We start from the raw sequence: 111,050 nt of genomic DNA, 5'->3' as shown, positions 1-111,050 counted from the left end.
ACTGCCGCGCACGGTCTGGATCAGTGTGTCGTGGCCGCTCGCTTCGAGCACGCTGCGCAGGCGACGGATATGCACATCCACGGTCCGCTCCTCGACGAATACGTGATCGCCCCACACGCTGTCGAGCAGCTGGGCGCGCGAATGCACCCGCTCGGCGTGCGTCATGAAAAAATGCAGCAGGCGGAATTCGGTCGGGCCCAGCATGACGGCTGCGCCGCGGGCGGTGACGCGATGAGTCGCCGGGTCGAGGCGCAGGCCTTCGATCTCTACCGGATCTTCGGTGGCCTGCGGCTTCTGTCGGCGCAGCACCGCCTTGATTCGCGCCGCCAGCTCGCGTGGCGAAAAAGGCTTGGTGACATAGTCGTCGGCGCCGGTTTCCAGCCCGGTCACCTTGGACTGTTCGTCGCCGCGCGCGGTCAGCATGATGATGGGCACGCCGCGCGTACGTTCATCGCTGCGCAACCTGCGCGCAAGATCAATGCCGCTTTGCCCGGGCAACATCCAGTCGAGCAGCACCAGATCGGGCAATTCGGCCTGCATCAGGCGCAGCGCGGTTTCGGCGTCGAGCGCGCGCAGCGGATCGTGGCCGGTGCGCGTGAGGGTCACGCTGATCAGTTCCTGAATGGACGGTTCGTCCTCGACAACGAGTATGCGGGCCATGACGATGAGGGTCGTTCCGGTGATGGATCGTTGCGGAGTCTATTTCAGTACGATGACGATTTAGTGACAGCATCCGACTGCTGTATGCGCGTCCACGACGGCAGTGCGCGCGGCGCGCGGTATCATCGACATTCTTCGTATCCAATGCAGAAAATCATGGCCGGTCTCGACAAGGACACCCCGATTCCCACCGAAATCAAGGTGCAGCAGAAATCGAAGTTGATGGACGTCAGTTTCGACAACGGGCAGCACTTCAGCTTCAGTTTCGAATTCCTCCGCGTGTGCTCGCCTTCGGCCGAGGTACGCGGCCACGGACCGGGCCAGGAAACGCTGCAGGTCGGCAAACGCGACATCGACATCGCGCGCGTCGAGCCGGTCGGCTCGTATGCGGTGAAGCCGGTTTTTTCCGACGGACACGACAGCGGTATCTACTCCTGGGACTATCTGTACTTGCTGGGCGAGAACCAGCAAGCGCTGTGGTCCGATTATCTGGCCCGCCTTGATGCCGCCGGCGCCAGCCGCGATCCTGCACTGACGCCGCCGCCTGCAGCCAAGGGTGGCTGCGGCCACTCCCATTGAGCAAAGCATGAGCGAACCCTCCACCGATTTCGGATTCGAGCGCGTCGCCGAGGCGGCGAAGGCGAAGCGTGTGTCGAGCGTGTTTTCGTCGGTCGCCCGGCGTTACGACATCATGAACGACCTGATGTCCGGCGGCCTGCACCGCGGCTGGAAAGCTTTCGCGATCCAGATGGCCGGCGTGCGTCAGGGGCAGCGCGTGCTTGACGTGGCAGCCGGCACCGGCGACCTGACCATTGCGCATGCCAAGCGTGCCGGCGAAACCGGCGAGGTGTGGCACACCGACATCAATCCGGACATGCTGCGCGAAGGCCGTGACCGGCTGACCAATGCCGGACTATTGCTGCCCAGCCTGCTGTGCGACGCCGAAAAGCTGCCCTTCCCGGACAATTACTTCGATTGCGTCACGGTCGCTTTCGGTCTGCGCAACATGACGCACAAGGACCGCGCGCTGGCCGAGTTCCGGCGCGTACTCAAGCCGGGCGGCCGCTCGCTGGTGCTGGAATTTTCGCGCATCGCCAAACCGCTGGAGAAGGCCTACGACCTGTACTCATTCAAGGTGCTGCCCTGGCTGGGCCGTCAAGTGGCGAAGGACGAAGCCAGCTATCGCTATCTGGCCGAGTCGATCCGCATGCACCCCGACCAGGACACGCTGGCCGGAATGATGCGCGACGCCGGCCTCGGTCGGGTTGAGTACTTCAACCTGAGTGCCGGTGTGGTCGCACTGCACCGCGGCTTCAAGCTCTGAACGCCTGCAGCCCTGGCAATCCGACGAGAAAGAAGCGAACCTTCCGCGTAGCTCGCGGTCCATTAGTGTGCTAATTTTTCAGGCGGTGAATCAGGCAGTGAATCCGAAGCCGGACTGGCTTCGTCACTGACCTCGTTTTTCCGCCTTACCCGAGGAGACAACAGAATGAAGAAGTTCCTGCTGATGCTTTTTGCCACCGTCGTCAGTTTCGGCGGCATGACCTACGAAGCCGAAGCCAAGCGGCTCGGTGGCAGCAAGTCGTTCGGATCGCAGCGCGATTCGTCTGTGATGAAGCGCGACGCCACGCCGGCGCCGGCACAGAACACGTCGTCGGCTACGCAACAGTCGGGCGCAGCAGCAGCCGGCGCAGCCGCGCAACCGGCGAAGCGTTCGTGGATGGGTCCGCTGGCCGGTCTGGCCGCCGGCATCGGCCTGGCCGCGTTGGCTTCGCACCTCGGATTCGGTGAAGAACTCGCATCCTTCATGATGATCGCGCTGTTGGTCGTCGGCGCGCTGGTGCTGTGGCGCGTGTTTGCACGCCGCAAGTCGCCGGCTCCGCAGGCGGGCATGCAGTACGCGGCTGCCGCCGCCGGTCGTCCGGCTTACGCGCCGCCCCAGGTTCAGCCCTTTGACGCGCCCGCTGCCGGTGGCTCCGCCGCAGCGACAACCGCGCCAGCGCACATCCCGGCTGATTTCGACGTGGCTGGCTTTCTGCGTCAGGCCAAGCTGAACTTCGTGCGCCTTCAGGCGGCGAACGATGCCGGTGACGTGGAGGACATCCGCAGCTTCACGACGCCGGAAGTATTCGCTGAAATCCGCATGCAGATCCAGGAGCGCGGCAACGAGCCACAATCCACCGATGTGGTCCAGGTTGAAGCCGTGCTGCTCGATGTCACCACCGAAGACACACAGTACGTCGCCAGCGTGCGCTTCTACGGTCTGATCCGCGAACAGGCTGATGCGTCGCCGGAGTCGTTCGATGAGGTGTGGCACCTGTCGAAGCCCGTGTCGGGCGACCGTGGCTGGCTCATTGCCGGCATCCAGCAGATGGAATAAGCGGGGATGAGCGCCTTGCTCGCTGCGACCGCACTGAAGGTGCTCAATCACCTGCTTGCCCAGACGCCGGGCGCGCAGGAAAGGCTTTCCGCGCATGCCGGTCGCCATGCACGGCTTGCGATCGGTGAAGTCAGTGTGGCGTTTGCGATCGAAGCGGACGGCAGGCTGGCCGAATCTGCTCAGATCCACCCTTCCGTCACGCTGCGTCTGCCGGCCGATGCGCTGCTGCGCCTGCCGCACCAGGGTGAAGGCGTGCTGCGCGAAGCGCGCATCGACGGAGACGCTGCGTTGGCCGAAACCCTCGGACAGGTGCTGCGTTCGCTCCGCTGGGACACCGCCGAAGATCTCAGCCGCGTGGTCGGCGATGTGGCGGCCGAGCGCATGGTGGGCAGTGCGCGCGCGCTGTTGTCCTCCGGCAGTGATCTGGCGAAGCGATTTGCGAGTGCCGGTTCGGAATACGTCGCTGACGAGGCGCAGATGCTGATCCGGCCCGCGGCGTCCGCTGCGTTCGCGTCGGGTGTGGATACCTTGCGGGACGATTACTCCCGTCTGCAGAAGCGGATCGAGCTGCTCGAACGCCGGGCTCAGCCAAAAGGCTGAGCGCTCCACCACCCGGTGAATGCAGCCCGCTGTGCGGGCGTCATCCGCACGCCGCATCGCGTGCGACGCCACATCACGTCATCAGCCTCCGTCGCCCATTCATTTTCGGCGCACCAGCGCGCCTCCGCCTCGAACAGGCCACCACCGAAATCACGGCCGGCGCCGTCTGCCCCACTGGCGTGATCGTCGATCAACTGCCCAGTCAGGGTGCCGTGGCGATGCCACAGCGCGTCAATCCATCCCTTCGGGACGACGCCAGCCTTCCCGTGCAGGCTGGCGAGCGCTGCGGAACCCGCGGGGCCTGAACCGGGCAGGAATTGGTCCGCGGTCGATGAACGGGTAGTACCGCTGAGCGGGCCGATCAGCAGATCGACTGCACTCTCGGCAAGTCGCCTGTAGGTCGTGAGCTTTCCGCCCTGTACGGTGAGCCAGGCCCGCCGACGGTCCGTTGCCTCAAGCGACAGTCGATATTCGCGGCTTGCCGTGCGCGCATCCTTCCCATCACCACCGATCAACGGTCTCATGCCGCTGAACGCCCACTCGATGTCTTCGGTGTGCAGACGACGGCCAAAAGCGCGCTGCACTGCCGACAGCAAGTACTCGAATTCAACGTCGGTAGCACCCGATCCGGACGGCGAAGCCAGTTCCGTTTCGGTCGTGCCGACCAGATGCGAATGCGCGTCCCACGGGATGACGAACACGACGCGCCGATCGGGCTGCTGTAGCAACCACGCGTCGTCTCCGGCATGCAGCCGGGGCAGCAGAATGTGGGTGCCCTGCACCAGTCTCAATGGCGGTGATGGCACACCCCGCAACTGCTCTACTTCGCCTACCCATGGTCCGGCGACATTGGCCACGCAACGCGCGTGAATTGCGCGCCTCCCGGCGCGCCCGGACAGCTCACAGCGCCAGCCCGATGTCGGGTCGGCGCTGACGGCGACCAACTCATGCCGGGGCAGCACCTCCGCGCCATGCGCGTGCGCATCCATCAGATTGGTCAGCGTCAGGCGGGCGTCGTCCACCCATAGGTCGAAGTAAGCGTGGGCGCCGGTGACCGGCGGATCAAGCTCACGCAGCAACGGAAAGTCCGGCGGCAAACGTTGCGATGCCGGCAGACTGTGACGGCCGGCAAGCAGGTCATACAAGCTCAGACCGAGCGCCAGCATCCAGGCCGGCCGCTCACCGGTGTGCGGCACGACGAAACGCTGCGGCCGCACGAGGTGGGCAGCGATGCGCCCGAGAACCTCGCGCTCGCGCAGGGATTCGCGCACCAGCCCGAACGCAGCGTGTTCCAGATAGCGGATGCCTCCGTGGATCAGCTTCGTCGACGCCGAAGAGGTCGCACCGGCGATGTCGCCGCGGTCGCAGACAACGACAGACAAGCCCCGCAACGCGGCGTCGCGCGCAATCCCGGCTCCATTGATGCCGGCACCGACGATCAGCAGATCATGCGAAGGCGAAGCCATGGTCAGCATTCTGCGCTGGAACGCATGTTTGCTTGACACGAATGGCTGCCTGAAACGAAAAAGGCAGACCGAAGTCTGCCCTTTCCCTTGTCTTGCGCTGCAAAACGCTCAGTGGCGTTTGCGCAGCTTCTGGATCGCCGCCAACTGGGCCACGGCGGATGCGAGTTCCGCCTGGGCGGCTGCGTAATCCATCGAGGCGTTGCGGTTCGACAGCGCCTCTTCGGCTTGGCGCTTCGCGTCAAGCGCCTTCGCTTCATCGAGATCAGCGCCGCGGATCGCGGTGTCCGCCAGCACGGTCACCAGACCCGGCTGTACTTCGAGCATGCCACCGGCCACGAACACGAATTCTTCGGCGTCCTGGTTCGGCAACTTGATGCGCACTTCGCCCGGGCGGATGCGCGTGATCAGCGGCGTGTGGCCGGGCAGGATACCCAGTTCGCCGCTTTCGCCCGGCAACACGACGAATTCCGCCAGCCCGGAGAAAATCTTCTCTTCCGCGCTGACCACGTCGACATGTACGGTCTTGGACATAAGTACTCCGTGAATGCTGCCCGTGTGCGGCAGCGGGCTAACCCGTCACCGCACACGCCGGTGCATTACTGCAGGGTTTTCGCCTTTTCGAACGCTTCCTCGATGCCGCCGACCATGTAGAAGGCCTGTTCCGGCAGGTGGTCGCATTCGCCATTGACGATCATGTTGAAGCCCTTGATCGTGTCGGCCAGCGGAACGATCTTGCCCGGCGAACCGGTGAAGACTTCGGCCACGTTGAACGGCTGCGACAGGAAACGCTGGATCTTGCGCGCACGGGACACGGCCAGCTTGTCTTCCGGCGACAGTTCATCCATGCCCAGAATGGCGATGATGTCGCGCAGTTCCTTGTAGCGCTGCAGCGTCATCTGCACCTTGCGGGCGCAGTTGTAATGCTCTTCGCCGACGACCAGCGGGTCGAGCTGGCGCGAGGTCGAGTCGAGCGGATCGACCGCCGGGTAGATACCCAGCGAAGCGATGTCACGCGACAGCACGACGGTTGCGTCCAGATGCTGGAAGGTGGTCGCAGGCGACGGATCGGTCAAGTCATCCGCAGGCACATACACGGCCTGGATCGACGTGATCGAGCCCACCTTGGTCGAAGTGATGCGTTCCTGCAGGCGGCCCATTTCGTCGGCCAGCGTCGGCTGGTAGCCCACGGCGGACGGCATGCGACCCAGCAGCGCGGACACTTCGGTACCGGCCAGTGTGTAGCGGTAGATGTTGTCCACGAAGAACAGGATGTCGCGGCCTTCGTCGCGGAACTTCTCGGCCATGGTCAGGCCGGTCAGCGCCACACGAAGACGGTTGCCCGGCGGCTCGTTCATCTGGCCGAACACCATCGCGACCTTGTCCAGAACCTTCGACTCTTCCATCTCGTGGTAGAAGTCGTTGCCTTCGCGGGTCCGCTCGCCCACACCGGCAAACACCGAGAAGCCGCCGTACGACTTCGCGATGTTGTTGATCAGTTCCATCATGTTCACGGTCTTGCCGACGCCAGCGCCACCGAACAGCCCCACCTTGCCGCCCTTGGCAAACGGGCAGATCAGGTCGATCACCTTGATGCCCGTGGGCAGCAGGTCAACCGACGGGCTCAACTCGTCGAACTTCGGCGCTTTCTGGTGGATCGAGCGGCGCTCGTCCGTCGGAATCGGGCCGGCTTCGTCGATCGGGCGACCCAGCACGTCCATGATGCGGCCCAGCGTAGCGCTGCCAACCGGCACGCTGATCGGCGCGCCCGTATTTGCCACCTTCATGCCGCGGCGCAGACCGTCGCTGGAACCCAGCGCAATCGTGCGAACCACGCCGTCGCCCAACTGCTGCTGGACTTCGAACGTCAAACCCGCTTCAGCGGTGTGCGTGCCATCTGCTTCGTCGAGTGTCAGAGCTTCAAACACTTTCGGTATCGAATCGCGCGGGAACTGGATGTCCACGACTGCGCCAATACACTGAACGATGTTTCCGGTATTCATCGTCTATCCCCAATACAAAAAATCATTGTGCGCGATCAGACTGCAGCGGCGCCGCCGACGATTTCGGACAGCTCCTTCGTGATCGCCGCCTGGCGGGTCTTGTTATAGACCAGCTGCAATTCGCCGATGACATTGCCCGCATTGTCGGAGGCCGCCTTCATGGCCACCATGCGCGCGCTTTGTTCGGACGCCATGTTCTCGGCGACTGACTGATACACCAGCGCTTCGACGTAACGGACGAGCAACTCATCGATCACCACCTGCGGGTCCGGCTCGTACAGGTAATCCCACGTGCCCTGCGGCGTACCGAGGCGATCACCGGTCAGCGGCAGCAGCTGCTCCATCACGGGCTCCTGCTTCATCGTGTTGATGAAGCGGGTGAAGGACATATACACCGCGTCGAGCTCGCCGGCCTGGAAGGCATCGATCATCACCTTGACGGTGCCGATCAGCTTTTCCAGGTGCGGCGTGTCGCCCAGCTGCGTTGCCTGCGACACCACCTTGGCGCCCATGCGCTGCATGAAACCCAGACCCTTGTTGCCGATGGCGGCAACGCGGATTTCGGTCGCGCCCTTCGCTTCCCATTCCTTCATCGAATTCAGGGCGAGGCGCAGCACATTGGTGTTCATGCCGCCGCACAGACCCTTGTCGGTCGTGACGACGATGACGCCGACGCGCTTGATCTGACCGACGGTCGCAAGGAACGGGTGCTTGTACTCGCTGGCGGTGGCGGCGGACAGATTGGCGGCAAGACGACGGATCGTGTCGGCGTAGGGGCGGGCAGCCCGCATCCTGTCCTGCGCCTTGCGCATCTTGGATGCAGCCACCATCTCCATCGCCTTGGTGATCTTCTTCGTGTTTTGCACGCTCTTGATCTTGGTACGGATTTCTTTTCCGCTGGCCATGGTTATCTCCGGTCCGCGCGCTTACGCCCAGCTCTTCTTGAACTCGGCCACCGCGGCAGCGAGCGCCTTTTCCGATTCACCGTCGAGGTCCTTGGTGGACTCGATCTTGTTCATCAGATCCGGGGTCTTCTGCTGCAGGTATTGATGCAGGGCCGATTCAAAAGCGAGCACACGCGGCACATCGACGTCGTCGAAGTAGCCGTTGTTGGCGGCGTACAGCGATACACCCATCTGCGCGACGGACAGCGGCGAGTATTGCGGCTGCTTCATCAGTTCCATCACACGGCGACCACGCTCGAGCTGCTTGCGGGTCGCTTCGTCGAGGTCGGATGCAAACTGCGCGAAGGCAGCCAGTTCGCGGTACTGGGCGAGTGCCAGACGCACACCGCCACCCAGCTTCTTGATGATCTTGGTCTGCGCTGCACCACCGACTCGCGACACCGACACGCCCGCGTTGATGGCGGGGCGGATACCGGCGTTGAACAGGTCGGTTTCCAGGAAGATCTGGCCGTCGGTAATCGAAATCACGTTGGTCGGAACGAAGGCGGACACGTCGCCGGCCTGCGTTTCGATGATCGGCAGCGCGGTCAGCGAACCGGTCTTGCCCTTCACTTCGCCGTTGGTGAACTTTTCGACGAATTCCGGATTCACGCGTGCGGCGCGCTCCAGCAGACGGCTGTGCAGGTAGAACACGTCGCCCGGGTAAGCTTCGCGGCCCGGCGGACGGCGCAGCAGCAGCGAGATCTGACGGTAGGCGACAGCTTGCTTCGACAAGTCGTCATAGACGATCAGCGCATCTTCGCCGCGATCGCGGAAGTATTCGCCCATCGTGCAACCGGCATACGGTGCGAGGAACTGCATCGCAGCGGAGTCGGATGCTGTTGCCGCGACGACGATGGTGTAGGCCATCGCGCCGTACTCTTCCAGCTTGCGCACCACGTTGGCGATGGTCGAGGCCTTCTGGCCGACCGCCACGTAGATGCAGGTCATGTTCTGACCCTTCTGGTTGATGATGGCGTCGATCGCAACCGCGGTCTTGCCGGTCTGGCGGTCGCCGATGATCAGCTCGCGCTGGCCGCGGCCGACCGGCACCATCGAGTCGATCGACTTCAGGCCGGTCTGCACCGGCTGCGACACCGATTGACGAGCGATGACGCCCGGGGCGACCTTTTCGACCTTGTCGGTCATCTTGGCGTCGATTGCGCCCTTGCCGTCGATCGGCTGACCGAGCGAATTGACCACGCGGCCGATCAGCTCCGGACCGACCGGCACTTCCAGAATGCGACCCGTGCACTTGACGGTCTGGCCTTCGGAAATATGTTCGTAGTCACCGAGCACCACGGCGCCGACGGAGTCGCGCTCGAGGTTCAGTGCGAGACCGAACGTGTTGCCTTCGAATTCCAGCATTTCACCCTGCTGCACATCATCCAGGCCATGCACGCGCACGATGCCATCGGTCACCGAAACCACGGTGCCTTCGGTACGCGCCTGCGCGGTCAGGTGCAGGTTCTGGATCCGGCTCTTGATCAGGTCGCTGATTTCAGACGGATTGAGGTTCATCAAAAAACTCCTAGTTCTGTAGCGCAGTGGCCATGGCGGCAAGCTTGCCGCGGACCGAGGCGTCGATCACTTCGTCACCGACCGCAACCTTCACACCGCCGATCAATTCCGGATCGATGCTCACCCGCGCCTCGAGGCGACGGCCGAAACGCGGTTCCAGGTCGGCCAGCAGACGCGCCACGGTGGCGTCGTCCATCGGAAAGGCCGAACTGACGTAGGCCACGGCATTGAGCTCGTGATCGTTCTTCAGGCTGACAAACTGCTCGCACACCTCGGGCAGCAGCGACAGCCTGTTGTTCTGGGCCAGTACGCGCACGAAGCTGCGGTGCTCGTCGGTCAGCTCGCCCGGAACTGCGGCGAGAAACAGGAAGCCGCGATCCACGGACGTGCGTGTGGGATCGGACAACAGCTGGCGAACGGCCGGGTCGGACGCTGCGGCCGCCATGCAGCCCAGCGCATCGGCCCAGGCAGACAGCGCACCGGCTTCCCTGGCGAGCTGGAAAGCGGCTTCAGCGTACGGTCGCGCGATGGTGACGTTCTCTGCCATGGTGTCAGCTCAATTCCTGTTTCAGGTTGGAGAGCAGATCGGCGTGGGTTTGAGCGTTGATTTCGCGACGCAGGATGCGTTCGGCACCCGCGACGGCAAGCGCTGCCACCTGATCGCGCAATGCGTCCTTGGCCTTCTGGGCAGCGGCACCGGCTTCGGTGGTCGCGGCTTCGCGGGCGGCGGCGATGATGCGATTGGCTTCCGCGCGGGCATCCTCGACCAGCTTGCCGGCCTGCTTTTCAGCGCCTGCGCGGAGCTCGGCGGCGGATTCGCGCGCGGAGCGCAGCTCTTCCATCGAGCGCTTCTCGGCATTGGCCAGATCGGCCTTCGCCTTGTCCGCAGCAGCCAGTCCGTCAGCGACCTTCTTCGCACGCTCGTCGAGTGCCTTGACGATGGGCGGCCATACGAAATTCTTCGTAAACCACACGAACGACAGGAACACCACGAGCTGGATGATGAGCGTTGCGTTCAGATTCACGGCAACTTTCCCTTCAATGAGTCGGTGTTGGGGCGGTTGCCTGTCTTACTTCAGGAAGGTCGACGTGGCGAACCAGAGCGCAATACCGAGACCGATAATGAACGCAGCGTCGATCAGGCCGGCCAGCAGGAACATCTTGACCTGCAGCGCGTTCATCAGCTCGGGCTGGCGTGCCGATGCTTCGAGGTACTTGCCACCCATCAGTGCGATACCGATACAAGCACCCAGAGCGCCGAGGCCGATGATCAGACCGCAGGCGATAGCAACGAATCCCAGTTCCATAACAACTCCTTAATGATAAAAATTAAAAAACTACGACAACCTGATGAACTGCAAATCAGTGACCGTCATGCGCCTGGCCGATGTACACCAGCGTCAGCATCATGAAAATGAATGCCTGCAGCGTGATCACCAGGATGTGAAAGATCGCCCAGGACAGGCCGGCAACGAAATGGCCGGCTGCGAGCAGGATGCTCGGTGCGTTCATGCCGGTCCATGCGCCACCCATCAGCGCGATCAGCATGAAAATGAGTTCGCCTGCAAACATGTTGCCGAACAGCCGCATGCCGTGCGAGACGGTCTTTGCGAGGAATTCGATGACGTTCATCGCGAAGTTGAACGGCGCCAGCAGGATGTGGTTGCCGAACGGTGCCGAAATCAGTTCGTGGAACCAACCACCGGCACCCTTGATCTTTACGTTGTAGTACAGGCACAGAAGCAACACGGCAATCGACATGCCCATCGTTGCATTGATGTCGGCGGTCGGCACGACGCGCATGTAGGCATGGTGCGGATCGTGGCCCGCAGCGGCATAGACGCCTTCCCAGATGCGCGGCAGCAGATCGACCGGCAGCAGGTCCATCGCGTTCATGAAGAATATCCAGATGAACACGGTCAGCGCGAGCGGCGCCACGAAGCGGCGCGACTCTTCACTGTGGATCATGCCCTTGGCCTGATCGGCAACCATTTCAACAAGGATTTCGACAGCGGCCTGGAAGCGGCCCGGAACACCTGACGTGGCCTTGGCTGCGGCGCGGTGCAACAGGAACACCGTCAGCAGACCGAGCACGATCGAATAGAACAGCGTATCGACGTTATACAACCCGAAATCAATCAGGTTGGCCTGCATTTCGCCGGAGTTGTTCAGAAACGTAAGGTGGTGGGCGATGTATTCGCCCGCGGTGGGAGCGGCGTGCGTCAGTTCGGTTCCGGATGCCATGTCAGTGTTTGAGCAAGAAAGCAAAAAAACCAGCCTGCAGTGCGACAGCCAGACCTCCGACAAACCAGCCCCACATGAGGTCCGGCACGAGGTAAAGGCTCAACGCCAGCAGTCCAATCGTCGAGAGGATCTTGATCGCCTCGCCGAAGAAGAATTCGAGCGGATATGCGTTGCCGGACGCTGAAGCAACTTTTGTCAGCCGGTTCAACCTGAGGGCGAACAGCAGTGACGGGATCGCGTAGCTCAATCCGCCCAGCAGCACCGACAACCCCGCAAGCGCCCCGCCGAACAACAGCGCACAACCAGTAGTGACCAGGATCAGCGAAAGCTGCAGCATGACGGCCTTCAGCATGCCTGCTCTTTCCATTCCACAGCGACTTTCCGGCCCACTGCGCGAACCTGTCCGATTTACTACGTCAGCGTCGCTTGCGCGACATCCCCAACTGCATTGCAGCGGCACACATGGAACTTATGCGCCACACACAAAGTCCGCGATGATACATGAGCTTACAAGACGGGTCAATTCAAGCGAAGCGCAGATTGAAGGTGGCCGTACGGCATCCCGGTTGCGCTGCAACACGTACAGGGGTTGACGAGGGGCGTCAATTAGTCGATATTTTTCGACATGAAAAGCACGTACCGATCGGACATCCCGCCGGAGTGGCTGCACCTGTCGCAGGTCTTTGCGGCGCTGGGCGATGAAGAACGCCAGCGCATCCTGCTGCTGTTCGAGCCGGGCGCTCAGCTGAACGCCAGCGACATCGCCCGGGCGTCGACGTTGAGCCGGACGACCGTGTCGCATCATCTTAAGCTGCTGTGCGACGCCGGCATACTTGAGCGGTCGCGACACGGTCGCGAAATTCATTTCCGGCTCTGTGCGACAACATTGATCGGCCACCTGCAGAGCGTGATCGACTATCTGGAAGATCACCGATGAACACCGCCAGTACGTTCTGCCATCCAAAATCGACCGCCCCGGCGTTCGCCGTGCTCGATGTTTCCGCGCTCGCCGGTCGCATCGGCTGCACACCGTTCTTCGCCTATGACGCGGCGGCGATCGAATGGCGCATCGACGCGCTGCGCGCGCAACTGCCCGCCGACACATTGCTCTGTTATGCGGTGAAAGCCAATCCGCTGCCGGCGTTGCTGCACCGACTCGAGCCACGGCTGGATGGCGCCGACGTCAGCTCCGGCGAAGAAATCCGGCGCGCGCTGGCGGCCGGGTTCGACGGTGCGCGGCTGGGATTCACCGGACCGGGCAAAAGCGCTGCGGACCTCACGCTTGCGGTGCGCCATGGTGTGCGCCTGTGCGCAGAATCGATCGGCGAGATCGGTCGCATAGCGCGCATCGCGGCACACGAAGGCCTGCCGGCGCGGGTTGCACTGCGCGTCAATCCGGATGTTGCGGTGACAGGCACGCATGTACGCATGAATGAAGCGGGTGTGTTCGGTATCGACAGCGACCAGCTTCCGGCGGCACTGCGCGCGTTGCGCGACCACCGACTCACATTCGCCGGCTTCCACTATTACTGCGCGTCGCGCATGCTCGACGCCGACGCAGTGATGGCGCTGCATGCGTTCTGCACGGCCGACGCACTGCGCGCATCCGATGACGCCGGGCTGGAGCTGGAGTGGCTCAATCTGGGTGGCGGCTTCGGCATCCCGGCCAGTGCGGAAGAGGCGCCGCTCGACATGGCTTCGGTCACCGCACACCTGCATCTCATCGACGCACAGCTGAAGGCGGCGAATCCGGGTGCGCGCATCGCGCTCGAACCGGGTCGCTACCTGGTCGGCGAAGCCGGCATCTATGTTTGTCGCATCCTTGACCGCAAGACGGTGCGCGGGCGCACCTGGCTGGTGGCTGACGGTGGCGCCCACCATCACCTGCACGCGACCCTGCAGCCGGATCGTGCGCAATCCGCCAATCTTCCGATGACGCTGCTGCAGGCCGTACCGTGCGCCGGGACCGAATGCGTCAGCATCGCCGGGCCGCTGTGCGCGCCCTTCGACGTGCTGGCACGCGACATCACGCTGCCAGTCGCCCAGCCGGGCGATCTGCTCGTGGTGTTCCAGTCCGGCGCCTACGGCGCCAGCGCCAGCCCGGTGAATTTCCTCGGTCATCCGCCGGCGGCGGAGATCGTGCTGTGATGCCCGCCGCGCGCCACCTGCTTACACTGGGTCTGATGATGACTTTCGCGCACCCTGCTCTGGCCGCGTCCGACGCCTTGTCCGACGCCTTGTCCGGCGGACGACTCGGTCTGCATGACGCGACCGGTTTTCGCGCCGTCAAGGGAGTTTGCGACGGATGCGCGGCAGCGCCGCAGGCACTGTGGTATTTCCAGGACGAATGGATCGCCGTTCCGTTGGCACCGGCGAGCGGTGTCGATCCTGCACTGACTGCGCAGGACGATGTGCGCGCATGGGCACAGGGTGCAGGCGCCGAAGCGACGCACCCGCCGCTGATCTGGATCGGCGCGCCGCATATCCTGACCGGCGCGCGCCTGACTGCCGACGGTACCCGGCTCGAGGTCGGCGACGGCGAGAGCCTTGCGTTTTCGCTGGTGCCACAACTGGCATCGAACGTGTCCTGGTTCAACGCCGACAGCGTGGCCTGGCTGCAGGGTCAGCCGCTGACGATGCGTGGCGAGACGACCACCGGCGGCTTCACGGCGCGCACCATCTGGCCGCACGGCTTCGACATGGATCTCGTGGCGCTGAGCGTCGAACCGCTGCGCGACGGCGAAACGCTGGCCGTGCTGGTGCGCGCCAACGAAGGCGGGGCACGCCAGCCGCCATCGACACGCCTGCTGTGGGAACGCACGCCGGGCGCGGGGCGCGCGGCCGGCGGCAAGCCGGTGCTTGCACTGGTGCTCAATGGCGCCCAGGGTGACGACGACGAAGCACATGGGGGCCATTTCGCCCTTGCCACCGGCATGCTCGGCGAGGGCGGCCAGTGGAGCGACTGGCTGGTGAACAATTTCTACAACCTCGACGCGTGGAGCGAGAAGGGCATTGTGGCGGCCACGCTGCCGATGGACGCCTACCTGACCGACCTCAACGCCGGTCAGGCCTGGTACCGGCCCTCCGCGGTGCTGGTCGCCGTGCTGCGCGACCCGCGCGCCGCCGCGCGAGTGCAGGAAGGCCTGGACCGCGTGTTCAGCCACTTCTACCGGCACGATTTCAGCTACCGCCACGCCACCGCCAACTGCGCTGCCATCAGTCTCGACACGCTGCGTTCGCTCGGCTGGGCGGTGCCGCAGCTGGGCCCAACGTCGAAGCTGGAAGCCTGGTTCGGCCTGCCCTACATGACGGTCAAGGAGCTGAGCCTGGCCAGTGGCCTGCAGACCTTCGAGTACATGAGCGCGGAACGCAGCGGCCTGTTTCCGTTCGTCGCCTTCAACGTCGCCGGGAGCGACCTGCTCGGCAGGCTGACTGCCGGCAAGGCGGCGGATCACGGTCTTGAGCGCCTGCTGGCCGACGACGTCGAAGCGCTGCTGTACATCCACGTACCGCAGATTCCGTCGTCGCGGGCCTTCGGCCGCGCGCCGGTCACGTCCTACGCTGAATATGCTGCGCGCGTGCCGGCCGATCGATCCCAGTGGATCGTCCGGCCGGCGCCGCCGCGGCCCTTCCCCGACGAACTGCGCGACGCCTCGGCACCGAAGGAGCCGCTGCCCGCGTCGCGCCGTGCCCTCATCGTCTGGCTGGTGGCACTGGGCGCGATCGCACTGTGGCTGCTGAGCCGGCTGTTCCGCCGCTGACCGGGGCCCGCATGAGTTCTCAATTCCACCTGCTGAAGGAAGGCCGCTTCCGGCCCTTCTTCCTGACCCAGCTGCTCGGCGCGCTGAACGACAATGTGTTCAAGACCGCGTTGATCACGCTGCTCACCTTCCGTGCCGGCAGCATCACCGACCTGTCGCCCGCGCTGCTCGCCACTGTGCTGCCGGGCGTGTTCATCCTCCCCTTCTTCCTGTTCTCGGCTACCTGCGGCCAGCTCGCAGACAAGTACGACCGCGCCATGCTGGCCCGCCTGAGCAAGCTGCTGGAAATCGTCGTCATGGCACTCGGTGCCTGGGGCTTCATCGCCGGCAATCTGCCGGCGCTTGTGCTGGCTCTGTTCCTGATGGGCACGCAGTCGACGCTGTTCGGGCCGGTCAAATACGCCTACCTGCCGCAGCATCTGCACGACGGCGAACTGGTCGGCGGCAACGGGCTGGTCGAATCGGGCACTTTCGTCGCCATTCTCGGCGGACAGATCCTCGGCGCCTGGCTGGTCGGCAACACCTCGGCCGGCGCTATTGCACTCGTCGTGCTTGCGCTCGCCGTGCTCGGCTGGTGGACCAGTCGCGGCATCCCGCTGTCACCGCCGCCGGAACCCGCGATGCGGCTTGACTGGAACCCGCTCAGTGCCACGCGCGAGACGCTGCGCTTTGCCACCGGCAACCGCACGGTGTGGCTGTCGCTGCTCGGCGTGTCGTGGTTCTGGTTCTACGGCGCGACGCTGCTGGCGCAGTTTCCGGTCTATGCCGCCGAGGTGCTGGGCGGCGGCGAGGGCGTATTCATCCTGCTGCTGGCGGTGTTTTCAGTCGGTGTCGGTGCAGGGTCGCTGGCCTGCGAGAAACTGTCCGGCGGCAAGGTGGAAATCGGTCTGGTGCCATTCGGCGCGATCGGCCTGACTTTGTTCGGCATCGATCTGTTCTTCGCCACGCCGTCGGCACCGGCCGCGTACGACGGCAGCGCGGCCGGCTTCCTGCGACAGGGCGCGCACTGGCGACTGCTGATCGACATCGCGCTGCTCGGCACCGCCGGCGGCATCTACATCGTGCCGCTGTATGCGTTGATCCAGAGCCGGTGCGAAAAGCATCACGTCGCTCGCATCATCGCTGCCAACAACATTCTCAATGCGGGTTTCATGGTGGTGTCGGCGCTGGTCAGCCTGCTGCTGTTCCGCGCAGGACTGGATATTCCGCAGCTGTTCCTGGTAACCGCACTGTTCAACGCCGTGGTCGCGATCTACATCTACACGCTGGTGCCGGAGTTCCTGATGCGCTTCATCGTGTGGATACTGATCCACACGGTGTACCGGCTCGACACGCGTGATCTGGAACGCATTCCGGACGACGGCCCGGCGGTCGTCGTGTGCAACCATGTGAGCTTCGTCGACGCACTGGTCATCACGGCGGCATGCCGGCGGCCGATCCGTTTCGTCATGGACCACCGTATCTTCCGCACGCCCATCCTGAGTTTCGTGTTCCGCACCAACCGCTGCATCCCGATCGCGCCGGCGAAGGAAGATCCGGTGCTGCTCGAACGCGCGTACGAAGAGATCGCCGCGGCGCTCGAAGCGGGCGATCTGGTGGGCCTGTTCCCGGAAGGACGCATCACCGATACCGGCGAGCTGTACCCGTTCAAGCCGGGCATCACGCGCATCGTCGGGCGCACGCCGGTGCCGGTGATTCCACTCGCGCTGCGTGGCCTGTGGGGCAGCTTCTTCTCGCGCAAGGACGGACCGGCGATGTGCCGGGTTCCGCGGCGCGGTCCGTTCAGCCGCATCGAACTGGTGGCCGGCGACGCCGTCGCGCCCGACGCCGCGACACCAGCCGCACTGCAGGCTCTCGTCGCCCGGCTGCGCGGTGACCGGCGATGAGGCGCCTGCCATGCTGACTGCCATCCTTTGTCTGCTCGGCCTCATCGCGGGGGCTGCGCACGGCGGAATCGAAGGCACCCTCGGCGCCGCCATCGGCCTTGCCGCCGGACTGTGGATCAGCGCCCGCAGCGCGCAGCGGGAACGCGACCTGACGCAGAAACTTCGCGAGCTCGATGACAAGTCACGCTGGCTGTACGACGCGCTGACCGCGCTGCAGCGCGAGCGCAGCGCTGCGCCGCCGGTCGAGGCAGCATCACCGGACGTCGTGGTCACAGTCGCGCCCGCCCTAGATCCTGCGGCTGCGCCGATCGTTTCGCCGACGCCGCCGGCCGTCAGCGCGCAGGCCGCCCCGCTCGATGCGCTGCATGCACCCGGGGTGCGGGTCGCTGCAGTCGCCGGGAGCACAGACCCGGCCGCGCCCGAATCCCGCAGCTCCTCCGCCAGCCCATCGTGGTCGGCCCTGTGGGCTCGCCTGATGGGCGGCAATCCGCTGGCGCGCATCGGCGTCGTCATGCTGTTCTTCGGCGTCGCGTCGGCGCTGCGGCTGGCCGTGCAGGCCGGCATGCTGCCGCCACAGCTGCGACTGGCCGGCGCACTGGCAGTCGGGCTGGTCATGATCGTCGCCGGCTGGCGCATGACCGGCGACGGGCCGCGCCGCATGTTTGCGCTGGCGGTGCAGGGCGGCGGCTTTGCGCTGCTCTATCTGTCGGTCTATTTTGCGCTGGCGACCTACGGCTTCATCGGTCCGGCGCCCGCCTTCGGCCTGTTCGCCGCGCTGGGCGCCGCCTGCGCGCTGATGGCCGCGCGCCAGTCAGCGCAAAGCCTCGCGCTGCTCGGCCTGTCCGGCGCCTTCGTGGCACCGGTGCTCGCCGCCACCGGGCGGGGTGATCACATCGTGCTGCTGTCCTACACGCTGCTGCTCGACATCTTCATCATCGCGTTGTCCTGGCGCCACGCCTGGCGCGCGCTGATACTCGCCGGCTTCCTGTTCACCTTCGCGATCGGTACCGGCTGGGGGCTGCGCAGCTACACGCCGGACGACTACCTCGCGGTGCAAGGCTTCCTGATCGCCTTTTTCCTGCTTTTCAGCGCCACCCCTGTCGCGCTGACCGTTGCACGTGCGCCAGGGGAAGCGGACAGGAAATCGGGCTGGAACTCAGGCAGCCTGCTGTTCGGCCCGCCGCTGGCGGCCGGCGTGCTGCAGGCCGCGCTGATGCAGCCTTTCGAGTACGGCGACGCGCTCAGTGCGGTGGCCGCTGGCCTGTACTACCTCGCGCTGGCCTGGCTTCTGCGTACGCGCGTGCCAGACGCTTCACTGGCCTTTCGCGCGCATGCCGGCATCGGCGGGGCACTGCTGACGCTGGCCGTGCCGCTGGCGCTCGACCTGCAGATGACGGCTGCGGTCTATGCCGTCGAGGGGGCAGCCGCGCTGTGGTACGGCTGCGTGCGCGGATCGAAGCTCACGCTGTGGGCCGGCGCTGCACTGCAGGGGCTGGCCGGCCTGTGGCTCGTGGCCGCGCTGCCCGAGCTGACGCTGGATTGGCCGCTGGTCAATGGCCGCACGCTGGGCTGCCTGCTGATGGCCGGCGCAGCGCTCGCATCGGTGCGCGTGCTGCGCGTCACGGCGGCGACCGGTGACGGGCTGCCGCAGGCACTGACCCTGTGGCTGGCCGGCTGGTGGCTGTTCGGCGGCCTGGCCGACATCGACGATTTCGCGCCGTCCGCGCTGCAGCCGGCGCTGGCACTGCTGTTCGCGATGGCCAGCGCCGCATTCGCCGAACAGCAGGGGCGCCGCCGCAACTTCATCACCGCACGCGCACTTGCAAGCTTGTCGCTGCCGGTGCTGTGGGCAGGCAGCCTGGTCGGCTGGGACATGCAGCACCACCTGCTGTTTGGCGCGATGGCACTGGCGCTGCCGCTCGCCTGGGCCACCCATCTGTGGATCCTGCGCCGGCAGGACGAAGACGGTGCCGGCCTGTTCAGCCGCTTCCGCCATGTTGCGACGGCGTGGACGCTGCTGCTGTCGGTTGGCGTCGAAGCCAGCGGCTGGCTGGATGTGTGGCTGCCGGGGCAGGACCTGTGGCGCTGGCTCGCCTGGATCTTGGTCTGGCTGGTGGCCGGCGTCACGCTGCAGCGCGCACTGGCGGTCGACCGCGACGAATGGCCCTGGGCCGCGCAGCGCGACCGCTACGAATGCTACGTGCTGCGACCGGTCGCCGCGCTGCTCCTGCTGTCGGTCGCGGCGCTGCAGCTGGCGCACGATGGCGGCTCGGCGCTGCGCTACCTGCCGCTCGCCTCGGCCCTCGATGTGGTCAGCCTCGCCGCGCTGCTGTGGCTGGCACGCGGTCAGTCACAGCGCCCGCTTCTGCTGCCGCTCCAGCTGCCGCTGACCGGCGCCGTCGGTCTGCTGTGGGTGTCGGCGCTGGCCGCGCGCAGCGTGCATCATCTGGCCGGGGTGGCCTGGTCGACACAAGCCATGTTCCAGTCCACGCTATTGCAGGCCACGCTGTCGCTGACCTGGACGCTGAGCGCACTCGGACTGATGATCCACGCCACCCGCAATGGCGCGCGTACCCTGTGGTTTGCCGGTTTCGCGCTGCTTGCCGCGGTCGGTGCCAAGTTGCTGCTGGTCGATCTGGCGAGCGCGGGCACTGTCGAATGGACCGCCTCCCTGCTCGGGATCGGCGCGCTCATCCTGATTGCCAGCTATGTCGCGCCGGTGCCGCCTGCCACCGATCCCGAAGGAGTCACATCTTGAAAACACGACTGACCGCCGCCCTCATCCTTTCCCTGTGCGCCTTCGGCAGCGCACACGCTGCCGACATCAAGCCGGGCCTGTGGGAATTCAAATCGAAGCTGGCGATGCCGGGCATGCCCGACATGTCGGCACAGATGGAAATGATGCAGCAGCAGATGAAGAACCTGCCGCCCGAGGCGCGCGCCATGATGGAGAAGCAGATGGCCGCCCAGGGCGTCGCGATGGGCAGTGGCGGCGCACTGCAGGTATGCATCACGCCGGAGGATGCCAAGGGCGCGAACGTCTACACCGGCAAGACCGACGGCGACTGCCGCTACACCAACGTCACCAACAGCGCGACCCGGGTCAAGGGCACCATCACCTGCACGAAGCCCAAGGCAAGCGGCGATTTCGAGGCCATCATCGACAGCCCGACCCATTTCACGTCAAAGGTGAACATGCAGTCTGCCGAAGGCACGATGAATGCCGACACGGACGCTCGCTGGCTGGCCGACGACTGCGGCAAGATCAAGCCGACGGCGCGCTGAGCGCCGGTGGGCGACCTGCCCATGTCTGCGCGACGCCGTCCGGGGAACCGGGGCGCCCCTGATGGCCTCGAAGCTGACGCAGACCCTTGATTTCACGTATCGTCCGCGCTTCGACTTCCGGTGCCGGCGCTGACCGCACCGACTTGTGCACCTTCCCCCTCCGCATGCTGCCGGCGCGCGGCCCGACCTGAAGATGGCTTTACACCGCCGACGACATCCTTCCACGCTCGGCTTCGACGCGTTCGACATGGCCTGGGAAACGAGCCCGCCCGGGGTCGTGTATCTGTCGTTGCGCGTGCGCCGCAGCGTGCTGTTCGCGCTGGCGGTGGCGATATGCCTTCACCTGGCGCTGCTGGGCTGGATACTGCACAAGGATCGCGTGCCCGAGCTGCCGCTGACCGGCTCGCCGAGCGAAAACATCAGCGCCCGCCTGATCCTGCCGGAAGCGCCGCGTCCGCGCGCGGAACCGCAGCCGCCTGCAGTGCAACCGGCCCCCGTTCCCCCGCCGCCGACCCGCCAGACCGAGCGACCGAAGCGCGACCGCAAGCCCGTGCCGGTCAAACCGCAACCCGAAGTGCTGCGCGCACCGGTGCCCGACCCCGCTCCGGCACCCCCGCTGGCGCCGAGCCGGCCCAAGCTCGACGACGAACCGACCGACATGTCTTCGTACGTCAATCGGCAACGGGAACGACGACAGGCAGCCGAAGCTTCGGAAGGGCGCGAAACCGCTGCGGGTATTGCGCGCGAGCGGGTACCCAGCGCGGACGAGATCGCGATGGCGAACATCAAGCGCAACCTGCAGTCGGGTACCAGCGGCGTGTTCCAGATCACGCGCAAGAGCGTGCGCACGGCGTCTTTCGTGTTCCGCGGCTGGACCACCGACGCGGTCAATGCGAGACGTGAGTTCATCGAGGTCGATGCCGGTGTCGGCGGCGACATCGAGCGTGCGCTGGTCAAACGCATGATCGAACTGATCCGTCGCTACTACCAGGGCAACTTCAACTGGGAATCTCGCGTGCTCGGCCGCACCGTCGTGCTGTCGGCCGCACCCGAAAACAACGCCGAGCTGGAAGACTTCCTGATCCGCGAATTTTTCCGCAGCGGCTACAGCTATCCACCCTGACGCGCCGCAGGTGAGCGAAGGGGAATGATCGATCGAGGGCGATCGGTTCGCTGTCGCACGGAAACGTGCGTGAGGGACGCCTATGTTGGGCCATCCGGCCGCGCCAACCCGGCCTGCCGGCCCACCCACTTGAGGCACATCCCATGAAAACATCGAACATGCTGGTTGCAGGTTTCACCGCGCTTGCGCTGTCGGGCTACGCGCTCGCCCAATCCACAACGTCCGACCCGGCCCGGGCAGCGGGATCAAGCGGTGCAGTCAGCAGCCCGCTGATCGCAGATCCGGCGTCAACACAGCCTTCGTCGCCGTCACAGCCCGGGAACGACCGCTCGCAGGGCACGCGCTCCGACACTGACCGGAGCAACATGGCACAGCCGTCGTCCACCGCGCAGGAGCGGATGAACAACACCAGCGCCGACGAACGGCTGCGCAGGAATTCGTCGAGCGGATCGTCGTCGGACTCCGCAAGCGAAGCCCGCAGGTTGTCGGATGAAGGCGCAACCGGGGCCGGTGACAGCTCGAGCTCGAATGCCACACGTACCGCGCGTGCCGACCGCAACTGAAATTGCATGACATGAGCTGTACCCATGCCGCCGCCGAGGCGGCATGGCGACGACTTCAAGCTCGCATCCGTAACAGCTCCATGCAGCTGGGCGCACTCGCAGTCCTGTGCGCACTGCCGTTGTCGGGTTACGCAGCTGAGCCCGACACCGACAGGGCACTCGAGACCGCTTCGTCCGAGGTGCGCCGCACCGTTATCTGGATCGCCGCATCGCGGGACAATGCCGGCGCGCCCTTTCATGTCATCGACAAGAAACAGGCACGCCTGTTCGCGTTCGACGCTGACGCACGCCTGCTCGGCACGAGTGCGGTGCTGTTGGGCGCAGCCATCGGCGACCACTCGGTTCCCGGTATCGGCGAGCGGCCGATGGGCCAGATAAGGCCTGAGGAGCGCACCACGCCCGCCGGGCGGTTTGTGTCGGAACAAGGCACCAACCTGAAAGGCGAGGACGTCACCTGGGTGGACTACGACAGTGCCGTATCGCTGCACCGCGTGCGCTTGAGCAAGCCGTCGGAACGACGTCTGGAACGCCTCGCGACGCCCACCCCGGACGACAACCGCATCTCCTACGGCTGCATCAATGTGCCGGTGGCATTCTACGAGCGCCACATCAGGCCCGGTCCACAGTCAAGGCGACCGGCGGTGATCTACGTCCTGCCCGAGACTGGGCCGGCGGCGGACGCATTCGCGCCCGGAGAATGACCTCACCTGCCCGCGCACAGGGAGTTTTGTGCGCTGGCATACGGACAGCCAGATCTCAAGGCGATAGGTTCACGATCCGCACGCCAGAGTTCTGTCGGCGTGCGCTGTCAATCCGACCTCAACTGCATCCGGACACACCTCCATGAACAGCATTGTCTATATCGTCGGCGCCGTCGTCATCGTTCTCGCCGTACTGTCCTTTTTCGGCTTCCGCTGATCCACCCGGGCGCCTGAAACAGTCAGGCGCCCGGCGTGCTCACCTGCGCCAGGAAGAATCGCAGCATTTCGCGTGTGGCATCCGGGCCGCCGGCATCGGTGTAGGAGCCGGCCGCCTGCCCGCCTGACCATGCGTGTCCGGCACCGTGCACCACCCAGTGCTCGGCAAGCGCTGCCCCGTCGTGATCGTCATGCACGATGCGAGTGTAGTGCCGCCCCTTTTCCGACTTACCCTGCTGTGTGTGCGTGCGGCGTTTCTCGGGCTGACCGGCGACACGGCCAAGCGCGGCTGCAATCACCTGTTCGCCGTTGCGCGGATGCACGGTGTGGTCACGATCGCCGTGAAACACGATGGTCGGCACCGCGCGCACTGCTTGCTGCGCCGCGCCGCGACGCTTCTTCATCACACCGGTCAGCGGTGAGGTGTCCGGCGAACCACCCGACATGACCGCGAACGCCTCGGCAACGCTGCCCGCCGCGCCGCACGGCAGACCGGAATGCACGCCCGCCGCCGCGAAAATGTCCGGGTAGGCGTTGGCAACGATGTCGGCCATAGCGCCCCCTGCCGACAGCCCGGCAACGAACACGCGCCGGGCGTCGATGCCGTACGCCTGAATCACCGACAGCGTCAGCGCGGCCAAGGCCGCAGGCTCACCGCTGCCGCGCTTCTGATGGGCATGCTCGAACCAGTTCCAGCAGCCTTGCGGATTGGCAGCCTGCGACTGCGCAGGGTAGACCACGACGAAACCCAGCTCGTCGGCCAGTGCATTCATGCCGGTGCCGGCAGCGAAATCGTCCGGGTTCTGCGTGCAGCCGTGCAGCATCACCACCAGAGGCAGCGCCTCGCCGGTGCGTCCGGCCGGCTGATACAGCTTGTATTGGCGTGTCACTCCGCCGTGCATGAAGCGCTCGTCGGTGAAACGGCCCTTCTGCACTGTCGGCGCATCCGGCCGCACCGCCGGCCGATCGGTACCTGGCAGGCCGGCCGGCATCTCCTTCACTTCGAACGACTCACCTTCGAAAACATGGGAAGGCATGCCGGCTGCCGTCGCCACGCCTTCGAGCGCGCGCTGGATGGCTTCGGTGGCTTCGCTCAGCCGCCCGGCCTGCGTCAGGCGGGTGGCGTCGCGCATCAGAAGCTGGAACTGTGTGTTCATGGGAACCTCATTCATGGAAGCGGGTGTCGTCGGGGCTCAGAGCACGCGATCGGCCAGTGCGGCCTTCACCGCGGGGCTCGCATGCAGCGCACCCAGCACATCGATCGAGGCGATGGCTGCGCGGGCCAGTTCGGGTGTGACGTCGTCGGCCAGCGTGACCAGCCCGAGTACGCGTATCTGCAGCGTCTCGCCGCCGTCGCATACGGCTTGCAGGTCGGCCGCGCTGAAATTCTGCAGACCGAGCACGAACATGCGGCGCGTGACGACATGCTTCACCGCGTCGGCATGGCTGGCCAGGTGGGTGCGGATGGCGGTACGGATGAAGTCGCTGCGGTTGCCGTAGAACCCCTCGGCGACCAGCAGATCGATCTGGCCGAGATCGACAAAACCGAGATTGATGGTGATCTTCTCGGACTCGGCAGGCTTCACCTTGACGGCGGAAAGCGAACGGGCTGTATTCATGCAAACCATCCTAACACCATCCATACGGATGGCCTATGGATGTTTTCCAAATTTTTTCTATTTCGTCGGTGCCGCCTTCGCGGCACCTCGCCGGGCCAGCGCCGCGCAGCCGGCGGCGAGGCGGTCCGCTTCGTCGCTGCTGCCGGTGTCGACCAGCGGCAGCAGGGCCGCCAGCGGATTGAGCAGCGCCAGCAGCGCGGCACCCGCCACCTTCATGCCGATCGGTGCCTTCTCGAGCGACACCTGAGGATCGGCGAAACTACCCTGCACACGCAGCGGCGATCGCAAGGTGAGCGGACTGAAATCCTTCGGCAGCGCGATCGCGGTCAGATCCAGCGTTTCGGCCGCTAGCGACAGCGAGCCGCTGACCGACACGGTCGAATCTTCTGTATCGAGCACCATCACCTGCGGGCGCAGCACGCCCGCCTCAGCCTGAATGTCGGCCACCGCGCAGTCCAGCGGCAACGTTGTGTCGCCACTGACCAGCAGGCCAAGCGCTTCGGCCAGATCGAGCCCGGCTGCTTCGACCACCAGATGCGACATCCGGCCCTCGCGCAGTTGCACCTGCACACGGCCCTTGAGACTGGCAAGGATCTCCGCCGTGGACCGCCCCTGACCGGTCACCGTGGCGCGGCCGCCGAGGCGACCGGCGACGTAGGGCGGCGCGTCGGTACGCGCCTGGCGCAGCCACTGTTCGAGCCGCACGTCGCCCCAGCGCAGATCGGCCGACCACAGCGCGAGGTCACCCCGGCCATCCAGTTCTACATCGCCCTTGAGCCAGCCTTCGGCGGTGCGCGCGTCCAGTCCGCTGATCGACAGCACGCCGGCGGCCAGCCTGAGCTGCGCGCGCAGCGGCTGCAGGGCACCCAGCAGCGGGGTACCCAGATCGACTTCGGCGACGTCGATGGCAATGTCGGCGTCCATGGCGCGCAGTGCGGCGAGATCGAAGGCGCCGCCGGGCAGCACCTTGCCGTCGCGACGGGCGGGTCTGGCGCCGCCGAGCGCCGGGCCCAGATCGGCCAGCACCAGCCGGGCACCGCCCAGTCGTCCGCTCAACAATGGCCGGCCGGTGCTTGTCCCGTAACGGAAATCACCCTGCAGCTGGCTCGACCCTACGCGGGCTTCCTCCACCCCGACCTGCCAGTCGCCGCCGGACTTGTCCAGCGTGCCGGAGGCCCGAAACGGCGGCGTGCCGGGCAGCGTGACGCCGATCGGGTCGCCGATCGCTGCCAGCGACGGGCCGGCAAGCTTGAAGCGGCCGGATAGCTGACCGAAGTCCTGCACGCCGCTGGCGCTGCCGGCGAAATCCAGTGTGGCGCGGCCGACCGATCCGCTTGCCGTCAGTGCGACCGCCGTGGTCTGCGCGGCCGCTGCGCTCTCCGGTCGGGTGCCGCTGGCGCGCAGCGTGATCTTTACCGGCTGGTCGCGATAGGCGCCGGTCAGGCCGACGTTCATGACGCTGTCCGCCTGCTCGCCGGTGACCGAAATGCGCGCCTCGACCGTGACGTCGTGCCGCAGGTCGCTGAAGCGGAGCAGACCGTCATGGATCCGGAACTCGCCGAAGCGCGGCCATTCGGTCGCTTCATCGGGTGAGCTGTCGGCGGCGAACTGCCAGGACGCGCGTCCGTCAGCGAGTCGTTCGAGGTGGGCGTCGAGCGTGCCCGCCTGCAGGCTTTCGATGCGCAGCGGCTGCCCGCGCCAGGCGTGCCACAGGTCGATGTAGCGCAGCCGCAGACTGACGTCTCGACCGTCCAACAGATGCGGCGCGGTGCTCCAGGGTGCGCTCGCGATGTCGAGCCGGGCGCTGTGCAGGCGCACGCCGCCGATGAAACGCACGGTGAACGTACCCGGCGCGTCGTCGATGAACTGCACGCGCCGCTCCAGCTGGCCGGACAGCAGGTTCTGCAGCGGCGAGGCGAGGAAGGGCCAGCCGCGCCACTCGGCTATCGCGATGCCGGTCAGCAGCAGGAGCAGCAAGGTGAGCGCAATGACGCGCGGTCGGCGCCAGGGACTGCGGGACGAATCAAACATGAAGGGTACGGGTGAGGAAGCCCACGATGCGGCCGGCACAAGAGCCTACCGCATCGCTGAGGTCATGACCGGCGGCCACTGGCAGCAGCTCCGCCCGGCCGCCGCTGGCCGCCTGCAGCCTCAGCGCATCGGCATAGGGCACGATCTCGTCGTCCACGCCGTGCACCAGAAGTACCGGACAGCTCAGGGCCGGCAGGGTCGTGACCGGTGCGATGTCATCGAGACGGGCGCCGATGACGTGCTGCACATAGCGCGTCAGCGCCCAGCCCAGCGGCAGCCACGGCACGCTCCGGCCTGTCAGCATTCGGCGCAACAGCGCAGCCGGGTGAGCGAACGCGGACAGGCTGACGACGGCGGCCACATCGCGGCGCCGGGTGGCGCACAGCAGCGCGGCCGCCGCACCGACCGAATGGCCGAGCACCGCCAGCCGCGTGGCATCGACCTCGGGTTGCTGATGCAGCCAGTCGAGACCGCTGGCAATGTCTTCGGCAAAGCGCGGCATCGACATGAAATCCTCTTCGTCGCTGGCGCCATGGCAGCGTGCGTCGATCAGCAAAACAGCCATGCCGGCCGCGTGCAGCGGCAACATGGCGGGCAGCATCATGGCCGCATTGACCCCCCAGCCGTGGATCACCAGCACTGCAGCCGATGGCAGGGCGGCGCGCGTGGCTGTCGGTATCCACCAGGCAAACAGTGTCTTGCCTCCAGTGGCCGGAATGCGCAACGGATGGGCTGCCAGGCCGAAGTCTCCGGGCGTCTGGTGATGCGGGCGTCGCGTTGCGGCGAACCCGCGCAACAGTCGCGACCGTGCCGCGCTGCTCAACGCCCACCGCGCGGCGGCGACCGCACCGGCGCCGCGCTGCATGACCGAGTCGGTGCGTGCAGGGCTGACCGTCGAATGATGGGCCGCACTCGCGGGGTGGTGGATCCGTGTGTCGCCCGGCCGCATCAATCCGGCTTGACGCTGAGCTCGTCGCGCACCGCCAGCACGCCGTCGACCGCACCGGCGAGCTTGAGCGCCCGAGCGGCCTGATGCCGGTGATCGACCACACCGACCAGGCTGGCGCGGCCTTTCAGCGTGATGACTTCGATGTCGAAGCGGCTGACAGCGGCGTCCTGAAGCAGCGCAATCCTGACCTGTCTCGTCACCTCCGCATCCTTGCGCAAGATGGAACGGACGCTGGTCACCAGCGGGTCGTCGATGACTTCAGCAGAGGCCCGCAGCGACGCTGCCGGGGTGGCTGGCGTGGCCGCTTCGCCGCGCCCGCCGCAACCGGCGGCCGGCACGACGCCCAGACCTGCAAGCGCGGCAGCAAGCACCACGACTCCGGACCGCCAGCAGGAATATGCGTGCATTTCAGCCATACCGCGCAGGTCAGCCAATCGTGACGACCGGACTGTCTGCCGATCCGGCCAAATTCACTGTGCGCTGGCGTACCGATTTCAGGCCGAACGCGCTCCGCGCCTCCCCGGGGCTTGGGCGAAACCGCCGACGATGGGCACATAATCCGCAGAGAACCAGCGAGGAGCTTGCGATGCTGCACAAAACGACCGCAGAAGGGACAGAACCGGATGCGCCCGTGGAGACGACGGCGCATTTCAGCGGCCTGATCCGCTACGAGCGGCAAATGCCGATCCACCAGATTTCCTATTACCTGTGCGGTGACATCGGAGAACCTCAGCACTACACCGAACTGTTCTACACCTTGCGCACCGCAAGCGAGACCGACCTGATCTATCTGCACCTGAACTCGCCCGGCGGAGAATTCGATACCGGCCTGCAGATCATCAACAACATCCTCGCCTCCGAAGCGCACGTGATCACCGTGCTGGAAGCGCGCGCCTACTCGATGGCGGCGCTGATCTTCCTGAGTGGCGACGAACTGGTCATCCACGACAACTGCCAGCTCATGTTCCACATCTACTCCGGCAGCTTCGCGGGACGCGGCAATGAACAGCAGGCCGAGGTGATTGCGGTCGGAAAGTGGTTCGAAAAGGCGATGGGCCGTATCTGCACCCCTTTCCTGTCCGACAGCGAAATCGGGAAAATCCTGAAGGGTAGCGACCTGTGGATGGATTCCGACGAAATCCAGCGCCGCCTGATGCGCCTGCAACGCGCCCGGGCGAAATCAGCGACGACGGCACGGAAGAAGCCGGGAACCGTGCCGGACGGCGCAGCCTGAAAGATTCCGGCGCTCGGGGCAGCAGCGCCGGCGACCTGCTGCCGATCACCTGCTGTCGATCATCCTTTACCGACCTGATCGCGGGAGCGATGTCCCGTCCAAAGCCGTCAGCTCGCAGCGCCGCTGCACCGGATGTTTGCCGCAGCCGGGTTGGTACCCGCCTGCCCCGGGAGAAAGTTCAGCGTCCTGACGGGTCCGGGCCGAATACGTGTTGCGGGACCGGTTGCAGCATCGCACCGTCGTCGCCCAGCCAGATCTGGCCTTCGTTCACGATGCACTGCAGGTTCAGCGCGCGCTGCGCCAGACCGGCCAGCGCGAGCGTATCGGCCGTGGTCAGGCGCAACACGGTGAGATTGTTCAGTCGCGCCAGCGTGGCCTTCGACTGCTCCCACCACTGCACCGCGGTGCGGCCATAGGTCACGACAACCACCCTCCCGGCACGCGAAGCGGCGCGGCGCACCAGTTTTTCGTCCGGCAGGCCGACGTCGAGCCACAACCGGATGGCTCCGGTCAGGTCGGCTTCATAAAGATCCGCCTCGTCTTCGGCGCTCAGGCCGCGCCCGAAGCGAAGATCTTCGGACGCGTACAGCGCAAACGCCAGCACGCGCACCATCAGGCGCTCGTCGTTCTCCGACGGATGGCGCGCGACGGTCAGCGCATGTTCGGCGTAGTAGCCGCGGTCCATGTCCGATACGTTCAGATTGATCTTGTAGATGGTGGATTTCAGAGCCATGGCCGACAATGCTGTCCCGTGAGTGTTCCGGTGCTTCCAACGTGCGCCGGAACCGTGAAACAAGACCTGACAGGATACCGACTTGAAGAAGACCGATCTGTACAAGAATGACCGCCTGAAAGTCGTGGCGCAGATGAAGCATGCGGCCGGACAGCGCACCACGCTGGGCGAGGGAACCGCACCGGACCGCAAGGAGCAGCGCAAGCTCGATCAGGCGCGCGGCCTGGTGCCCTTCGCGGTGAAAATCGATTCGGCCCTGGCGGCGAGGCTGCGCGATCTGGCGACCGAGCGGCAGATGTCGCTGAACGACCTGACCGACGAACTGCTGCGCAAGGCGCTGGAGTAGTGTTTGCTGGCTGTTCGATGGCGCCTGATCGTCAGTGGCGATGGATGTCGCTCCGGTGAGCGGCGAAATGTCGATCTGGGTTGACGCCGACGCCTGCCCTGCGCCGGTGAAGGACATCCTGTTCCGCGCCGCCACGCGCACCGGTCTGCGGCTGACGCTGGTGGCGAACCGGCTGCTGCGCGTGCCGCCGTCACCGCTGATCCGCGCCGTGCAGGTGGCACACGGTTTCGACGCCGCCGACCGCCACATCGAACAGGCGGTGGCCGTCGGTGACCTGGTGATCACGTCCGACATTCCGCTGGCGGCTGCCGTGCTGGCGCGCGGTGCGCATGCACTGGAGCCACGCGGCGAGTGGTATTCACCCGGCACCATCCACGAGCGGCTGCAGATGCGCGCACTGATGAACGACCTGCGCGACAGTGGCGTCATGAGCGGCGGGCCGTCGGCATTCTCGGTCAGCGACGGCCGCGCCTTTGCCGCGGCGCTGGACCGCTTTCTGGCGCAGGCGCGCTGACCGGTCAGGGACGGCGCGCTGCGCCGTACGTCAGCCGAGCCGGTACAGCGCGAAGCTGCCGAGGAAGTTGTGTTCTTCGGTCACCGGCTTGCCGGCATCATCGAGCACCAGTCGCTCGCGCACCGAAATGCCCAGCTTGTCGCACAGCGCCTCGAAGTCGGCGACGGTGAAGAAGCGCACGTTCGGCGTGTCGTACCACTGGAAGGGCAGCCGGTCGGACACCGGCATGTGGCCGTCCATGATGGCCACGCGGTGCTTCCAGTAGGCGAAGTTCGGGAAGCTCACCACCGCTTCGCGGCCGACGCGCAACATTTCACACAGCAGCTTTTCGGTGCGGTGCAGCGTCTGCAGCGCATTCGAAATGATGACCAGGTCGAAGCTCTGGTCCTCGAAGTCGTACAGCCCTTCTTCAAGGTCGATCTGCAGCACGTTGACGCCGTTCTTCATGCCGGCGATCACGCGCTCGACGTCGATTTCAACGCCGTAGCCGCTCGCCCCCCGCTTGTCCTTCAGATAGCGCAGCAATTCGCCGTCGCCGCAGCCCAGGTCGAGCACGCGCGCCCCTTCTGCAACCCAGGAAGCGATGACGTCGTGGTCGATGCGGATGTCCAGTGTGCTCATGTCGGCCTCACACCGTGATGTTGTCGAAATAGGCGCGCAGCACCGCGTGATAGTGCGGGTCGTCGAGCAGGAAGGAGTCGTGGCCGGCGCTCGATTCGATTTCGGCGTAGCTCACATTGCGCCGGTTGCGCATCAGCGCATCGACGATTTCACGCGAGCGCGCTGGCGCGAACCGCCAGTCGGTCGAGAACGACACCAGCAGGAAATCGGCCGTGACCGGCGCGAAGGCCGCTGCCAGATCGCCCCCTGCATCGCCCGCCGGATCGAAGTAGTCGAGCGCGCGCGTGGCCAGCAGATAGGTGTTCGCGTCGAAGCTGGCGGCGAACTTGTCGCCCTGATAGCGCAGGTAGGACTCGACCTCGAATTCGACCTCGAAACTGAACTTGCGTCCGCCCTCGCGCAGCCGGCGGCCGAATTTCTCCGCCATCAGGTCGTCCGACTGATAGGTGATGTGACCCAGCATGCGGGCCAGCCGCAGGCCGCGGCGGGGCAGCGTGCCGTGTTCGTAGAAGTGGCCGCCGTGGAAATCCGGGTCGGTGATGATGGCCTGTCGTGCCACCTCGTTGAACGCGATGTTCTGCGCCGTCAACTTGGGCGCCGAGGCGACCACGATGGCGTGGCGCACGCGCGCCGGCAGATGGATCGCCCAGGCCATGGCCTGCATGCCGCCCAGGCTGCCGCCGATAATGGCGGCCCAGCTGTCCACACCCAGCCGGTCGGCCAGCAGCGCCTGCGCCGCCATCCAGTCCTCAACCGTCACAACCGGGAAATCGGCGCCCCAGGGCCGGCCGGTGTCCGGATTGGCGCTGACCGGGCCGGTCGAGCCGTGACAGCCGCCGAGATTGTTGATGCTGACGACGAAGAATTTCGATGTATCGAGCGGCTTGCCCGGACCGATCAGGTTGTCCCACCAGCCGGTGTTGTCCGGCGCATCGGCATGCACACCGGCTGCATGGTGGTGGCCGGACAGCGCCGGGCACACGAGCACGGCGTTCGAGCGCGCGCCATTGAGCGTGCCGTAGGTTTCGTACATCAGTTCGAAACCGGGCAGCACGGCACCGCTCTTGAGCGTCAACGGCGTGTCGAAACGGGCCGACAGCGGTGCGACGACGCCTACGCTGCCGGTGGAACGAGGGAAATCATTGGCCATGAAAAAACCCGGTAGGCCAAAGCCAGGACCGGGTCGCCCTCGCTTTAGCCGTATTTATTATGCGCCCGCAAGCTGAGACAAATCGGCGCACCACACTGAGCCCGCATTCTGGCGAAACGGGCGGGTTTGTCAATCTCGTGCCGTCTGGGTCAGATGCTGACCGCGGTACCGCTGACGCACACCATCAGCATGCCGTTGTCGGCACCCAGCACTTCATAGTCGATGTCGATGCCGACAATGGCGTTGGCGCCGAGCTTTGCGGCGACCTCGCCCATTTCTTCCATTGCGGCTTCGCGCGCATCGGCCAGTGTGCTTTCGTAGGCGCCGGCGCGGCCGCCGACCACGTTGCGGATGCTGGCGAACATGTCCTTGAAAATGTTGGCGCCAATTATGGCTTCACCGGTGACGACGCCGTAGTACTGGCGTATCGGACGGCCTTCGAGCGTCTGCGTGGTGGTCATCAGCATGTGTCGATTCCCAGGTTGGTCAGTCTTCGTCCATCACGGCGGTGGTGTAGACGTCCTGCACATCATCGAGACTGTCCAGTGCGTCCAGAAGTTTCTGCATCCGGGCCGTGTCGTCGCCGGTCAGCACGTTCTCGTTCAGCGGCTTCATCGTCACTTCTGCGAATTCGGGCTTGAAGCCGGCCTTTTCGAGCGCGTCCTTCACGGCGACGAAATCGTTCGGCGGGCTGAGCACTTCGATCGAACCGTCATCGTTGCTGACGACGTCTTCGGCGCCGGCTTCGAGCGCCGCTTCCATCAACGCGTCTTCCGGCGTGCCGGGCGCGAAGATGAACTGGCCGCAGTGCTTGAACATGAAGGCGACCGAGCCGTCGGTACCCAGATTGCCGCCGTACTTAGAAAACGCGTGACGCACGTCGGCCACGGTGCGTATGCGGTTGTCGGTCAGGCAATCGACCATGACCGCCGTACCGCCGATGCCGTAGCCCTCATAGCGGATTTCCTCGTAACTCACGCCTTCGAGCTCACCGGTACCGCGCTTGATGGCGCGCTCTATGTTTTCGCCCGGCATGTTCTCCGCCTTGGCCTTGTCGACCGCCATGCGCAGGCGCGGGTTGAAGTTCGGGTCGCCGCCACCCATGCGGGCAGCCACGGTGACTTCCTTGATCAGCTTGGTGAATACCTTGCCCCGCTTGGCGTCCTGTCGCCCCTTGCGGTGCTGGATATTGGCCCATTTCGAATGACCTGCCATGAATGACTTCCGTCCGTGTTGTGCGAGGCGTGATTTTAGTCGAGAGCGTCACTCGCGCACGCTCAAGTGGGACGCAGGGTACCCGTTAACGATGTTCGGGTAAGGCTTGCCACGCCCGGACCTAATGGACTTTTGCCTCGACGCATGAAAACTCGACTTTCGACACCCGTTTGCCTGCTGTTCATCCTGCTGTCGCTGTCGGCCGGCGCCGCCCGCGCCGATACCGGCACGCCGGAACCGGTCTGGCGCTTCGGCGGCTTCGGCACGTTCGGCGCCGGCTACCACGGCAGCGACGGACTTACCTACAGGCGCGATCTCGAACAGGCCGGCGGCCATGACGGAGGCCGCGTCGGCTTTCGCGGCGACAGCCGCATCGGCGTGCAGGCCAGCGCGACCTTCGATGGCCACTGGTCGGCGCAGATCCAGAGCGTGAGCCGGCTCGACAGTGAAGGCAAATGGACGCCACAACTGTCCTGGACCTTCCTCCGCTACTCACCCTCGGACACGCTGGATGTGCGCGTCGGCAGGCTGGGCGTCGATCTCTACCTCGATGGCGACTCGCGCCATGTCGGCTACGCCTTCACCACCGTGCGACCATCGCCCGAAGTGCTCGGGATCGTCACACAGGACCTGTTCGACGGTCTCGATCTGACGCTGCGCCGGTCGGCCGGCGACGGCCTGCTCAGCCTGCGCCTGTACGGCGGCCACTCGCGCGGCGACCTGTCGCTGTACGGCAGCCGCTTCCGACCGTCCGATGCGCGCCGGCTCGGCGCCACGCTGGACTGGGTGCGCGAGGGGCTGACGCTGCGTGCCGCCTGGGGCGATACCTATACTTCAAGCGATCGCGCGCTGGCTCCGCTGGCCGCCGCGCTGGCTGCGGCACCCAATGCCCTCGCGCAGCAGCGGGCGGCACAGATCGACGCATCGCATCATCTGACCTTCGCCGGCCTGGGCGCGCTGTACGAGCGTGGCCCGTTCTCGGCCCAGGCACTGTTCAGCTGGTCTCGCTTTTCGCAATTTCCGACCTACCACGGCAACGGCGCCAACGTCCTGCTGGCCTACCGGGTTGGCGCGTGGAAGCCTTATGTGACGTACTCGCGGCTGTCTTTCAACCCGCAGGAACAGCGCGACCTGTCGCTGCCGGCACCGCTGGCCGGTCTGCAGGCGAACTACGATTTTGCCGTCGACCGGCTGACGATGAACCAGCGCTCGATCGGGGCGGGCGTGCGCTATGATTTTGCGCGCAATTACGCATTAAAATTTCAGGTCGATCATGTCGACGCGGCCGAATCGGTGCTCATCATCGATTCGCGAGGCATGCCGGCGCGCAGTGTCGGCATGACGCTCTATTCGATCACGCTGGATTTCGTGTTTTGAAGCCAGCTACACTCATGCCGCTCCGTCTGCTGCTGGCGCTCTGGCTCGCGCTTTACGGCGCTGCAGTCGCAGCCCATGGCATCGCGGTGATCGTCAATCCCGACAGCGGTATCGACAGCATCAGCCGTGAAGAGGTGAGCCATCTGTTTCTTGGTCGCATCAAGCACCTGCAGCCGGGTATGCCGGCCCTGGTCATCGACACCCTGCCGCTGCGCCAGGCTTTCTATCAGGCGCTGGTGCGGCGCGGCATTCCGGAGATCGACGCTTACTGGGCACGCCTGCGCTTCTCCGGCCGCACCCAGCCGCCCCTGCAGATCGAGGACGCGGCCGTGGTGATCGAACGGGTGGCGCGCGACCGCAACGCCATCGGCTACATCAATGCCGCCGTGGTCGATCCGCGCGTCAGGACGGTGCTGCGCCTTGAAGACTGATCCGCTGACGCGTGCCCCGGATTCCGGTGCCGGCACGGCGCAGTCGCGCCGGCTCGGCGCCAGCGTGGTCTGGCGCACCACGCTGCTCATCCTGTTCTTTGCCGGACTGGTCGGCATCCTGGTCGCGCTCGCCAGCACGGTGATGGTGGCGCGCGAAGAACGCGAGCGCATGAAGCAGAGCCTGGTCGAGCTGATGGAAACGGTGGAGCGCACCGCAAGCGTCGCGGCCTTCGCCCGCGACGAGCAGCTCGCCAACGAAGTCGCGCGTGGCCTGCTGCGCAATGGCACCGTGTCGCGGGTGGTCATCCGCGAAGGCGAAAACGAACTGGCGGCCGTCGGCGAAGCCTCGGTCGATACCCAGACGGTCACACTGCCGGTGCTCACGCTGCGACTTGCTTCCCCGTTCGATCCGGCGGAGCGAGTCGGCGAGCTGCAGCTGTGGCCGGCCGCCGAACGCATCAAGCACGACGCTGGCGCCTATTCCCGCTATATCGCCATCATTCTGCTGGTGCAGCTGGTCGTCGTCGTGCTGGCAGTCGCCTGGGTGGTTCTCAATATGGTGACGCGTCCGGTCAAGAAGCTGTCCGACGACCTGCACCAGCTCACGGTGGGCAGCGGCGAGCAGATCGTGCTGCCGCCCGGTCACCGCAACGACGAGATCGGCCGGCTGACCGAGGACATCAACAGCCTGATCGGCCGCACCGGCGATCTGCTGGCGGCAGAGCGCGACATGCGCGCTCAGCGCGAGGAATCGGAACGCAAGTTCAGGCTGCTGTTCGAAAGTGCGCAGACCGGCATCTTCACGCTCGACGGCGAAGGCGTGTTGCAGGACTGGAATCCGTGGTTTTCGCGCATGCTGGGCCTGCCGGCGCACGGCGACGCTGCCCGCCGCTATGCGCTGGGCGCGCTGCTGGGCGACGACACGTCGCGACTCGATGCATTGATGGTGCGCACGCTGAGCGACCAGCGACCGGCCGCAGCGGATTTCGAAATGCCGCACGGCACGGCGGGTTCGCTCTGGCTGCATCTGGTGCTCAACCCGATGCCCGGCAACCTGATGCAGGGCATCGTCAACGACGTGACCGAACAGAAGCGCGCCGAAGCCAGCGCAATCGCCATGGCCGAGCGCGACCCGCTGACCGGTCTGCTGAACAGGCGCGGCATCGAACACCGGCTCGGCGACGCACTGGCCTCGCTGCGGCCCGACTCAGGCCTGGCGCTGATGGTGGTCGATCTCGATGGCTTCAAGCAGGTCAATGACACGATGGGCCATGACGCCGGTGACCGCGTGCTGGTCGCCGCCGCCCGCCATCTGGAGGCCGTGGTGCGGCGCACTGATCTGGTTGCGCGCATCGGTGGCGACGAATTCGTGGTCGTGCTGTGCGCGCTCGAAAGCGCCGACACCGCCCGCTTCATCGCATCGAAGATCGTGAGCACGCTGGCGCGCCCGGTCGACTGCGGCGACGGCCAGTCGGCGACCATCGGTGCCAGCGTCGGTGTGGCCTACACGGCGACGCCAGCGGACGCAGCCGACAAACTGATGCGCCGCGCTGACGATGCGATGTACGAAGCCAAACGCGCCGGCAAATCGCAGTTCCGGTTCGCGACCGGGAGTTGACGACCCCCTGGGCCGGGCTGCGCCCGCCCCGCCCCCCGAGGGGGGCAAGTCGCCTTGGGGCGGCCCGGCGCCGACTCGACGACCCACTGCTCCGGTCAATGCCCGCCACGCCAAGTCGGTCCTGCCAGTCGGGCCGCGTCCGCTGGTAGCATCGCGGACATCCCTTCCGAAGGACTGAAAGCCATGGCCGAACCGCTTTACGTCGCCCGCGCGGGCGACCTCTCGCTCGCCCTGCTGCCCAATATGGCGAATCGCCATGGCCTGATCACCGGCGCCACCGGCACCGGCAAGACGGTGACGCTGCAATCGCTGGCCGAGCGCTTCTCTTATATAGGCACACCGGTGTTCATGGCGGACGTGAAGGGCGACCTGTCCGGCATGGGAGCGGCCGGCAGCGTGAGCCCGAAACTTCAGCAGCGCCTGGACCTGCTCGGCATCACCGATTTCACGCCCTATCCGAGCCCGGTCTGCTTCTGGGACGTGTTCGGCCAGTCCGGCCATCCAATCCGCGCCACCATCAGCGACATGGGCCCGCTGTTGCTGGCCCGCCTGCTCGGCCTGAACGACACCCAGACCGGCGTGCTGACCATCGTGTTCAAGGTGGCCGACGATCACGGCCTGCTGCTGCTCGACATGAAGGATCTGCGGGCGCTGGTGCAGCACGTCGGCGACAACGCGGCGCAGTTCAAGACGCAGTACGGCAATGTGTCGACAGCGTCGATCGGCGCCATCCAGCGCGGCCTGCTGACGCTGGAAGAACAGGGCGCCGACCGCTTCTTCGGCGAACCCATGCTCGACATTGCCGACCTGATGACGCACGACGAGCACGGCCGCGGCACCATCAATGTGCTGGCCGCCGACCAGCTGTACAACTCGCCCAAGTTGTATTCCACCTTTCTGCTGTGGCTGCTGGCCGAGCTGTTCGAACAGCTGCCGGAAGTCGGCGACATGGACAAGCCCAAGCTCGTGTTCTTCTTCGACGAGGCGCACCTGCTGTTCAGCGACGCACCGCCCGCGCTGCTGGAGAAGGTCGAGCAAGTGGTGCGCCTGATCCGCTCCAAGGGCGTCGGCGTGTATTTCGTGACTCAGAACCCGCTCGACGTGCCGGACACCGTGCTCGGCCAGCTCGGCAATCGCGTGCAGCACGCGCTGCGCGCGTTCACGCCGCGCGACCAGAAGGCAGTCAAGACGGCCGCCCAGACAATGCGCGCCAATCCGGAATTCGATGCCGAACAGGCCATCATGGAACTGGGTACCGGCGAGGCACTGGTGTCCTTCCTGGACGAAAAGGGTCGTCCATCGGTCGTGGAGCGCGCTTTCGTGCTGCCGCCGGCGTCGCGCCTCGGCCCGCTGACCGAGGCCGAGCGCGCCGCCATCATCCAGCATTCACCGATGCGCGGCCGCTACGAACAGACGCTGGACCGCGAGTCCGCCTACGAAAAGCTGACCGCCTCGGTGGCCGCCGGCACATCGGCGACACCGTCGCCGACCGCCCCCACCCCGACAGCAGGAGGGCCGGCGGCTGGCGACGGCGGTCTGCTCGGCGGACTGAACGATCTGGTGTTCGGTTCGACCGGGCCGCGCGGCGGCCAGCGCGACGGCATTGCACAGATGGCGGCCAAGACGGTCGCGCGCACCATCGCCAGTTCGGTCGGCCGCGAAATCATGCGCGGCGTGCTCGGCTCCATCCTTGGCGGGCGACGAAAATAGCCGCACTGCCTGCCGCCGCAGACGCCCGGCTGGGCATCTGGCTCGCCGTCATCGCGTCGGCCGGTTTTTCGCTGAAGGCCATCCTGGCCAAGCTGGCGTATCCATATGGCGTCGACCCGGTGACGCTGGTGGCACTGCGCATGCTGCTGTCGGCACCGGTGTTCATCGTCGTCGCGTGGCGCGAAGCGGCGCGCGGTGAGCCGCTGACGGCCCGTGACTGGAGCACGGTCGTCGTGCTTGGCCTGTTTGGGTATTACGGCGCCAGCATGCTGGATTTCTACGGCCTGCTCTATATATCCGCCGGGCTGGAACGGCTGGTGCTGTTCACCTACCCGACACTGACCCTGCTGATCGGCTGGCTGGCGCAGGGCCGGCGCATCACCCCGCGCGAAATCGTCGCCAGCCTGCTGTGCTATGGCGGCATCGCACTGGCCGTGGTGCACGACATCGAAGTCAGCGGCGAAGCAGCGACCATCGCGCTGGGCTGTGTGCTGGTGTTCGGCTCGGCGCTGAGTTTTGCGATCTATCTGACCGGCGCGGCCGCACCGATCCGCAAGCTCGGCGCGACGCGCTTTTCCGCGCTGGCGACGCTGGTGTCCACGGTGGCGGTCGGCCTGCACTTCGCCGCCGTGCGCCCGCTCGACGCGCTGGCCCAGCCGGCACCGGTGTGGTGGCTGGCGTTGGCGATGGCGCTGTTCGCCACCGTGCTGCCGGTATTCCTGCAGTCGGCGGCGATCCGCCGCATGGGTGCCCAGACCGCTGCGCTGGTCGGCAGCACCGGTCCGGTCATCACGGTATTCCTCGCCTGGTGGCTGCTCGCCGAGCCGGTGTCAGGCATGCAGATGGCCGGTACCGTGCTGGTGATCGCCGGCGTATTGTGGGTGGGCAGGCGCTGACCGGAGGCGGCCGTCTTCAGCGGAGCGGCTCCAGCGGGGTGCCCCGCATCTGTTGCCACAAATCGGGCCAGTGCTCTACCCAACAGCAGCGGTGATCGAATTCCGGCATCACCTGCATCCTGCGGGCGGTGCCGCCACCCGGGCGCGCGAGGAAGGCACGAACCACCTGCTCCGGCAGCACGTCATCGCGATCGCCCACCCAATGCCACTGAGGCACCGGCGCCAACGCAGCGGCAACATCGGCCGCGTTCAGCGATGCGGACAGCGGTGTGACCCGGTGCAGCCGGGTCCAGATCACATGGTCCAGATTTCCGGCGACCGTGACCAGGCGCTCGACGTCATCGCGGCCGGCCGCCACCAGAGCGGCGATCGCGCCGCCACCGGAATAGCCGACCAGCACGATGCGCTCCGCGCCGGCTCGCGCCTTGAGCTGATCGACCGCACGCGAGCTGGCGGCCACCACCTTGGCCGAGAAGCGGCCGTCGGTCCAGTCGCGCACCGAACAAGCGGGCGAATGCACGTACTGGCACGGCCGCGCCAGATAGGCTGCAGCACCGGCCGGCTGGGCCAGCGCCAGGCGCAGCGCAAGCGGGTCGCCCGGCGTCGGGTCATCCGACGGCCGGCTGGCGGTCACCCAGGCCAGCCCGTCACCTTCGATGTAGATCGTGAGCGTACCGACTGCACGCTCCGACGATGCATAGGCGCGCAGCAGGAAAGGGCCGGCCGGCAGATCGAGTGGCTGCCAGCCTCGACCGGCAGCGAGCGAATCGGCATTCAGCCGCCGCGCGGCCGGGTCGGGCAGTGCCACACAGGCCGCCAGCAGCACGCACAGAAGCAGCGCGACGGCGGCGCGGCCAGTCAGCTGCAGCGCATTGCGCACAGACTCAGAACATCCAGTTCAACTTGACCGAGGCTGACTGGATCACGAAGGTGTCGCGCAGCTCGACATCATAGCGACCGGTAACTTCCAGGCCACTGCGGGCCATGTGGGCCACGCCCAGCCCGCCACGCAGCAGCCAGGGGCTGGCGTCGATGCCGCGCGTCACGAACAGCGCCCCCGGCGCGCCAGCAAAGGAACTGGTCAGCGCAGCACGTTCGTTGAACACGTCATAGCCCAGGCCCAGATTGGCCAGCAGGGTGGCCTGGTCATTCACCGCATGCGACAGCTTGCTCTCCACGGCGAATACCAGAAGTTCCGTGGTGCGGCTGTTCACGTTCAGGTCGAGCAGGCCGGCGCCGCTCTCGGAATAGCTCTGGTCACGTATCCAGGTGTAGTCCATGCGCACCGACGGCGTGATCGCGGTCTTCTCGCTCAGGGAAAGCACACGGCCGATGCCGCCGCCGATATGGGCGGTGTGCGTGTCGTAATCGGCCCGGGCCGTCGTGTTGGTGAGAGCGATCGTGCGACGGCCGTCGTTGCGGTTCAAGCCGACGTCCGCCTGCAGATTGACCTCGGTGCGATCATCGAGACTGTAGCTGCCGTAGGCGATCAGCGTATAGGTGTCGATGTTCGCCCCTTGCGGAGCGATCCGGGTGCCGCCGTCGATGTCGGTGCGGGCGTATGCAAAGGCCGCGCCGATACGAAGCGCCTGCGACAGCGTGCCGTCGATGCCCGCCAGCACACCATAGGTATCGGCCTTGTAGCCGGCTACGCCGTTGCGACTGTTCTGGTCGGCCCAGGCCCCGAACGGCTTCATCCAGATATTGCGGTCACCGGCGAAGGATTCACCGGAAGAGAGGCCGCGGTTGGCCGACATGCGCGCCTGGATCAGCCGGTTCACACCGTTGAGCGTGCCCTGGATGGCGGTCGTGGTGCCACCTACCATCAGCGGCAAGGTCTGAGTCGCCGCCTCGGATACCTGGGCATCGCCGCTGACCCCGGAAAACAGCGTCTGCAGGGCCGGCGTGTCGTCGATCACCTGGGCCGCGCCATAGGCGGGCGAATTGGTCATCGCACGAGTCGAGGCCAGGACACCGGCAGCCGCAGGCGGCGGCGCAGCAAAGAAGTTGCCGGCGCCGTCGGAATAGAACTCCAGAGGCAGGTTCAGAACGCTGCCGCTGGAGAAAGTGGACACCAGCAGGGTGTAGCGATTGCCGGCAGTCACCGCGCTGCTGACCTGCGGGCACAGGCCGGGGTTGCCACCGCAGGACACCACCTGCCCCGGATCGCCGACTGCCGTGCGGTGACCCGCTTGCGACGTGTCGTCATTGCCCGCCACAGCGCCGGTCCCTGGCGTGGAGACATCGAACACGCCGTCATAGAGGATCATGACAGTATCGACCGGTGCCGAGGTCTGGCCGAAGGTGTAGGTGCGCGTGAGCGTTGGCACGAAATAAACAGTCGCGTAGTTGAACGCATTCGCGCCGGTGGTCAGTGCCGACGGGTTGTTCAACTGAGCATTGCCCAGAAGTCCCGACGACAGTGACATCGAGCCGGTCGTCGCATTGCTGTTGTCGATGGTGAAGAACACCGCCTGGCCGGCGGCCGGCAGAGCCGCGAAGGCCAGCGCGAGCGCACTGGCCAGATGAGTGAACGAACGGCGGGCAGACTGCGTGCGCATGAAACAGGTACTCCGGATGATTTGTGTGCTGGAGGTAACGGCACCTGGCAACAAAAGTTTCATCCCGACGAAAAACGATTTCATCTTGATACCCTGCTGCATGACTACCCAAGGGAGCGAGCGGCGACCGCGGCGCCTCAGGCGGCAAGCGATGGCAGGCTGGCTTCGGTGTCGCCGAGCGTGAAGCAGAAGGTGGCGCCGCCACCCGGCTCGGAGCGCGCCCAGACGCGACCGTTGTGGCGGCGAATGATGCGCTGGACCAGCGCCAGACCGATGCCGGTGCCGTCGAACTCGCCGTCGCGATGCAACCGGTTGAACGGGTGGAACAGCTTGTCGGCATGTGCCATGTCGAAGCCGACGCCGTTGTCCCGCACGTAGATCACGGCCTGCTGGCCGGTGCCTTCGCTGCCGACTTCGATCTGCGAATGCGCGGTCGGGGCGGAGAACTTCCATGCATTGCGCAGCAGATTGTCGAGCACGATGCGCAGCAGGCCGACATCACCGGCGACCAGCAGGCCGGACTGTATGCGGATGTCGCACTGGCGCGACGGCTCGGCGTTGCGCAGCACGTCGGTGATGTCCTGTGCCAGCGCGCTCAGGTCGACCGGCTGCCGCTGCAGCGGCAGGCGCGTGACACGCGCCAGTTCAAGCAGATCGTCGACCAGGTGTTCCATGCGCAGCGCAGCGCGCAGGATGCGCTGCAGCGAATCGCGGGCGCTGTCCGGCAAGCCTGTCACGCCGGGGCTGTTCAGATCGGTGTCAAGCACGCTGGCAAAGCCGTGGATCGCACGCAGCGGCCCGCGCAGGTCGTGCGACACCGAGTAGCTGAAGCTTTCCAGTTCCTCGAACGCGGCCTTCAGGCTGGCGGTGCGGCTGCGTACCCGCTCGTCCAGCTCCTGATTGAGCGCGCGCAGTTCCTCTTCGGCGCGCACCTGCCGGCTGACGTCGCGCGCGCTGCCGCGGTAGCCGGCGATGTGACCGCCGGCATCGCGCCAGGGGCGGGCGGACAGCGCCATGATGCGCACGCTGCCGTCCTGCTGCCGCCAGTCGATCACGACGTCGCGGAAGCTGCGCACATCGCGCGCCAGCTGCGCCGGATCGTCAGGCCGCAGCAGACCGGGCCGGCGCATCGCGAACAGGCCGGTCAGCGTAAGTCCGCGCAGCGGCCAGGCGCCGTCCGAGGTATGCACGATGACGCCATCGATATCGGTTTCCCAGAACCAGTCGGCCGCCGCTTCGGCAAAGTCGCGCAGCCGGGTGCGTTCGGCTTCCAGTTCGCTGATTTTCTTGTCCAGCTTGTCGCGCAGGCGCTCGGCGTACATCGCGTCCGAGTCGGTCGGGACCGGCCGGATCGCATTGCGGATCGCAGCCGATTCCAGTTCGAGGATGAGCTTGTCGATTTCGCACGGCTTCACCAGGAACAGGTCGGCACCCAGCTGGTAGGCCAGTTCCTCGTCGCGCCGGTCGGTGAAGGTGGCGGTGTAGAACACGAATGGAACGCCCGACAGCTGCGGATGGGCGCGCACTGTGCGGCACAGGCCGTAGCCGTCGAGCTCCGGCATCAGGATGTCGGACACGATGAGGTCAGGGGTGCGGGCCAGCGCCAGTTCAAGCGCCTGCCGGCCGTCCGGCGCGGCCTGCACCTGGTGGCCACGCGCTTCCAGCGCCGTGCTCAGCATCAGGCGGGAGTTCTCGTCGTCTTCGGCAATCAGGATGTGCATCAGCAGGCCTGCAACAGTACGTCTTCGATCTGCGCCATCACGCGCAGCGGGTCGACCGGCTTTTCGATGTAGCCGTTGCAGCCAGCCGCCAGCACACGCTCGCGGTCGCCTGCCATGGCGAAGGAGGTGATGGCGATCATCGGGATCGGTGCCCCGGTCTCGCCAGCCCGGATGCGGCGCGCCACTTCGAGGCCGTCGATGTCGGGCAGCTGGATGTCGAGCAGGATGAAGTCCGGGCGTTCGCGCAACGCCTCGGCCACGCCGTCCAGCCCGGTGATGGCGCCGCGCGTGGCATAGCCGCCGGCATGCAGGATGAAAGTGATCAGTTCGAGATTGTTCTCGTTGTCTTCGACCACCAGCGCCGTCTTCATGGCTTGACCCCGTTGCTGGCACGTCCCGAGCCCTCGCGCGGCACGTGCAGCGTGAAACGGCTGCCGAGCCCCGGCGTGCTGCTGACCTCGACCGAACCGGCCAGCAGTTCGGTGGCGATCTTGCGCGTCAGGTAGAGGCCGAGGCCGGTGCCGGGGGTTTTCACGCGCAGCTTGGAATCGATCCGTTCGAATGGCTGGAACAAGCGGGTCAGTCCGGCTTCGTCCACGCCGATGCCCGTGTCTTCAACGCTGATGTCGAGCCAGTTTCCACGCACGCAAGCCTCCACGGTGATATTCCCTTCGACGGTGTACTTTACCGCGTTGCTCATGAAATTCAGCAGGCATTGCAGCAGCCTGCGACGGTCTGCCTGAACCATGATCCCGGGCGGCACCGACACCCTGATTTCCAGCTTCTTCTCGCGCGCGGCCGGCTGCACGGTGTGCACGGCTTCATCGACCAGCGCCGTCACCTCGATGCGTTCCTCGAATACGTCGATGAAGCCGGCTTCGATCTTCGATATGTCGATCACGTCGGTGATCAGCGCGAGCAGGTGCTTTGCGGAGCCATAAACACGCTGCAGCTGATCCTGCTGACGCGCCGTCAGTTCGCCCGCCATGCCGGCCAGCACGACACCGGTGAAGCCGATGATGGAATTGAGCGGTGTGCGCAGTTCATGCGACATCGAGGCGATGAACATCGATTTGAGCCGGTCGAGATCCTTCAGTTGCTCGTTCGCCTGCGCCAGTTCGGCGGTGCGTTCGATGACGCGCTGTTCCAGCGTTTCGTTGGCCACACGCAGCGCGACCTCGTTGCGCTTGATGCCGCCGATGTCTCGCAGCACACTGGAAATGAATTGCACCTTGCCGGCGCCATCGAGGTGCGCCAGCCGCACCGCCGACATCGGCACCAGCGTGCCGTCGCCTGCACGCAACGTTGTCTCGCCGATCCAGATGCCATCGCGCAGCACGGTCGGCAGCTGCACATCAATGTAGTGGCGGTAGCTGTCGGCCGGATAGAAGTCGCGTACTTTCAGCCGTTCAGGCAGTCCGTCCAGAGGCAGCCCGAGCATGCGACGCGCCGCCACATTGAGATAGGACACGTTGAGGTCGGTGTCCACGGTGGACACATAGTCGGGTGTCGCGTCGAGGATGGCCGACAGGCGCGCCTGTTCGTCCTGGGCAAGACGCCTTTCGCGCGCCACCAGGAAGCGCCCCAGCTGCGACGCCAGTTCGGCGGCAAAGCGGGCTTCGTCATGCGCCCAATCACGTATCCGGCCACGCTGTTCAAGACAGACCACGCCGGCCAGCCGGCCATCGAGAAAGGCCGGGGCATCGAGCATGGCGGCGAGGCCTTCCCGGTCGAGGTAGATGTCGGCGAGCTGTGCGGTGGCAGGGTGTGCGCGGGCATCACCGGCAGTGATGGTGCGGCCGCTGCGCAGCGCGGAGAAGTATTCGGGGAATGCCGCGGCATCAAGAACCTGGCCCTGCGTGTGGCCGCGCGCGATGGCCAGCTGGTCGAGGTCGAACAGATCGAGGCAGACCAGTTGCCGCGTGTCGTCGTCGAGTCGCCACACACTGGCGCGGCTGACCGTCAGCGCGGCTGCGGCGACTTCGGTCAGCGTGACCAGCGCATCGTCGTCACCGGCGGACAGCGCGGCGTCGGTGCTCAGGCGCACGATCGCGGCCAGCTGCCTGTCCTGCCGCTCGAGCCGTCCGCGTTGTTCTCGCCGCGCGCGCAGATCGTCTGTCACATCGATGAAGGTGGCCTGAATGGCTGGCTCGCCCCGCCACATGACCTGCCGGATGTAGGCGTCCAGCGTGCGTCGCTCGCCGTCGGCGCGTGTCACGCCGGCCTGCATCGGCAGGATGCGGCCGGACGACAGCTGGCTGCGGTTGCTGTCGCTGTCGACCACCGGCAGATCGTCGGCGGCAATCATGTCGGCCAGCGAACTTCGCGCCATCAGATCAGCCACCGACTGGAAGCCCAGCAGCTCGGCCGCACGCCGGTTGGCGAACAGCGGCTGGAAGCGCCGGTGGATCAGGATGCCCTGGATCGAGCCGTCGAACAGATCGAGCAGCTGTGCCTCGCGCGTGCGCGCCCGGCGCGAGGCGTTCGCGCGCTCGCTCAGCGTGATCGACAGGGCATAGGACGCGATCGACAGCGTGATGATGAAGGTCTGCAGCAGCAGCAGCGAGCGCAATGGCGTGTCGTTGCCGAACGGCCCGATGCCCTGGTTCGTGCCCCAGAGAGCGAGACCTTGCATGAACACCAGCAGCAGGCTCATCCATCGTACGTTGAGGCGGATGGCGGACAGCAACAGCACGGCCGGCAGCAGGAACATGAACGGCTCCGGACCGTCGAGCACGCGCAGGAAGATCGCTGCCGTGGTCAGCAGGGTCAGCGCGAACCAGGGCAGCACCTTCGGCAGATCGGCAGCTGCACGCCGCCAGTCCTGACTGTTCAGCCAACCGGCCACCAGCTGCACCGTCAGCACCGTACCGGCGAAGCTGGCGGCCGCGTGGAGCGTCCAGTCAGACACGTATAGCGGCACACCCGGATGCCAGGCGCGCCCGGCGCCGTGGAGGACCGACAGCAGCAGCGCGACCGCGAGGAACCACATGTAGTGATCGGCGCGCATGCGCGGAAAGGGCTGCACCGGAAAACGGCGCAGGATCAGCGTGCCGGCGCCAATCAGCAGCCCGATGACGCAGGCCGATCCGAGCGCCGACAGTGGCGTCTGGCCGCTGTACAGCGCCAAGGCGAGGTCGGTCAGCATGATCGCGGGCAGGTGACGCAGGCCGAACAGCAGCACGATGGCGAACGCTGCGCCGAGCTCCAGCTGGATGACCGGCGGCTGGCCGTCCGACAGGCCGAGCAGCGGATCGACCAGCACGGCTGCGGCGTAGGCAGTGACGGCGGCGATCAGCGGAAGGATCTTCACGGAATGGAGCACGTTCACGTGTCGGCGATAAACTGATCTGCATGTTAACGTCCTTCCGCCCCGGGATAGTGTGCGGAACGAACGCCCGGCCGATGCGTCCACATTCGCGATGAGGCTGCCCCCGGCACCGGGATGTGCGCGCGGTTGCTCACCCCGGCGCTTTTCCAATGCCTGTTCACCCCAACTGCTGACCCTGCAATGCGATCAATGATGCGGACGGCCGCCCTGTGCGGAGGACTTCTCATGGCACCTGCGCTCCCGGCTGCCTCCTGCGTGACGCCGGGCAGCTGGCTGGAACCCGGGCAGGGCGAGACCGAAGGTGGCGCGCTGATGCGGCGCATGAGCCGGCAATCCGTCGTGCTGCTGGGCGAAACGCACGACAGCGCCGCTCACCACGACTGGCAACTCGACACGCTGCGCGCGCTGCATGCGCTGCGTCCGCGCATGGTGATCGGGCTCGAAATGCTGCCGCGCAGCGCCCAACCGGTGCTCGATGCCTGGGTGCGCGGCGAACTGAGCGAAGCGGCGCTGTTCGAGCGCACCGACTGGAAGCGCGTCTGGGGCATGCCGCCCGAGTTGTACGCCGGCATCTTTCGCTTCGCCCGCGACAAGGCAGTGCCGCTGCGCGCACTCAATATCGACCGCAAGGTGGTGCGTGAGGTGTCGCGCCTGGGACTGGCTGGTGTGCCGGTGGCGAGCCGCGAAGGGGTCGGCACGCCCGCCGGCGCAAAGCCGCCCTATCGTGATTGGCTCAGACAGATCTGGAGCGACCACATGCCGGCCGGCAAGGCGATGCCGGACGACGCTTTTGGCCGCTTTCTCGAAGGCCAGCTGCTGTGGGACCGCGCCATGGCGGAGGCGCTGGCCGGCGCAGTACGCGAACAGCCGGACGCGCTCGTCGTCGGCCTGATGGGGAGCGGCCACGTCATTCATGGCTACGGCGTGGAACACCAGCTGCGCGACCTCGGCGTGCCCGATGTCGGCAGCCTGCTTCCGTGGGACGCCGATGGTGACTGCGCCGATCTGGTCGCCGGGGTGGCTGATGCGGTATTCGGCATCGTACCGCCGGCGCTGAGGGCGCAGCCTTGAGGCGGCTGCCCGGCTGGCGTGCGCTTGCCGGGCAGCTCGCCGTGGGGTTGTGCGCGGCGCTGCCCGGTCTGCCGGCGCTTGCTGCGCCGCAGCTTGACCTCACCGTCAGGCTGGAACCCGCGCAGGGCAACCTGAGCGCACAGGCGCTGATCGCGCTGCCGGCGCACGAGGCGATCGACCTGCGCATCGATGCCCGGCATCGCATCACGTCGATGCAGCTCGACGGCGGCGCGCTGCGCGCTTCGACCGAAGGCGGACTGCAGCGTATCCGCATCGCGGCGTCCAGCCAGCCGCGCCGGCTCGAACTGCGCTGGGCCATCCGGGCCGATGCGCCGGATGCCGCCGCATCGCACCGCGACACGCTGACCGCCTTTGCGCCGCAGATCGGCGAAGCCGGCAGCTTCCTGCCGGCTGGAGGTGCGTGGTATCCGCTGCCCTTCGACGGCGCCGGCCCGCTGCTGCACCGTTACCGCCTGACCGTCGACCTGCCGGCAGCGCAGCACGCACTGGCGCCCGGTGACCGCCTGTCCGACACGGTGCGCGACGGCCGGCGCACGGTGCGCTTCGACATGACACACGACAGCGAGGGGGCCGACCTGATGGCCGGGCCGTGGGTCGAAGCCGAGCGCAGCGTGCGCTCAATCGATGGCCGCAGGCTGACGCTGGCGACGCTGTTCCACCCTGACATCGCCGACCAGGCCGCGGGCTACCTCGATGTCGCCGCCAGCCACCTCGCGCGCATCGAACAGACCCTCGGCGCCTATCCGTACAGTCGCTTCACCATTGCGTCGTCACCCACGCCGACCGGATTCGGCATGGCCAGCCTGACCTATCTGGGCATCGACGTGCTGCGTCTGCCCTTCATCCGCCACACCTCTCTGCCGCATGAAATCCTGCACAACTGGTGGGGTAACGGCGTCTATCTGGCGCTGGCGGGCGGCAACTGGTCAGAAGGGCTGACCACTTTCATGGCCGACTACGCGCTGCGCGAGGCCAAGGAGGGCGACGATGGCGCGCGCGCCATGCGGCTCGACTGGCTGCGCGGCCTGTCTGCGCTGTCGCCAGCCGCTCAGGGCAGTCTGTCCAGCTTCGGCGGACGCACGCATGACGCGTCGCAATCCATCGGATATCACAAGGCCGCGCTGGTATTCGTGATGCTGCGCGACACGTTGGGTGCAACGGCTTTCGACAGCGCATTGCGCGACTTCTGGCAGATGCACCGCCACCGCCGCGCCGGCTGGCAGGACATTCGCGCTGCGTTCGAACGCGCTTCCGGCCGCGATCTGGGCCGCCATTTCGCATTGTGGGTGGACGGCAGCGGGCTGGCCGCGCCGGTGATCTCCGAGGCCGTGGCCGGGCCGGGTGGTCTGACCGTCACGCTGCAGCAACCGGCACCACCCTACCCGCTGGAGGTGCCACTGCACGTGCGGGTCGCCGGCGCGACGCGCGTCGAACAGGTGGCATTGCATGCGGCGCAGGCGCGGGTCACCCTGCCGCTGACGGCAGACTGTGCCGAGCTGGCGCTCGACCCGGATTTCCGTCTGGCCCGCCGTCTGGCCCCGGGCGAAGCACCGCCGGTGCTGCGTGAAGCCACACTGGATGACGCGCTCGGCCTGACCGTCCTGCCCGGGGACGAACGCCTCTCCGCGGCGGCGCGCACGCTGACGAAAAAGTGGCTTGACCGCGCACCGACCGTCATCGACGCCGCGCAGCCGCCGGGCCGCGCGTCGCGCATGGTCATCGGAAGTTTCGCGGGCATCGACGGCTGGCTGGCCCGGCACCACCTGCCGGCGCGCGACCGCGACGGCGAGGTTGTCGCCTGGGCGCTGCGCGCGCCAGCCGGCGGCACGCTGGCGCTGGTGGCCGCGCGCGACGCGGTGGCGCTGGAGAAGGCGACGCGCGCCCTGCCGCACTACGGCCAACAGGGCTGGGTCACGCTGACCGGCGGCCGTGCCGCCTCTCGCGGTCAGTGGCCAGCGGCGACCGCCTGGACCACGGTCTGCGTGCGCTGAGCATCTCTATATATGAGGGGCGTGTTCCGGATGGCGGATCAGCCACGCGGCGTAGCGGCGCTCGTAGTCGAGCTTTTCTTCCTGATAGACGGTCCACACGCAGCGCTCACAGGCGGATTCGCAGCATTCGGAATCCATCGGCATGCCGGGCGGCACCGGAGCCGGGTCGGTCTGGATGGAAGGGCGGGCGATGGTCAGTTCGGTCATGTTCGGATCAGGTTTCGGATGTGACAGGCGGCGCGCTCGTAACAGGTATCCAGTTGCGCCAGTTCGGCATCCAGGTCGAGCGCCGGACCGGATCGCTTCAAGCGCTGTTCCAGGATGCTTGCCGTATCGGACAGCTCAATCGCGCCAACGTTTCCGGCGCTGCCCTTCAGGCCGTGGATCACCTTGATCAGCGCGTCCGGTTCGCCGGCCTGCCACGCCGAGCGCGCGGCGGCCAGACCGGCCGGCGCGTCATTCAGCCAGATACGCAGGATGTCGTCCAGCGCGTCGCCAAGAAGCGCGCGCAGGTCATCAAGTCGGGCAACATCGATTACCCGGCTCGCAACAGTGTCAAGGTCGGGCGGCATGCACGTTTCCGACGGAGGATGCTGCGTTATCGGCCGCAGGCGCCCCGGCTGAATGCCGCTCAGCTTTCCCAGATCACTGGCTCGCCGGCACGCAGTGACCGCTCCAGCTGTTCGATCAGCGGTACGGCGCGCTGTGCCAGCGACACCGGTACCGGTGCGCGTGCCGGATCGGCATCGTCCGGATCGGGCTGGCCGCGCTGTGCCGCGCGGCTGCTTTCGGCCGCCGCGCGGAGCCGGGCAATGGCGTCAGGCAGTTGCTCGAGTGTGATAATTCCGCGTGGCTCGAACGCCTTGCCCATCAGCGACAGCAGGTCCTTCGCGACATCGCCGAACATGATGGTGTCTGCCGTGGCCCGGGATTTGAAGGTGATGATCATGGTGGCTCCGCCGTCGGGTGAAGAAAATTCGATTGTCGCATCGTGCGGGAGGCAGCATGCGCATCGGCATTGATCTGGGTGGAACAAAGACCGAATTGATTGCGCTCGACGGCAATGGCACCGAATGCCTGCGCAAGCGCGCGCCGACACCCACCGGCGACTACGCCGCGACGGTCGCGCTGATCGCCCGGCTGGTGCATGACGCCGAACACCTGATGGGCGCGCGCGCCACGGTGGGCATCGGCACCCCGGGTTCGCGGTCGCCGCTGACCGGGCGCATGCGCAATGCCAATTCCACCTGCCTGAACGGCCAACCGCTGCAGCAGGACGTCGAAACCGCACTCGGTCGAGAGGTGCGCATGGCCAATGACGCCAATTGCTTTGCACTTTCCGAGGCGGTCGATGGCGCCGGACGCGGCGCGCCGGTGGTGTTCGGCGTCATCCTCGGCACCGGCGTCGGCGGCGGCATCGTCGTCGATGGCCGGGTGCTGAATGGCGCCAATGGCGTGGCCGGAGAGTGGGGTCACAATCCGATGCCATCCGGCCCTGACACCGAAGGCATTGCGCCGCCGCCGTGCTACTGCGGTCGCGCCGGCTGCATTGAAACCTGGCTGTCCGGTCCGGCACTGGCAGCGGATCACCGACGGGTGAATGAAGAGCCGCTTGCGCCGGAGGCCATCGTCGCACGTGCAGCGGCAGGTGATGCAGCCGCCGCGGCCACGCTTGCGCGCTACGAAATCCGGCTCGCGCGAGCGCTCGCGGCCGTCATCAACCTGCTCGACCCGCAGGTCATCGTACTCGGCGGGGGGCTGTCCGCATTGCCCGGGCTGTACGAACGGGTGCCGCAACACTGGTCCCCCCATGTCTTTTCCGATCTGATCACGACCCGGCTGTGCCCGCCGGTACATGGAGATTCATCCGGCGTGCGCGGTGCCGCCTGGCTGTGGTAGCCAATGCAGATTTTTTGCCATGGTGCGGTAAGGTTCGGCGCACCGCAGGGTCTACTGCGGTGCAAACCACATGACCGGTTTGATTTTTTCACCCTCAGGAGATCACACATGAACAAGTCCGCCGCCCTCTCTGCCGCCCTCGCATCCGTATTCGCCCTCGGCATCGTGGCAAGCCCTGTTGTCGCGGCTGCAGAAGGCAAGGAGAAGTGCTACGGCGTGGCCAAGAAGGGCGCCAATGACTGTGCGTCCGCCAATGGCTCGCACAGCTGCGCCGGTCAGGCCAAGGCCGACAACGACCCGAACGAATGGGTGTTCGTCGCCAGCGGTACGTGCGAAAAGATGGGTGGCAAGACGGCCGCGCCGAAGAAGGGCTGATGCCGCGGGGATGCGGCCCGACTGCCGCATCCCGGTCACGACACGACAATGAAATCGCATCCCGCTTCGCCGACCGGCATCGGTCTGCGCCAGCCGCACTACGCCCGCGTACTCGAAGAACGACCGCACATCGGCTTCGTCGAGGTGCATAGCGAAAACTTCTTTCACGATGGCGGCGCGGCGCTTCGCACGCTGGAGCGCGCCCGCGGCTGCTATCCGGTCAGCCTGCACGGCGTCGGTCTGGCGCTGGCGTCGGTCGATGCACGCAGCGAAGCGCATGTCGAACGGCTGGCAAAGCTGGTTGAACGCGTTGAACCCGAATTTGTGTCAGAGCATCTGTGCTGGGGCGCGGTCGATGGCGTCCACTTCAACGATCTGCTCCCTTTCCCCTACACCGGCGAGGCACTCGCGCTGGTCGCGGCGCGCGTGAATGCGCTGCAGGACCGCTTGCGCCGCCCGGTCCTGATCGAAAACCTGTCGGCCTACGTGCAGTTTCGCGACGCGCAGATGAGTGAAGCACAGTTTCTGGCCGATCTGGTCTGCCTGACCGGCTGCGGCCTGCTGCTCGACCTGAACAACCTGTATGTAAACGCCCGCAATTTCGGCAGCGACCCGATGGACGCGCTCGAACAACTGCCGATGCACGCGGTGCGGGAGATCCATCTGGCTGGTCACGCGGTGACCGAGTACGGCCTGATCGACACCCATGGCAGCGCGGTGTGCGACGACGTGTGGTCGCTGCTCGCGGCCGTGCGTCGGCGTGGCGTCTGCGCACCGGCGCTGATCGAGTGGGACACCGATCTGCCGGAACTCGACGTATTGCTGGCTGAGGCGGCCCGCGCCGACCGCATCGGCGCCGTCGCGGATGAATCGAACGGAGACCGCCATGTCTGCGCTGCTTGACGCACAGCGGCGCTTCGCGGGCGCCTTGCGCAGCGCGCAGGGCGAACCGGCCATGCTGCCGCTGCTCGCCGGGGACACCGAACGCAACCGCGGCCTGCTTGGCGTCTATCGCGGCACTGCGGTGGCGAATGCCAATGCCGCGCTGACGCTCGCCTATCCGGTGTGCCGGCAGATCACCGGCGACGACTACTTCGACGCGCTGGCGCGCCGCTACTGGGCGCTGGCGCCATCGACCGACGGCGACCTCAATCGCTACGGCCACAGCTTTGCCGACTTTCTCGACCGCTTCGAGCCGGTGCGCGCACTACCGTATCTGCCCGACGTGGCGCGACTCGAATGGTCGGTGCATGTCGCGACGACGGCAGCCGACGCCGCACCGCTGGGCGGCGAGGCCTTCGCTGCACTCGACCCTGATGCGCTGGCTGCGGCCCGGCTGCACATGACGCCCGGCTTCGCACTGCTTGGCAGTGCATGGCCGATTGCCGACATCTGGCTGCAGCATCAGCCGAACGCGGCAGGCGGCTTGGGCGATGCGCTCGACATTGATCTCGGACAAGCACAATACGCAGTCGTATGGCGCGACGGGCTGCGTGTGCGGGTGGCGGCGCTGTCCGCCGGTGCCCATGCGTTCTGGGCCGCCATCGCGCTGGTGGGCGCCAGCTTCGGCGACGCCTGGGCCGGCGCCGCGGGCACCGAACAGGATTTCAATCTCGCAGCCGCCATCGAACAGGCCATCACTTGCGGCTGGCTGCACCACATCAAAACCAGGGGACAAGAACAATGAATGCCGTAACCCGTGCCTATGACCTCGGTACGCCGATCGCCCGGCTCGCCGACCAGCTGCAGCCGCTGCTGCTGCTCACCTTGCGTGTGTACATTGCATGGGTCTTCATCAAGGCGGGGCTGACCAAGATCGAAGACTGGGACACCACGCTCTTCCTGTTCGCCGAAGAGTACAAGGTGCCACTGCTGCCGCCTGCCATCGCAGCCTTCATGGGTACGGCCGGCGAAATCGTGCTGCCGCCGCTGCTCGCCATCGGTCTGGCCGGACGCTTTGCCGCGCTGGGCCTGTTCATCGTGAATTTGATGGCCGTCGTGTCCTACCCTGCGCTGTGGGAATTCGAGTGCCCGGCGGCCGTCGAGGCGCATCTGTGGTGGGGCGTCGGGTTGCTGGGGCTGGTTGCGTTCGGGCCTGGCACGTTGTCGGTCGATCGGCTGCTGGGCCGGCGCCGCGACTGAGTCGACGCGGATGCCGGACGGGCAATCCGCGTCGGCGCTGTAACATGGTGCAACACAGCAAAGGGGCCGCCCGGGAACGCCAGGCAGTTTGTGTTGCCCAATCGGCATTCGCTATCGGGCTTTTGTCTTGACACCTCCCTCCCGTTGCATCCTGCTGTGCGTGGCCTGTCTTGCCAGTGGCGTCGCCTCGGCCGATGCCAATGCACCGTCACACCGCATCGGCCTGCAGTTCGGACCCTATATTCACCACTGGGACCGTGAACCTGACCACAACACGGCCCCGGCCCTGTTCGGTTTCGAGTACGAGTCTCCGACGCGCTGGAATGTCGGCGCCGCCTGGTTCCGCAACTCGTTCGACCAGGCCAGCGAGTACTACTACGCGGGCCGGAGCTGGCCGATCGAGTCGGTCAGCCGGAACCTGTACGTGAAGGTGACTGCCGGCGCGTTGCTCGGATACACCGGCGAATACGAAGACAAGATCCCTCTCAATCGCAAGGGCGTGGCGCTTGCAGTCATTCCGGCGCTCGGCTACCAGTACGACCGCTACAACGCCCAGGTCGCGCTGCTCGGCACGGCTGGCTTCATGGTGACCTTCGGCATCGATCTGGGGCGCTGGTAAGTCTTTGGCTGACGACGACAGACCGAAGGTTCGACCGGCAGCGGTCCATCACACCGGCAATGTCGGCTCACTGTCGCCGCGTTGCACGATGACGCCGCAGCCGCGGGTTTCATACAGGTCGAGCCGGTCGAGTGACGGGATCAGCGGTGTCGCCAGCGTCATGATGCGGCGCGCCAGGCTGGCGCTGTCGGCGTCGCTGCCTGCCTCCTCCATCAATTCATGCAGCGGCGCGTGGTCGAGCCGGTCGAACAGCGGCGCGAACTGCGCCTTCACGTCGCCGAAATCGACCGTCCAGCCCATGACCGGGTCGAGCGGCGCAGCCAGGTGCAGGCGCAGCGTGAAGGTGTGGCCGTGAATGCGCCGGCGCGGATCGCCGTCGGGGGCACGCTTCAGCCGCACGGCGCTGTCCAGCGTGAATTCCTTCCACACGCGGTGCTGCTGGCCATCGAACTGCGCGCCGCAGCTGGCGGTTTCGTACACGGTGACCCAGCACAGGCCTGGCAGCGCCGGCTTCAGTTGCTGCCAGATCCAGGCCGCAATGTTTTCGCTGGTCGGATTGTCGAGCCCGGCAATGTCGTTCAGACAGGCCAGATGCAGTTGCTCGTTCAGCGGGGCCCACAGGGCGTCGATCCGGTCAGGGTCGACCGGCGCATCGGGCGCCGGCTTCGCGTGCAGCAATACTTCGAAGCCGTGGCCGTGCATGCGGCCGCACTTGTGGCCGGGTGCCACGCGCGGCAGCTGGTGCGCCGACTGGAACACGTAGCGGCGCCAGACATGAGCGTCGCCGTGCCGGTCCAGCTGCACGCCGGCATGGCGGGTGCTGCGCACGCCGACCGCCTGCACGCCGGGCAGGTCGAGCTGCCCGCGCAACCAGCGCGCGAGATCTTCGTCGCCGGGCCGGGTGACGGTGTCGTTCAGCAGCCGGTAGTCGAGCGGCGCGAGCACCGTGCGCAGCCGAGCCGCCAGCGCATCGACCTCACCGCCGGCAACACCGCCCCAGCCCTCGGGCAGCGCGGCCCGCACGCTGCCGTTGAAGCTGTGGCCGTGCAGCGCGCGCGCGCGGTGCGAGACCGGCAGGTGTTCGAGGCGGCGCGCAGCTTCGAAGTCCGCGGCGGCAACGTAAAGCAAGGCGTCGTTCATGGTCGGGGTGGGGTCACACAGTTCCGGCAGCGCCGCAGTGTGCCTGAGTGCGCAGTACTATCAGTATCGATCGATTTCGGGAAGGAGCACAGCTCATGTCCATCAGTCTGCTGGGCGCGGTAAAAGCCGTCCCTTGGGGCGACGTCATCGCGGCGGCCCCGAGCGTGGTGCAGGGCGCCAATGCGCTGTGGGATCGCGTCGCAAAAAAGCGGCCGAAAGGCGAGCCGGCGGACGCACCGGCGACTGCACCGGCCGGCGCGCCGGCCGAGGTGCGGCTGGCCGCCCTCGAACAGGTGGTGACCGAACTGCAGAAGGAGGCGCTCGCTTCGTCGCAACTGATCCGCTCGCTGGCCGAACAGAATGTGCAGCTGGTACGCGAGATCGAGGTGCTGCGCCTGCGCTCGCGCGTCATGCTCGTTGCCGCCGTGGTGTTCAGCGTGGCGCTGGCGGCCAGCCTCTATTTCGGGCTGGCGGCTCGCTGAAACCGGCGCGGCCGGTCGGGCCTCGCTACCCGTCACTGTACGGCAGACCATGACGCCCCCCGACATCCTGACGCCCCGGCTGCGGCTGCGCGCCATGGATGCCGAGTTCCTGGGTGCGTCGGCCGATGGGCGCGACATCGACGAACTGTCCGCGCTGATCGGTCTGAAGGTGGCCAGCGCCTGGCTGCGCGAAGCCGATCTGGCCGCCCTGCGCCTGCACGACGTCACGACCGAGCCGACCAGCCTGCCCTGGTCGGTACGCGCGCTGGCACGGCGCGACAGCGGTGAAATGATCGGCCACGCCGGCTTTCATTCCCGCCCGGCGCCCGACTATCTTGCGCCGTACGCCGCCGATGCGGTTGAAGTCGGCTACACGATCTACCCGCGCTACCGCCGCCAGGGCCTCGCACGCGAGACGCTGGTTGCGCTGATCCGATGGGCCCACGTCGAGCACGGTGTGCCGCGCTTCGTCGCGTCGGTCAGCCCGGACAATCTCGCCTCGTGCGCGCTGCTCGCCAGCGCGGGTTTCCGGCGCATCGCATCGTTCATCGACGAGATCGACGGTCTCGAGTACGTGCTGCTGCTCGATGCGCCGGACGTGCCGCGTTTGCTCTGCATGTAAGAAAAACCGGCCCGCCGGGGCCGGTGCGATGCCGTTCGTGTGCCTACAGCTTGAAGCGCCCCACCAGTTCGCCGAGATGATCGGATGCACGCCCGATCTGCGACAGCGTGGCCGATGTGCGCTGTATTGCCTGGTCGGTGTTCTGCACCACCTCGGAGGCCTGCTCCGCCGACTGCGCCAGCGCTGTGGTTGCAGCCGACTGTTCCTGCGTCGCTTCGGCGATCTCGCGTACCCGTTCGGCGGCACGCTGCATGCCGGCCTCGATGCCGCCGATTTCCGCGGCTACGCGCGCCGCGCGTTCGACGCCCGATTCGACCGCTTCGCGAGTGCTGTTCATGCTGTGCACCGCGCGGTCGGTTTCGCCGTGCATGGCGGCAATCATGTCGCGGATTTCGGTGGTGGCGTTGCTGGTGCGTTCGGCCAGCTTGCGCACCTCGTCGGCCACCACCGCAAAACCACGGCCCTGTTCGCCGGCGCGGGCGGCTTCGATGGCGGCATTGAGGGCCAGCAGATTGGTCTGGTCGGCGATCTCGCGGATCACCTGCACGATGCCGTTGATCTGCACCGAACGTTCGGCCAGACCGGTCAGCGAGCCGGCCAGCGTTTCCATGCTGCCGGCGATGTCGCTCATATGCGTCTGCATGCCGCGTACCGCCTCGCCGCTGCGCTGCGACGCGGTGTGCGTGTCGAGCATGACGCCGCTGGCATCAGTCGCGTGGCTGGCGATATGGCCGATCGACACGGTGATTTCCTCTATCGTTGCCGCGTTGTCGCCGGTGGTGCCGGCCAGCGAGCGCGAGCTGCCAGCGATGTGGCGGGTGTCGTCCGACACTTCGCGGATGCCGCGCACCAGTGTGTGGCTCTGGTCGCGCACCTCGATGAACATGCGCTGCAGGCTGCCGAGGAAGACATTGACCGAGGTGGCAACGCGGCCCAGCTCGTCGCGGCTGCCGGTTTCCGGCAGGCGGCGCGTCAGGTCGCCTTCGCCGCCGGCCAGCGCCTGCATCGCGTCGGCCAGGGCTTCCAGCGGTCGGGTCATCGCGCCGAGCAGCGCGAACAGCACGCCGGCGGTCAGCAGCACGCTGATGACGCCCATCGCGATGGCGGTGTTGCGCAGCGAATCCGCCGAGGCGGTGATCACGCCTTCCGGCACCGACACCACGCTGCCCCACCAGGCGTCGCCGTCGCTCAGCGACACGCGCTGCAGGAAGTGACGCACGCCGGCGGCGTCGCGCCATTGCAGGCTGCGACCATCGCGCAGCGCAGCCAGCGCATCGGCCGGCAGATCGGCGGCCGGCTTGCCGATGCGAGCGGTGTCGGCATGCGCGACCACGAGCCCGGACGGTGCGTACAGCGCAACCGTGCCGATGTCGAAAGGCTTGATGCGGCCAAGATCGTCGGCCAGCTGGTCGAGCGCCATGTCGACACCGGCGATGCCGGCAAAGCGGCCATTGACGGCCAGCGGCTTGACCAGCGAGGTGATGAGCATCTTCCTGCCGCCGACGACATACTCGTACGGTTCGGCGAGATAGGCGCGGCCGGTCTGCTTCGGCTGCTGGTAATAATCGCCGACGCCCGGCTTGTCGTAATCAATGAGCGCCTCGACCGACAGTTTGTCGCCGCTGCGGCTCCAGTAGGGCACGAAGCGGCCGCTGGCGTCATGACCGACGGCACCGGCAAAATCGGCGTCGCGCGCATCGAAGGCATTGGCCTCCCAGCCGGTATAGACGCCCAGCAGCGCGGGCCGGCCTTCCAGCGTGCGACGCAGCGCACGGCTGATGGCATCGCGATCCGGCGTGCCCTTTGCGTGCAGGCCTTCAAGCGACAGCGCCAGCGTGGACGACACCGCCATCGCTTCGTCCAGATTGGCGCCAACGTCATGCGCGACCGAGGCGGCCACGCTTTCGGCGCGCGCCAGCCCCTGCTCCAGCACGGCCTGATGGCTGCGCCAGGCAAGTACCCCCAGCGTGACCGAGAAGCAGAGCAGGACGGTAATGACGGTGGATGCCAGCAGCTTGGTGCGCAGATTAAGAGCGTGCAGATCCATGATTGATCTCGGTTTGGGTGACAAGGCGTTGACGACGATCAACAAAGTTTCTTTAGGAGAACTATTTATGAACGCAGTGCAATAACCCCGCCCAAGCATGGAGGGCCGCGCGAGCCCGGCTGTTTATTGCCTCGCATCGTCCGGCGCGGCAAGTGCCGCGTTTGCTCCGCACGTAAAAAAGCCGGCCCGTGAGGGCCGGCTTCGTCTACCGGGCGGTCAGCAGACCGCCGTCCTCATGCAACCGGATCAGGCGGCCGCGCGGTACTCGTCACGCAGCGCACGAATCTGGTCATGGTTGCGCTGCGCACCGATCAGCTGGCGCTGCACCAGATTGCGCAGCTCGGGCGGCAGCGGCGCTTCGAGCGCCTTGCGGTAGCGGGCCAGCGCGCGGTCCTCGCCGCGTTCGGCTTCTTCCAGCATCGCCACATCGTCCTTGCCCGGCAGCGCACCGCGCACGCTCACCCAACCGCGATGCAGTGCGCCGACCACGGTGCCCGACGTATCCGCCTCGCCGCCAGCGCGCACCACTTCGGTCTGCAATTCCTGTGCGGCGCTACGGCATTCGTCGGCGCGCTGCCTGAACATCGACTGCAACTTCACGGAGTCCGCCTGATCGGCGCAGGTGTTGAATCCGTACTCGCCATCCTTGCAGGTTTCGATCAGGCCGTTCAGCACTTCAATCGTTTCGCTCTGGTTCATGATGTCTCCTTGGATGAATGACAGGCATGTGCGCTGTCGAGACTTCATCCTAGGGAAGCGCGGCCCGCCCGGCTGCGGGCGATCACGAAGCCCGTTGTAGGGGATGACCGACCCGCCGGTTGCATCCTGTTGCAGTCATCCTCGTGCGCGGCGCGCCGCAGCACCGACCAGTGCGAGGCCCGGGCCCAGCATCGCCCAGGTGGTCGGCTCGGGTACCGGCGTGATGTTCACGACGTCGAAGGCGCTGCCGCGGATGATGCTGCTCTTCGGAATGATGTTCACGTCCGGATCGGCGTTGCTGAAGTTCAGCACCCGACTCAGGAAGTTGAAGTCTTCGATGTCGAGCGCACCGGGCAGGATCTGCTCGTCGGCCAGCAAGGCTGCTCCACGACGCCCGAAGGCGGTCAGTCCGGCAGTCCGAACACGATGACCGCGTCACCCTGACGGTAGCCCCAGATCGCGCTGCCGCCGGCGGCAACTGCGATGTAGGGCTTGCCGTCGAGCGTGAAGGCGATCGGCGGTGCATTCACGCCAGCGCCGGTCTGGAAGCGCCACAGCCGCTTGCCGCTGACGCTGTCGAACGCGGACAGGTGGCCGTTGCCTTCGCCGGTGAACACCACGCCGGATTTCAGCGCAAGCACGCCGCCCACCAGCGGCTCATCGGTTTTCGCCGTCCATTTGATCTTGCCGCGCTGCCTGAGGTCGAGCGCGGCGAGCACGCCCCAGTTCGCCTCGTCCGACGGTTCCATGCTGTCGTAGCGCTGCGCCGGCTTGCCCGCCGTGGCGGCTGTTTCCTTGATCCAGTAGCGCATCGGCATGTGCATCGCGGCGACGAAAGCCAGACCGCGACCGGCATCGACGGCAGCCGGCGACCAGTTCACGCCGCCGGCGACGCCCGGCGTGATGCGCGTGCCTTCCTTGCTGGCACCGGCGAACAGGTTGTCCTGTTGCACAAACGGCTCCGACTTGTAGAGCAGCGCGCCGCTGGCGCGGTCATGCACATAGAACCAGCCCAGCTTCGACGCCTGGCCGACCGCTGGCACCACGCGTCCGCCCGGCTCGCGGTGGTCGAACAGCACCGCCGGGCTGGCCACGTCGTAGCCCCACTTGTCGTGCGGAATCTGCTGGAAGTGCCAGGCGTAGGCGCCGGTCTTCGCCTGGATGGCAACCAGCGACGCGGTATACAGATTGTCGCCCGGGCGTGTCGTGTCGTTGATCTGCGGGCTGGGGTTGCCGGTGCCGAAATACAGCAGGCCGCTTTTCGCGTCATAGGCCGGCGCGTTCCACACCGAACCGCCGCCGTACTCCCACGCGTCCTTGTGCTGCGCCGCGCTCGCTCGCTCGCCGGCGATGTCGCGGTTCAGCGGCAGGCCGTCGGCGGTTTTCTCGACGAAATCGCCTTCCCAGCCGCCATCCTGCGGCTTGCGCACGGTGTCGAACTGCCACACGCGCCGGCCGGTCTTCGCGTCGAACGCAGCCAGGAAACCGATGCCGCCATATTTGCCTGCCATGCCGACGACCGACGCCAGCTGGCCGGCCGAGCCGGGCACGTCCAGATGCAGGCCGTAGCCGACACCGTTGATGCCGACGATCACCTTGCCATCGATCACCAGTGGCGCGGCCGCCGCGCCGACGCCCGAACCGCCGCCGACTTCGCCCTTGATGCCTTCGCTGCTTTCGGTCGTGGCGTTGTCCTGCCGCGCCAGTTCGATGTCCCAGTGCGGCTTGCCGCTGGCGGCGTCGAGCGCCACCAGGCGCGCATCCACCGTGGCGACGAACACGCGGCCGTCGTCGAACGCCACGCCCCGGTTGGCCGGGCCGCAGCACACCTTGTCGGTCCGCTTCCTGTGCATGTAGCGCCACAGTTCGGCACCGCTGCGCGCGTCAAGCGCCACGACGTGCGAGCCGGGCAGCGACACATACATCTTCCCGCCGACCACCAGCGGCGTGGCCTGGAAAGTCTGCGCGATGCCGCTCTGGTAGATCCACTTCGGTACCAGCTTCGGTACGGTCTTCGGCGTCAGGCCCGGTATGTCGGCAAGACGCGTATTCGCGTGATCGAGGCCGAAGGTGGGCCAGTCGCGATCCGGTGCAGCGACCGCCGGTGCGATGGCGAGAGCGGTGAGCAGGCAGAGCGCATTCGGAATCAGACGGTGCATGGCAGCGGTCGAAAATGGAAAGCCGTGATGATAGGCCGTCAAGCGCATCGCGTCGGCCATGGCTGTGCGCGGCTGCCGAAACGCAAGTTTGCAATCCGCTGATCCGTTCGGACTACGCGCGCTGGGTTCGGGCCGTGTGCGCTGTAATGCTCGCCGGTCAAAGTCGCAACTGAGCGGCCGGATATGTCGGCCGTCGTCCCTATCCCGTTATTTTCAATCGCATTTCCGGAGATCCGACATGTTCCGCAAGACCGCAATCGCACTGCTGCTGGCAGCTGCCGGCAGCCACGCCCACGCTGATATCGTGGCCCAGTGGAATTTCAATTCCGTCCCTGCTGACGGGAATACCGCCACCGGCACCCTCATCCCGTTCGTGGGCGTTGGCACGGCGTCGCGGATCGGCGGCATCGCGGGCTCGTTCGCCTCCGGCGACGCGACGGGCGGCTCTTCCGACCCGGCCACGGGCGACGATTCCGGCTGGCAAACCACGACCTACGCTGCTCAAGGCACGGGCGACAAGACGCGCGGCGTTCAGTTCGCCGTCAGCACCGTCGGTTTTTCAGATGTGGTCATCAACTACGATCTGCGCCACAGCAACACGAGTTCGCGGTACGAACTGGTTCAGTACAGCCTCGACGGCGCCAACTTCATCGATTTCCTGACTTTCGACGGCAATGCCGGTGACAACTGGTTCAACGCGCGCACGGTTGATCTGTCGTCCATCGCAGGCGCAGACAACAATGCCGATTTCGCCTTCCGCGTCGTTGCCACGTTCGCGCCGGGCACCAGCGCCTATGCCGCTTCCAGTGCGACCGGAACTTACGGTACCGCCGGCACCTGGCGTTTCGACATGGTCACTGTCAGCGCCGCGCCCGTGCCGGAACCCGAAACCTACGCGCTGATGCTGGCTGGCCTCGGCCTGATCGGCGTCGCAGCCCGCCGTCGCAAGTAAGTTTCGTGAGCCCGGGCGTTCCGCAGCGGGACGCCCGACACCGGTGGGTACCCATGCGGTGCCCGCCGGGCAGGAGGGAGCGGTACACTTGCCGCATGTCTGCACCCGCCTTCGTCCACCTCCGTCTCCATTCCGAATTTTCCATCGTCGACGGCATCGTCACGCTCGACGCGGCCGTCAGGGCTGCGGCACAGGACGGCATGCCGGCGCTCGCCGTATCCGATCTGACCAATGTGTTCGGCCTGGTGAAGTTCTACAAGGCTGCCCGCAGCAAGGGCGTGAAGCCGATCGCCGCCGTCGATGTCTTCATCACCAACGAGGCCGAACGCGACAAGCCCTACCGCCTGCTGCTGCTGGCGCGCAACCGCGAGGGCTATGGCACGCTGTGCCGCCTGCTGACCCGCGCCTATCTGGAAAACAAGCACCGTGGCCGAGCCGAGATCCGGCGCGAATGGTTCGAGGCCAACGACACCGGCGCAACCGGCCTGATCGCGCTGTCCGGCGCAATGCAGGGCGACGTCGGGCTGGCGTTGCTAGCCGGCAACATGGAATCGGCGCGTCGGCTGGCGGCCGACTGGTCGCGCCTGTTCAATGGCGATTACTGCATCGAACTGCAGCGCGCCGGCCATCCGAATACCGAGGTGTATGTGGCCGATGCGTGCGCGCTGGCCATCGAAACCGGCATTCCGGTGGTGGCCACACACCCGGTGCAGTTCATGGCGCCGGACGACTACAAGGCGCACGAGGCGCGCGTGTGCATTGCCCAGGGCTATGTGCTGACCGACAAGCGGCGGCCGCGCGATTTCACCGAACAGCAGTACTTCAAGACCTCGGCCGAAATGGCCGAACTGTTCGCCGATATCCCGGAAGCGCTGGACAACACGGTCGAGATCGCGCGCCGCTGCAACCTCACGCTGACGCTGGGCAAGAACTACCTGCCGCAGTTCCCGACGCCGCCGGGCATGACGATCGACGACTTCATGATCGCCGAGGCGAAAGCCGGTCTGGAAACACGGCTGGCGCTGCTGTTTCCGGACGAAGCGGTGCGCGCGTCGCGGCGCGACGAATACGAGGCCCGGCTCAGGTTCGAGTGCGACACCATCATCCAGATGGGCTTCCCCGGCTACTTCCTGATCGTGGCCGACTTCATCAACTGGGCCAAGAAGAACGGCGTGCCGGTCGGCCCGGGCCGCGGCTCGGGCGCCGGATCGCTGGTCGCCTACTCGCTGGGCATCACCGACCTCGATCCGCTGGCCTATGCGCTGCTGTTCGAGCGTTTCCTGAATCCGGAGCGGGTGTCGATGCCCGACTTCGACGTCGACTTCTGTCAGGACAAGCGCTGGATGGTGATCGAGTACGTGCGCCAGAAGTACGGCGCCGACGCGGTGAGCCAGATCGCCACCTACGGCACGATGGCGTCGCGCGCGGTGATCCGCGACGTCGGCCGCGTGCTGGACATGGGCTACAACTTCTGCGACCAGCTGTCGAAGCTGATTCCGGTGGTCCAGAACAAGCCGCTGTCGCTGGCCGAGGCGCGCGAACAGGCGCCGCAACTGGCCGAGCGGGAACAGAACGAAGAAGAGGTACGCGAACTGCTGCGCCTGGCCGAGCCGCTCGAGGGGCTGGCGCGCAATGTCGGCATGCATGCCGGCGGCGTGCTGATCGCGCCCGGCAAGCTCACCGACTTCTGCCCGCTGTACCAGCAGGACGGCGACGACGCGGCGCCGGTCAGCCAGTTCGACAAGGACGACGTCGAAGCGATCGGCCTCGTGAAGTTCGACTTTCTGGGCTTGCGCAACCTCACCATCATCGAACTGGCGGTCGACTACATCGAGCGCATGACCGGTGAGCGGCCCGATCTTCTGAGCCTGCCCTTCACCGATCCGGCCGCCTACCAGGTGCTGAAGGAAGCCAACACCACGGCGATCTTCCAGCTCGAATCGGAAGGCATGAAGAAGCTGCTGTCCAAGCTCGCCCCGGACCGCTTCGAAGACATCATCGCCGTGCTGGCGCTTTACCGCCCGGGGCCGCTCGGCTCCGGCATGGTTGATGACTTCATCCTGCGCAAGAAGGGTCAGCAGGCCATCGACTACTTCCATCCCGATCTCGAAGGCTGCCTGTCACCGACCTACGGCGTCATCGTGTATCAGGAACAAGTGATGCAGATTTCGCAGATCATCGGCGGCTATACGCTCGGCGGTGCGGACATGCTGCGCCGCGCCATGGGCAAGAAGAAGCCGGAGGAAATGGCCAAGCACCGCGAAACCATCGCCGCCGGTGCTGCCACCAAGGGTTACGACCCGGCGCTGGCCGAACAGCTGTTCGACCTGATGACGAAGTTTGCGGAATACGGCTTCAACAAGTCGCACACCGCCGCCTATGCCGTCGTCACCTATCACACGGCCTGGCTGAAGGCGCATCACTGCGCTGCCTTCATGGCGGCGTCGCTGTCGTCCGACATGGACAACACCGACACCGTGAACATTTTCTTCCTCGACGCGAAGAAGAACCGGCTCACCGTGCTGCCACCCGACATCAACCGCTCCGAATACCGCTTCGTGCCGGTGTCGCGCAGCGAAATCCGCTACGGCCTGGGTGCCGTGAAGGGCACCGGCGAACAGGCGGTCACGGCCATCATCGAAGCACGCGCCAGCGGCGGGCCGTTCAAGGACCTGTTCGACTTCTGCCTGCGCGTCGACCGCCGCACCGTGAACCGCCGCACGATCGAGGCCCTGATCCGCGCCGGCGCCTTCGACGCGACGCGCGAGGGCGCCGACCCGGACCGCAACATCCTGATGTCCAGCGTTGCACTCGCCATGGAAGCGGCCGAACAGGCGGCAGCCAACGCGCACCAGGGTGGCCTGTTTGACGACGCTCCGACGGGCGTCGGCACACGCGCCCCCGAGTACGTGAGCTGCAAGCCGTGGATCGAACGCGAAAAGCTGCAGAACGAGAAGCAGGCGCTCGGCTTCTATCTGTCCGGTCACCCGTTCAACAGCTACGCGCAGGAGTTTTCGCGCTTCGCGCGGCGCAAGCTGGCGCAGCTCGAATCCTCGCGCGATCCGACCGTGGTCGCCGGGCTGGTCGTCAGTTCGCGCGTGCAGATGACGCGCCGCGGCAAGATGGCATTCGTCGTGCTCGACGACGGCACGGCGCAGGTCGAGGTGTCGGTGTTCAATGAGCTTTTCGACGCCTCGCGCAACAAGCTGCGCGAAGACGAAGTGCTGGTGATTGAAGGCCGCGCACAATTCGACGACTACTCCAATTCGATGCGCGTCGTTGCCGAAAGCCTGCTGACCGCCGGCGAAGCGCGCGCGCGCTTCGCGCGTCGGCTCGAACTCAGGGTCAATGGAGAAGTGGCCGGCGCAGGCGGCGCGCGCGCCGCCTGCGCGCGCCTGCGCAGCCTGCTCGAACCGTTCCGCTCCGAAGGCGGCTGCCGGGTGCGGCTGCACTACAGCAGCGGCCAGGCCATCGCACCGCTCGATTTCGGCGACCATTGGCGCGTGCGGCTGGACGACGCCTTGTTCGACGGGCTGCGTGACTGGCTGCCGCCGGAATCGGTCGGCGTCACCTATGCCTGAGCACGTGCCAGCACGCACCCGGCTGATCGACCTGGCCGCGTTCGACGCACTCACGGCCCGCGCGCAGGCCAGCTCGCGCCGGCGCATGAACGACAACCTGCATCCGCATGACGGCCATCCGGTGCACCGCCTGCTCAATGCCATCGAGCCAGACAGCTACGTCCCGCCGCATCGCCACCTGGATCCGGTGAAGGATGAAACCATCCTGTGTCTGCGCGGCCGGTTCGGCTGCATCCTGTTCGACGCCGTGGGAACCGTGCAGTCGCTGCACCTGCTGGGTGCGGGCCACGCCTGTGGCATCGACATTGGTCACGGCCAGTATCACAGCCTGGTTTCGCTGGAACCGGGCTCGGTCATGTTCGAAGCCAAGTCGGGGCCCTATCTGCCGCTGATGACCGCGGAACTGGCGCCCTGGGCACCCGGCGCCGGTGATCCGGCCGCCGGTGCCTATCTGCGCTGGATGGCGGGTCTGTTCACTGCCCTGCAGGCGGGCTGACCCCGCTGTGGCATACTCGAATGTACATTGAGCGGTATCCGGTCACGCTTTACGCGGCATTTATCATGCATTCCGGCCCTTCAGTCCGCGATGCGCCTGCCGTCAACCCAGTCTGACCCGCTCATTTCTACGGATACAGATCCCGCCGTGCAGACTGCCCGAATAGCTTTGCTGGAAGACGACCCGGTCCAGGTGGAAATACTGGGCACCTGGCTGCGTGCCGCAGGCCACGACGTGCATGTGTTCATGCGTTCTCGTGACCTGATGCGCGAAGCGGTACGTGAAAGTTACGACCTGCTGCTGATCGACTGGGAATTGCCCGACCTGCCGGGGGCCGATGTGCTGCGCTGGCTGCGCAACGAACGCCAGCTGCAGACGCCGGTCATTTTCGTCACGGCGCGCCAGGACGAGAACGACATCGTCACCGCGCTGGCAGCGGGCGCCGACGACTACATCGTCAAGCCGGCGCGACGTCTGGAACTGCTGACCCGGATCGAGGCCGTGCTGCGCCGCAGCCGCCCGCCGGCAGATCAGCCGGTGGTCGAAGCCGAGCCTTACCATTTCGATCTGAATTCGCACACGGCTCGCCTGCACAACGAGGTGGTCGACCTGACCGAACGCGAGTTCGAGCTGGCCGTCTTCCTGTTTCGCAACGTCGGTCGCCTGGTGTCGCGCGGTCACCTGCTGGAGTCGCTGTGGGGCCGCAAGGGCGATGTACCGACACGCACCGTCGATACCCACATGTCGCGCGTGCGCTCCAAGCTCGCCCTGCGGCCGGAGAATGGTTATCGACTGGCGTCGACCTACAACTATGGCTACCGCCTGGAGCGGGTGTCCGGTGACGCCCGGCCGACCGAGGGTGAAGCGATCGACTGATCCGTGCCGCCTGCAGACTGACAACAAAAAAGGAGCCGCTGGCTCCTTTTTTGTTGTGTATCCGGTCCGGACTATTTCGACAGCGAGTCGCGGATCTGGCGCAACAGTACGACCTCTTCGGCCGGCTCGGCCGGTGCCGCCGCCGGTGCTGCCGCCTCTTCACGCTTGAGCCGGTTGATCTGCTTCACCATGATGAAGATGATGAAGGCAAGAATGACGAAGTTCAGCGCGATCGTCAGGAAGCTGCCCCATGCGAACACCGGTACGCCCGCCTTCTTCAGGTCGGCCAGCGTTTCCGGCACGCCGGGGGGAATATCCTTGAGCACGATGAAGAACTGGCTGAAATCCAGACCGCCGAAAATCGCACCCACAATGGGCATGATCAGGTCGGCGACGACCGAGTCAACGATCTTGCCGAAGGCTGCACCGATGATGACGCCAACCGCGAGGTCGACGACATTGCCCTTCATGGCGAATGCCTTGAATTCCGAAACGAAGCTCATGCTGATCTCCTTGTAGATGTGGGTGCCATTCACGCGCGGGCGGCGCGCGCAAACCGAGGACTTGCGGCGCCGCGGAAGATAGCACACGGCGGGCGTACCGCCGGTCCGGGCTCACCGCCGCCATCTCTGATACGCTCGCCAGCCACTGTGCCGCTTGCGTCAGCCGGATCGGGCACTCTCCGGCGACGCGGCACGTGTCATCAGCCGGTCTGTTTCGTATGGAGAAGGCATGAAGATACTCAAGCTTGCCGCTTTCGCGCTCGGCGGCATCGCTGCGCTGCTCGCTGCGGCCGTGCTGTATGTGGCGATCACCTTCGATGCCGTCCGCGTGAAGGAAGAACTCAGGCGTGTCGTGCTCGAACAGAAGCAGCGCACGCTGGACATCGAAGGCGATGTCGACCTGTCCTTCTATCCGAACCTCGGCCTCAAGCTGGGCCGTACTGCGCTGTCCGAACACAATTCGACCGAACGTTTCGCAGCAATCGACAGTGCGCGCGTATCCGTCGCCGTGCTGCCGCTGCTGTCGGGGTCGCTGGTCGTCGACGAAATCCGGGTCGAGGGTGCGAGCGTCGCCCTGATCCGCTACAAGGACGGCTCATTCAACTTCGAAGACCTGCTCTCGGCCGAGAAGGACGACAGCTCGCCGGTCCGCTTCGATATTGCCGGGCTTAAGCTGTCGCGTTCGGCGCTCGCTTTCCGCGACGAAGGCAGCGGTGCGGCGCATGCGCTGGACGACATCGAACTGTCGGTCGGCAAGCTGGCGAACGCGGCACGCGGCAGGCTCGACCTGGCTGCGCGCTGGACGTCGGTGCAGCCGACGGCCGACTCGCGCATCGTGCTGGCCACCGGCTACGACTATGACCTGCCGGCGCAGCGCTTCGCGCTCGAAGCGCTGAGCGCGACGATGGACGGCACGCTGTTCGACCTGACGGATGTGCGTGCCGCGCTGACCTCGGAGCGGCTCGAAGCCGGTGCCGACGACCGCATCGAAATCCGGAAGCTGGCGCTTGACCTGTCGGCCAGGCGGGCCGGTGAAGCACTGTCGGCGAAACTAACCGCGCCGGCGCTGCAACTCGATGCCGGCGGCGCCCGCGGCGACGAGGTCAGCCTGACTGCGAAGATCGATTCGAGCGCCCGCATGGCGGACATCAAGCTCCAGCTCAAGGGTATCGAGGGCAGTGCGCAGGCGATCAGGATCGCTGGACTCACGCTGGCGCTGGACGCCCGTCAGGACACCGCCACCGTCAAGGCCGCCCTGGCTTCGCCACTGAACGTTCAACTGGACGGGCCGTCCGGCGAGCTGTCGGCGCTGGATGGCACGATCGACATCGCGCATCCGTCGTTGCCGATGAAAAGCGTCAAGCTTCCGGTCAAGGGCTCTGCGCGCGCAGACCTCAAGGCGCAGACCGCAGCGCTCGATCTCGACACGCGGCTCGACGACAGCCACATCCAGCTCAAGCTCGCCGCGACCCGCCTGCAGCCGCTGGCGCTGAACTTCGATGTCGACATCGACCAGCTCGATCTCGATCGCTATCGCCCGCCCGCAGCGGCCGGACCCGCCGCCGGCAACCCGGACGACACCCCGGTGGACCTGTCCGCGCTGCGCGGCATCAATGCCAGCGGCAGCGTGCGCATCGGGGCGCTGCAGGTGGCCGGCGTGAAGATGACGAAGATGACGCTGAACGTGAAGGCGGCGAACGGCAAGCTGGAGGTGTCGCCCTACTCGGCCGCGCTGTATCAGGGCGCTGCCAGCGGAGCGCTCAGCCTGAATGCCGAAGGCAACCGCATCGCGCTGAAGCAGACGCTGTCCGACATCGATGTGCATCCGCTGATCCGCGATGCAGCCGGCAAGGACCTGCTGGAAGGGCGCGGCACGGTCATGCTGGATGTCGCGACCTCGGGGACGACGGTCGGTGCCCTGAAGCGCGCGCTCGATGGCAGTGCCTCGCTGAAGCTGCGCGACGGCGCCATCCGCGGCATCAATCTGGCAAAGAGCCTGCGCGAAGCAAAGGCGAAGCTGGGCGGCGGCGCCACCGTGCAGCAGGCCAGTGCCACCGAAAAGACCGACTTTTCAGCGCTCAGCGCCAGCTTCCGCATCGACGACGGCATCGCCCGCAATTCGGATCTGACGGCCAGCTCGCCCTTTCTGCGGCTGGCCGGCGCCGGGACCGTCAATCTGCCGGACGAGAGTGTGGATTACCTCGCGCGCGTGACGCTGGCCGCGACCAGCAAGGGACAGGACGGCCGCGCTGCCGACGAGCTCAGGGGCGTGACCGTGCCGGTGCGCCTGTACGGGCCGTTCGCCAGCCTCGACTACAAGATCGAGTTCGCCGATCTGGTGAAGGGCGCCGCCAGAACGGCGGTCGAGCAACAGAGCCAGAAACTGCAGGACAAGGCCCGCGACAAGGTGCAGGAACAGGTTGGCGACAAGCTCAAAGGGCTGTTCGGCCGCTGAGCTTCGGCAAGTGTTGGCGTCGAGCAGGCGCTGTTGAGGCACGCATGCCGAAACGCCCCTGTGGGAGCGACGTCCTCGCCGCGATACGCACTTCGCACCGCGATGGTCGCCGCACTGATCGCGACGGGGACGTCGCTCCCACGGCCCTGCGTTTTCGGCATGACGTAAATCGGGGGCGCCGCTCCGGCAAGGTCCGCACCCACGGGGCTCGTCAGATCGGCAGTTCCCAGCTTGCGCCGATGGCTGCGATGCCGGCTCGGGCAACGATGGCGTCTTCACTGGATTTCACGCCCGATACGCCGACTCCGCCGACGCATTCGCCGTCCACGATGATCATTTCGCCGCCTTCAAGCGGCAGCACCGGCATGCGCAGGGCGGCCAGACGGCCGCTGTTGACGACGTCCTCGATCGCCTTGCTCGGCTTGCGTGCCAGTGCGCAGGTGCGGGCCTTTTCCGGTGCGATCTGGGTGCTCATCGGCGGTGCGCCGTCGAGGCGCTGCAGCCACATCAGGTTGCCACCGTCGTCGACGATGGCGATGGTGACGGGCCAGTTGCGTTTCAGGGCCTCGGCTTCCGCCGCGGCAGCAATCTGCCGCGCGTCGTCGAGCGTCAGGGTGAGGCGGGTTTTCATGGTCGTACTCCGTCAATGTCAAGAGAGGGCGTTGAACCCGAAAGCCGGTGCTGCTCCGCTGCGTTGGGGAGAAGGCCGGTCTGGGGTTTTCGTGCGACGCTTGGCCGTGACGGGTGGTCCGGCGGGTGCGCGGGCCGGCGGGCGGATTGCTCACCGGCACTGTGCGTCTGGCTGACTTCTGTGGTGCATGTTCCGCGCGGCAAGCGAACTGGTGGGCTGCCGCGGGGCCGGCAATCTACCGGCGTCACGGACAGCATCCTACACTGTCGGCCTGCCCGCGCGAGACGGGTTCCTCACACGAAACCGACAAGGAGCACGCATGGCCAGCAATCTGGGGATCGATCTTTATTCGCCGAAGGAGATTGCCGAGAAGGTCGAAAACATCGGCATCGTGAAAGCCAACCTGCCGGTACGCACGATGTTCATGCTCGGTGTGCTGGCCGGCGCCTTCATCGGCTTCGGTGCGCTGTACTTCACTCTGGTGGCCAGCGATGCTTCGCTTGGCTTTGCACTGACCCGTGTGCTCGGCGGGCTGGCCTTCTCGCTCGGTCTCATCCTGGTTGCCGTGGCCGGCGCCGAGTTGTTCACCGGCAATAATTTCCTGGTCATGGCGTGGGCCGAGGGGCGAATCCCGTTCGCGCTGCTGGCGCGCAACTGGGCCATCGTCTATGTGGCCAATGCCGTCGGCGCGCTCGGCATGGTGGCGCTGGTTTTCCTGTCACATCACGGCGACATGAACGGCGGTGCGGTAGCCGAAACCTATGTGAAGGTGGCGGCGGCCAAGACCGCCACGCCATTCCTGATCGTTTTCGTAAAGGGCATCCTGTGCAATGCCCTGGTCTGCCTGGCGGTCTGGCTGGCGACCGCAGGGCGCAGCGTGACCGACAAGGTACTGGCCATCGTGTTTCCGGTATCGGCCTTCGTCGCCGCCGGCTTCGAACATTGCATCGCAAACATGTATTTCATTCCGATGGGCATGCTGCTGCACGCCAACGGCGTGCTTCCGGCAGGCGTCGACCTGTCCGGCCTGACCGCGGCCGGGCTGGCGGGCAATCTGGTCGCGGCGACGCTGGGCAACATCGTCGGCGGAAGCATTCTGGTCGCCGGGGTGTATTACCTGACGTTCCGCCAGCGCACCTGACGGCGCCCGGGCCGATTCCGCTGCCCGGGCTTTCTGCCCGGTCCTTCGGTTCAGGAATGCCGTTCAGTTCAGTATTTCACTCCTGATGCTCGGTGCGCCGGCCGACCGGCAGTCCGAGCTGTTTGAGCTTGCGGTACAGGTGCGTACGCTCCAGTCCGGAGCGCTCGGCCAGCCGGGTCATGTTGCCGCCTTCGCGTTCCATGTGATGTTCGAAGTACAGCCGCTCGAACGCCTCGCGCGCATCGCGCAGCGGCTGGTTCAGGCCGGGCAGTGCCGCGTTGCCGGCCGGGCGCAGCAGCGCGCGCAGCGCGCTCGCGTCCAGATCGTCGTCGAGGGTGGCCAGCGCGGCCGAGCGCAGCGCCGACACCAGTTCTGCGTAACCGCCCGGCCACGGGTGCTGGCGCAGCAACGGACGGGCCGACTCGGCCAGCGCGCGCACCGGGATTTCGCCTGCGTCCGCCATGTGCTTCAGCACGTCATCGGCCAGATCGCCGATTTCGTCGCGCAGCTCGGCCAGCGTCGGCAGTGGCAGCACGACGTCGAACAGCCGCGACAGCACGGCGTCGTCCCAGCCAGCCGCCTGCAGCTCCGCCGGCGGCTGGGCACAGCTGGCGATCAGTTTCGCGTCGAGCCGCTCCAGCCGGTCGACGGCGAAGGCGAGATTTTTCTGCTGCATGCGCGACAGTGTGCCGATGTCGCCCGCGTGGATGACGCCGCCGCGCGCCGCGTCGAGCTGTTCCTGCGTGATGGCGCCCGGGATGCCGGCCAGTTCGATCCAGCGCCGTCCCGGCACCGCCAGCGTGCGCGCGGCCAGTTCGGCAAAACTCGACGGCCCGCAGCGCAACATGATGATGCGCGAGCGGCTGGCCATCTGTTCCAGCCGGCGGCGCAGGTCGCGCAGCGGACCACCACGCGTGATGCCGGCCAGCGACGGTGCGGCCGGGCGCTGTTCGGCTGGCGCACTGCGGATCAGCGCGCGCTTCACGCTGGACAGCAGCTTGGCCAGTGCGATCGGCTTTTCGAGGAAATCGAGCGCGCCGATGCGTGTCGCCTCGACCGCCGAATCGATGGTGCCGTGACCGGACATCATGATGACCGGCATGGTCAGCTGCCCGCCCGAGGCCCATTCCTTCAACAGCGTGATGCCGTCGGTGTCGGGCATCCAGATGTCCAGCAGCACCAGGTCGGGTCTTGCAGCCTGCCGCGCACCGCGCGCGGCAGCCGCGTTTTCCGCCAGCGTGACGTCGTGCCCTTCGTCCCGCAGGATTTCGGACAGCAACTCCCGGATGCCCATCTCGTCGTCGACCACCAGTATGCGAGCCATGTTTTCCTGACTTTCAGGCTGCCAGCGGCAGCGCTATGCGGATTTCAGCGCCTTGCGGCGCGATGTTTTCGATTTCGATACGACCATCGTGCTCATCCACGATCTTCTTCACGATGGCCAGCCCAAGGCCTGTGCCACGTGCTTTCGACGTGACATAGGGTTCGAACGCGCGCGCCAGCACCTGGGCCGGAAAGCCGTGGCCGTTGTCGCGCACTGACAGTTCGACGCGATTGCCGCGGCGGCGCGTGTGCACGCTGATCTGCGGTGCGCCGGCATCGGCCGATGCATCCTGCGCATTCTGCAGCAGGTTGTGGATGACCTGTCGCAGCTGGCCGGCATCGCCGCTGATGTGCGGCAGGTCGGCCGCAAGATGCCGTTCGATGCGCGGCGTCGAGGTTTCGTACAGGCCGAGCACCTCGTCCACCAGCCGGTTCAGGTCGAGCGGCGTCAGCACCGGCTGCGGCAGGCGCGCATAGTCGCGGAAGGAATTGACCATGTTCTTCATCGCCTCGACCTGATCGACGATGGTCGAAGTGGCGCGCGCCAGCAGGCGCTGGCCGTCTTCGTCGAGCTTGTCCGACAGCTTGAACTGCAGCCGCTCGGCTGACAGCTGGATCGGCGTCAGCGGATTCTTGATCTCGTGCGCCAACCGGCGCGCCACCTCACCCCAGGCTGCGCTGCGCTGCGCTGCGATCAGCTGCGTGATGTTGTCGAACACGACGACGAAACCGCCGCCTCCGGCCTGCGGCAGCTGCGAGCCGCGCAGCAGCAGCGTCTTGCCCGGGCCGAACGGATCGGCGATGTCGATCTGCCGGCTCCACGACTCCTGCCCCTCGTCGATGGCCGCCAGGATGGTGTCGCGCAGTTCCGGGTGACGCGGCCACTGGGCCAGCGCAATGTCTTCCCAGCCTTCGAGCCGGTCATCCAGGATGGCCAGTGCGCCCTGATTCGCGGCACGCAGCCGGGTGGACGGGCTGAACGCCAGCACACCGGTCGACAGGTTGCCGAGCACGCCTTCGAGGTAGGTGCGGGCCGCCTCGGTTTCGCTGCGGCTGCGTTCGGCCTGCGCGCGCGCATCGTTGAGCTGTTCGGTCATGCGGCGGAAGGACTGGGTCAGCGTGCCCAGCTCGTCGCGCGTGGCGAGCGCCGGTATCGGGCTGAAGTCGCCCTGCATCACCGCGTCGGTTCCGCGCGCCAGGATGGACAGCGGTGCCGACATGCGCCGGCTGATCACGAAGGCCACGGCCAGGGCCGACAGCAGCGCCAGCAGCAGTGCCAGCGTCAGCGTCAGCGCGAAGATGCGCTTGAGCCCGGCGCGCGCCAGCGACAGTTCCTGATAGTCGCGATAGGCGCTCTGCACCGCTTCCGCGTTCAGCGCGAGCGAGGCTGGCAGCGGTTGCAGCAACTGCAGCACGGGAGCGTCGGACGCCAGTGTCGCGCCGCCGATGAATACCAGCGCACGCACGGTCAGGCCGTCGTTGCTGTCGGTGTCCACCGTGGTCAGGCCCATGCCCTGGCGCGCCTGCCGCAGCTGCGACGGCGACGGCAACGCCGGCACGAGCCGGGTGGCTGCCGCGCTGGTCGTGACCACCTGTCCCTGCGGCGAAATGAGCGTTGCACTGGCCACACCGGCCTGTTCGCGCAGCACGTCGAGCCGTGCGCTGCGCTTGAGCGGCGGTGTGTCGGACAGGTCGCGCGCCATCGTGCGGGCCTTGTCCAGCAGGTCGGCCGACAGGTAGTCCAGCGTGTTGCGCCCGAGGATCAGACCGCCTTCGAGTGCCTGTTCGATGCGCACGTTGAACCACGAATCAACGGAACGCGACACGAAATTCACCGACAGCACGTAGATCAGCGCGCCCGGCGCCACCGCCAGTGCGGCAAACGCCGCGAACAGTCGCAGCTTCAGGCGCGAGCCGAACACTGCGGCGCGGTGCTCGCGCAACAGGTGCGCCACCAGCCACGTCACCAGACCGAGCAGACCAAGCGCAACGGCAACATTCAGACCGAGCAGCAGCGGGTAGCTGCGCGCGAACAGCGCCGTGTTCTCGCTGGCCAGCGACAGCAACAGCAGCAGTACGCCACTGAGGGCGGCGCTGGCGAAGATGAAATTTCTCATCGCGGCACCGCCTGCTGCGCGGTGAAGCCCCAGCGCTGCCATTCGGATTCCAGCGTCCAGTCGCGGTTGCTCATCGCGCTGAGCTGGAACGGTTTGGGCAGCTGGGTCACATCGAGCCGCAGGCGCAACGCAGCGACGTAGCTGCCGCCGGCTTTCAGGCGCCCGGAATCGATCACCGGCCAGCTGCGCAGCCGGCCGATCAGATTCAGGGCTTCTTCCAGCGTATCGAACCCCTGATGCAGCGCGCCGGTGGACACACGGTACTGCTGTGTCAGCGCGTGATAGCTCAATCGATAGGTCAGCGCGCGCTCGACCACGTCTTCATCGAGCCAGTACCAGCGCGGCCGGCTGATTTCGAACTCGAGGACAAAGTAGAGCGCGACGCCGCGGGTGACCGCTTCAGCCAGCCGCGGCGACAGCGTGACGCCGATGTCGGTGGACAGCTGATAGCCCTCATCGCCGTGATCGAGCCGCACGTCGCGCATTTCAACGCCAGCCGCGACGTGGCCGGGCATCGTCAGGCAGACCGCCAGCAGCCAGGCCATGACGACGCGCCAGACGCCGGGCCAGAGCGGGGGGCGTTCAGCCACCGGGGGTTTTCTGCAGCAGGGCGTAGTAGAACCCGTCATGCTCGGTGTCGGGCAGCAGTTGCAGATCGAATGCGCCGCATGGGCTCAGGCGTTGGCAGTCGGCATGGCGGGTCACGAAGGCCGCGACCTGCTTGTGGTTTTCCGCGCGGAAGACCGAACAGGTGGCGTAAAGCAATTTACCACCGGGCGCCAGCACGCGCCAAAGGCTGTCCAGGATGGCGCGCTGCTGCTTGGCGAAACGGGCAATGTCGTCCGGCCGGCGCAACCACTTCGCGTCCGGGTGCCGCCGCACGACACCGGACGCGCTGCACGGTACGTCCGCCAGGATACGGTCGAACGGACGGCCGTCCCACCACGTGTCGACCGCCGCGGCGTCACCGATCTGCACCTGGCCGGCCAGCCCGAGGCGTGCGAAGTTCTCACTGATGCGCTGCGCGCGCGGCGCGCTGTGGTCGAGCGCCAGCAGTTCGATATCGGTGCATTCCAGCATGTGCGACGCCTTGCCGCCGGGTGCCGCGCAGGCATCGAGCACGCGCTGACCGGCACGCACGTCGAGCAGGCCGGCGGCGCGCTGGGCACCGAGGTCCTGCACCGACATCAAGCCTTCGGCAAAGCCCGGCAAGCGGGCGACCGGGCAGGGCTTTTCAAGCAGCAGGCCCGTGTCGCCGTGCCGGGTGGTCGCGATGTCTTCAGCCGCCAGGCGGGCCTGTACCTCATCCACGGTGGCGCGCCGGAGATTGACGCGCAGCGCCATCGGCGGATGGGTGTTGCCCTGCTGTGCGATGTCCTGCCAGTGATTCGGGTGATCGCGGCGCAGCCGGTCAAGCCACCAGCGCGGATGCTGCAGGCGTGCTGCATCGTCACCGGAAACAGCGGCATCGAGTTCGTCGCCGCGCCGCTGCGCGCTGCGCAGCACCGCATTCATCAGCCCGCCGAAGCGGTCACCGCCGAGCGTGCGCGCCGCGTCGACCGCCTGGCTGACCGTGGTGTGCGCACTGTCGGGTCGCGCGTCGAGACGGCACAGCGCGACCAGCAGCAATGCACGCCGATCGAGCTCGCGCAACGGCTTGGGCACCAGCACAGCGAGCCGGGCCTCGATCGCGGCGTGCGCGCGCAGGCACTGGTAGGCCAGGTCGCGCACGGCGGCGGTATTGGTCGACAGTGCGTCGGGCGTGCGGCTGAACGCGTCGTCCAGTGCATCACCCTTGAGCACGGCAGCCACGGCGTGGGCTGCGCCAAGCAGGGCCGCCGCCAGCGAATCAGCGGCCACCGGCTGGCCGGCGGAAGAAACGGAATTCAAGGTGTGTACACCGGCAGTAGGCGAGTCATGGCCCGCTCCGGAGCGGGTCCGGATCGGGGGTGAACCGGATGATCAACCCGTCCAGGCGTGCTGGCGCAGCGCTTCGATCGGAACGTAACGCAACGCAGCCTCGTGCGTGGCGACCAGAATCACCTGCGGTGCCTGCCCGGCGTCAAAGGCTTCGCGCCAGCGTGCGGCGCACAGGCACCAGCGGTCGCCGGCCCGCAGCCCGGGAAAATCGTATTCCGGGCGCGGCGTCGACAGGTCGTTGCCGCGCGCGCGGGAAAACACGAGGAAGTCGTCGGTCAGTACCGCGCACACGGTGTGCGAGCCGAAATCGTTGTCGTCGGAGTTGCAGCAGCCGTCGCGGAAAAAACCGGTCAGCGGCTTGAACGAACAGGGCTCGAGCGGCCCGCCAATCACGTTGCGGGCATTGCCGTCAGGGCGCCAGTCGCGATCCATGTCAGCGGGCCAGCGCGAGCAGGCGGGCCACGCGCTCCGCCGTTGCGGGGTGCGTGCTGAACAGGCCGCGCAGGCCGCCGCCCGAAAGGGGATTCATGATCATCATCTGGCCGGTCTCCGGGTGCGCTTCGGCAGTCGCCATGGGAATACCCCGCGCGTAAGCGTCTATTTTAGTGAGGGCGTCGGCCAATGCATGCGGATCATCCGATATTTCCGCACCACCCCGGTCGGCCCCGAACTCGCGTGTGCGCGAGATCGCCATCTGGATCAGCATGGCAGCAATCGGCGCCAGCAGGGCAACAATGATGCCGACCACCGGATTGGCCGGGCGGCCTTCCGCGTCGCGGTTGCCGCCAAACAGCATGCCGAACTGCGCCAGCGCCGAAATCGCGCCGGACACCGTGGCCGAAATGGTCGAGATCAGGATGTCACGGTTCTTCACGTGCGCCAGTTCGTGCGCCATCACGCCGCGCAGTTCGCGCGCGGAGAGCATGCGGACGATGCCGGTGGTCGCCGCCACGGCCGCGTTCTCCGGGTTGCGGCCGGTGGCGAAGGCATTCGGTTGCGCTTCGTCGATGAGGTAGACGCGCGGCATCGGCAGTCCGGCCCGCTGCGCCAGTTCGGCCACCATGTTGTACAGATAGGGCGACGAGGCGGCGTCGACTTCGCGCGCGTTGTACATGCGCAGCACCATCTTGTCGGAAAACCAGTACGCCCACACATTCATTGCGCCGCCTAACAGCAGCGCCAGCAGCATGCCCTGCTGCCCGCCGATGGCCGCGCCGACGACGCCGAACAGCGCGACGATGCCGGCCATCAGGATCGACGTTTTCAGCCAGTTGCCAAACATTGTGCATTCCCGTCAGTGAAAATCGGACGCCATATAGATTGCGCACACAGCGGAAAATTCAAGCGTGCCCGGCACGCGGGGCGGTCAGCGCTCAGCCCGGCAGCTTTGCCTGCTGGCCTGCTGCAAGCGGATGCCCATGCAGGAACTCGGCGACCGGCAACCGGCGACCGCCGGCCTTCTGCAGTTCGGTGACGCACAGCGAACCTTCGCCGCAGCCGATCACCACGCCGTGATCATCGACCCGGCTGATCAGTCCGGGTGCGCCCGGCTGGGCCAGCACCTCGGCCCGCCACAGCTTGATCGGCGTGCCCTCCACCGTCATCAGCCCGCCGGGAAAGGGATCGAAGGCGCGCAGCCGGCGGCCCAACTCGGGCGCCGGACGACGAAAGTCGAGTGCCGCTTCGGCCTTGCTGATCTTGGCGGCATAGCAGGCGCCCGCCTCCGGCTGCGCGCGCGGCGTGACGCGGCCGGCGAGCAGGTCGGGCAGGGTATCGATCAGCAGCCGCGCGCCGGCTTCGGCCAGCCGGTCGTGCAGCGAGGCAGCGCTGTCGATGCCCGTGATGTCGACCGCGCATTCGGCCAGCATCGGGCCGGTATCGAGGCCGATGTCCATCTGCATCAACGTGATGCCGGTCCGGGCGTCGCCCGCTTCGATGGCGCGCTGTATCGGCGCGGCGCCGCGCCAGCGCGGCAGCAGTGACGCATGGATGTTGATGCAGCCGAGGCGCGGAATGTCGAGTACCGCGCGCGGCAGCAGCAGGCCATAAGCGACGACCACCAGCAGGTCGGGCGCAGCCTCCGCCAGCGGCGCGCGCAGTTCCGGGGTTTTCAGCGTATCGGGCTGGGCCACCGTCAGGCCGTGTGCCAGAGCGCGTGCCTTCACCGGGCTGGCCGTGAGCTTCATGCCGCGGCCGGCCGGCCGGTCAGGCTGGGTCAGCACGAGCGGGATGTCGCAGTCGAAACCGATCAGTGCGTCGAGCGCACGGGCGGCAAATGCCGGTGTGCCGGCAAACGCGATGCGCGGCCGGGCCGTGGGAGTGAATGAGGACATCAGGCGCTTTCGCGGGCCTGCTTCGCGATGCGGTTCTTGATGCGGGTCTGCTTCAGTTGCGACAGATGATCGACGAACACCTTGCCCTGCAGGTGATCCATTTCGTGCTGGATGCACACAGCCAGCAAGCCGTGTGCCTCTATTTCGTGCTCGACGCCGTCGAGCGACAGCGTGATCACCCGGATGTGCTCCGAACGCGTCACCTTTTCGTAGATGCCGGGCACCGACAGACAGCCTTCCTCATACACCTGCTCGCCGTCGCGCTCGACGATGCGCGGGTTGATCAGCGTGATCAGCCCGGTCTTGTCCTCGCTGATATCGATCACGATGACCTGCCTGTGCACATCGACCTGGGTCGCGGCCAGTCCGATTCCGGGTGCGGCGTACATCGTTTCCGCCATGTCGGCGGCCAGTCTGCGGGTGCTTTCATCGACCCCCTGAACCGGCGACGCCTTCTTGCGCAGACGGGGATCGGGAAACTTCAGTATCGGGAGTAGTGCCATAAAAGTCGTGCTGATTTAATGGATTAGCAGTGAATTTTCATGCAGACTGTCATTAGTTGAAGCAGCTTGCTACACTGATGCATGCCGATGGCCTGAGCCTTGTCTGCCGTCATGCAACGCGCGCCGCAATCCATGATGCAACCCATGATTTCCGGCGGCGGAACCAGGACGAGCATCGCTCAAGTCGCCGCGCACGCTGCCGTAGCAAACGCTTGAACCAATATCGAGAGGCAAACCCCCGGCCGGGTTCCGGCGGTGCAACACGAAACGCGGCGACCATCCGTCCGTAACCGTTGTGCTACCGGCATCCGCCAGTGCGAGGCCACAACATGCGCAAGATTATATGCTCCCTGCTGGTCGCCCTTTCAAGCGCGACCGCCTTCGCCCAGTCAGACCGTGCGCCCGCAATGGCCAGCAACGCGCCTGACCGCCATGTCGTCAAGCCGGGCGACACGCTGTGGGGCATTGCCGGCCTGTTCCTGAAGGAGCCGTGGCGCTGGCCCGAAGTCTGGCGGATGAATCGCGAACAGATCCGCAACCCGCACCTGATCTACCCCGGGCAGATCGTCTATCTGGAAGATTTCAACGGCTCGCCTCGCCTGCGCGTCGGTCAGCCGCTCAAGCTTTCGCCCAGGACCTACGAAGAAGCGGTGCCCGAGCCGATTGCCTCGATTCCGCACAAGGCCATCGAACCCTTCCTGACCAGGCCAATTGCGGTCGAAGCCAGTTTCAACGAAACGGCGCCGCGCATCGTCGGCACGCAGGAAGGCCGTGTGTACCTCAGTGCAGGCGATGTGGCCTACGTGACCGGCGTGACCGACAACCAGTCGCTGTGGCATGTCTATCGACCGGCTGCCCCGATCCGCGATCCGGAGACCAAGGCCGTGCTGGGCTTCGAAGCCGAATACCTCGGTGATGCGCGGCTGACGCGCGAAGGCGACCCGGCGACTTTCGAAGTCGAGAAAGCGCAGTTCGAAATGGGCAAGGGCGACCGGCTGATGCCGGCGCCACCGGCTGAACTGGTCGCCTACGTGCCGCGTGCCCCCGAGCAGGACATCGAAGGCAGCGTGGCACGCATCGTCGGTGGCGTAGCGTCGGCCGGGCGTCACAACGTCGTGCTGCTGAACCGCGGCGCGAACGATGGTGTGGAGGTCGGCCACGTGTTCGCCGCCTTCGTCGCCGGCAAGAAGATCACCGAACGCCGCGACCAGCAGATCAACACCTTCCAGATGCCGGACGAACGTTCGGGCGTCGTGTTCGTGTTCCGGGTGTTCGATACCATTTCCTACGCGCTGGTGATGGATGCCAAGCGCCCGATCACCGTCGGCGACCGCGTCCGCAAGCCCTGAACGCCGACGGCTCGATGGCGCGGTCGCCGGTGGCGCCCGTATCCGATGCTTCGCTCGCAGCCTGGCTGCGGCTCACGCTGACTCGCGGACTCGGGCTGGAGGCACAACGCCGACTGCTGTCGGCATTCGGTCCGCCCGAGCGGGTGTTTGCGGCGTCCGGCCCGGCGATCGCGGCGGCGGTCGGCGACAAGGCGGCCCGCCTGCTGGCCGCCTTCGATGATGATGCAGCGATCGCCCACACGCTCGACTGGGCGAAGCTGCCCGGCAATCACCTCGTGACGCTGGCAGATGCCGCGTATCCGCAAGCGCTGCTCGAAATTGCCGACCCGCCGACGTTGCTGTATGTGAAAGGCCGCGTCGAGCTGCTGAACCGGCGCGCGCTGGCCATCGTCGGGGCGCGCAACGCCACCGCGCAAGGCGCGCAGACCGCCGAACAATTTGCGCGCGAGCTGTCGCGCGGCGGTCTGACCATCGTCAGCGGCCTCGCGCTGGGCTGCGACGCCGCCGCCCACAACGGCGCGCTCGACGGTCCGGGTTCGACCATTGCGGTGATCGGCACCGGCGCCGACCGCATCTACCCGCCGCGCAATCAGGACCTTGCGCGCCGCGTGGCCGCGCACGGCGCCGTGGTCAGCGAATTCCCGCTCGGCACGCCGGCGCTCCGCGAGAACTTTCCGCGCCGCAACCGCATCATTTCCGGCCTGTCACGCGGTGTGCTGGTGGTCGAGGCGGCAGCACGCAGCGGCACGCTCATCACCGCCCGTCTGGCCGGCGACCAGGGGCGCGAGGTGTTTGCGATCCCGGGGTCCATCCATTCGCCGCTGTCCAAGGGCTGCCACCAGCTGATCCGCCAGGGTGCGAAACTGGTGGACGACGCGCGCGACATCCTGTCCGAGCTGCAGCCAGAGCCCCCACCGGTCGACGCCGCCCACGCGGCACCGGTCGCTGACGACACATCGGCACTGCTCGATGCAATGGGCTTCGATCCGGTCGGAATCGATCTGCTCGCGCAACATACCGGCTTGACGGCAGACACCCTCTCCGCCATGCTGTTTTCGCTGGAACTCGAAAGGCGGGTGGCGCTGCTGCCCGACGGGCGATTCCAGCGCATCAGGTGATACGGTTCGGATACACCCGAGCCGGGTGACAAACCGCCGGTGGGCTTTGCCGCCAACCGGCACGCGCGGAGCCGAATCATGATCGACGTTCTGGTCTATCTTTTCGAAACTTACGCGCATCTGGACAGTTATCCCGAGCCCAATCAGCTCGCGCGCAAGCTTACGGCTGCCGGTTTCGAGCAGGACGAAATCGAAGAGGCGATGGGCTGGCTGTCCGGTCTTGAAAGCGCCGGTGGCGCCGACAAGCCGAAGATTGCCGAAGAAAGCCGGTCCATCCGGCTGTACTCGGCAGTGGAGCAATCGCGGCTCGACACTGAATGCCGCGGCTTCCTTTCATTCCTCGAAGATGCCGGTGCGATCAACGCCCTGACCCGAGAAATCGTGGTCGAGCGTGCGTTGGCGCTGGAGGATGACGAGGTGTCGCTGAGTCAGCTCAAGGTGATCGTGCTGATGGTGCTCTGGAACCAGCAGGCGACCACCGACACCCTTGTCCTCGAGGAGCTGCTGTCCGACGAAGACGAGCCGCGCGCCCCTCATTGATCCGGCGCCCGACGCGTCGGGCGCGGCGAGGTTCCGCGTATTCGCTTGCCTGTTCGGAATTTTTGTCCCTATCATGCGCCGCTTTCACGCCGCTTGATCCGGCGCGCACCCGGTGCGCCGCAGTCGGCGATCGGGTCATCGGGCAGGCATGGGCAAAAAACTGATCATCGCGGAAAAACCGTCGGTCGCGCAGGACATCGCGCGCTCCGTCGGCGGATTCACGCGCGAAGGTGACTACTTCGAAAGCGACGACTACGTGTTGTCGTCTGCAGTCGGCCATCTGCTGGAACTGGCCGTGCCCGAGGAATACGAGGTCAAGCGCGGCAAATGGTCGTTTGCCCATCTTCCGGTCATCCCGCCCCGCTTTACGCTGAATCCGATCGACAAGACCGCCGAGCGATTGCGCCTGCTGACCCGGCTGATCAAGCGCAAGGACGTCGACAGCCTCGTGAATGCCTGTGACGCGGGCCGCGAGGGCGAGTTGATCTTCAATTACATCGTCGAGCACAGCAAATCGACCAAGCCGATCGAACGCCTGTGGCTGCAGTCGATGACCACGACGGCGATCCGCGACGGCTTCGTGAAGCTGCGCAGTTCAGAGGAAGTCGAAGGTCTGCGTCAGGCCGCGATGTCGCGCGCCGAGAGCGACTGGCTCATCGGCATCAACGGCACGCGGGCGATGACCGCGTTCAATTCGAAGACCGGCGGTTTCCACCTGACGACGGTCGGCCGGGTGCAGACGCCGACATTGGCCATCGTCGTGCGGCGCGAAGAAGAAATCCGTCGCTTCAAGTCACGCGACTACTGGGAAATCGAAGGTCATTTCGGCGCCGTTGCCGGTGAGTACACCGGCCGCTGGATCGACGAAAAATTCAAACGGCCGGAAGGCGACGAGCATGCGCGCGCCGAACGCGTGTGGGACGAGGCGAAGGCGCGCGCCATCCAGGCGAAATGCGCCGGCAAGACTGGCACGGTCGAGGAAGAGGCCAAGCCCTCAACCCAGTTGTCGCCGCTGTTGTACGACCTCACGTCGCTGCAGCGCGAGGCCAACGGGCGCTTCGGCTTTTCGGCCCGCGTCACGCTGCAGATCGCACAGGCACTGTACGAGAAGCACAAGGTGCTGACCTATCCGCGTACCGATGCCCGTGCGCTGCCGGAAGACTATCTGCCGACGGTCAATGACGTGCTGGCACGCCTGCCTCAGACCTATGCGCCGCACGCCAACGAAATCGTGAAGCACGGCTGGGTCAAGCCGAACAAGCGCATCTTCAACAACGCCAAGATTTCCGATCACTTCGCCATCATTCCGACCGGCACCGAGCCCAAGTCGCTGTCCGAAGCCGAAGCCAAGATCTACGACCTGGTGACGCGGCGCTTTCTCGCGGTGTTCTTTCCGGCCGCCGAATATCAGATCACGACGCGGATCACCCGCGTCGAAGGCGAAGCCTTCAAGACCGAGGGCAAGGTGCTGGTGAATGCCGGCTGGCTCGCCGTCTATGGCAAGGAAGCGGCGCTGGTCGATGACGAGGCCAAGGCCAAGGGCGAAACCGTTGCGGCCAGTCTGGTACCGGTCAAGCCGGGAGAGACGGTAAAAGTCGAGGACATGCTGGTGAAGGCGCAGCAGACGCGCCCGCCGGCGCGCTACTCTGAAGCGACGCTGCTGTCCGCAATGGAAGGCGCCGGCAAGACCATCGACGACGAAGAACTGCGCGCCGCAATGGCCGGGCGCGGACTGGGCACGCCGGCGACGCGTGCGCAGATCATCGAAAACCTGATTCTCGAAAGCTACATGTTGCGCGAAGGGCGCGAGCTGATTCCGACCGCCAAGGGTTTCCAGCTGATGATTGCGCTGCGTGGCCTGAAGATCGACGAACTGAGTTCGCCCGAACTGACCGGCGAGTGGGAATACAAGCTGTCGCAGATCGAGCGCGGCGAGCTGTCGCGCGCGGCCTTCATGGGCGAGATCGCCGACATGACGCAGCGCATCGTGCATCAGGCGAAGAGCTACGAAAGCGACACCATTCCGGGTGACTTCGCGACGCTGGAAGAAAAGTGCCCGCGCTGCGGCGGTGTCGTGAAGGAAAACTACAAGAAATTCCAGTGTCAGGCCTGCGACTTCGCGCTGTGGAAAATCGTCGCCAGTCGTCAGTTCGAAACGCACGAAATCGATACCCTGCTGCGCGATCATCAGGTCGGACCGCTGACCGGATTCCGCAACAAGATGGGCCGGCCGTTCAATGCGCTGATCAAGCTCAATGACAAGATGGAGCCGGAGTTCGATTTCGGCCAGCCGCGCGATGACGAAAATGCCGAGCCGGTCGATTTCTCGTCGCAGACGCCGCTCGGCGCGTGCCCGAAGTGCGCGGCCAAGGTGTACGAACAGCCGATGTCCTACATCTGCGAAAAGGCGGTCGGTCCGGAAAAGTCCTGCGACTTCCGCTCGGGCAAGATCATCCTGCAGCAGCCGATCGAAGCGGAGCAGATGCAGAAACTGCTGGAGGCCGGTCGCACCGACCTGCTGAAGGGTTTTGTGTCGTCGCGAACCAAGCGCAAGTTCTCCGCCTTCCTGGTGCGCCAGCCGGACGGCAAGGTGGGCTTTGAATTCGAGCCGCGCGCGGTCAAGCCGAAAGCAGCCGCGAAGGATGCCAAGGCGTCAGCACCCGGCACGGAAGTGGCAGAGGGCGAAACGCCTGCCGGAGCGCCGGTGAAGAAGGCGGTCGCAAAGAAGGCCGCTCCGACCAAGGCGGCCGCAAAAAAAACCACACCGAAAAAGGCCGCCCCGAAAAAAGCCACGTCAAAGAAAACCGTCTGACGGCGGCCAATGGCCGGCGGGTGCAACCTCGCCAATAATGCGATGCGCCCGCTGCACTTGATCGCGCGCTGCCGCGTGTTCCGGGTCCGGTTCGCCCTCAGGGCCGACTGTGGATCGGTGGATGCCAAAAAAAATGCCCGACTCGAGGCCTGAGTCGGGCAAAGCGGGAAGCGTGGAACTACATCTTCTTCTGCACGTCGCGCGCGGTGTCCTGCACCGCCTCGCCACCGGACTCGATGTCCTTGCCGGCACCGGCAATCGTGTTGCAGCCCGCCAGGGCAAGACCGGCACTCAGAATAAGTATCGTCATCAGCTTGTTCATGCTCGTCTCCGTTGGGAAAGTGGGTGTTGCGTTTAGAAACCTGCCTGAGGCACTCAGATTGTGCTGCGAAGATGCGATACGGCCGGCACGATTTCACCGTCGTCGCCGACTACAGCATCATCGCCTTCGATATCGGGCGTCAACATGAGACCGTCGTCCACCGCCTGCAACCGATAGGCGGGCACCGCCAGACGCAGGCCTGCGTTGCCGGAGCGCGACACGCGCACCATGGCGTAGCGTGCGCTGCGCTCACCGTGGCGTCCGGACACGGTCTGCTCGACCACGCCCAGCGTCACGCCTTCGGTATCGAACACTTCCCGGCCATCAAGGCGCGACATTGCAGTCACGCTGTCGGATGCGGTCGCCGCGCCGTGCCCCATCTGGAAGGCGGTCAGCAGCGCCGCGCTCAGCAGGGCGCCACACAGCGCCGACATCAGCAATCGAATCGTCATGATGCGTTTCTCCGTCTGCATGACACGACTGCAGTATGCGCACCGGCCACGGCACCGCCTGTCGTCCGCACGGCGGGAGGGCTGTAGGACGATTCCCGCATCGATGCAGGTGCGCGCGGCCCGTCTCGGGTACGCTCGCGCTCTGATCCTTGCTCTGACCCCAATCGTGGAGAAAATGTGATGGCAATACTGGTACTCGGTCTGGTTCTGCTGCTCGGCGTGCACTCGACGCGGCTGATTGCCCCCGGTTTGCGCGATGCAGGTGTCGCGCGCCTCGGTCTGCTGCCGTGGAAAATCCTTTACGCGGTGCTGTCCCTGATCGGTCTGGTGCTGATCGTGCAGGGCTACGGCGAGGCGCGCATGGCACCAACGCTGCTGTGGGCGCCGCCGGTGTGGACGCGTCACCTGGCCGCACTGCTCACGCTGCCAGCCTTCGTGCTGATGGCCTGTGCCTATGTGCCGGGCACGCGCATCCGCGCAAAACTTGGTCATCCCATGGTGGCCGGCGTGAAGATCTGGGCGTTCGCCCACCTGATCGCCAATGGCACGCTGGCCGACCTGCTGCTGTTCGGCAGCTTTCTCGTCTGGGCGGTCGTCATGTTCGCGACGCTGCGCCGGCGCGACCGCGCAGCCGGTGTGCAGCGCCCGGGCAGCGCATCGCGCGATGCGATCGCCATCGTCGCCGGTGTCGCCGGCTGGGCGGTGTTCGCCGGCTGGCTGCATCTTGCGCTGATCGGCGTGAAGCCTTTCGGCTGAACGATCGACCGTGATCACCCTGCACATCGAGCGGCTGCGCCCGGGCGACGATCTGCGACGCAGCCTGGAAGCCGTCGCGCGCCGGCAGGACATCGGCGCCGCCTTCGTGCTGTCGGCAGTGGGCAGCCTGGCACCCGCCATGCTGCGTCTGGCCGGTCGCGACAGTGCCACCGTCATCGACGGCGACAGTGAGCTGCTGACGCTGTCCGGCACCGTGAGCCGGCACGGCGTGCATCTGCACATGATGGTGGCCGACGCTGACGGGCGCGTCACCGGTGGCCACCTGCTGGCGGGCAGCATCGTGCGCACCACGATGGAACTGGTGCTCGGCATCGCCACCGGCTGGGACATCCGGCGCGAGATCGACCCGGCGACCGGTTACGAGGAAATGGTGGCCGAGAACCTGCACGAACTGCTCGGCGCCCGCGGCCCGGATTGAGCGAGCTGCCTGCAAATGAGGCGTCGTGCCCACATCCTTGCTGGCGGCGGCGCTGCCACCGCCATACAGCTTTCGCCCACAGCCTTGTCCACAGAAACTGTGGATGGACTGAGTGACCGGCTGCGCAAGCGGCCACCTCAATTGTCCGCACCCTGCCTCATTAATGAGCAACCCTATTGACACCGTTGCGGCGTGCGGCGCTGCGGCCGGTGTTACCGCGTGATGACGCGTCTTGTCCACAGATACTGTGGATAACCGGCGTGCGCCGCACGATGATCGGCGCACGCCGTGTAAGCTCGCATCGATCTGACGACAGGATGCAACACGTGGCGAAGGTGGTACCCGATGGCTGGCGCGAAATGGATGGTGGCAACGACGCTGGCGACGCCATCCGCCCGGGCGCCGCAGCGGAGCGCGAACGCGCCACACTGGCGCTGCTCGAGCGCGCGCTGCCGGCGGCCTACACCGTCTATCACGGCGTGCACTGGACGCGTCTCGATCAGGGGTTTTCGATCTACGGCGATATCGATTTCGTCATCGTCAACGCGGCCGGCAACCTGCTCGCCATCGAACAGCGCAGCGGCTATCTCGAAGAAAGTCCGCACGGCCTGCTGACCCGCCATCGCGGACGCGATCGCAATGTCGCGGTCGGCATCGCGCGATCGCGTCATGCGCTGCACACGCGTCTGGCATCGCGTCTGGGCGGGGCCGATGCCGCACTGCCCAGCCTCGAGTACCTGCTGTACTGCCCCGACCACTTCGTGCGTCAGGCGCATACCGCCGGCATCGAACCTGACCGCATCGTCGATGCAGCGCTGCGCGACACACTGGCGGCGCGCATCCAGTCGATTCTTCCGCCGGGCGAACACGGCGCACGCGCGGCCGAAGTGCATCGTTTCCTGCGCGATGAAATCAAGCTCGAAGCCGACGTCAGCGCGCGCATGGGCATGGCGCGCGAGCGCGTGACCCGGGTTGCCGGCGGCCTGTCGCAGTGGGCACGCGCGCTCGACTTTTCACCCTATCGACTACGCGTCGTCGGCACGGCCGGCTCGGGCAAGACCCAGCTCGCGCTCGCCGAGTACCGCGCGGCGATCGACGCTGGTCAGCGCCCGCTGTATGTCTGTTTCAACCGGCCGCTGGCCGATCACCTCGCGCGCATCGCGCCCGAGGGCGGGCTGGCATGCACCTTCCACCACCTGTGCGAGCGCGTGCTGGCCGAACACGGCGAACGGCCCGACTATGCACGGCCCGACGCGTTCGACGCGCTGATCGCGCGCGCCGGCGAACTCGACGTGCCGGCCGCCCTGCGTTTCGACACCGTCATCGTCGACGAAGGTCAGGACTTTTCCGCCGACTGGGCGACCGGGCTGTGGCGCCACGCCGCCGACGAGGCGCGGCTGATCTGGCTGGAAGACCCGATGCAGAATCTGTATGGCCGAACGCCGGTCGAACTTCCGGGCTGGGTGACGCTGCGCGCGCGCAGCAACTTCCGCAGCCCGCGCCCGGTCGTGCACATGCTGCAGACGCTGCTGCAGGACGTGCTGCCCGAGGCCGCGCAGATCGAAGCGGCATCGCCGTTCGATGCCGACGACGTCGAGCGGCTGGTGTATGACGCAGAGCATCCGCTGACCCAGCGCGTGAAGGAGGCGATCCGCCTGTGCTTTGCCGCCGGCTTTCGCACCGAAGACGTTGCCATCGTCAGCTGGCGTGGCCGCGAACAGTCGGAACTGCTGCGCCACGACCGGCTCGGCGCCAACGCGCTGCGCAGCTTTACCGGCCAGTACGACCTGCTCGGCCAGCCGGAGTATTCCGAGGGTGATGTGCTGATCGAGTCGGTCTACCGGTTCAAGGGCCAGTCCGCGCCGGCAGTCATCCTCGCCGAAGTCGATTTCGATGCGCTGGACGAGCGCACGCTGCGCAAGCTGTTCGTCGGCGCCACACGCGCCATGATGAAGCTGGTGCTGGTGGTCAGCGAACGCGCCGGACGCACGCTCGACGAACGGCTCGGACGGGGCTAGCGGCGCATGTCGATCCCTGCTGAAGCCATGCAGCCTGCCGCATCCGGGCGCACCCGTTCGCCGCGCCGCGCCCTGGCGCTGCCGCTGCTCGCCGTCGGCCTGCTGCTGTCGATCGCGCTGTCGCTGTCACTCGGCAGCGTGCCGGTCAGCCCGGCGCAACTGTGGCAGATCGCGACCGGCGGCGATGCCGGGGTGGCCGGCGATGTGGTGCTCGGCCTGCGACTGCCACGCGTGCTGGCGGCGGCAGCCTGCGGCGGTCTGCTCGCTCTGGCCGGCGCGCTGATGCAGGTGCTGCTGCGCAATCCGCTGGCCGACCCCTACGTGCTCGGCATTTCCGGCGGCGCCTCGGTCGGCGCGCTGCTGGCCATGACGGCCGGGCTGGCCGGCGCGCTGTTCGAACTGTCCGCCTTCGCCGGTGCGCTGGCCGCAATGGCGCTGGTGTTCGGTCTGGCCCACGGCGAGGGCGGCCGCACGCCGACCCGGCTCCTGCTGACCGGCGTCATCGTGTCGGCCGGCTGCGGCGCGGCGGTGTCCTTCATGCTGACGGTGGCGAACGAGCAGTCGCTGCGCGGCATGCTGTTCTGGCTGATGGGCGACGCTGGTGTGGCCGCGCCACCCGCGGCTGCGCTGTGGACGCTGGCCGTCGGTGCTCTTGTATGCGTACCACTGGCGCGTGACCTGAACCTGCTGGCACGCGGCGACCTCACCGCACAGACGCTCGGCGTACCGGTGCTGCGCCTGCGCCTGGCGATCTATCTGATTGCCTCGGCCCTGACCGCTGTAGCGGTGACCACGGTCGGCGCGGTGGGCTTTGTCGGTCTGGTCGTGCCGCACCTGATGCGGCTGGCGCTCGGCAACGACCAGCGTCTGCTGCTGCCTGCCAGCGCACTGGCCGGCGCCCTGCTGCTGCTGCTGGCCGATACCGCAGCGCGCACCGTCATTGCGCCCGCACAACTGCCGGTCGGCGTGCTGACGGCGCTGCTGGGCGTGCCGGTATTCCTGTTCCTGCTGCATCGCCGTCAATGAGCACCGCACCGCCCCTGCTCGTCGCGCGCGATGTCAGCGTCGGCATCGAAGGTCGCACCCTGTGCGCCGCGCTCGACCTCGACATCCGGCCCGGTGAAATGCTCGCCGTCATCGGCCGCAACGGCATCGGCAAGTCCACCGTGCTGAGCACGCTGGCCGGGCTGCGCGCGCCGCTCGCCGGCAGCCTCACACTCGATGGTGTGTCGCTCGCGTCGATGGCGCCGCGCGCGCTGGCGCGCCAGCGCTCGCTGCTGCCGCAGTCGCACGAGGACGCCTTCGCATCGACCGTGCTCGACACCGTGCTGGTCGGTCGGCACCCGCACATCGGCCGCTGGTCGGACGACAGCGCGCACGATGTGCAGGTCGCGTTCGACGCGATGGCCCGCGTATCGCTCACCGGCTTCGAGGCGCGCGACGTGCGCACGCTGTCCGGGGGCGAACGACAGCGTGTCGCCATCGCCGCGCTGCTGGCGCAGGACGCACCGCTGTGCCTGCTCGACGAGCCGGTCACCCATCTCGACCTCGACTACCAGACGGACACGCTGTCGCTGTTCGCCGGCATGGCGCATGACGAGGGGCGCGCCGTGGTGGCCGTGCTGCATGACCTCAATCAGGTACTGCGCTTCTGCGACCGCGTGCTGCTGCTGACCGGCGGCGGCGAGTGGGTGTGCGGGGCGGTCGACGCGGTGCTGCAGCCGGACACGCTGTCACGCGCGTTCTGCCATCCGCTGCGCGAGCTGCGCGACGGTGAGCGTCGCTATTTCGTGCCGGCATGATGCGCACCGCCTGGCTGTTGCTCGGACTGATGCTTGCCACGACCCCGGCACGCGCCGGCGTCAGCGTGACCGACGACGCCGGGCGCCGCGTCGTGCTGCCTGCACCCGCGCAGCGCATCGTCAGTCTGGCGCCGCACGTGACCGAACTGCTGTACGCCGCCAGCGCTGGCGGAAAGCTGGTCGGCGCGGTGGAATACAGCGACTATCCGGCGGCGGCGAAGGCGCTGCCGCGGGTCGGCAGTTCCAGCGCCGTCGACATCGAGGCGGTCGCAGCGCTGAAGCCTGATCTGGTCATCGCCTGGCAGAGCAGCACCCGGGCCGCGCAATACGCTCAGCTCGACCGGCTGGGCATTCCGGTTTTCGTCAGCGAACCGCGCTCGCTGGATGACATCGCGCACACGCTCGAACTGCTCGGCCGGCTGGCCGGTACATCGAAGGATGCGGATGCCGCAGCACTCGACTTCCGCACACGACGCGACAGGCTGGCCGCCCGCTACGCGTCCCGCCCGCCGGTCGGCGTGTTCTACCAGATCTGGGACCGGCCGCCGATGACGGTCAATGGCCAGCATCTGATCAGCGCAGTGATGGCACTGTGCGGCGGGCGCAACGTGTTCGCCGATCTGGCCATCCTCGCGCCGACGGTGACCGAAGAGGCGGTGCTGGCCGCCGCACCCGAAGTCATCGTCGCCAGCGGCATGGCAGATGGACGCCCGGAGTGGCTGGACGCATGGCGGCGCTGGCGCAGCCTGCCGGCCGTCGCGCGGGACAACCTCTATTTCATTCCGCCGGAACAGCTGCAGCGCAATACGCCACGTGTGCTCGACGGTGCGGCGAAACTATGCGAGCAACTTGAGCAGGCGCGGGCGAAACGACGCTGAAAATCGGAAGAGGCGGCGCGCAGCGGCGAGCGCACCTTGAACAAGGGTGGCGCTTTGACCCGCGCTACCTGCCCCGTTCCGCCCGCGCCGCCAGCCAGACCAGCGCCAGCACCGGCACGCCGAGCAGTGCAGTGCCGGTGAAGAAGAACTCGTAGCCGCGCGCATCCACCACCACGCCGGAAAAACCGGCAATGAATTTGGGCAGCAGCAGCATCAGCGAACTGAACAGCGCGTACTGCGTGGCCGAGTACGCCACATTGGTCAGCCCGGACAGATAGGCCACGAAGGCGGACGATGCGATGCCGGCCGACAGGTTATCGGCCGAAATCGCGAAAATGAGGCCGCTCACGTCGTGGCCGCGACCGGCCAGCCAGACGAACAGCAGATTGGTGACCGATGACAGCAACGCACCGAGAAACAGTGTCTTCATGACGCCGATGCGGGCAGTCAGCACACCGCCAATCACCGCGCCTGCGATGGTCATGCCCACGCCGTACACCTTGGCAACCGTTGCCACCTCGTCCTTCGTGTAGCCCATGTCGACATAGAAGGCGTTGGCCATGATGCCCATGACCACATCGGAAATGCGGTAGGTGCCGATCAGTGCCAGCAGCAGTACCGCCTGCCAGCGGTAGCGGCGGATGAAGTCGAGCAGAGGCGACAGCGCAGCGCCGTGCAGCCAGGCCGCCAGACGCAGCAGCGGGCCGTGCAGGCCTTCGCGCATCAGCCAGTCTCGGGCGAGCGCCTCACGCTGCACGGTTTCGGCCGACACCACCACGTCGGGCTCGCGGATGAGCAGCGTGGTCACTACGCCGACCGACATGCTCGCCGCCATCACCAGGTAGGCGAAGCGCCAGGGCGCGTGCTCGTAGACCAGCTCGGTCGCATCGACCGACGCGGCCAGCCACAACACGCCGGCCGAGGCGACGATCATCGCGATGCGGTAGCCGCCCTGGTAGGTCGCCGCCATCGCCCCCTGCAGCCGCTGTTCGACCGCCTCGATGCGGTAGGCATCGAGCGCGATGTCCTGCGTCGCCGAGGCGAACGCAACCGCCAGTGCGCAATACGCCATGCGGCTCAGATTTTCCGCCGGATCGGTCGCGGCCATGCCGAGCAGCGCCAGCGCGATGGTGAGTTGCGACGCCAGCAACCAGCTGCGGCGCCGACCGAGCAGACCGGTCAGCAGCGGCAGTGGCAGGCGATCGACCAGCGGCGACCACATCCACTTGAAGGCATAGGCGAGACCGATCCAGCTGAAATAGCCGATGGTCGAGCGATCGATGCCTGCTTCACGCAGCCAGAAGGACAGCGAGCCGAGCACCAGGATCAGCGGCAGACCGGCGGAAAAACCGAGAAACAGCATGCCGGCGACGCGCGGGTGGGCATAGACCTTCAGACTGTCGAGCCAGCCGGCATCAGTGGAGTGCGGGGTCACGGGCGAGGTGCAGGTGCGGTGCGGGGAACAAGGCCGGAAGATACCAGCCCGACCGACCGACCGCGCAGCGAAGCCGGTCGGACAACCGTGCCGTCAGGCGCGCGGTCAAGCGTATTCCGGGAAGAACAGCCCCATCACCGCCGCCATCGAACTGCTTGCTTCGGCGCATGCGCCCTCGAAAGCCTGCGGTTCCAGCCGGGTCATGTTCCACGCCTCGGGTACCACGGTGGCCACAATCCGGGCCGAATCGAGCAGTTCGCCGTCTTCGCCCACGGCGCGGCGGGCGAAATGCAGCAGGCAGGCTTCGAATTCGTGCGGCGCACCGCGTGCCGGATCGATCTGCGCACCGACCGCGGTCGAAAAGCTGGTCGGCAGCTGCCATGCCCGCAGCAGTTCGGCGCCGACGGCCGCGTAATCGCAACCGATCAGGGCGCGTTCAATCTGTTCCGGGGATACATCGGCGCCGCGGCTTTCCAGCAGCGCCGCCTCGGCCAGCTGCGGTACGTGCATGTACATCACCATGTGGCCGATATCGGCCAGCAGGCCACCGACGAACAGACGTTCGGCATCGAGCAGGCCGCAGCTCTTGGCGGCCGCACGTGCCAGCAGCCCGCGCATCGCGGACGCGCGCCAGAAGCGGGCAACGTCCATACGCTCGGGCCGCATGCCGGAGAAGACTGCGGTCACCGTGGTGGCCAGAACGATGTCGTGCACCTGCTGCATGCCGAGCACGCTGACCGCGCGCGACATGGTTTCGACCTTGCCGGGAAATCCGTAGAACACGCTATTGACGACGCGCAGCACGCGCATCGTGATGCCCGGATCGGCCACCACCACTTTCGCGAGGTCGAGTACCGAACCTTCCGGGTCGTCGAACACCTGTTTCACGCGATGGTAGATGGCCGGCAGGGTCACCAGCTCGGTCGTGCGCTGCGCCAGTTCCTGTGCGGTATGGGAGGACATGTCTGATGTCTCGGAACGATGGCAGTGATCTGAATTCGGCAATCATGCCGAAAACTTGAGTTACCGGCGCCGACCCGGGGCCCGCCGGGGAGTAATCCCTGGCCGCACGCGGCTCACGATCGCCTGCTGCCGGAACCCAGTCTGAGCTGCATTTGCTGCAGCAATCGCCAGCCACCCCACAGCCGCAGGCCCCAGCGCCAGACGCGACGCGGCCGCAGCAGGAACAGGGCTACCGCGGCCGCGGCGATGACTTCCGGATGTACTCGCACCCACCGCACGCCATCGCGCACCGTGTCGCCAAAGCGCAATGCCGGTGACAGCGCAGCCGATTGTTCGACCGCGATGCCGCGCAGCAGGCGCGAGCGCTCCAGCAGACGTTCGCGCGCCAGAGCAAGGTGCATGCGTTGCGGGTTCATTGGCGCAGGCTATCGCGGTCGCGTTTCAGTTCGTCGAGCGACGAAGCAAACAGACGCGTGCCCTCGGCCATGCGTGCCCGCGCAACGACCGCCGCAAGCACACCGAGCGTGATGAAAAGTGTGGAAAACAGCGTCAGCGCCAGCAGGCGGTGACTGTCCCACAGAAGCACGGTCAGCAGCACCGCCACGAAGGCGATGCCGAAGGTGAGGAAGGCGATGGCCAGCGCGCCATACACCAGCAGTTCGGTCAGACGCAGCGCTTCATCGCGCGCCTCGACCGTGACCAGCTCCAGCCTGACATGAACAAGTTCGATCAGGCTGGAGAAGAAGCCCTTCAGCGATACGGCAAGACGCTCGGGCCGTTGCGATTCCGACATCGCGCTCAGCGACGACCGATCAGCAGCCCGATCAGCAATCCGGCGCCGGCCGCAACGCCGATCGCCTTCCACGGGTGATCGTGTACGTAGTCATCGGTGACACGCGCCACTTCGCGCGACTTTTCCTTCAGCGCGACTTCGGCGTCAGCCAGCTTGTGGCGCGCGGCGGTCAGGTTTTCCTGCATGCGCACGCGCAGCTCGCCCACTTTTTCGCCCGCCTGGTTGGCCGTGACCTTGAGCAGCTCTTCCGCGTCGGTGATCACTACCTTCAGGTCCGCAATCAGCTTTTGCTTGGTTACGGTTGATTGATCGATGAGTTCGGACATTGATGTTCTCCTTGTTGAATGGGGTGCCTCTAAAGACAAGAAGTTAACCCCTTAAGTTGTCTCGCGCAACGCACCCATGTGGGCCTGTACCCTTGAAGCACGTAGGCGACCGGCTACGCCGATCAGGCCAAGACCGGCCAGCAGCATGGCCCACGCCTGCATTTCAGGCACCGGAACGAGCGCCTGAGCGAACTGCCCGGCAAGCGCCTCGTGCGCTGCAGTGGTGATGTGCACATCGTCCCAGTACAGATAGGACGTCGGATCGGTACACGACGGGTTGAACTGGCACATGTCCGTCGTGTTGCCGAATCCGGCACCGGCGGCGTCCAGATTCGCATAGGTGGTCAGCGCGAAAGTGTCGCTGGTGAAGAACTGCGCATCGGTCAGCGATCCGGCCAGCCCGCCCAACACCGCGCTCAGATAAAAGTTGTGCGACGCCGCCGTCTGTGTCGCCAGGGCGGACAGTTGCTGTCCGGCGGCCAGCGCGAAGGGCGTCACGCCAAGATTCGGCATGTTCGGGATGAGAAAGCTGCGCGCACCGGCGGCGTAGAGCGTCTGCACCGATCCTTGCAGGTGGCCGATCGCATTTGAGATGTAGGCCGATATGAGCGCCGGTGTGTCTTCAGGCGCACCGGCGAGTGCCTGGTCGGCAAGCGAAAAATAGTCGTTCGACCCGGCCCAGACGAAATACAGGGCCTGACTGTCGATCGTGCCGCCGCTCCCGGCGATGTGCGATGCCACCTGGGCCACCACGCCGGTGCCGTCGAACGATCCCGCCGGATAGCCGGACTCGCCGTCTTCATCGATATAGTTGTCGGGCAGACCGGGCAGTGCGGACGGACCGGTCTTGGCGCCACCCACTGCGTAATTGGTCAGGTTCAGGCTCAGCGATTCGGCCAGATATTCGATCGCCACCTTGCCATCGGAAAAACGCCCCTGGGCATAGCCGAAGGCAGGGCTCGGGAAATTGACAAGGCCGAAGGACAGGCCGCTGGCCAGCGCGGTGAAGTTTCCGGTGTCGGTCAGGCTGTCGCCGAATGCGACGATTCCGCTGTAAGGCGAGGTCGCTGCGTACGCGGCCGACCACGGAGACGCTACGAACAGCGCGGCGGCAAGCACGCGCGTGAAACGGCTTTTCGTATTCATGCTGACCTCGCTGTGGTTCTTATTTGAGGCACGACTTCGTCATGCCGTAGAGACATCGTAGTCGACAATCAGCGGCGCATGATCACTGAATCGATGATCCTTGAAGACCCTCGCTGCGCGCGCCTTCGCCGCGATTCCCGGGGTCGCGATCTGGTAGTCGATGCGCCACCCGACATTGTTTGCGCGCGCCTGGCCGCGGTTGCTCCACCAGGTGTAGCAGTCGTCGGTGGTGTCGGGGTGCAGGCTGCGATAGACATCGACCCAGCCGCCCTGGCCGAGCAGTGCGCTCATCCACGCCCGCTCTTCGGGCAGGAAGCCTGAATTCTTCAGATTGCCCTTCCAGTTCTTCAGGTCGATTTCCCGGTGCGCGATGTTCCAGTCGCCACAGATGACGATTTCGCGACCGCTGGCGCGCAGCGCCGCCAGATGCGGCACAAACGCATCGAGAAAGCGGAATTTCGCCTCCTGCCGCTCCGGTGCGCTGGAGCCGGACGGCAGATAGAGCGAAATGACCGTCAGGTCGCCGAAATCAGCTTCCACGTAGCGGCCCTCGTCATCGAATTCCTGCACGCCGAAGCCGGTGATCACGCGCGAGGGCGCACGCCGCGAGTAAATCCCGACGCCGCTGTAGCCCTTCTTCAGCGCGTAGTGAAAATGGCCGGGCAGACCGCCGAGGGCGGCCGGCGCGCGCATCGTGTCGTCGAGATCGGCCGCCTGCGCCTTCAGCTCCTGCACCGCCAGCACGTCGGGCGCCTCGCCGGCCAGCCAGCTCCAGACACCCTTTGCCGTGGCCGAGCGGATACCGTTGAGGTTGAGCGACACGATACGTAACATGGCCGGTTTATCCGATTCGTTGGGAAAATCCGTGGATTCTAGACGTTCATTCGTGCAGTTCGCCTGCGACACCGGTGTGCTGCGCTTCGGCAGCTTCACCACCAAGGCAGGCCGCCAGTCGCCGTACTTTTTCAACGCCGGTTTGTTCAACAGTGGCGCGTCGGTGCTAAAGCTTTCGGAGTTCTATGCCGAAACCATCCTGAACCGTGCGCCTGCGTTCGACATGCTGTTCGGCCCGGCCTACAAGGGCATCGTGCTGGCCGCCGGCGCAGCGATGCAGATGGCGCAGCGCGGTCGCGATGTGCCGTTCGCGTTCAACCGCAAGGAAGCGAAGGACCACGGCGAAGGCGGCACGCTGATCGGCGCGCCACTCAAGGGCCGTGTGCTGATCATTGATGACGTGATCAGCGCGGGTACTTCGGTGCGCGAGTCGGTCGAACTGATCCGTGCCGCCGGTGCGACACCGGCCGGCGTCGCCATCGCACTCGACCGCATGGAGCGCGGCAGCGGCGCGTTGTCAGCGGTTCAGGAAGTGGAACGTTTGTATGGCATGCCAGTGGTGGCCTGCGCCAGTCTCGATGATCTGGTGGGCTATCTGCAGCTCACCCCCGGCATGGAGAGCAATCTGGCTGCGGTACAGGCCTACCGCGCGCAATACGGAGTCGGCCCCTGAAGATGAACACCCTGGAACTGCGTTACCTGCTGCCTGGCCTCGCCGTGATCGGCCTGACGTTCGCCCCGTTCGCCGAGGCGCGCGTCTATTGCTGCAAGGACGCGCGCGGACAGCAGGTGTGCAGCGACGTGCTGCCGGAATCCTGTGCCGACCGCAGCTACCGGGAGCTCAACAAGCAGGGCGCGACGGTGAAGCAGGTCGATGCGCCGATCAGTGCGGAACAGCGCGCCAGGCGCGACGCCGAGGCGCAGAAGGCCGGCGAGGAAGACCGCATGCGCCAGGAACAGCGTCGGCGCGATGCCACGCTGCTCAATACCTATTCAAGTGAACGCGACATCGACATGGCGCGCAAGCGCCGGGTGACCGATATCGAAGAGCTGCTGACGCAGCTGCGCGACCAGGAGCTGACGCTCAAGCAGCGCCACCTGAAGCTGGAAACCGACGCCGCGCGCTTCGCCGGCAAGCCGCTACCGGCGGGCATCAAGGACCGGCTGGACACCAACGCGCAGGACATGCGCCTGCTGGCCGACAACATTGCCTCGAAAGAGCGCGATCTGGTCGAGACGCAGCAGCGCTTCCAGGACGACCTCGTGCGCTTCCGGCAACTGAGCGGCCAGCACTGAGGCGGGCCGCCCGGGATCGGTTGCTGAATGTTCGAAGACCCCGGGGTCTGCTGACCTTGCATTGCAGACCCTAACGTGCCGGTGCATCCAGCGCGCGCCGGTACTGGATCGCTTCGGCGACATGCGCCGGGGCGATGCAATCCGTCTCTGCCAGATCGGCGATCGTCCGCGCCACCTTGAGACAACGGTGATAGGCGCGCGCCGACAGGTTCAGCGCCGTCATCGCCTGGCCGAGCAGTGCGCGTGCCGGATCGGTCAGCACGCAGTACAGATCGATGTCGGCCGCCTCCAGCGACTGGTTCGGGCGCGCCTGACGGGCGAGCTGGCGGCAGCGTGCGGCCGACACCCGCGCGCGCACCACCGGCGTCGCCTCGCCCGGACCGGCGCGCAATTCATGCTCGGCCAGCGGTGCGACGGTCACCAGCAGATCGATGCGGTCGAGCAGCGGGCCTGACAGGCGGTTTCGGTAACGCGCCACCTGATCCGGCGTGCAGCGACAGCGCGCCGACGGATGACCGAGATACCCGCACGGGCACGGATTCATCGCTGCCACAAGCTGGAAACGCGCCGGAAACTGCGCCCGGTGGGCCGCGCGCGCAATCGTCACATGACCGGTTTCCAGTGGCTCGCGCAGCGCTTCGAGCACGCGGCGGTCGAATTCAGGCAGTTCGTCGAGAAACAGCACGCCGTGGTGTGCCAGCGAAATCTCGCCTGGCCGCGGCACCGCACCGCCGCCCACCAGCGCGGCAGCGCTGGCTGAATGGTGCGGTGCGCGGAACGGCCGGTGCGTCAGACGGGCGGCATCGAACAGGCCGGCACCGGACAGCACGGCCGCCGTTTCCAGCGCCTCGGCTTCTTCGAGATCGGGCAGCAGGCCGGGCAGACGCGCTGCCAGCATCGATTTGCCGGTACCCGGAGGGCCGCTGAGCAATAGCGAATGATTGCCCGCGGCGGCAATTTCCAGTGCGCGGCGTGCCTGCAGCTGGCCCCGCACATCAGCCAGATCCGGCCAGACCGGTGCTGCGCGCTGCGCCGGCGCGTTCGCGCGGGGCAGCGCCTCGCGGCCGCACAAGTGGGCGCACACATCGAGCAGCGAGCGCGCGGCGCGCACGTCGACGCCGGCCACCATCACCGCTTCGGCCGCCGATTCCGCTGGCAGCACGAAACAGCGACCGGCGTCGCGCGCGCCGAGCGCCATTGGCAACGCCCCGCGCACCGGACGCAGCGCACCGGTCAGTGACAGTTCGCCGGCGAATTCGTGGCGGTCGAGCGCGGGCGCGGCGAGCGCACCGGACGCGATCAGGATGCCGAGCGCGATCGGCAGGTCGAACCGGCCGGATTCCTTCGGCAGGTCGGCCGGCGCCAGATTGACGGTGATGCGCCGGGCCGGAAACTCGAAGCCGGAACAGAGGATGGCCGCGCGCACACGGTCGCGCGCTTCGCGCACTTCGGCATCAGGCAGACCGACCAGCGAAAACGCGGGCAACCCGTTTGCGACGTGCACCTCGACCGCCACCTCCGGCGCGTGCAGACCGGCCAGCGCGCGGCTGCGCAGGATGGCGAGTGACATTTATTCGTCATGTTATGCAATGGATGCAGTCTAGCGCACACCCCGACTGTTCATGTCATCGGGATCAACCGCTCGCGGTGCCGCGGCGCGAGCGCTCAGGCGGCCCGGTACAGCATGACCGCCAGCCCGGCCGCCAGCGCCGCAACAATCAGATTGACCCAGGCGCCCCAGCGCGCGCCGTAGCCGGGCGGAAATTCGGCCGGCGTCAGCGTGCCGAGCAGGCGCAGGTATTGCCGCGACGACCACCCGGCCACCCATGCACCGAGCACGATGAACGCCAGCCCGAACCACAGCGACGCGCCGGACAGGCCGGCCTCATGCTGGGCCGGCGACACCAGCCGGATCAGGATGCCGGCGCGTTCGACGACAAAACCGAAGGCGATCAGTGCCAGGCTGGTGCGGTTCCACGCCAGCAGCGTGCGCTCGGCGGCAAACAGCACGCGCGGGTCCTTCAGGTCAGACACGATGTTTGTCCTCACGGGTGGTGACGCGGCAGGCACTACTGCGAGCAGCCTGCCCGCACGATGAATGCCAGACACGGACGGTAGCAGACCGGGCGCTCGCTGCCCTGACGGGTTGCACGGACCGGTCGAGCCAACCGGCGCGCGGTGATTTAGAATCGCGGGCCTTCGAGTACGCACGGCCCGGCCATCCGCCGACCGACGACCCGTCGAATCGTCACAGGCACTGCCCTGCCGCCGCCACGAGCGACGGCGCGGTCCTGTCACACCACCTCATCTATCCGGAGAACACCGTGCCCAGCCTGTTGCCCAACGTCGACCCCCAGGGGCTGCTCGAATATTCGGTCGTGTATACCGACCGCGCGCTGAACCACATGTCGCAATCGTTCCAGGGCGTCATGAAGGACATTTCGCGCGTGCTCAAGCAGGTCTACAACGCGAAATCGGCGGTCGTCGTGCCGGGCAGCGGTACCTTCGGCATGGAAGCGGTTGCGCGCCAGTTCGCCACCGACCGGAAGGTGATGGTCATCCGCAATGGCTGGTTCAGCTTCCGCTGGACGCAGATTTTCGACATGGGCCGCATTCCGTCCGAATCGGTCGTGCTGAAGGCGCGCCAGCCGGTGCCCGGGTCGCAGAAGGCTTTCGCACCGCCGCCGGTCAATGAAGTGGTCGCCGCCATCCTCGAACACAAGCCCGCCGTGGTGTTCGCACCGCAGGTCGAAACCTCGGCCGGCCTGCAACTGCCGGACGACTATCTGCGCGAAGTCGCTGCCGCGGTGCGCGAGGTCGATGGCCTGTTCGTGCTTGACGCCATTGCCGCCGGCACGCTCTGGGTGGACATGGGCGCACTGGGGATCGACATCGTCGTCAGCGCGCCGCAGAAGGGCTGGAGCGGTTCGCCGTGCGCCGGTCTGGTCATGCTGGGCGAGCGCGCCCGCGCACGCATCGATTCAACCACCAGCACCAGCTACGCCGCCGACCTGAAGAAGTGGCTGCAGATCATGGAAACCTATGAAGGCGGCGGCCATGCCTATCACGCCACGCTACCGACCGACGGTCTGACGCAATTGCGCAATGTCATGCTGGAAACCGAAAGTTTCGGCTTCGACAAGGTGAAAGCGAACCAGATCGAACTGGGCCGCCAGATCCGCGCGCTGATGGAAGCGCGCGGCTTCGAAAGCGTTGCCGCCGAAGGTTTCAAGGCGCCGTGCGTCGTGGTCAGCTACACCAGCGATCCGGATATCCAGAACGGCAGGAAGTTCATGGCGCAGGGACTGCAGATCGCCGCCGGCGTGCCACTGCAGGTCGACGAACCGGCCGATTTCCGCAGCTTCCGCATCGGCCTGTTCGGCCTCGACAAGCTGCAGAACATCGAACGCACGGTGCAGAACTTCAAGGCGGCGCTGGACAGGATCGAGTAGTTCCCGTCGGCTCGTCCGTCGGACACCGCTTCGATTCGCCCTCAGACGGGCCGGCCACTGCGCGCGGCAGGTCCAGCACGAATTCCGCACCGCCCTCCGGGTGGTTGCGGGCGGACAGCACGCCGCCGTGCTGTTCGACGATGCCGTAGCTGATCGACAGGCCAAGGCCGGTGCCCTTGCCGACCGGCTTGGTGGTGAAGAAAGGCTCGAAAATGCGCGACAGGTACTCGTCGGGTATGCCCGGTCCGTCGTCGTGCAGGCTCATGCGTACCCGGTCGCCCTCGTTGGTGCAGCTCAGCGTGAGCTCGGCGACACGATCGTCGGCACCGGCCGCGTCGTAGGCGTTCTGCAGCAGATTCATGACCACCTGCTGCAATTGACCCGCACTGCCCGTGACCACGCAAGGTTCGCGCGCCGCCCAGTGCAGGGTGACGACCGCGCTGGTGCCCTTGTGTATCCAGTGGATGGCCCGCTCGATCACGGCAGTGAGATCGACGGCGCTGCGACCTTCCGGATCAACGGCGGAAAAGCGTTTCAGCCCGTTGACGATGTCGGCGGTGCGCTGCGCGCCTTCCATCGTGCCTTCGATCAACGAGGGCAGATCCTTCAGCAGATGTTCGATGCGCAGCTTGACGCGCAGCGCGCCCAGTTCCTCGTCCGACGCCCCGGCGTGCACCGCGTCGATGTAGCACCCCATGCGTTCGCTGTACTTCTTCAGCGCATGCACGTTGCCCAGCACGAAGCTGATCGGGTTGTTCAGCTCGTGCGCGACACCGGCCACCAGGCGGCCGAGCGAAGCCATCTTTTCCGAATGCAGCAACTGCTGCTGCGCCAGCTTCAGCGCCTCGTGCGCCTCGCGCAGCTCGTGGTAGGCACGCTTCAGTTCGGCGGTGGGCCGGCCGACCAGCACGGTGCCGGCGCGCCGGCCGTTGCGCGTGAAACGCGGCGTCAGGTTGGTGTCCACCGGCACCCCGGCGCCCGCAGCGTCGCGCAGGTTCAGCTCGACCGCCTCGCCCCGGCGCGACGGATTGGCGTCATCGAGCACGCTGCGCATGCGGGCTCGGCTTTCGTCGTCGGCCAGCAGCGCGAACACCGGCGTGCCGCGCAGCGCGTCATCACTGCGACCGACCAGTTCGCACAGCGCAGCGTTGGTTTCCTCGATCTCGCCGCGCTCGTTGCACACCAGCAGCACGTCCGACATCGCCGACATGACGCTGAAGATGAACTGCTGCGACTGTTCCAGTTCGACGTTCTTCTGCTCGAGCGCGATTTCGTCGCTGACCAGCTGCGAGTACACCTCGTCCATGCGCTGGATCACATCCAGCCAGGTCGCCTCGTCCACACCGTCGATGTGGGCGCGGGCCAGCAGGGCTTCGGTGTTGGCGGATTTCGGATGTTCGGTCATCGCGGCGGGCAGGGGCGGCGTCAGCAGCGCATGGTAGCGCCGACGGTGTCCGCCCCGCCAACTCGTCGCATCGCGCCTGCCGTCAGAAACGGGCGCTCAGGGTGACGCGCAGGCTGCGCGGCTCGACCGGGTGGAAGTGACGGTCATCGATACCGCCCGCCGCTTCGCCGCGCAGGCGCGAGGTGTAGAAGTACTCGATGTCGTTGTCGCCGCTGTCGAACAGGTTGAATACGTCCAGCATCAGCCGCAGGTCGCGGCTGAGCCGGTGGCCGAGGCGCAGATAGGCCAGCGTGGTCGAACCGGCGCGCACCGAATTGTCTTCGACCAGCGGACGGGGGCCGACGTGACGCAGTTGCAGGTGACCGAACCAGCCATTCGCCAGCGGATTGGCGTCGGTCAGGCTGAGGCCGGCGGCGACGACGCGGTCGACCGCGCCCGGCACGTGGTTGCCGGCCGGGTCGTCCTCGGCGAAACGGGCGCGCGAGGCGGCGATGTCGAGGTCGAACAGCAGCCACGGACGCATCGTCCACCGGTTGTTCCACTCGATGCCGCTGCGCCGGCTGGCGCGGTTGGGTTCGGTCTCGCCGGCGTCGCCGACGAACAGCAGTTCCGAATCCAGCTTCAGCGTCCACACGGCGAGCGAGCTCTGCAGGCCGCGGATGAACTCGGTGCGCACGCCGACTTCGCCGCCCCTGGTGCGCACCAGCGCGTCCACCGGATCGGTCGGCAGCCCGCCCCGGGCGGTGACACGCGCCGTGGTACCGCGGGCGTCGTTGCTGTGGAAGCCGTTGCCGTAATTCACGAAATACTCGGTGCGCGCCCACGGCCCGAAAATGAACGACAGCTTGGGCGAGGCGATGTGGTCGTTCGCGTCGCCGCTGTTGGCGGCGATCGAACTGCTGACGTCGAAGTCGTAGTGGTCGAGCCGCAGTCCGGCCAGGCTGCGCAGCCAGGGCGTCCATTGCACACTGTTCTCGCCGTACAGGCCGACGCTCGTCTGACGCACGTCGCTCTGCTGGGTGACACCGGTGGTGCGGCGCGCAACCGTGGTGTAGAGCCCGACCGGGCTGAGGCGATCGTGGCGCATCTGCACGCCCAGCGTGTTGGTCATCGGCCGACCGGCCAGCAGACCGTCCCAGCTGCGGCTCATCGCCATGCCGAACACGTTGCGCTGTTCGGACTGGCGGAACTGGTCGCCGTCGGCCGGGTTATCGAGGAAAAAGGTGAAGTTGGACCACAGGTCCAGCTCCGACTGGATGGCATACGCATTGAAGCGGAAGGCACCGTCGTCCCAGGCACGCTGATGGTCAATCGACAGGCTGTAGCGTTGCGTCTTGCCGCCGTCGGTCGGGTCCACCGTGCCGTAGCGGCCGATCAGGCCGGACTGCACGGCGCGCAGCGGAATCTGGTCGGTCGAGTCCCAGCGCGCCGTGTAGGCCATCGCGGTGAGCGAGGTGCGATCTGCACCCTCGCCCAGCGTGTAGCGCAACACGCCATTGATGCGGCGGAAGTCTTCCGGATTGTCCCAGGGGCCGTCGCTGCGCGAGGTCTCCAGCGCATACAGCAGCGTGCCGGCGCCAAGCGCATGAGAATTCATCAGCAGGCCGCGCCGGTGGCCATCCTGGCCGATGGTCACTTCGGCGGTGCCGTAATCAAGGCGATCGACCAGCCGCAGCCGCGCCGAACCGACCGACGCGAAATCGCCCTCTTCCGCGTAGTAGGGGCCCTTGCGGTAGTCGATGCGACCGACCAGCTCCGGAATCAGCCAGTTCAGGTCGGTGTAGCCGTGGCCATGCGCGTGCGTGGGCATATTGGCCGGCATGCCATCGATATGGGTGGCGAAGTCGGTGCCGTGGTCGAGGTTGAAGCCGCGCAGGAAATACTGGTTCGCCTTGCCACCGCCACTGTGCTGCGTGACGATGATGCCGGGCACGAATTCCAGCACCTCGGCCGGACGCAGCGTCGGCCGGTTTTCGATCAGTCGCGCGGTAACGCGGCCCTGGCTGGCCGCGTCGGAGGTGCCGACCGCGTTGTCGTAATGGCCCTCGACCATCACCGTGTCCAGATGGTGGGCGGACGGCGCCGCCTCGTGCGCCAGTGCGGTGCCCCACGCCCCGATGACGGGCACGCACAGCGCCCGAAGTCCGCCCTGAGCCACGGCGGACAACGCGCGCAAACCTTTCCCGGACAAGCTTTTATCGGCGCTCATTTTTGTATGAAGATTTGAGATGATCTTCATACGCGAAAACCGTGCCAGTCACCGCATCACGCCTGGCAAGCCTTTCATCGAGACAGCCGGGGCGGAGATGGTCAGTGCGCTGCCGTTTCGATCGGTGCGTCGGCAGCGGTGCTTGCGTCAGGTGCTGGGCTTGATGTGCACGTGGCCATGCCCGCCGCGTTCGTGCCGCCGCGTATAGCTGTGCCCGCCCGGCCCCGCGTGGTGGTGGCCGGCATCCAGTTCGACGCTGATCAGGTTGATCTGGCCGTGATGCACGCCGCGCTCGGCGCACACCGCGTCGGCGAACTGCCGTACCGCCGCGATCTCGCCTTTCAGGATGACCGTTTCGAGGCAGTAGTCGTGGTCGAGGTGGGCGTGCATCGACGACACCGTGAGGTCGTGGTGCGCGTGCTGCAGGCTGATGATGCGCTCGGCCAGATCGCGTTCGTGGTGGTTGAACACGTACGACAGACAGGCCACGCATTGCGTCGCGCTACCCGTCTGCTGGGCTGTGCGGTCCAGCTCCGCGCGGAACAGGTCGCGCACCGCTTCGGAGCGGTTGCCGTAGCCGCGCTGCGCGATCCAGTCGTCGAACTGGGCAGCCAGCTGGTCGTCAAGGGAAATGGTGAAGCGCTGCATGCAGACTCCGGTGTCAATGCACGGTACACACCATGCAGGGATCGAAGGATCGCACGATATGCTGCACCGCCACCGGCGTGGTTTCGCCGTCGCGTACCGGCGCGCCTTCGAGCGCAGCTTCCAGCGCGCCGGGCCGGCCGGCGGCGTCGCGCGGCGAGAAATTCCAGGTGGTGGGCGCGACGATCTGATAGTTGGCGATGCGGCCGTCACGCACCGAAATCCAGTGCCCCAGGCTGCCCCGCGCCGCTTCGCCGAGACCGGCGCCGCTGCCTTCATCCGGCAGCCTGCCCGGCGTGCAGAAGGGCTCACCCGGTCGCACTGCGCGCAGCCAGTCTTCCATCATGATCACCACTCGCGCCAGTTCGAGCAGGCGCGCGACGACCCGGGTGTACACGGTGCCGCCGTAGCGGCCGACCAGATCGACGATGAGCGGATGACCGCTCGCAAGCTGGCGCGCAATGGCGCCGGTTTCGACCACCTCGCCCGCCAGCCGCGGCGCCTTGTTCCAGGTGTAGGCGCCGGCCTTGTCCGGTTCCGGCCGGGTGACGCCGGTGCGCGGATGCTGCGGACCGCCAGCGGCGCTCAGCCAGGCGTGGGTGGCGTCTTCGCGGATGGCGGCCGGGTCGAGCGGCGACAGCGCGCCGGCGTGCCATACGCCGGCCCCGAGTGCCGTGCCGCCGTCCGGCTGCGGATAGGCGCCGTAGCTCATGAAGCGGCCGGGCCCGGCGCCGAGGGTGGCCAGTGCCGCATCGCGCGCAACGGTCAGGAAAAAGCGCAGATCGCCGGCCAGCGGATCGGCGCCGTCGTGCCAGGCGTCGAGCGCCGCTTCCGAATCGAGTGCAGCCACCTGTTCCAGCGGCGCGGCATAGGTACGGGTTTCGAGAAAGCGACGGAACTCGCGCACGCGCGCCAGCAGGCGCACCCGCTCGGCGGCGTCGATGGCGCGCGTCGAACCACCCGGATCAATGCTCTGCGTGTGCGGCCACTTGCCGGCCAGCGTGCCAAGCAGCGTGAACCAGCGCTGGCGCGCGGCAATCGCGGCGCGCACCTGCTCACCGCTCTGCGGCGTGAAGCGGCGCACCGCCTCGGCATGCCAGGGCTGCGCCGCATACACCGGCCGCGTGAAGTCGGGCATGAAGAACAGGTAGAAGTGCGTCAGGTGGTCGGCCAGGTTTTCGGTGGCGAGGATCACATTGGTCACGTGCTGGCCATTGGCCGGCATCGAGATGCCACCGAGTGCCGCCAGCGCGCGCGCTGCTACGACCGACTGCGACACCGAACAGATGCCGCAGATGCGCGGCACATACACCAGCGCGTCATGCGGCTCGCGCCCGCGCAGGATCTGCTCGAAGCCGCGGTACATCGGGGCATTCACGTGCGCCGACGCGACGCGGCCATCGGCGATGTCCAGCGTCACTTCGAGATCGCCCTCGACGCGATTGAAGGGGCCGACGAGGAGGCGGGTCATGGAAGCGTCCTGATGAACGAGTGGCAACTGTCGACATGCTTTACACCGCGACGCCAGGCTGCGTCGGTATCTGCCGACGGCGACGAGCCAGGCCGGCCTGCATCCCTTGTCGGCTCTGGCAACCGCCGTCGACGATTCGATTCTGGCGCGATCCCTGCTTTGAAACGAGTTGCTGTCGCCGGCGTGCCTTCGCGCACGTTCAAGACATGTCCGGCCACGACGGATCGGACGTGTGCCCATCGCCCGAGGAAGGAAAGAACGACATGGCTATTCACTCGACAAGCACCCCGTTTCAACGCCGCGCGGCGCTGGCCGCGCTGATCGGCGGTCTGGCGCTTGCGCCGGCTACCCACGCGGCGAGCTACACATTCGACGTGCTGTATGAAGGCGCAGGCGTGGCCGCTCTTGCCGCCGGCAGCGATGACCCGGAAAGCACGGTGCTCTACGACGGCGACACCTTCGTCTGGACCCTGTCCATCGTCGACGACCGTTACTGGGAAGTGGTCGCATCGGGCGATTTCTTTCCGCTGATGGCCTTCGGCGTCAGTGAAGCCGGCGACCGCACCGTGAACTACATGCTCACGCTGTACAACGACGCGGCTGAGGTATTCAGCGATGCCGCGGCAGATGTGGTGAATTCGTCCGTCCATCTCGGTACCAATACCATCACGCTCGACGCCGGTCTCAAGTTCGACAGCATGCGTCTCGAACTGACGCTGATCAGTGCGACGGAAGACGACGACCCCTCTCTCGCGACGGCGACCTCGCCCTACGGGCTGCTGCCCATCTTCGGCGCACCGGAACAGAACACCTTCTATCCGGGCATCGTGCTGGCTCCGGTACCGGAGCCGCAACCCTGGGCGCTTGCCATTGCAGGCCTGATCACGCTGGGCGCTCTGAGCCGCCGCCGGCGCTGAATGCCGCACCCGTGCCGGCATCACTTCAGTCGCGTCCGTCTCGCCACCGGCGGCACGACGACATGGTCCGACACCGCATTCACCTTCACCCGCTTCGGCGTCGCCGATTTGGACAGTGACGCCAACGCGACGAACCAGGCCTTGGGCATGTCGGTCGGCAGGCCGAT

At 66.4% G+C, this 111,050-nt stretch carries 110 protein-coding genes (1 of these 110 running past the window's edge); 51 read left to right on the top strand and 59 right to left on the bottom strand.

The annotated features are described in order from the left end of the window. Positions 1-660 carry the 5' portion of a phosphate regulon transcriptional regulator PhoB gene (gene phoB / locus Q8R75_RS01520; protein ID WP_305615354.1) on the bottom strand. 30 nt of this gene lie to the left of the window's left edge, so the window shows 660 of its 690 coding nt (coding positions 1-660); its start codon is at positions 658-660; its stop codon lies off the left edge, out of view. 156 nt (positions 661-816) lie between these two features. On the opposite strand from phoB, the gene Q8R75_RS01515 reads away from it, so the two are divergent. From Q8R75_RS01515 to Q8R75_RS01500, 4 genes are all read left to right on the top strand, one after another. Then, positions 817-1,239 (top strand): DUF971 domain-containing protein, encoded by a 423-nt coding sequence (locus tag Q8R75_RS01515; protein ID WP_305615352.1) that lies wholly within the window; start codon positions 817-819, stop codon positions 1,237-1,239. 7 nt (positions 1,240-1,246) lie between these two features. Next, a complete protein-coding gene (gene ubiE / locus Q8R75_RS01510) occupies positions 1,247-1,984 on the top strand; it encodes a bifunctional demethylmenaquinone methyltransferase/2-methoxy-6-polyprenyl-1,4-benzoquinol methylase UbiE (protein ID WP_305615350.1) in 738 nt (245 codons plus the stop codon). 165 nt (positions 1,985-2,149) lie between these two features. Further along, the gene (locus Q8R75_RS01505; RefSeq protein WP_305615348.1) at positions 2,150-3,040 is read left to right on the top strand and encodes a TIM44-like domain-containing protein; all 891 of its coding nucleotides are present in this window, start codon (positions 2,150-2,152) and stop codon (positions 3,038-3,040) included. A 6-nt stretch (positions 3,041-3,046) separates the two neighbouring features. Beyond that, positions 3,047-3,640, top strand: a complete 594-nt coding sequence (locus Q8R75_RS01500; RefSeq protein WP_305615346.1) for a hypothetical protein — start codon at positions 3,047-3,049, stop codon at positions 3,638-3,640. Here the strand turns inward: Q8R75_RS01500 and glpD are convergent. The 10 genes from glpD to Q8R75_RS01450 form a co-directional block, all read right to left on the bottom strand. Next, positions 3,625-5,106, bottom strand: a complete 1,482-nt coding sequence (gene glpD / locus Q8R75_RS01495) for a glycerol-3-phosphate dehydrogenase (protein WP_305615344.1) — start codon at positions 5,104-5,106, stop codon at positions 3,625-3,627. The two genes, Q8R75_RS01500 and glpD, sit on opposite strands and share 16 nt — an antisense overlap. Positions 5,107-5,214: 108 nt before the next feature. Beyond that, complete coding sequence (locus Q8R75_RS01490; RefSeq protein ID WP_305615342.1) at positions 5,215-5,637, bottom strand: F0F1 ATP synthase subunit epsilon; 423 nt, start codon at positions 5,635-5,637, stop codon at positions 5,215-5,217. A gap of 65 nt (positions 5,638-5,702) precedes the next feature. Further along, positions 5,703-7,106, bottom strand: coding sequence for a F0F1 ATP synthase subunit beta (atpD, locus tag Q8R75_RS01485; protein WP_069038768.1), 1,404 nt, complete (start codon positions 7,104-7,106; stop codon positions 5,703-5,705). 35 nt (positions 7,107-7,141) lie between these two features. After that, complete coding sequence (atpG, locus tag Q8R75_RS01480) at positions 7,142-8,011, bottom strand: F0F1 ATP synthase subunit gamma (RefSeq protein WP_305614689.1); 870 nt, start codon at positions 8,009-8,011, stop codon at positions 7,142-7,144. Positions 8,012-8,032: 21 nt separating this feature from the next. Further along, positions 8,033-9,571, bottom strand: a complete 1,539-nt coding sequence (gene atpA / locus Q8R75_RS01475) for a F0F1 ATP synthase subunit alpha (protein WP_305614690.1) — start codon at positions 9,569-9,571, stop codon at positions 8,033-8,035. Between the two features lie 10 nt (positions 9,572-9,581). Next, positions 9,582-10,118 carry a F0F1 ATP synthase subunit delta gene (locus tag Q8R75_RS01470; protein WP_069038771.1) on the bottom strand — a complete coding sequence of 179 codons (537 nt, stop codon included), beginning with the start codon at positions 10,116-10,118 and terminating at the stop codon, positions 9,582-9,584. Between the two features lie 4 nt (positions 10,119-10,122). Next, entirely contained in the window at positions 10,123-10,596 is a 474-nt protein-coding gene (locus tag Q8R75_RS01465; protein ID WP_069038772.1) for a F0F1 ATP synthase subunit B, read from the bottom strand. Between the two features lie 45 nt (positions 10,597-10,641). After that, on the bottom strand, positions 10,642-10,878 hold the full coding sequence (atpE, locus tag Q8R75_RS01460) for a F0F1 ATP synthase subunit C (protein ID WP_069038773.1): 237 nt from the start codon (positions 10,876-10,878) through the stop codon (positions 10,642-10,644). 55 nt (positions 10,879-10,933) lie between these two features. Continuing rightward, entirely contained in the window at positions 10,934-11,815 is an 882-nt protein-coding gene (gene atpB / locus Q8R75_RS01455; RefSeq protein WP_305613159.1) for a F0F1 ATP synthase subunit A, read from the bottom strand. Between the two features lies 1 nt (position 11,816). Next, positions 11,817-12,167 (bottom strand): ATP synthase subunit I, encoded by a 351-nt coding sequence (locus tag Q8R75_RS01450; protein ID WP_305613160.1) that lies wholly within the window; start codon positions 12,165-12,167, stop codon positions 11,817-11,819. A gap of 273 nt (positions 12,168-12,440) precedes the next feature. On the opposite strand from Q8R75_RS01450, the gene Q8R75_RS01445 reads away from it, so the two are divergent. The 9 genes from Q8R75_RS01445 to Q8R75_RS01405 all read left to right on the top strand — a co-directional run bounded on the left by Q8R75_RS01445 (position 12,441) and on the right by Q8R75_RS01405 (position 23,134). Then, positions 12,441-12,752, top strand: a complete 312-nt coding sequence (locus Q8R75_RS01445; protein ID WP_305613161.1) for a metalloregulator ArsR/SmtB family transcription factor — start codon at positions 12,441-12,443, stop codon at positions 12,750-12,752. Further along, positions 12,749-13,963, top strand: a complete 1,215-nt coding sequence (locus Q8R75_RS01440; RefSeq protein ID WP_305613162.1) for an alanine racemase — start codon at positions 12,749-12,751, stop codon at positions 13,961-13,963. Before Q8R75_RS01445 ends, Q8R75_RS01440 begins: the two co-directional genes overlap by 4 nt. Beyond that, positions 13,963-15,576, top strand: coding sequence for a hypothetical protein (locus tag Q8R75_RS01435; protein WP_305613163.1), 1,614 nt, complete (start codon positions 13,963-13,965; stop codon positions 15,574-15,576). The genes Q8R75_RS01440 and Q8R75_RS01435 overlap by 1 nt, the downstream gene beginning before the upstream one ends. Before the next feature lie 11 nt (positions 15,577-15,587). Further along, a complete protein-coding gene (locus tag Q8R75_RS01430) occupies positions 15,588-17,462 on the top strand; it encodes an MFS transporter (RefSeq protein ID WP_305613164.1) in 1,875 nt (624 codons plus the stop codon). 10 nt (positions 17,463-17,472) lie between these two features. Next, a complete protein-coding gene (locus tag Q8R75_RS01425) occupies positions 17,473-20,220 on the top strand; it encodes a DUF2339 domain-containing protein (RefSeq protein ID WP_305613165.1) in 2,748 nt (915 codons plus the stop codon). Continuing rightward, entirely contained in the window at positions 20,217-20,747 is a 531-nt protein-coding gene (locus tag Q8R75_RS01420; RefSeq protein ID WP_305613166.1) for a DUF3617 domain-containing protein, read from the top strand. The genes Q8R75_RS01425 and Q8R75_RS01420 overlap by 4 nt, the downstream gene beginning before the upstream one ends. Positions 20,748-20,940: 193 nt before the next feature. Then, positions 20,941-21,870, top strand: coding sequence for a hypothetical protein (locus Q8R75_RS01415; protein ID WP_305613167.1), 930 nt, complete (start codon positions 20,941-20,943; stop codon positions 21,868-21,870). Positions 21,871-22,013: 143 nt separating this feature from the next. Next, complete coding sequence (locus Q8R75_RS01410; RefSeq protein ID WP_305613168.1) at positions 22,014-22,433, top strand: hypothetical protein; 420 nt, start codon at positions 22,014-22,016, stop codon at positions 22,431-22,433. Positions 22,434-22,444: 11 nt separating this feature from the next. Further along, positions 22,445-23,134: a hypothetical protein gene (locus Q8R75_RS01405; protein ID WP_305613169.1), complete on the top strand. Its 690-nt coding sequence runs from the start codon at positions 22,445-22,447 to the stop codon at positions 23,132-23,134. A 239-nt stretch (positions 23,135-23,373) separates the two neighbouring features. On the opposite strand, the gene Q8R75_RS01400 is transcribed toward Q8R75_RS01405, so the two are convergent. From Q8R75_RS01400 to Q8R75_RS01380, 5 genes are all read right to left on the bottom strand, one after another. Beyond that, entirely contained in the window at positions 23,374-24,507 is a 1,134-nt protein-coding gene (locus Q8R75_RS01400; protein ID WP_305613170.1) for a PHB depolymerase family esterase, read from the bottom strand. A 36-nt stretch (positions 24,508-24,543) separates the two neighbouring features. Then, a complete protein-coding gene (locus Q8R75_RS01395) occupies positions 24,544-24,969 on the bottom strand; it encodes a CopG family transcriptional regulator (RefSeq protein WP_305613171.1) in 426 nt (141 codons plus the stop codon). A 57-nt stretch (positions 24,970-25,026) separates the two neighbouring features. Beyond that, positions 25,027-27,000 (bottom strand): AsmA family protein, encoded by a 1,974-nt coding sequence (locus tag Q8R75_RS01390; RefSeq protein ID WP_305613172.1) that lies wholly within the window; start codon positions 26,998-27,000, stop codon positions 25,027-25,029. Further along, positions 26,993-27,865, bottom strand: coding sequence for an alpha/beta fold hydrolase (locus Q8R75_RS01385; RefSeq protein WP_305613173.1), 873 nt, complete (start codon positions 27,863-27,865; stop codon positions 26,993-26,995). Before Q8R75_RS01385 ends, Q8R75_RS01390 begins: the two co-directional genes overlap by 8 nt. Positions 27,866-27,948: 83 nt before the next feature. Then, on the bottom strand, positions 27,949-28,320 hold the full coding sequence (locus tag Q8R75_RS01380; RefSeq protein WP_305613174.1) for a BON domain-containing protein: 372 nt from the start codon (positions 28,318-28,320) through the stop codon (positions 27,949-27,951). A 215-nt stretch (positions 28,321-28,535) separates the two neighbouring features. Between Q8R75_RS01380 and Q8R75_RS01375 the strand changes: the two genes are divergently transcribed. Then, positions 28,536-29,183 carry a Clp protease ClpP gene (locus Q8R75_RS01375; protein ID WP_305663488.1) on the top strand — a complete coding sequence of 216 codons (648 nt, stop codon included), beginning with the start codon at positions 28,536-28,538 and terminating at the stop codon, positions 29,181-29,183. A gap of 178 nt (positions 29,184-29,361) precedes the next feature. Here the strand turns inward: Q8R75_RS01375 and Q8R75_RS01370 are convergent, their stop codons facing one another. Continuing rightward, positions 29,362-29,916, bottom strand: coding sequence for a YaeQ family protein (locus Q8R75_RS01370; RefSeq protein WP_305613176.1), 555 nt, complete (start codon positions 29,914-29,916; stop codon positions 29,362-29,364). 82 nt (positions 29,917-29,998) lie between these two features. Here Q8R75_RS01370 and Q8R75_RS01365 point away from each other — a divergent pair, with 82 nt between their 5' ends. After that, positions 29,999-30,262, top strand: coding sequence for a hypothetical protein (locus Q8R75_RS01365; protein ID WP_305613177.1), 264 nt, complete (start codon positions 29,999-30,001; stop codon positions 30,260-30,262). 67 nt (positions 30,263-30,329) lie between these two features. Next, the gene (locus Q8R75_RS01360) at positions 30,330-30,776 is read left to right on the top strand and encodes a YaiI/YqxD family protein (RefSeq protein ID WP_305613178.1); all 447 of its coding nucleotides are present in this window, start codon (positions 30,330-30,332) and stop codon (positions 30,774-30,776) included. Between the two features lie 30 nt (positions 30,777-30,806). On the opposite strand, the gene metW is transcribed toward Q8R75_RS01360, so the two are convergent. The 4 genes from metW to Q8R75_RS01340 form a co-directional block, all read right to left on the bottom strand. After that, positions 30,807-31,397, bottom strand: a complete 591-nt coding sequence (gene metW, locus Q8R75_RS01355; protein WP_336623611.1) for a methionine biosynthesis protein MetW — start codon at positions 31,395-31,397, stop codon at positions 30,807-30,809. Positions 31,398-31,404: 7 nt separating this feature from the next. Then, entirely contained in the window at positions 31,405-32,547 is a 1,143-nt protein-coding gene (locus tag Q8R75_RS01350) for a homoserine O-acetyltransferase (protein WP_305613179.1), read from the bottom strand. A gap of 149 nt (positions 32,548-32,696) precedes the next feature. Next, positions 32,697-33,014: a heavy metal-binding domain-containing protein gene (locus Q8R75_RS01345; RefSeq protein ID WP_257079096.1), complete on the bottom strand. Its 318-nt coding sequence runs from the start codon at positions 33,012-33,014 to the stop codon at positions 32,697-32,699. A 19-nt stretch (positions 33,015-33,033) separates the two neighbouring features. Continuing rightward, positions 33,034-33,762 (bottom strand): YebC/PmpR family DNA-binding transcriptional regulator, encoded by a 729-nt coding sequence (locus tag Q8R75_RS01340; protein ID WP_305613180.1) that lies wholly within the window; start codon positions 33,760-33,762, stop codon positions 33,034-33,036. Between the two features lie 144 nt (positions 33,763-33,906). Here Q8R75_RS01340 and Q8R75_RS01335 point away from each other — a divergent pair, with 144 nt between their 5' ends. The 5 genes from Q8R75_RS01335 to Q8R75_RS01315 all read left to right on the top strand — a co-directional run bounded on the left by Q8R75_RS01335 (position 33,907) and on the right by Q8R75_RS01315 (position 39,794). Then, a complete protein-coding gene (locus Q8R75_RS01335; protein WP_305613181.1) occupies positions 33,907-35,139 on the top strand; it encodes a porin in 1,233 nt (410 codons plus the stop codon). Between the two features lie 14 nt (positions 35,140-35,153). Beyond that, positions 35,154-35,570, top strand: a complete 417-nt coding sequence (locus Q8R75_RS01330) for a hypothetical protein (protein WP_305613182.1) — start codon at positions 35,154-35,156, stop codon at positions 35,568-35,570. Next, the gene (locus Q8R75_RS01325; protein ID WP_305613183.1) at positions 35,560-37,188 is read left to right on the top strand and encodes a sensor domain-containing diguanylate cyclase; all 1,629 of its coding nucleotides are present in this window, start codon (positions 35,560-35,562) and stop codon (positions 37,186-37,188) included. The genes Q8R75_RS01330 and Q8R75_RS01325 overlap by 11 nt, the downstream gene beginning before the upstream one ends. A gap of 183 nt (positions 37,189-37,371) precedes the next feature. Next, positions 37,372-38,898 carry a helicase HerA-like C-terminal domain-containing protein gene (locus tag Q8R75_RS01320; RefSeq protein ID WP_305613184.1) on the top strand — a complete coding sequence of 509 codons (1,527 nt, stop codon included), beginning with the start codon at positions 37,372-37,374 and terminating at the stop codon, positions 38,896-38,898. Beyond that, positions 38,895-39,794: a DMT family transporter gene (locus Q8R75_RS01315; RefSeq protein ID WP_305613187.1), complete on the top strand. Its 900-nt coding sequence runs from the start codon at positions 38,895-38,897 to the stop codon at positions 39,792-39,794. Before Q8R75_RS01320 ends, Q8R75_RS01315 begins: the two co-directional genes overlap by 4 nt. A gap of 16 nt (positions 39,795-39,810) precedes the next feature. Here Q8R75_RS01315 and Q8R75_RS01310 read toward each other — a convergent pair whose 3' ends face one another. The 5 genes from Q8R75_RS01310 to Q8R75_RS01290 form a co-directional block, all read right to left on the bottom strand. Next, on the bottom strand, positions 39,811-40,674 hold the full coding sequence (locus Q8R75_RS01310) for an alpha/beta hydrolase (protein WP_305627216.1): 864 nt from the start codon (positions 40,672-40,674) through the stop codon (positions 39,811-39,813). A 4-nt stretch (positions 40,675-40,678) separates the two neighbouring features. Beyond that, the gene (locus Q8R75_RS01305) at positions 40,679-42,355 is read right to left on the bottom strand and encodes an autotransporter outer membrane beta-barrel domain-containing protein (RefSeq protein ID WP_305614908.1); all 1,677 of its coding nucleotides are present in this window, start codon (positions 42,353-42,355) and stop codon (positions 40,679-40,681) included. 137 nt (positions 42,356-42,492) lie between these two features. Then, a complete protein-coding gene (locus Q8R75_RS01300) occupies positions 42,493-44,076 on the bottom strand; it encodes an ATP-binding protein (RefSeq protein ID WP_305614909.1) in 1,584 nt (527 codons plus the stop codon). Then, positions 44,076-44,447 (bottom strand): response regulator, encoded by a 372-nt coding sequence (locus Q8R75_RS01295; RefSeq protein ID WP_305614910.1) that lies wholly within the window; start codon positions 44,445-44,447, stop codon positions 44,076-44,078. Before Q8R75_RS01295 ends, Q8R75_RS01300 begins: the two co-directional genes overlap by 1 nt. Further along, positions 44,444-47,389: an ATP-binding protein gene (locus Q8R75_RS01290; RefSeq protein WP_305614911.1), complete on the bottom strand. Its 2,946-nt coding sequence runs from the start codon at positions 47,387-47,389 to the stop codon at positions 44,444-44,446. The genes Q8R75_RS01295 and Q8R75_RS01290 overlap by 4 nt, the downstream gene beginning before the upstream one ends. A 243-nt stretch (positions 47,390-47,632) precedes the next feature. Between Q8R75_RS01290 and Q8R75_RS01285 the strand changes: the two genes are divergently transcribed. Both Q8R75_RS01285 and Q8R75_RS01280 read left to right on the top strand, forming a co-directional pair. Continuing rightward, the gene (locus Q8R75_RS01285) at positions 47,633-48,478 is read left to right on the top strand and encodes a ChaN family lipoprotein (RefSeq protein ID WP_305614912.1); all 846 of its coding nucleotides are present in this window, start codon (positions 47,633-47,635) and stop codon (positions 48,476-48,478) included. After that, the gene (locus Q8R75_RS01280) at positions 48,475-50,490 is read left to right on the top strand and encodes a M1 family aminopeptidase (protein ID WP_305627212.1); all 2,016 of its coding nucleotides are present in this window, start codon (positions 48,475-48,477) and stop codon (positions 50,488-50,490) included. Before Q8R75_RS01285 ends, Q8R75_RS01280 begins: the two co-directional genes overlap by 4 nt. Positions 50,491-50,496: 6 nt before the next feature. On the opposite strand, the gene Q8R75_RS01275 is transcribed toward Q8R75_RS01280, so the two are convergent. From Q8R75_RS01275 to Q8R75_RS01265, 3 genes are read right to left on the bottom strand one after another with little or no spacing between them, the layout of a single operon-like run. Then, positions 50,497-50,697, bottom strand: a complete 201-nt coding sequence (locus Q8R75_RS01275; RefSeq protein WP_305614914.1) for an oxidoreductase-like domain-containing protein — start codon at positions 50,695-50,697, stop codon at positions 50,497-50,499. After that, positions 50,694-51,062 carry an Hpt domain-containing protein gene (locus Q8R75_RS01270; protein ID WP_305614915.1) on the bottom strand — a complete coding sequence of 123 codons (369 nt, stop codon included), beginning with the start codon at positions 51,060-51,062 and terminating at the stop codon, positions 50,694-50,696. Before Q8R75_RS01270 ends, Q8R75_RS01275 begins: the two co-directional genes overlap by 4 nt. Positions 51,063-51,121: 59 nt before the next feature. Next, the gene (locus tag Q8R75_RS01265; RefSeq protein ID WP_305614916.1) at positions 51,122-51,439 is read right to left on the bottom strand and encodes a DUF1840 domain-containing protein; all 318 of its coding nucleotides are present in this window, start codon (positions 51,437-51,439) and stop codon (positions 51,122-51,124) included. Between the two features lie 56 nt (positions 51,440-51,495). Between Q8R75_RS01265 and Q8R75_RS01260 the strand changes: the two genes are divergently transcribed. From Q8R75_RS01260 to Q8R75_RS01235, 6 genes are all read left to right on the top strand, one after another. Continuing rightward, on the top strand, positions 51,496-52,389 hold the full coding sequence (locus Q8R75_RS01260) for an ROK family protein (RefSeq protein WP_305614917.1): 894 nt from the start codon (positions 51,496-51,498) through the stop codon (positions 52,387-52,389). Positions 52,390-52,497: 108 nt separating this feature from the next. Continuing rightward, complete coding sequence (locus Q8R75_RS01255) at positions 52,498-52,764, top strand: DUF2282 domain-containing protein (protein WP_305614918.1); 267 nt, start codon at positions 52,498-52,500, stop codon at positions 52,762-52,764. Positions 52,765-52,812: 48 nt separating this feature from the next. Next, the gene (locus tag Q8R75_RS01250) at positions 52,813-53,667 is read left to right on the top strand and encodes a DUF692 domain-containing protein (protein WP_305614919.1); all 855 of its coding nucleotides are present in this window, start codon (positions 52,813-52,815) and stop codon (positions 53,665-53,667) included. Next, entirely contained in the window at positions 53,651-54,451 is an 801-nt protein-coding gene (locus Q8R75_RS01245; RefSeq protein WP_305614920.1) for a DNA-binding domain-containing protein, read from the top strand. Before Q8R75_RS01250 ends, Q8R75_RS01245 begins: the two co-directional genes overlap by 17 nt. Next, a complete protein-coding gene (locus tag Q8R75_RS01240; protein WP_305614921.1) occupies positions 54,448-54,906 on the top strand; it encodes a DoxX family protein in 459 nt (152 codons plus the stop codon). Before Q8R75_RS01245 ends, Q8R75_RS01240 begins: the two co-directional genes overlap by 4 nt. Positions 54,907-55,033: 127 nt before the next feature. After that, entirely contained in the window at positions 55,034-55,525 is a 492-nt protein-coding gene (locus Q8R75_RS01235) for a hypothetical protein (protein WP_305614922.1), read from the top strand. 48 nt (positions 55,526-55,573) lie between these two features. Here the strand turns inward: Q8R75_RS01235 and Q8R75_RS01230 are convergent, their stop codons facing one another. Then, positions 55,574-56,665 carry a 6-carboxytetrahydropterin synthase gene (locus tag Q8R75_RS01230; RefSeq protein WP_305614923.1) on the bottom strand — a complete coding sequence of 364 codons (1,092 nt, stop codon included), beginning with the start codon at positions 56,663-56,665 and terminating at the stop codon, positions 55,574-55,576. 95 nt (positions 56,666-56,760) lie between these two features. Between Q8R75_RS01230 and Q8R75_RS01225 the strand changes: the two genes are divergently transcribed. Further along, the gene (locus Q8R75_RS01225; RefSeq protein ID WP_305614924.1) at positions 56,761-57,147 is read left to right on the top strand and encodes a hypothetical protein; all 387 of its coding nucleotides are present in this window, start codon (positions 56,761-56,763) and stop codon (positions 57,145-57,147) included. Between the two features lie 49 nt (positions 57,148-57,196). Beyond that, the gene (locus tag Q8R75_RS01220; protein WP_305614925.1) at positions 57,197-57,769 is read left to right on the top strand and encodes a GNAT family protein; all 573 of its coding nucleotides are present in this window, start codon (positions 57,197-57,199) and stop codon (positions 57,767-57,769) included. A 43-nt stretch (positions 57,770-57,812) separates the two neighbouring features. Here the strand turns inward: Q8R75_RS01220 and Q8R75_RS01215 are convergent, their stop codons facing one another. The 4 genes from Q8R75_RS01215 to Q8R75_RS01200 all read right to left on the bottom strand — a co-directional run bounded on the left by Q8R75_RS01215 (position 57,813) and on the right by Q8R75_RS01200 (position 62,674). Then, positions 57,813-59,816 carry a methyl-accepting chemotaxis protein gene (locus Q8R75_RS01215; protein ID WP_305627206.1) on the bottom strand — a complete coding sequence of 668 codons (2,004 nt, stop codon included), beginning with the start codon at positions 59,814-59,816 and terminating at the stop codon, positions 57,813-57,815. A gap of 246 nt (positions 59,817-60,062) precedes the next feature. Further along, complete coding sequence (locus Q8R75_RS01210; RefSeq protein WP_305613768.1) at positions 60,063-60,515, bottom strand: PA2169 family four-helix-bundle protein; 453 nt, start codon at positions 60,513-60,515, stop codon at positions 60,063-60,065. A 135-nt stretch (positions 60,516-60,650) separates the two neighbouring features. Beyond that, positions 60,651-60,893, bottom strand: coding sequence for a PEP-CTERM sorting domain-containing protein (locus tag Q8R75_RS01205; protein WP_305613767.1), 243 nt, complete (start codon positions 60,891-60,893; stop codon positions 60,651-60,653). A gap of 26 nt (positions 60,894-60,919) precedes the next feature. Then, positions 60,920-62,674 carry a PQQ-binding-like beta-propeller repeat protein gene (locus Q8R75_RS01200; protein ID WP_305613766.1) on the bottom strand — a complete coding sequence of 585 codons (1,755 nt, stop codon included), beginning with the start codon at positions 62,672-62,674 and terminating at the stop codon, positions 60,920-60,922. Between the two features lie 58 nt (positions 62,675-62,732). On the opposite strand from Q8R75_RS01200, the gene Q8R75_RS01195 reads away from it, so the two are divergent. The 4 genes from Q8R75_RS01195 to Q8R75_RS01180 all read left to right on the top strand — a co-directional run bounded on the left by Q8R75_RS01195 (position 62,733) and on the right by Q8R75_RS01180 (position 68,579). After that, positions 62,733-63,626, top strand: a complete 894-nt coding sequence (locus Q8R75_RS01195; protein WP_305613765.1) for a PEP-CTERM sorting domain-containing protein — start codon at positions 62,733-62,735, stop codon at positions 63,624-63,626. A gap of 95 nt (positions 63,627-63,721) precedes the next feature. Continuing rightward, a complete protein-coding gene (gene dnaE, locus Q8R75_RS01190; RefSeq protein WP_305613764.1) occupies positions 63,722-67,207 on the top strand; it encodes a DNA polymerase III subunit alpha in 3,486 nt (1,161 codons plus the stop codon). After that, the gene (locus tag Q8R75_RS01185; protein ID WP_305627203.1) at positions 67,200-67,703 is read left to right on the top strand and encodes a WbuC family cupin fold metalloprotein; all 504 of its coding nucleotides are present in this window, start codon (positions 67,200-67,202) and stop codon (positions 67,701-67,703) included. Before dnaE ends, Q8R75_RS01185 begins: the two co-directional genes overlap by 8 nt. A gap of 147 nt (positions 67,704-67,850) precedes the next feature. After that, a complete protein-coding gene (locus Q8R75_RS01180; protein WP_305613762.1) occupies positions 67,851-68,579 on the top strand; it encodes a response regulator transcription factor in 729 nt (242 codons plus the stop codon). Between the two features lie 71 nt (positions 68,580-68,650). Here Q8R75_RS01180 and mscL read toward each other — a convergent pair whose 3' ends face one another. Beyond that, complete coding sequence (gene mscL / locus Q8R75_RS01175) at positions 68,651-69,082, bottom strand: large conductance mechanosensitive channel protein MscL (protein ID WP_305613761.1); 432 nt, start codon at positions 69,080-69,082, stop codon at positions 68,651-68,653. 229 nt (positions 69,083-69,311) lie between these two features. Here mscL and Q8R75_RS01170 point away from each other — a divergent pair, with 229 nt between their 5' ends. Further along, the gene (locus Q8R75_RS01170; protein WP_305613760.1) at positions 69,312-71,537 is read left to right on the top strand and encodes an AsmA family protein; all 2,226 of its coding nucleotides are present in this window, start codon (positions 69,312-69,314) and stop codon (positions 71,535-71,537) included. Positions 71,538-71,748: 211 nt separating this feature from the next. Here the strand turns inward: Q8R75_RS01170 and Q8R75_RS01165 are convergent, their stop codons facing one another. Further along, complete coding sequence (locus Q8R75_RS01165; RefSeq protein ID WP_305613759.1) at positions 71,749-72,168, bottom strand: heme-binding protein; 420 nt, start codon at positions 72,166-72,168, stop codon at positions 71,749-71,751. Between the two features lie 319 nt (positions 72,169-72,487). Here Q8R75_RS01165 and Q8R75_RS01160 point away from each other — a divergent pair, with 319 nt between their 5' ends. Beyond that, the gene (locus Q8R75_RS01160) at positions 72,488-73,309 is read left to right on the top strand and encodes a formate/nitrite transporter family protein (RefSeq protein WP_305613758.1); all 822 of its coding nucleotides are present in this window, start codon (positions 72,488-72,490) and stop codon (positions 73,307-73,309) included. A 76-nt stretch (positions 73,310-73,385) separates the two neighbouring features. On the opposite strand, the gene Q8R75_RS01155 is transcribed toward Q8R75_RS01160, so the two are convergent. The 8 genes from Q8R75_RS01155 to def form a co-directional block, all read right to left on the bottom strand. After that, the gene (locus tag Q8R75_RS01155; RefSeq protein WP_305613757.1) at positions 73,386-74,633 is read right to left on the bottom strand and encodes a response regulator; all 1,248 of its coding nucleotides are present in this window, start codon (positions 74,631-74,633) and stop codon (positions 73,386-73,388) included. A gap of 13 nt (positions 74,634-74,646) precedes the next feature. Beyond that, positions 74,647-76,749: an ATP-binding protein gene (locus Q8R75_RS01150; protein ID WP_305627199.1), complete on the bottom strand. Its 2,103-nt coding sequence runs from the start codon at positions 76,747-76,749 to the stop codon at positions 74,647-74,649. Continuing rightward, on the bottom strand, positions 76,746-77,339 hold the full coding sequence (locus Q8R75_RS01145; RefSeq protein WP_305613755.1) for a DUF4390 domain-containing protein: 594 nt from the start codon (positions 77,337-77,339) through the stop codon (positions 76,746-76,748). The genes Q8R75_RS01150 and Q8R75_RS01145 overlap by 4 nt, the downstream gene beginning before the upstream one ends. Then, on the bottom strand, positions 77,332-78,561 hold the full coding sequence (rsmB, locus tag Q8R75_RS01140; RefSeq protein WP_336623612.1) for a 16S rRNA (cytosine(967)-C(5))-methyltransferase RsmB: 1,230 nt from the start codon (positions 78,559-78,561) through the stop codon (positions 77,332-77,334). Before rsmB ends, Q8R75_RS01145 begins: the two co-directional genes overlap by 8 nt. A 150-nt stretch (positions 78,562-78,711) precedes the next feature. Continuing rightward, positions 78,712-79,101 carry a DUF2237 domain-containing protein gene (locus Q8R75_RS01135; RefSeq protein ID WP_305613754.1) on the bottom strand — a complete coding sequence of 130 codons (390 nt, stop codon included), beginning with the start codon at positions 79,099-79,101 and terminating at the stop codon, positions 78,712-78,714. Position 79,102: 1 nt separating this feature from the next. Beyond that, complete coding sequence (gene htpX, locus Q8R75_RS01130; protein WP_305613753.1) at positions 79,103-79,951, bottom strand: zinc metalloprotease HtpX; 849 nt, start codon at positions 79,949-79,951, stop codon at positions 79,103-79,105. A gap of 91 nt (positions 79,952-80,042) precedes the next feature. After that, complete coding sequence (gene fmt / locus Q8R75_RS01125; RefSeq protein WP_305613752.1) at positions 80,043-81,002, bottom strand: methionyl-tRNA formyltransferase; 960 nt, start codon at positions 81,000-81,002, stop codon at positions 80,043-80,045. Next, positions 81,002-81,505: a peptide deformylase gene (gene def, locus Q8R75_RS01120; protein ID WP_305613751.1), complete on the bottom strand. Its 504-nt coding sequence runs from the start codon at positions 81,503-81,505 to the stop codon at positions 81,002-81,004. The genes fmt and def overlap by 1 nt, the downstream gene beginning before the upstream one ends. Positions 81,506-81,834: 329 nt before the next feature. On the opposite strand from def, the gene Q8R75_RS01115 reads away from it, so the two are divergent. From Q8R75_RS01115 to Q8R75_RS01100, 4 genes are all read left to right on the top strand, one after another. Then, positions 81,835-82,854, top strand: coding sequence for a LysM domain-containing protein (locus Q8R75_RS01115; protein ID WP_305613750.1), 1,020 nt, complete (start codon positions 81,835-81,837; stop codon positions 82,852-82,854). Positions 82,855-82,868: 14 nt separating this feature from the next. Next, positions 82,869-83,972, top strand: coding sequence for a DNA-processing protein DprA (gene dprA / locus Q8R75_RS01110; RefSeq protein WP_305613749.1), 1,104 nt, complete (start codon positions 82,869-82,871; stop codon positions 83,970-83,972). Between the two features lie 78 nt (positions 83,973-84,050). Then, positions 84,051-84,512: a DUF494 domain-containing protein gene (locus Q8R75_RS01105; RefSeq protein WP_305613748.1), complete on the top strand. Its 462-nt coding sequence runs from the start codon at positions 84,051-84,053 to the stop codon at positions 84,510-84,512. A 148-nt stretch (positions 84,513-84,660) separates the two neighbouring features. Further along, the gene (locus Q8R75_RS01100) at positions 84,661-87,324 is read left to right on the top strand and encodes a DNA topoisomerase III (RefSeq protein WP_305613747.1); all 2,664 of its coding nucleotides are present in this window, start codon (positions 84,661-84,663) and stop codon (positions 87,322-87,324) included. A 178-nt stretch (positions 87,325-87,502) separates the two neighbouring features. On the opposite strand, the gene Q8R75_RS01095 is transcribed toward Q8R75_RS01100, so the two are convergent. Beyond that, positions 87,503-87,646 carry an entericidin A/B family lipoprotein gene (locus Q8R75_RS01095; RefSeq protein WP_069038830.1) on the bottom strand — a complete coding sequence of 48 codons (144 nt, stop codon included), beginning with the start codon at positions 87,644-87,646 and terminating at the stop codon, positions 87,503-87,505. 53 nt (positions 87,647-87,699) lie between these two features. Next, the gene (locus Q8R75_RS01090; protein ID WP_305613746.1) at positions 87,700-88,098 is read right to left on the bottom strand and encodes a hypothetical protein; all 399 of its coding nucleotides are present in this window, start codon (positions 88,096-88,098) and stop codon (positions 87,700-87,702) included. 180 nt (positions 88,099-88,278) lie between these two features. Here Q8R75_RS01090 and Q8R75_RS01085 point away from each other — a divergent pair, with 180 nt between their 5' ends. The 6 genes from Q8R75_RS01085 (at position 88,279) to Q8R75_RS01060 (ending at position 93,991) form a co-directional block, all read left to right on the top strand. Beyond that, positions 88,279-88,854, top strand: a complete 576-nt coding sequence (locus tag Q8R75_RS01085) for an NnrU family protein (protein ID WP_305613745.1) — start codon at positions 88,279-88,281, stop codon at positions 88,852-88,854. Between the two features lie 10 nt (positions 88,855-88,864). Next, the gene (locus Q8R75_RS01080; protein ID WP_305613744.1) at positions 88,865-89,293 is read left to right on the top strand and encodes a PPC domain-containing DNA-binding protein; all 429 of its coding nucleotides are present in this window, start codon (positions 88,865-88,867) and stop codon (positions 89,291-89,293) included. A 326-nt stretch (positions 89,294-89,619) separates the two neighbouring features. Further along, entirely contained in the window at positions 89,620-91,311 is a 1,692-nt protein-coding gene (locus tag Q8R75_RS01075; RefSeq protein ID WP_305613743.1) for an ATP-dependent helicase, read from the top strand. Positions 91,312-91,317: 6 nt separating this feature from the next. Continuing rightward, positions 91,318-92,337 carry an iron ABC transporter permease gene (locus Q8R75_RS01070; RefSeq protein WP_305613742.1) on the top strand — a complete coding sequence of 340 codons (1,020 nt, stop codon included), beginning with the start codon at positions 91,318-91,320 and terminating at the stop codon, positions 92,335-92,337. Beyond that, positions 92,334-93,113, top strand: a complete 780-nt coding sequence (locus tag Q8R75_RS01065) for an ABC transporter ATP-binding protein (RefSeq protein ID WP_305613741.1) — start codon at positions 92,334-92,336, stop codon at positions 93,111-93,113. Before Q8R75_RS01070 ends, Q8R75_RS01065 begins: the two co-directional genes overlap by 4 nt. Next, positions 93,110-93,991 carry a cobalamin-binding protein gene (locus Q8R75_RS01060; protein ID WP_305613740.1) on the top strand — a complete coding sequence of 294 codons (882 nt, stop codon included), beginning with the start codon at positions 93,110-93,112 and terminating at the stop codon, positions 93,989-93,991. The genes Q8R75_RS01065 and Q8R75_RS01060 overlap by 4 nt, the downstream gene beginning before the upstream one ends. A gap of 64 nt (positions 93,992-94,055) precedes the next feature. Here Q8R75_RS01060 and Q8R75_RS01055 read toward each other — a convergent pair whose 3' ends face one another. From Q8R75_RS01055 to Q8R75_RS01025, 7 genes are all read right to left on the bottom strand, one after another. Further along, positions 94,056-95,354 (bottom strand): AmpG family muropeptide MFS transporter, encoded by a 1,299-nt coding sequence (locus Q8R75_RS01055; protein WP_305613771.1) that lies wholly within the window; start codon positions 95,352-95,354, stop codon positions 94,056-94,058. A gap of 177 nt (positions 95,355-95,531) precedes the next feature. Further along, positions 95,532-96,389 carry an HDOD domain-containing protein gene (locus tag Q8R75_RS01050; protein WP_305613739.1) on the bottom strand — a complete coding sequence of 286 codons (858 nt, stop codon included), beginning with the start codon at positions 96,387-96,389 and terminating at the stop codon, positions 95,532-95,534. 113 nt (positions 96,390-96,502) lie between these two features. Next, a complete protein-coding gene (locus Q8R75_RS01045; protein WP_305613738.1) occupies positions 96,503-96,790 on the bottom strand; it encodes a YqjK family protein in 288 nt (95 codons plus the stop codon). A gap of 11 nt (positions 96,791-96,801) precedes the next feature. Next, entirely contained in the window at positions 96,802-97,182 is a 381-nt protein-coding gene (locus Q8R75_RS01040) for a phage holin family protein (RefSeq protein WP_305613737.1), read from the bottom strand. A gap of 5 nt (positions 97,183-97,187) precedes the next feature. Then, complete coding sequence (locus tag Q8R75_RS01035) at positions 97,188-97,508, bottom strand: DUF883 family protein (RefSeq protein ID WP_305613736.1); 321 nt, start codon at positions 97,506-97,508, stop codon at positions 97,188-97,190. Positions 97,509-97,559: 51 nt separating this feature from the next. Continuing rightward, positions 97,560-98,654 (bottom strand): SGNH/GDSL hydrolase family protein, encoded by a 1,095-nt coding sequence (locus Q8R75_RS01030; protein ID WP_305613735.1) that lies wholly within the window; start codon positions 98,652-98,654, stop codon positions 97,560-97,562. Between the two features lie 39 nt (positions 98,655-98,693). After that, positions 98,694-99,488, bottom strand: coding sequence for an exodeoxyribonuclease III (locus Q8R75_RS01025; RefSeq protein ID WP_305613734.1), 795 nt, complete (start codon positions 99,486-99,488; stop codon positions 98,694-98,696). Positions 99,489-99,540: 52 nt separating this feature from the next. Between Q8R75_RS01025 and pyrE the strand changes: the two genes are divergently transcribed. Both pyrE and Q8R75_RS01015 read left to right on the top strand, forming a co-directional pair. Further along, positions 99,541-100,161, top strand: a complete 621-nt coding sequence (gene pyrE / locus Q8R75_RS01020) for an orotate phosphoribosyltransferase (protein ID WP_257079304.1) — start codon at positions 99,541-99,543, stop codon at positions 100,159-100,161. 2 nt (positions 100,162-100,163) lie between these two features. Next, positions 100,164-100,784, top strand: coding sequence for a DUF4124 domain-containing protein (locus Q8R75_RS01015; protein ID WP_305613733.1), 621 nt, complete (start codon positions 100,164-100,166; stop codon positions 100,782-100,784). A gap of 70 nt (positions 100,785-100,854) precedes the next feature. Here the strand turns inward: Q8R75_RS01015 and Q8R75_RS01010 are convergent, their stop codons facing one another. Both Q8R75_RS01010 and Q8R75_RS01005 read right to left on the bottom strand, forming a co-directional pair. Further along, positions 100,855-102,354, bottom strand: a complete 1,500-nt coding sequence (locus tag Q8R75_RS01010) for a YifB family Mg chelatase-like AAA ATPase (protein ID WP_305627191.1) — start codon at positions 102,352-102,354, stop codon at positions 100,855-100,857. A 95-nt stretch (positions 102,355-102,449) separates the two neighbouring features. After that, positions 102,450-102,818, bottom strand: a complete 369-nt coding sequence (locus Q8R75_RS01005; protein ID WP_305613721.1) for a DUF202 domain-containing protein — start codon at positions 102,816-102,818, stop codon at positions 102,450-102,452. A 290-nt stretch (positions 102,819-103,108) separates the two neighbouring features. Between Q8R75_RS01005 and Q8R75_RS01000 the strand changes: the two genes are divergently transcribed. Continuing rightward, a complete protein-coding gene (locus Q8R75_RS01000) occupies positions 103,109-104,236 on the top strand; it encodes an aminotransferase class V-fold PLP-dependent enzyme (RefSeq protein ID WP_305613720.1) in 1,128 nt (375 codons plus the stop codon). Here the strand turns inward: Q8R75_RS01000 and Q8R75_RS00995 are convergent. From Q8R75_RS00995 to Q8R75_RS00980, 4 genes are all read right to left on the bottom strand, one after another. Then, complete coding sequence (locus Q8R75_RS00995; protein WP_305613719.1) at positions 104,208-105,641, bottom strand: ATP-binding protein; 1,434 nt, start codon at positions 105,639-105,641, stop codon at positions 104,208-104,210. The two genes, Q8R75_RS01000 and Q8R75_RS00995, sit on opposite strands and share 29 nt — an antisense overlap. A gap of 82 nt (positions 105,642-105,723) precedes the next feature. Beyond that, a complete protein-coding gene (locus tag Q8R75_RS00990) occupies positions 105,724-107,850 on the bottom strand; it encodes a TonB-dependent receptor (protein ID WP_305613718.1) in 2,127 nt (708 codons plus the stop codon). A 147-nt stretch (positions 107,851-107,997) separates the two neighbouring features. Continuing rightward, on the bottom strand, positions 107,998-108,498 hold the full coding sequence (gene nikR, locus Q8R75_RS00985) for a nickel-responsive transcriptional regulator NikR (RefSeq protein WP_305613717.1): 501 nt from the start codon (positions 108,496-108,498) through the stop codon (positions 107,998-108,000). A gap of 13 nt (positions 108,499-108,511) precedes the next feature. Next, positions 108,512-109,966, bottom strand: coding sequence for a nickel-dependent hydrogenase large subunit (locus Q8R75_RS00980; protein WP_305613716.1), 1,455 nt, complete (start codon positions 109,964-109,966; stop codon positions 108,512-108,514). 263 nt (positions 109,967-110,229) lie between these two features. On the opposite strand from Q8R75_RS00980, the gene Q8R75_RS00975 reads away from it, so the two are divergent. After that, positions 110,230-110,883 (top strand): hypothetical protein, encoded by a 654-nt coding sequence (locus Q8R75_RS00975; RefSeq protein WP_305613715.1) that lies wholly within the window; start codon positions 110,230-110,232, stop codon positions 110,881-110,883. Positions 110,884-111,050: the final 167 nt, after the last annotated feature.

Source organism: Methyloversatilis sp., assembly GCF_030696805.1.
In the GTDB taxonomy this organism is placed as follows: domain Bacteria; phylum Pseudomonadota; class Gammaproteobacteria; order Burkholderiales; family Rhodocyclaceae; genus Methyloversatilis.
Note: the sequence above shows the minus strand (reverse complement) of the source record. Positions and strands in the feature narration are given on the sequence as shown.

What these genes read in the sequence shown, in the direction of transcription:
- Q8R75_RS01155 (WP_305613757.1), bottom strand. Translation starts at nt 74,633, where the DNA reads ATGGCTCGCATACTGGTGGTCGACGACGAGATGGGCATCCGGGAGTTG.
- Q8R75_RS01430 (WP_305613164.1), top strand. Translation starts at nt 15,588, where the DNA reads ATGAGTTCTCAATTCCACCTGCTGAAGGAAGGCCGCTTCCGGCCCTTC.
- Q8R75_RS01405 (WP_305613169.1), top strand. Translation starts at nt 22,445, where the DNA reads ATGAGCTGTACCCATGCCGCCGCCGAGGCGGCATGGCGACGACTTCAA.
- Q8R75_RS01150 (WP_305627199.1), bottom strand. Translation starts at nt 76,749, where the DNA reads ATGAGAAATTTCATCTTCGCCAGCGCCGCCCTCAGTGGCGTACTGCTG.
- Q8R75_RS01265 (WP_305614916.1), bottom strand. Translation starts at nt 51,439, where the DNA reads ATGATCATCACCTTCAAATCCCGGGCCACGGCAGACACCATCATGTTC.
- Q8R75_RS01015 (WP_305613733.1), top strand. Translation starts at nt 100,164, where the DNA reads ATGAACACCCTGGAACTGCGTTACCTGCTGCCTGGCCTCGCCGTGATC.
- Q8R75_RS01515 (WP_305615352.1), top strand. Translation starts at nt 817, where the DNA reads ATGGCCGGTCTCGACAAGGACACCCCGATTCCCACCGAAATCAAGGTG.
- Q8R75_RS01100 (WP_305613747.1), top strand. Translation starts at nt 84,661, where the DNA reads ATGGGCAAAAAACTGATCATCGCGGAAAAACCGTCGGTCGCGCAGGAC.
- nikR (WP_305613717.1), bottom strand. Translation starts at nt 108,498, where the DNA reads ATGCAGCGCTTCACCATTTCCCTTGACGACCAGCTGGCTGCCCAGTTC.
- atpG (WP_305614689.1), bottom strand. Translation starts at nt 8,011, where the DNA reads ATGGCCAGCGGAAAAGAAATCCGTACCAAGATCAAGAGCGTGCAAAAC.
- Q8R75_RS01305 (WP_305614908.1), bottom strand. Translation starts at nt 42,355, where the DNA reads ATGCGCACGCAGTCTGCCCGCCGTTCGTTCACTCATCTGGCCAGTGCG.
- Q8R75_RS01065 (WP_305613741.1), top strand. Translation starts at nt 92,334, where the DNA reads ATGAGCACCGCACCGCCCCTGCTCGTCGCGCGCGATGTCAGCGTCGGC.
- Q8R75_RS01055 (WP_305613771.1), bottom strand. Translation starts at nt 95,354, where the DNA reads ATGCTGTTTCTCGGTTTTTCCGCCGGTCTGCCGCTGATCCTGGTGCTC.
- Q8R75_RS01210 (WP_305613768.1), bottom strand. Translation starts at nt 60,515, where the DNA reads ATGAACCAGAGCGAAACGATTGAAGTGCTGAACGGCCTGATCGAAACC.
- Q8R75_RS00990 (WP_305613718.1), bottom strand. Translation starts at nt 107,850, where the DNA reads ATGAGCGCCGATAAAAGCTTGTCCGGGAAAGGTTTGCGCGCGTTGTCC.
- Q8R75_RS01220 (WP_305614925.1), top strand. Translation starts at nt 57,197, where the DNA reads ATGACGCCCCCCGACATCCTGACGCCCCGGCTGCGGCTGCGCGCCATG.
- Q8R75_RS01070 (WP_305613742.1), top strand. Translation starts at nt 91,318, where the DNA reads ATGTCGATCCCTGCTGAAGCCATGCAGCCTGCCGCATCCGGGCGCACC.
- Q8R75_RS00980 (WP_305613716.1), bottom strand. Translation starts at nt 109,966, where the DNA reads ATGACCCGCCTCCTCGTCGGCCCCTTCAATCGCGTCGAGGGCGATCTC.
- Q8R75_RS01450 (WP_305613160.1), bottom strand. Translation starts at nt 12,167, where the DNA reads ATGCTGAAGGCCGTCATGCTGCAGCTTTCGCTGATCCTGGTCACTACT.
- Q8R75_RS01335 (WP_305613181.1), top strand. Translation starts at nt 33,907, where the DNA reads ATGAAAACTCGACTTTCGACACCCGTTTGCCTGCTGTTCATCCTGCTG.
- Q8R75_RS00995 (WP_305613719.1), bottom strand. Translation starts at nt 105,641, where the DNA reads ATGACCGAACATCCGAAATCCGCCAACACCGAAGCCCTGCTGGCCCGC.
- Q8R75_RS01135 (WP_305613754.1), bottom strand. Translation starts at nt 79,101, where the DNA reads ATGGATCGCGACTGGCGCCCTGACGGCAATGCCCGCAACGTGATTGGC.
- Q8R75_RS01200 (WP_305613766.1), bottom strand. Translation starts at nt 62,674, where the DNA reads ATGCACCGTCTGATTCCGAATGCGCTCTGCCTGCTCACCGCTCTCGCC.
- atpB (WP_305613159.1), bottom strand. Translation starts at nt 11,815, where the DNA reads ATGGCATCCGGAACCGAACTGACGCACGCCGCTCCCACCGCGGGCGAA.
- fmt (WP_305613752.1), bottom strand. Translation starts at nt 81,002, where the DNA reads ATGTCCTCATTCACTCCCACGGCCCGGCCGCGCATCGCGTTTGCCGGC.
- Q8R75_RS01240 (WP_305614921.1), top strand. Translation starts at nt 54,448, where the DNA reads ATGAATGCCGTAACCCGTGCCTATGACCTCGGTACGCCGATCGCCCGG.
- Q8R75_RS01400 (WP_305613170.1), bottom strand. Translation starts at nt 24,507, where the DNA reads ATGAACACACAGTTCCAGCTTCTGATGCGCGACGCCACCCGCCTGACG.
- Q8R75_RS01250 (WP_305614919.1), top strand. Translation starts at nt 52,813, where the DNA reads ATGAAATCGCATCCCGCTTCGCCGACCGGCATCGGTCTGCGCCAGCCG.
- Q8R75_RS01445 (WP_305613161.1), top strand. Translation starts at nt 12,441, where the DNA reads ATGAAAAGCACGTACCGATCGGACATCCCGCCGGAGTGGCTGCACCTG.
- Q8R75_RS01390 (WP_305613172.1), bottom strand. Translation starts at nt 27,000, where the DNA reads ATGTTTGATTCGTCCCGCAGTCCCTGGCGCCGACCGCGCGTCATTGCG.
- Q8R75_RS01035 (WP_305613736.1), bottom strand. Translation starts at nt 97,508, where the DNA reads ATGTCCGAACTCATCGATCAATCAACCGTAACCAAGCAAAAGCTGATT.
- Q8R75_RS01375 (WP_305663488.1), top strand. Translation starts at nt 28,536, where the DNA reads ATGCTGCACAAAACGACCGCAGAAGGGACAGAACCGGATGCGCCCGTG.
- Q8R75_RS01275 (WP_305614914.1), bottom strand. Translation starts at nt 50,697, where the DNA reads ATGACCGAACTGACCATCGCCCGCCCTTCCATCCAGACCGACCCGGCT.
- dprA (WP_305613749.1), top strand. Translation starts at nt 82,869, where the DNA reads ATGGCGCGGTCGCCGGTGGCGCCCGTATCCGATGCTTCGCTCGCAGCC.
- Q8R75_RS01490 (WP_305615342.1), bottom strand. Translation starts at nt 5,637, where the DNA reads ATGTCCAAGACCGTACATGTCGACGTGGTCAGCGCGGAAGAGAAGATT.
- Q8R75_RS01225 (WP_305614924.1), top strand. Translation starts at nt 56,761, where the DNA reads ATGTCCATCAGTCTGCTGGGCGCGGTAAAAGCCGTCCCTTGGGGCGAC.
- glpD (WP_305615344.1), bottom strand. Translation starts at nt 5,106, where the DNA reads ATGGCTTCGCCTTCGCATGATCTGCTGATCGTCGGTGCCGGCATCAAT.
- Q8R75_RS01370 (WP_305613176.1), bottom strand. Translation starts at nt 29,916, where the DNA reads ATGGCTCTGAAATCCACCATCTACAAGATCAATCTGAACGTATCGGAC.
- Q8R75_RS01415 (WP_305613167.1), top strand. Translation starts at nt 20,941, where the DNA reads ATGGCTTTACACCGCCGACGACATCCTTCCACGCTCGGCTTCGACGCG.
- atpE (WP_069038773.1), bottom strand. Translation starts at nt 10,878, where the DNA reads ATGGAACTGGGATTCGTTGCTATCGCCTGCGGTCTGATCATCGGCCTC.
- metW (WP_336623611.1), bottom strand. Translation starts at nt 31,397, where the DNA reads ATGAGCACACTGGACATCCGCATCGACCACGACGTCATCGCTTCCTGG.
- Q8R75_RS01500 (WP_305615346.1), top strand. Translation starts at nt 3,047, where the DNA reads ATGAGCGCCTTGCTCGCTGCGACCGCACTGAAGGTGCTCAATCACCTG.
- Q8R75_RS01425 (WP_305613165.1), top strand. Translation starts at nt 17,473, where the DNA reads ATGCTGACTGCCATCCTTTGTCTGCTCGGCCTCATCGCGGGGGCTGCG.
- Q8R75_RS01360 (WP_305613178.1), top strand. Translation starts at nt 30,330, where the DNA reads ATGTCGATCTGGGTTGACGCCGACGCCTGCCCTGCGCCGGTGAAGGAC.
- mscL (WP_305613761.1), bottom strand. Translation starts at nt 69,082, where the DNA reads ATGAGCTTCGTTTCGGAATTCAAGGCATTCGCCATGAAGGGCAATGTC.
- Q8R75_RS01300 (WP_305614909.1), bottom strand. Translation starts at nt 44,076, where the DNA reads ATGCACATCCTGATTGCCGAAGACGACGAGAACTCCCGCCTGATGCTG.
- Q8R75_RS01285 (WP_305614912.1), top strand. Translation starts at nt 47,633, where the DNA reads ATGGCACCTGCGCTCCCGGCTGCCTCCTGCGTGACGCCGGGCAGCTGG.
- Q8R75_RS01350 (WP_305613179.1), bottom strand. Translation starts at nt 32,547, where the DNA reads ATGGCCAATGATTTCCCTCGTTCCACCGGCAGCGTAGGCGTCGTCGCA.
- atpA (WP_305614690.1), bottom strand. Translation starts at nt 9,571, where the DNA reads ATGAACCTCAATCCGTCTGAAATCAGCGACCTGATCAAGAGCCGGATC.
- Q8R75_RS01385 (WP_305613173.1), bottom strand. Translation starts at nt 27,865, where the DNA reads ATGCAGCGCGGCGCCGGTGCGGTCGCCGCCGCGCGGTGGGCGTTGAGC.
- Q8R75_RS01260 (WP_305614917.1), top strand. Translation starts at nt 51,496, where the DNA reads ATGCGCATCGGCATTGATCTGGGTGGAACAAAGACCGAATTGATTGCG.
- Q8R75_RS01470 (WP_069038771.1), bottom strand. Translation starts at nt 10,118, where the DNA reads ATGGCAGAGAACGTCACCATCGCGCGACCGTACGCTGAAGCCGCTTTC.
- Q8R75_RS01085 (WP_305613745.1), top strand. Translation starts at nt 88,279, where the DNA reads ATGGCAATACTGGTACTCGGTCTGGTTCTGCTGCTCGGCGTGCACTCG.
- Q8R75_RS01440 (WP_305613162.1), top strand. Translation starts at nt 12,749, where the DNA reads ATGAACACCGCCAGTACGTTCTGCCATCCAAAATCGACCGCCCCGGCG.
- Q8R75_RS01295 (WP_305614910.1), bottom strand. Translation starts at nt 44,447, where the DNA reads ATGAAGACGGCGCTGGTGGTCGAAGACAACGAGAACAATCTCGAACTG.
- Q8R75_RS01195 (WP_305613765.1), top strand. Translation starts at nt 62,733, where the DNA reads ATGGCTGTGCGCGGCTGCCGAAACGCAAGTTTGCAATCCGCTGATCCG.
- Q8R75_RS01320 (WP_305613184.1), top strand. Translation starts at nt 37,372, where the DNA reads ATGGCCGAACCGCTTTACGTCGCCCGCGCGGGCGACCTCTCGCTCGCC.
- Q8R75_RS01255 (WP_305614918.1), top strand. Translation starts at nt 52,498, where the DNA reads ATGAACAAGTCCGCCGCCCTCTCTGCCGCCCTCGCATCCGTATTCGCC.
- Q8R75_RS01185 (WP_305627203.1), top strand. Translation starts at nt 67,200, where the DNA reads ATGCCTGAGCACGTGCCAGCACGCACCCGGCTGATCGACCTGGCCGCG.
- Q8R75_RS01505 (WP_305615348.1), top strand. Translation starts at nt 2,150, where the DNA reads ATGAAGAAGTTCCTGCTGATGCTTTTTGCCACCGTCGTCAGTTTCGGC.
- atpD (WP_069038768.1), bottom strand. Translation starts at nt 7,106, where the DNA reads ATGAATACCGGAAACATCGTTCAGTGTATTGGCGCAGTCGTGGACATC.
- ubiE (WP_305615350.1), top strand. Translation starts at nt 1,247, where the DNA reads ATGAGCGAACCCTCCACCGATTTCGGATTCGAGCGCGTCGCCGAGGCG.
- Q8R75_RS01345 (WP_257079096.1), bottom strand. Translation starts at nt 33,014, where the DNA reads ATGCTGATGACCACCACGCAGACGCTCGAAGGCCGTCCGATACGCCAG.
- Q8R75_RS01340 (WP_305613180.1), bottom strand. Translation starts at nt 33,762, where the DNA reads ATGGCAGGTCATTCGAAATGGGCCAATATCCAGCACCGCAAGGGGCGA.
- Q8R75_RS01050 (WP_305613739.1), bottom strand. Translation starts at nt 96,389, where the DNA reads ATGTCCTCCCATACCGCACAGGAACTGGCGCAGCGCACGACCGAGCTG.
- Q8R75_RS00975 (WP_305613715.1), top strand. Translation starts at nt 110,230, where the DNA reads ATGGCTATTCACTCGACAAGCACCCCGTTTCAACGCCGCGCGGCGCTG.
- Q8R75_RS01040 (WP_305613737.1), bottom strand. Translation starts at nt 97,182, where the DNA reads ATGTCGGAATCGCAACGGCCCGAGCGTCTTGCCGTATCGCTGAAGGGC.
- Q8R75_RS01330 (WP_305613182.1), top strand. Translation starts at nt 35,154, where the DNA reads ATGCCGCTCCGTCTGCTGCTGGCGCTCTGGCTCGCGCTTTACGGCGCT.
- Q8R75_RS01230 (WP_305614923.1), bottom strand. Translation starts at nt 56,665, where the DNA reads ATGAACGACGCCTTGCTTTACGTTGCCGCCGCGGACTTCGAAGCTGCG.
- Q8R75_RS01090 (WP_305613746.1), bottom strand. Translation starts at nt 88,098, where the DNA reads ATGACGATTCGATTGCTGATGTCGGCGCTGTGTGGCGCCCTGCTGAGC.
- Q8R75_RS01025 (WP_305613734.1), bottom strand. Translation starts at nt 99,488, where the DNA reads ATGTTACGTATCGTGTCGCTCAACCTCAACGGTATCCGCTCGGCCACG.
- Q8R75_RS01410 (WP_305613168.1), top strand. Translation starts at nt 22,014, where the DNA reads ATGAAAACATCGAACATGCTGGTTGCAGGTTTCACCGCGCTTGCGCTG.
- Q8R75_RS01270 (WP_305614915.1), bottom strand. Translation starts at nt 51,062, where the DNA reads ATGCCGCCCGACCTTGACACTGTTGCGAGCCGGGTAATCGATGTTGCC.
- dnaE (WP_305613764.1), top strand. Translation starts at nt 63,722, where the DNA reads ATGTCTGCACCCGCCTTCGTCCACCTCCGTCTCCATTCCGAATTTTCC.
- htpX (WP_305613753.1), bottom strand. Translation starts at nt 79,951, where the DNA reads ATGTTTGGCAACTGGCTGAAAACGTCGATCCTGATGGCCGGCATCGTC.
- Q8R75_RS01170 (WP_305613760.1), top strand. Translation starts at nt 69,312, where the DNA reads ATGAAGATACTCAAGCTTGCCGCTTTCGCGCTCGGCGGCATCGCTGCG.
- def (WP_305613751.1), bottom strand. Translation starts at nt 81,505, where the DNA reads ATGGCACTACTCCCGATACTGAAGTTTCCCGATCCCCGTCTGCGCAAG.
- Q8R75_RS01045 (WP_305613738.1), bottom strand. Translation starts at nt 96,790, where the DNA reads ATGCACCTTGCTCTGGCGCGCGAACGTCTGCTGGAGCGCTCGCGCCTG.
- Q8R75_RS01060 (WP_305613740.1), top strand. Translation starts at nt 93,110, where the DNA reads ATGATGCGCACCGCCTGGCTGTTGCTCGGACTGATGCTTGCCACGACC.
- Q8R75_RS01435 (WP_305613163.1), top strand. Translation starts at nt 13,963, where the DNA reads ATGCCCGCCGCGCGCCACCTGCTTACACTGGGTCTGATGATGACTTTC.
- Q8R75_RS01245 (WP_305614920.1), top strand. Translation starts at nt 53,651, where the DNA reads ATGTCTGCGCTGCTTGACGCACAGCGGCGCTTCGCGGGCGCCTTGCGC.
- Q8R75_RS01160 (WP_305613758.1), top strand. Translation starts at nt 72,488, where the DNA reads ATGGCCAGCAATCTGGGGATCGATCTTTATTCGCCGAAGGAGATTGCC.
- Q8R75_RS01010 (WP_305627191.1), bottom strand. Translation starts at nt 102,354, where the DNA reads ATGTCACTCGCCATCCTGCGCAGCCGCGCGCTGGCCGGTCTGCACGCG.
- Q8R75_RS01165 (WP_305613759.1), bottom strand. Translation starts at nt 72,168, where the DNA reads ATGAAAACCCGCCTCACCCTGACGCTCGACGACGCGCGGCAGATTGCT.
- Q8R75_RS01215 (WP_305627206.1), bottom strand. Translation starts at nt 59,816, where the DNA reads ATGGATCTGCACGCTCTTAATCTGCGCACCAAGCTGCTGGCATCCACC.
- Q8R75_RS01115 (WP_305613750.1), top strand. Translation starts at nt 81,835, where the DNA reads ATGCGCAAGATTATATGCTCCCTGCTGGTCGCCCTTTCAAGCGCGACC.
- Q8R75_RS01095 (WP_069038830.1), bottom strand. Translation starts at nt 87,646, where the DNA reads ATGAACAAGCTGATGACGATACTTATTCTGAGTGCCGGTCTTGCCCTG.
- Q8R75_RS01395 (WP_305613171.1), bottom strand. Translation starts at nt 24,969, where the DNA reads ATGAATACAGCCCGTTCGCTTTCCGCCGTCAAGGTGAAGCCTGCCGAG.
- Q8R75_RS01105 (WP_305613748.1), top strand. Translation starts at nt 84,051, where the DNA reads ATGATCGACGTTCTGGTCTATCTTTTCGAAACTTACGCGCATCTGGAC.
- Q8R75_RS01030 (WP_305613735.1), bottom strand. Translation starts at nt 98,654, where the DNA reads ATGAATACGAAAAGCCGTTTCACGCGCGTGCTTGCCGCCGCGCTGTTC.